This window comes from Streptomyces sp. NPDC094032 (genome assembly GCF_040303965.1).
Classification (GTDB): Bacteria; Actinomycetota; Actinomycetes; order Streptomycetales; family Streptomycetaceae; genus Streptomyces.
Genome location: NZ_JBEOUE010000017.1, coordinates 57,672 through 139,563, shown reverse-complemented (window position 1 = coordinate 139,563; position 81,892 = coordinate 57,672). Strand labels below are relative to the sequence as shown.

Sequence of the window (81,892 nt, the reverse complement as noted above, 5' to 3'; positions counted from 1 at the left end):
CGCGTGGCGGTTGGGGTCACGGCCTGAGCCGCCTGGCACGGCCGCGTGGCGGTTGGGGTCACGGCCTGAGCCGCCTGGCACGGCCGCGTGGCGGTTGGGGTCACGGCCTGAGCCGCCTGGCACGGCCGCGTGGCGGTAGGGGTCACGGCCCGAGCCGCCCCGCAGGGCCGCGTGGCGGTAGGGGTCACGGCCCGAGCCGCCCCGCAGGGCCGCGTGGCGGTAGGGGGCACGCCCGAGCCGCCCCGCACGGCCGCGCGCCAGTCCGGGTCCCATGGCCCGAGCCGCCCCGCACTTCCGCGCGGCGGCAGGGCCCACGGCCCGAGCTGCCCCGCCCCCGCACGGCCGCGCGCCCGCCGTACGACAAGCGCCCGCACCCGCCCCGTAAGACGTCACCCAGCCCCGCAGCCCGCACCATGCCGCCAGAGCCCCGGAGACTTCCCCATGGACGCACCCACCAGCGCCGCCGCCGAGCAGCGACAGCCCGACTTCGGCCGGATGTTCGAGATGGTCACCAGCTTCTGGGTGGCCCGGGCCGTACACGCCGGTACGGTGCTCGGTCTGCCCGACCACGTCGCCGAGCGGCCCAGGACCTCCGCCGAGCTCGCCGCCCTGACCGGCGCCGACCCGCGCTCCCTGCACCGGCTGCTGCGCGCCCTCGCCGGCGTCGGCGTCCTGAGCGTGGACGAGCAGGGGCGGTACACGACCACGGCCCTCGGTGACACCCTGCGCACCGACATCCCCGGCTCGCTCGCCTCCTTCGTCCAGCTGGAGCTCGGCGCCGCGCACCACGGCACGTGGGGCCTGCTGCCCGACGCGGTACGGACCGGGGAGCCGGTCTTCGAGGCCGCGTCCGGCCACCCGATCTGGGAGTACTTCGAGCGCACGCCCGCGATGGCCGACCACCTGGGCAAGGCCATGACCGGCCTGACCGCGATGGTCGCCGACGCCGTCCTGGAGGTCTTCGACTTCTCCTCGTACGGGAAGATCGTCGACGTCGGCGGCGGCGAGGGCGGCTTCCTGAGCGCGATCCTCGGCGCCCACCCCGAGGCCTCGGGCACCGTGTTCGACCTGCCGCACGTGGTCGCCAACGGCCGGACCCGGATCGCCGACGCGGGCCTCGCGGACCGCTGCGAACTGATCGGCGGCAGCTTCTTCGAGAAGGTCCCCGAGGGCGGCGACCTCTACACGATGAAGTGGGTCCTGCACGACTGGAACGACGAGTCCAGCATCGAGATCCTCAAGTCCGTCCGGCGCGTGATGCCGGAGGACGGACGCCTCCTGGTGGTGGACACGGTCGTACCGGAAGGCGGCGACTTCTCGCCGAGCAAGATCATCGACCTCAACATGATGGTGCTCAGCGGCGGCCAGGAGCGCACGGCGGAGGAGTTCCGCGCCCTCCTCGACGCGGCGGGCTTCACGCTCACGCGGATCCTGCCGACGGCGTCGCCGAGCAGCGTGATCGAGGCGATCCCGACCCGCTGACAGCACCCGCCAGGCACACCCCTGTCCCTCCCTCCCTCCTTCCCCATTCCCTTCCCCCGCTCAAGGAGCAACCGTGTTCATCGCATACGTCGTCCTGGCGATCCTGGTCTCGCTGGTCCTGCTCGGATCGGCGCGCGGCAAGCTGGTGCGTGACGAGAAGATCGTCGCCGGCATGCAGAAGGTCAACGTGCCGGACAGCTGGCTGCCGCGCCTCGCGACGCTGGAGATCCTGGGCGCGATCGGCCTGATCGCGGGCATCTGGTTCCGCCCGCTGGGTATCGCCGCGGGGGTGGGCGTGGTCCTCTACTTCCTGGGCGCGATCGTCACGCACATCCGCGCCAAGGACGGCAAGGGCGCCCCGGTCCCCGCAGTCCTGGCGCTGCTCGCCGCCGCACCGGTGGTCCTCGGCCTAGCGGCCAACTGAACTGCCGCAAAACCGCAAAACCGCAGCACCGCAGTCCCGTAACCCCGCACCGCCGCAAGGAGGAGCCCCATGACCGCCGCAACCACACCGACACCCCCGACCCCGGTCGACTTCTACTTCGACCCGCTGTGCCCGTGGACCTGGCTCACCTCGCGCTGGCTGGTGGAGGCCGAGCGCCAGGGCCTCGTCGAGATCCGCTGGAATGTCATGAGCCTGGCGATTCTCAACCAGGACCGGATCGACCAGATCCCGGAGCAGTTCCGGGAGCTGCTGGGCCCGAAGGGCTGGCGGCCGGTGCGCGCGCTCGTGGCGGTCAAGGACAAGTTCGGCAACGAGGCGGCGGGCCGGCTCTACACGGAGCTGGGCGAGCGCTTCCACCCCGGCGGCCGGGCTCCCGAACTGGACGTGATCCGGGAGGCGTTGGAGGCGGCGGGCCTGCCGGCCGGGGCGGCCGCCGAGCTCATCGCGTACGCGGAGAACGACACGTACGACGGTGAGGTGCTCGCCTCCCACGAGGCGAGCCAGGCGGCGGTGGGCGAGGAGTTCGGCAGCCCGGTCCTCGCGGTGCCGGGCCCGGAGGGGGAGCCGCTGGGCTTCTTCGGCCCGATCCTGTCGCGGACCCCGAAGGGAGAGGCGGCGGCGCGCCTGTGGGAGGCGACGCGACTGGCGGCGTCGGTCCCGGGCTTCGCGGAATTCAAGCGCGCAAGGCAGTCGGGCCCGACGTTCGACTGACCCCACCCCTAACCGACCCCTATTCGACCCCCGCGCCACCCTCAGGGCGGTCAGCTCCCCGCATAACGGACGGAGTTGGCCGCCCTTCGGACAACTGATGGTCAAATTCTTGTTGCGCACCTGTCATTAACGCCCCCTCGCTGGCACGCTCGCTGCTCGTACCACCCCCCACGACACACTCCCCCCACGCTTCACAAGCGAAGGAGCCCGCGTGACCCGCCAGCAGTCCTCGCACCGCCGTACCACTGTCCGCGCCGCCGCCCTGATCGCCTCGGCCGCCATGGTCGTCGTCGGAGTCCAGTCCGGCTCCGCCAGCGCCGACGCGCAGCGCGAGGCCGGGGCCACCGCCCTGGTCCTCACCAAGACGCAGCGCGCCGCCGCCATCCAGGAGGCCCAGGCCGACGCCGCCGGCACCGCCGACTCCATCGGGCTGTCCGCCCAGGAGAAGCTGGTCGCCCGGGACGTCGTCAAGGACGCGGACGGCACCGTCCACACCCGTTACGAGCGCACGTACGACGGCATCCCGGTCCTCGGCGGCGACCTCGTCGTGCACCAGAAGAAGAACGGCGCCCGCTCGACCACCAAGGCGACCCAGGCCCGGATATCCGTGGCCGACACGACCCCGGCGCTCTCGGCGGCGGTCGTCGGCAAGTCGGCCGTGGCGTCCTCGGGCGCGCGGTCCGCGGCGGCCTCCTCGGCCCGCAAGGTGATCTGGGCGGCGACCGGCAAGCCGGCCCTGGCGTGGGAGACCGTGGTCACGGGCACGCAGGCGGACGGCACGCCGAGCCGCCGCCACGTGATCACCGACGCGACCAGCGGCAAGGAGCTGTACGCGTTCGAGTCGATCGAGACGGGCATCGGCAACACCGAGTACAGCGGCCAGGTCACGCTGGGCACCTCGGGCTCGTACACGCTGACCGACGCGAGCCGCGGCGGCCACAAGACGTACGACCTGGCGGGCGGCACGTCGGGCACGGGCACGCTGTTCACCAACTCGACGGACACGTGGGGCAACGGCCTCGCGAGCAACCGGGAGACGGCGGCGGCGGACGCGCACTACGGCGCGGCGGTGACGTGGGACTTCTACAAGAACGAGCTGGGCCGCAACGGCATCCGCGGCGACGGCGTCGCGGCGTACTCGCGCGTCCACTACGGCAACGCGTACGTGAACGCGTTCTGGGACGACTCGTGCTTCTGCATGACGTACGGCGACGGCACGAACAACACGGCGCCGCTGACCTCCCTGGACGTGGCGGGCCACGAGATGTCCCACGGCCTGACCGCTTCGACGGCGAACCTGCGCTACAGCGGTGAGTCCGGCGGCCTGAACGAGGCGACGTCCGACATCCTCGGCACGTCGGTCGAGTTCTACGCGTCGAACTCCTCGGACGTCGGCGACTACCTCATCGGCGAGAAGATCGACATCCGAGGCGACGGCACCCCGCTGCGCTACATGGACAAGCCGAGCAAGGACGGCAAGTCGGCCGACTACTGGTCGAAGTCGGTCGGCCGCCTGGACGTGCACTACTCGTCGGGCCCGGCGAACCACTTCTTCTACCTGCTGTCGGAGGGCAGCGGTACGAAGACGATCAACGGCGTCACGTACAACTCGCCCACCGCGAACAACTCCACCCTCACGGGCATCGGGCGTCAGAAGGCCTACAAGATCTGGTACAAGGCCCTCTCCACGTACATGACCTCCAGCACCAGCTACTCCGGCGCCCGCACGGCCACCCTGTCGGCGGCCACGGACCTCTACGGCGCCGGCAGCGCGGAGTACAACGCGGTCGCGGCGGCGTGGACGGCGATCAGCGTCAAGTAGTCAGCACAGAACCACGACAGAACCACGAGGGCCGCGCGGCGAAACGGGGGCCGCGCGGCCCTTCGGGCTGTCGTCCCGCTCACTCCCCGTGGAAGACCTCGCCGGTGTCCGGGTCCATGCGGGGATGCATCTTCATGGGCCCGTACTGGTCGACGTCCGAGGGCCGGGGCTTCTCGGGCCCGTCGGGGCCGAAGCGGACGATGCGCTCGACGCGGCAGACGCGGAACAGGCGGTCGTCGACCTTGAGTTCGTCGGCCCGGTCGGCGGCGCGGTACTTCTCGGCGATCCGCGCGTACCGCTCCCGCTTGCTGTCGCTGTACTTGTAGAGGAGCGGCCAGATCCGGATCAGCGCGCTGTAGAGGAACTGGCGGGCGGCGTGCGGGGTGGCGTTGAGCGCACCCTGGGGGCGCCAGGTGTCACCGGTCTGTTCGACGACCCCGAAGGTCACGGGCATGAGGGCGATCTCGGGATGCCGGACGACGGCCCGCCGGGAGTCCTCGCGTACGTCGGCGGGGTAGCGCTGCCCGGAGTACTCGAAGCTGCGCAGCCCGAGCCGCAGCGCCTCGGACATCAGCCCCCGCTCGCTCAACGGATCGAGCACGAAGCCGACGTCGGGCGAGTCGAACGCCCCTCGGTCGTCCCAGGTCCGCTCGATCGGCTCCACATCCGTCGGCCGGGGCGGTTCGAGCCCGTCGGGCCCGCTGCGGGCGAGCTCGTCCCCGCGGACGATCCGGTACCGCTCGTCGAGCACCTCGACCTCGTCGACGGCCTCGCGTTCGAGCACGGCCACGGCGTCGAGCAACGCGCGCCGCACGACGGGGTCGTCGGTGTCGTCCTTGGCCCGGAACCACAGCTTGGAATGCAGACTGTCCCGCGAACTCTGCGGCATCCCGTCCTGCAAGGGCGTCACCATCCGCCAGACCCCGTCCTCCTTCCCCTGCGCGGCCACCCCGAACAGGGCACCGCGCACGGAGAGGGACGGAAACAGCAACGACGCCTGCACGGCATCGGCTTCACTCACCCAGGCGACGGGATCCCCACTGACGACGAGATCCCGCTTCATCCGCTCAAGACGTCGCTTCCAGTCATCACTCATGCGCGCATTGTTGCGCCGAGACACCCCCCTCTGACCAGAGTCCCAAAAGAACGACCCGCGCAGTTGGGTTGCCCAGGGGGCGCCCACCCCACCCAGTCCACACCCCCACACCACAACACGCCGCCCTTCCCCCGCCGACTCCCGCATACTCCGGACATGGACATGGACATACCTGTTGGGCGCGCGACGATCGACCGGCAGTGGGCCGAGCTGGGCAACAACGTGTGCGGCATGCTCCACGGCTACCGAGACGCATCCGCCATAGCCGCCCACTTCACCGGCGCCGGCTGGACCTCCCGCTCCTCGTCCTGGCACGGCTACGAGCTGGAAACGACCTGGTGCCACCTGGAGATCGACCCGATCGAAGGCCCCGCCGTCCTACTCAACGGCACCATCGCCCCCACCCACCTCGACGACCTGGGCCGCCTTCTCGCCTCCTTCGGCCTCCGTTACGAGCTCGAACTGAGCGACGAGAACAACGACCTGGTCCGAGAGATCAGTCCCGTCCGGGTAGACACCGGAGTGCCCCGGTAATAGGTCCCGGCTCGTCGTGGGGACGCGGCGGGTTGTGCGGACGCGGCCGGGCGGTGAGCCGGAAGAAGACGGCCCGGGGCATGGCCGGGCGTGGCATCCACGGCATCACGCGCCGCAACGCCGTACCCGCTCCTGACCCGGCCGGACGTGACTTCACCGCTCCCGGGCCGGGCATGAAACTGGTTGGGGGCATCACGTTCCCGCCGGCGCTCCAGGGCTGGTGGTGCCTTGCGGCCGCGCCTGGCCTGGGGGCACGAGAGATCCGGCACCGGTCACCGCACCATCACCCGCGAGGGCGCGCTACTGGAATGATCCGTGCGGCGGTGGAAGGGCTCCGCTCGAACCCGAGGCGGAGATCTCCATAGGTGTGTCGCCGCCTCACCAAACCACCCAATGAGCCTTTTCCCACCTCACGCTGACGCGTGATGCAGGACGAGTACGGCCTGGACGATCGCGGTGATGCGGTTGGTGCTGCAGCGGAGCTTCCGTATGAGCCGCCAGCCCTTCAGGGTGGCCATGGCCCGTTCGCCGAGGCAGCGGATCTTGGTGTGTGCTGCTGTGCCGCCGCTGCCACCGCTTGAGGCGGCGTCCGCGGAAGGGTACCCGGACCGGGCGGCCGGCGCCCTGGTATGCCTTGTCCGCCCAGCACTTGAGGTCGGCGGCGGCGAGAGCCTCGACGATCCCGTGGGTGCGGGCGGCGGTCAGGTCGTGCGTGAAGCCGGGCAGCGCGGGCGAGGCCCCCAGCAGGTGGCCGAACGGATCAGTGAGGACCTGGATGTTCATGCCGTGGCGCTTGTGCTTCCCCGAGTAGTACGGGGTGTCGGCGGCGATCCGGTCGATCGGCAGCAGGGTGCCGTCGAGGATCACGAACGCCTTGGTTCGTGCGGCACGCATCGCCTCGGCCAGGGTGGGCGCAAGCGCGGCCAGCACTTCGACAGCCTCGCGTATGTAGCGGTACGCGGTGGCGACGCAGATACCGAACCCGGCCGTTGCGGCGGCCATCATCGCCCCGCCGCAGAGCGGTTGACCAGCGTGTCTACGGAGGGGGCGGGCTCCGGCTGGCCGGCGGTACGCGGGCCGGGGAGTTCGCCGGCCTGGAGGGCGGCGAAGTCAGCCGGGGCCTGTTCGACGGCTTCCGGGTACGCCTCGCGCTTGGCGTGCTCGGCGAGCGCCCGGTAGACGCTGGCCACCGAGGGCTCTGTTCCTTGAGCTTGCCGGTGGGGAGGAGTGGTTGGAGAGCGGCGACAACCGGCGGGCGGTCCGGGTTGGGCTGGCCGAGACCAGCCGCGTGATCAACTCGGCAGCGGTCATCATGATCGCCGTCTTCCTCGCCTTCATCCTCTCCGGCGACCGGGTGATCGCGATGTTCGGCATCGCACTCGCCGCCGCGGTCGCGCTCGACGCCTTCGTCCTGCGCACCCTGCTGGTCCCCGCCCTCATGCACATGCTCGGCGGCGCGAACTGGTGGCTGGACCGCCGGCTGCCCCGGATCAGCATCGAACCCCCGGAATGCCGCGCACCGGCGAACACGCGTGACGGCGAACGGGACCCGGCGATCCCCGGCCAGCGCGCGCCGCGGGAGGCACCGTCCCGGCGGTCCTAGCACGAGGCTTCTGATGGCTCTGGTCGAGTGAGATCCCTACTCTAATCAGACGAAGCGTCGGTAGGTCGCGGCCCAGGCGGAGCCGGATACGGGCGGTCATGGGCCCGGCCGCAGCACACCTGATCGTGGATTGCAAAGGGTGCCCTGGTGTGCGAATCGAATTTTGCCCACCAGGGCACCCGGCGTTCATACTTTTTCACCGGGTTCACATCACGAACCAGATCCCCAACGCCCCGAACGCGGCTAGTGCCAAGAAGAGCTGGAGGGTGATGGCGGCGGAGGGGGCGTTTCCCTCCTGTCCCTCGGTGGCTTGGCGTTTCCAGGTGGCTCGCATCTCTTTCCGGTGCCCTACGCAGGCCAACACGAAGGCGGGAAGCATGAAGGCGAGCGCCGGTGGAAGGATGTTGGACGGAACGCCCTCCATTGCGACGGTGAAAACCCACAAGGCCAAGAGGCCGGCGAATGGAGCAATGTAGATCTTTATGCGTTCAGTCTTGTTCGGGGCCAAGGATATGTAGAACGCATAAAACATGACTATAGCCACTGCCGATAGCGCATACCATGCCGATTCAGGAACCGACGGAGGCTCCGGAAGGGCTAGCATTTGAAAGGCCATGATCATTATTTAGCCAAACAGTGAGGTGATCGGGGAGATTAGGTTGTTGACGCCTTCGACTACCTTCCCGGTGACGCCCCCCACTGCGGAGTTCGCGAGAGATCCTACGCCACCGAGAGCTCCAGCCATCCCAAGACCCGCGATCGACGTTACGAACTCGGAGCTGGTCCAGCCATGCCTTTCGGCAGTGAGGCGTGCACCGAGCCCGGCCGCTGCCCACGAGATCGCGCCAAGGATAGGAGTCGCAACCGGACCGAAAGGAGTGAATGCGGCGATCACTGCGAGTGTACCGGCTACGGCGCTCACCTGGTTGGAACGCTTGATCCACGTATCCAGGTCCCTGTCCCAGGCCGACAATTCAGGCTCATCGAGCTTGTCGCTGGCCTCGGTGTCAGCTGGGTTCTTCCCTTGCTCGGCATTCTGCTTGGCTTCTTGGGCGGCCTTCTGGGCCGCTACTTCTTGTTCCTTCTTCTGCTTCTCTGTAGAGATGTCATGGGCTTCGCGTGCCGCCTTGTTGGCCGCTTCGGAGTCATTGCCTGCATCGAGGGCGCTCTGGCGGGCCCGATTGGCGGCGTCCTGGGCGCTGGAAGCCGCGTCGGCGGCTTGCTGTGCGGAGGCAGTGGCTTGGTTAGCTGAGTAGTTGGCCTGGCGGCTTGCCTTCCGGGCTGTGGTGGCAGCGCTGTTCGCCTGTTGTGCGGACTCGCGAGCGCGTTCGGCGGAGGCATGGGCCTGGTTGGCCTGATCGAGCGCGCTCTTGGCGTGGTTCTCCGCCTGGATCGCGGACTTCTTGGCTTCGGTGGCCCACTTGTTCGCTTCGGTGGCGGCACCGCGGGCTTCGGCGGCGACCTTGCTTGCTTCCGCGGCGTTCTTGTGGGCGTTGCTGGCAGTCTGGGCTGCCTGGGAGATCAGGGACTGGATGGCCTGAAGGTGGGCGGCGGTGTCCTGGTCGAGGAGGTTCGCCTTGTATCCGACCCGGGTGGCGAAGGCATGGGTAATCCAGGCAGGACCGTCCAGGGCCGCCTGGGCGCTGGCACGGTAGAAGGCGCCGGGGTTCTTGCCCAGGTTGGACAGGATGGCCACGCGGTCGTCTTCGGCCTGCGCGTCGGGGTAGTCGGTCAGGAAGAACGCTTGAAGGGCCTGTGGTGTGCCGGCCTTCAGAGCGCTGTCGCCCGCCGCCTTCACGGCCGTGCCGGCGCCGTTCATCAGTTTGAGGACCTCAACGCGGAAGTCCTCGGTCTGGACGTCCAGAGCGCCGGAGGTCAGAAATTCCTCGATCCGGCCGGGGTCCTTCGCCTCTAGGGTGTGCTGGGCTTCTTCGGCCAGGGCGGCACCACCGGTCTTGGCGAGGGCCAGTACCTTCTCGCGGTCGTCGAGCTGGGCTGCCTTGACTCGCTCGTGGTCGAGCCAGACGGCGACTTCGGTGCTGCCGCCGGAGAGCGCTTCTGCGGCTGCCTGGCCGGACCAGATCCCTTTTCCGGACAGCAGGTTCAGCGCGGCCTGACGGCCCAGCAAGGTGCGCTTCGACCGGTCGTTCTCCGTCGCTGCCTCGGCGAGCAGGTTCTTGGTCTCGTCATCGAGCTGAGCCTGTTGTGTCTGTGCCTGGTACGCCTTGGCGCGTGCATGGTCGTCCTGCTGCTTGAGGGTCTTAGCTTCCTCGCGAGCGAGTGCTGCGTTCGCCTTGAGCTGTTCCTCCTCGCCTTCGCGGGCCAGCTTGACCACGTTCTGGGCCTGGGTGACGGCGCTCAGGGCGATGTCTGCGGCTTCGATGGCGGCGTTGGCGTGTGCGGTGGCCTGATTGGCGAAGTTCTGGGACTGTCCTGCGTGTTCCGCTGCGAACTCAGCGAACTGGGCGGCCTTCTCGGCATGATTGGCGGCCTTACGGGCGGCGTCTCGGGATTCGCGGGCGGCCTTGGCCGACTGTGCTGCCAGGATGTTGGCGCGGCCTGCAGCCTGGGTGGCGGTGTCCGAGGCGCTCTGGGCTCGGGCAGCCGCCTTGCGGGCCTTCGCGGCCTGGGCGGATGAAACCCCGGATTGCTCGGCAGCGCTGGCCGCGGCGTCAGCCGCTGTGGCGGCGTCGCGGCCAGCGGCTGCGGCGGCGTCGGACGATCGTCCGGCTTCCTCGCTGGCGTCGGCGGCGCGGGCAGCGGAGTCGGCCGCCTTCTGCGCGTCGGACGCTGCGTTGCGAGCCGCCTGGGCAGCCTTGCGGGCGGTCGAAGCCTCGCCGGCGTTTCCTGCGGCTGCGGTGGCAGCCTGGTTCGCGGTGGCTGCGGCGTCGCCGGCAGCCGCTGCTGCGGAAGCGGCGTTCGCTGCGGCCTGCGCGGCAGTTCGGGCGGCTGAGATGGCCTTAGCGGAGGCTGAGATCGCCGTCCGCGCCGCAGCCGCCGCACCGTCGGCGGCCTGGGCCGCACGGGTCGCCGCCTTGGTTGCCTTGTCTGCGTCTCCCTTCGCTGCCTCGGTCTCTTTGGCTGCCTTGAGCGCCGCTTCCTTGGACAGCCGAGCGGCTTCCTTGGCCTTGGCGGATGCGTCCTTGGCAGAGTCGGTCGCAGCCTCGGCTTCTTTACCGGCCGTTTCGGCCATCTTCGCGAGCTGCGTGACGGTGAGAGTCTCCTGGTCACGGGAGCGAGCGATGTGCTGGCCTGTCTCCAGGAACCACGAGACGTCGGACGCCTCGCCACCCAGTGCACGCTGAGCAGCCTGCTTGAGCTGTGGCCCAGCCCCGTTGATCATCCGAAGGACGGCAACACGCTCATCCTCCTCGCGCGCGTCGAACTGCCCTTTGTCGAGGAACTCCCGCAGGGCTTCGGGAGAGCCATCGTCAAGGGCGTCCTGGGCCGCCTCGCGCACCCCTCGCTCGCCTTGGTGCATGACCGTCAGTACTGCAACCCGACGATCCTCCGCCAGGGGGTCCTTGTACCCCTGAGTGACGAAAGCGTGCAGCTCTTCATCACTGCCTGACAGTGCCTTCTGCGCCTCCTCGAAAACGCCCTTGCCGGCCGCCGGAAGCATCGTGAGCACAGCTATGCGTTCATCTTCGGCCTGAGCGGTCTTCAGTCCGTCCTGCAGGAAGGCCCGCAGGTCTTCATCCGAACCCAGCAGAGCCTGCGTGGCAGCCTCCTTCGTGGACTCGCCTCCGCCCTGCCACGCCTTGACCGCCTGGGCACGCGCCCCGGAGGGCAATGGTGTCGGCCCGGCCATAGGGGGCAGCGCTGTGGCCACCCCAGTCCCGAGCACTATGGACGCCATCGCACCGGCTACGACGGAAAGGACCCTCCCGGCAAAGAGTCCACGAGGGCCGGTATGGCCACCTCTCCCCGTTCGAGGCTTTCTCGGACGGACATGGAAACTCATCAAACGCTCCTCACCGGCTCACACGCCGTCACGACAGCGGAGCCGAAGTTCAGTTGCCGCTTATCTTCGCCAACCGGCGTGCGGCGTGAACTGGACTCGGGAGGGCCGTCGCAGAAACGCAACTGAACTCCAAGAATTGCCAGTTGGGCTCTAGGGGGAGGTGTTTGAAGGTCATATCGAGGGTGGTGAGACATAGGTCACGATTGGGTGTGGCGGGAGGCGTGCGTGCAGGTCAGGGTCATTTTTGGGACTTTCGCCCCCGTCGACTTGGAGACTTTCGGCCTCGAAGGGGCAGCTGATCTCTCAATATGCTGTCCACTCTGTAAAGGATTCATCAGAACGGCATGGGAAGCGGGCTGTTGCGCCAAGGCGGTCCGCGATTCGCCATGCCCCGAAAGTGCACGGGTGTGGAACTTGAAGAAGCCTCTCAACGGGCGAGCAGTCGCGACCATCGCTGCGTTCGCAGGGATGGTCGTCAGCACCGGATTCACGGTCCCCGCCAACCCTCAAGCGGAGCAGGAAACTGCCGGTCTCGCGGCATCGGCCACGGCTATGCCTCCCGCAGTCGAAGACTTCAGCTACCCCGACGCCGACAAGATCCTTCAAGAGAAGGGTATTCGGCTGATTCGCGGCGATGGCCACATCATGTCAAGCGACTGCGGAACCTCGACCAACGAAATCCAGGTATGGCAGCGCAAGGGCAAGAAGCCGTTCTGCTTCGCGGTCCTTGGCCAGGGAGGATTTCTCGCGCTCGACATGCCGCGCGTCTATGCCGTCGTGGGAAACGATTTCAACACGGAGGTCGACATGACCGTGGGCGATGCCACCACGTCCTATGACATCGAAAAGAACCTCTGGACTCCCGTAGGAGAGACTGCCGATCCCGACGGCCGGGATCATGCTCTGATCGAGATCCGCTCGACCAAGTAGGAATCCGTCCGGGGCTGCTCCCGCCTCGGATGAGCGAACGGCTGCGTTCTGTGCTTCCCGAGTTGGTCTGCAGATACTCGCTGATCGGGCCTTGCTCGTCACTGGACTCGCCGTTCAGCCAGGCAGTGCCGACGTTCGGAGAGGGATGACGTGTGTGCACCCTTGCCGGTCGTCCTCGTCGTCTCCCCCCGCGAGCCTGCCAGCGCCTAGGCCCACCGTCTCGTTCCCTGACCCCAGCCTTCCCTCGGGCACCCATTCACGTCCCCCATGCCTCAACGGCAGGAGCCACACACCCCATGTATCGCCCTCGTGCACGTGCAGCCCTCGGCGGCGCCATCGCCGTCGTCGTCTCCGGTGCCCTCATCACCTCCCCCGCCCAGGCTCTCGACGGACCCGCCGCGCTCGGGACCTCGTACGGCTTCACCGCGAAGCTCGCCATCGGCGACACCCACCGGTCCTGCACCGCCACCCTCATCAATGCTCAGTGGCTGCTGACCGCTGCCAGTTGCTTCGCCGCGGACCCGTCGTCGGGATCCACCGTCGCGGCCGGTGCGCCGAAGTGGGAGACGACCGCGACGATCAGTCGCGCCGAGCTCGATGCCGTCGGCGGCCAGGTCCGCAAAGTGGTCGAACTCATCCCGCGAACCGACCGCGACCTCGTCCTCGCGAAGCTCGACACACCTGTACGGGGGATCCACCCGCTGCGTGCCGCCGGCACGGCGCCGACGGAGGGCGAGAGCTTCACGGGTGCCGGGTACGGTCGGACCAAGGACACCTGGGTCCCGAACGAGCTGCACACGGGGTCGTTCACCGCGGGCGAAGTCACCACCACAGGCCTGGCCGTCGACGGCAGCCCGCTCTGCAAGGGCGACACCGGCGCCCCCGTCGTACGAGAACACGCCGGCCTGTTCGAGCTTGCGGGTGTGGTGACGGCGTCGTGGCAGGGCGGCTGCCTCGGCACCTCCGACGCCGAGACCCGAACCGGTGCCGTAGCCACCCGCGTCGACGACCTGGCCCCATGGATCAAGCAGTCCACCGCCTCGACACTGACACCGTGGCGCGTGCAGATGGTCACCACAGCGGACAAGAACCTGTACCACGCGGCCCGTGACAGCAACTGGGACTGGTCCGCCTTCGGCGACGTCCAGAAGGCCGCTGGAGGCATCGGCGACATCCAGCTCGCGGCCGACGCCGCCATATCCGGCACCAACCACGTCCTCGCCCTCGGCGGTGACGGAGCCGTATACCAGTCCACCCGCAATCCCAACGGCACCTGGGTCAAGTTCAAGGATCTGACCGGTGAACTCGGAGCGCTCAAGGACATCAGGAAGATCTCCGCCACCTCGACCGGCAGGGGGCTCGCCCTCGTCGCCGTCACCGACGGGCGGGCCTACCACGCCTCGCGCGACTCGGCCGGCAAGTGGAGCAAATGGGGCGACATCACCTCCTCTGTCGGTGCCCTGCCCGACAAGCCCATCCAGATCACCACGACCCACGTCGGCGACACCACCCACGTCGGGGTGGTCACCGGCGACGGACAGGCTCTGCACAGCGTCCGCAACTCCAACGGCACCTGGGGGAAGTGGGGCGCCATCACCAAGCTCGCCGGAGCCCCCGCCAAGGTCGACGGCATGGCCTTCGCCGGCACCGGGAACGACATCCAGGCCGTCCTGACCGAACCCGGCGGAGGCATCAGGCACGTCGCCCGCCTCGGGAAGAACGGCAGCTGGACCAAGTTCGGCGACCTGGGCCCCGTCCTCGGCGGCGGTGAGATCCGCAGTGTCGGCGCCGCGTCCGCCGACAACGAGTTCCACACCACGATCATCGTCGGCGGCACCATCAAGCACACCGTCCGGCACACCAACGGCACCTGGGAACCCGCCGACACCCCGCCTGGCGCCCCCGCCGACCCCACCCATCTCGCCATCACCGGCAGCTGGAACTGAATTTTCGCCGGTGTTGGTGGCCGCTGTGGCGGCCACCAACACCGGCACACGGCATCAGCACTGAACCGTACCTACGCGTCCCAGCCCGCACACCCAGCGCTGCCCTGCGACCGTCGCCTCCCGGAGCGCTGCCCGGCAAGCAAGACAGGTCTGGCTGCCCTAACTGGCCGTCAGACCAAGCCCAGGCGCTGGAGGCTGTTTCTTTCCAGGAGTACCCAGTGTCTTTCAAGAGGTCGCGTCTCATGCGGCCCGCTGCGTAGTCGCTCTGGCCGCCGCAACGGTCAACCTCCCATCAGCCACCGCTCTCAGCGGCTCCCCCGACGCCATGGGCGCGAACTTCACGGCGAAGATCAACATCGGGGAGAATGCCCGTGGCCTGCGCAACCACGTGCCGCCTGGCGGTTCAGTATGTACGGATCGATGTACTACGCCGGCATGGGACGCGCCCCACAGTCGGGCAGAAGTGGACGGGTACCGGTGAGGTCCACGACGACCGGAGGCTGAAGAACCGGGCGCCCGAGGACTTTCGAGTGGTTCCGCTACCTCCCGAGCTCGTATCGATGCTTCTGGACGGGATCGAGACTTTCGGAGTCGCCGACGACGGCCGGCGCTCGGTATGCCAAGTGCGTACACGGTCGAGCCGACATCGCCAACGGGATGGTCGAAGACTTCTACGCCCAGTACACGGGACGATCATCACATCAAATGCCCGGAGGCTACCCTTCGGGGTATTTGCTATGCCCCCGTACCGTTTGATTGGTTCCTAATGTCTGATCCCGCGCATGTCCCACAGAGGGCGTCTTAGGGGTGCGCGCGGCGGCATACGGCTGCACAAAGCAACAGGCCCTCCAACCTGGCTAGATGCCTGGTCAGAGGGCCTATTAGGCACCTGAAGTACGGTGCCCCCGGCAGGATTCGAACCTGCGCACACGGCTCCGGAGGCCGTTGCTCTATCCCCTGAGCTACGGGGGCGTCCGCCGCGTTCGGCGGCGACGGGTAGAACCCTACCAGCTCCTTGGGCGTGCCTGTGAACAGGTATTTCCGTCGCGTCACCAGGGGGTGTTCCCCCGCAGGGGTCGGAAGTGGGCAAAAGCCGGACGCCGTGCTTCCCGTAGACCTACTCTCGACGTGTGTCAGGCGTGTCGGGGCGGGTGCTCGTTGTCGATGACAACAGGGTGATCCGCCAGCTGATCAGGGTCAATCTCGAACTCGAGGGGTTCGAGGTGGTGACCGCGGCCGATGGTGCCGAGTGTCTGGATGTCGTACATCAGGTCTGTCCTGATGTCGTCACCCTCGATGTCGTCATGCCCCGGCTGGACGGGTTGAAGACCGCCGCGCGGCTGCGGTCCGATCCGCGGACCAGTCATCTTCCCGTGGCGATCATCAGTGCCGGCACCGAATACGAGAGGGACGGCGGCGCCGCCTCCGGCGTGGACGCCTTCCTCGCGAAGCCCTTCGAGCCGTCCGAGCTCGTACGGGTCGTCCGACAGCTCATGCACCGTGAGCGGCGCGGGCAGCACGGCGAAGGGGCCGGGCAGGAGCAGGAGGGTGGCGAGGAGCCGCCCGCAGCGCGGAGGGCGCGCGGTTCAGTGAGATAGGCGCGCGGTTCGGTGAGATAGGGGAGGGGGGCGGCGTCCGGCCGTCGTTTTGTTGTTCCTTCTTTGCGTTCATCCGTTCTCCTTTCGGTGGGTGCCCACCACCCCCACCGCCCACATGCCGAAACCGGTTCGCGTTCCCACCCCCCTCCTCCCCTAGGCTGGTCCCGTGACCCCCGCGGACCTCTCCCTCACCGTGCTGCACGCCGTGCGCCGTGCGGTCGACGAAGGTGCGCTCCGGGTCGACGTGCCCCGCGACGTCAAGGTGGAGCGGCCCCGGCCGGGTGGTGTCGGCGACTACGCCAGCAGCGTCGCCCTCAGCCTCGCGCGGCCCTCCGGGCGAGCGCCCCTCGACGTGGCCGGGATCCTCAAGGAGCGGCTGCGCGGCAGCCCCGGGATCCGTGCCGTCGACATCACCGGGCCCGGGTTCCTCAACTTCACCCTCGACGTCGGGCAGGGCGCCCGGCTCGTCCGGGAGGTGGGAGAGGCCGGGCTGGAGTATGGGTACTCCGATGCGCTGGCCGGCAGCGTCGTGCGGTTCGGTGACGTCGGTGAGGATCGTGCTCGGCTCGTTGGCGAGAGCGTTGTTCGGTTGCTTCGTTCGCAGGGGGCCGACGCGGCGATCGGCAGCCTGGGGCAGGAGCGGATTCATGTTCTTCCTGCTCCCTATGCCCCCGATGTCTTCGGGCCCGACGCCGCCCGCTGGGCGCTCCTCCGGGCCGCTCCCCACGATCACGCTCTCCCCGGCGGTCCCCTCCTCGTCCAGCACGAGCGCAACGGGCTCTTCCGCGTGCGGTACGCCCACTCCCGCGCCCAGGGCCTGATGCGTAACGGTGCACAGCTCGGCATCCAGGCCGGGTACGAAGTCGAGGACGGGGCCCAACAGCTCCTCACCGCCCTCGCCGATCACCCCGCCGTCCTCCTCGCCGCCGCCCGTCACCGCTCGCCCGACCGGCTCGCCCGGCATCTCGAAGTCGTCGCTGACGCGCTCCTCTCGTTCCAGCACACCGTCCTGCCCCTCGGTGACGAGAAACCCTCGGCCGCCCATCGTTCCCGGCTCGCGCTCGCCGAAGCCGCCGGGACGGTGCTCGCCGGTGGCCTCTCCCTGCTCGGCATCAGCGCACCCGACCAGATCTGAAAGAGCCAGTCGTCATGAGCCGTTCCGCACACCCCGCCGGGCCCCGCCACGCCGATGTCCTTCCCGAGGGGCACTACTCCGCCCCGCCCGCCGATCTCAACCAGCTCGACCCCAAGGTCTGGGCGCGGACCGTCGCGCGGGACGAGCGGGGGGTCGTGACCGTGGGCGGGATCGGGGTCGACGTACTGCAGCGGGAGTTCGGTACGCCCGCGTACTTCCTCGACGAGGACGACTTCCGGGCGCGCTGCCGGGCCTGGGCCGACGCCTTCGGCAAGGACGCCGATGTCTTCTACGCCGGGAAGGCGTTCCTCTCGCGGGCCGTCGTGCGGTGGCTCACGGAGGAGGGGCTGAATCTCGATGTTTGTTCCGGGGGGGAGCTCAGTACTGCGCTGTCCGCTGGGATGCCGGCCGAGCGGATCGCCTTCCATGGGAACAACAAGAGTGACGACGAGATCCGGCGGGCCGTCGAGGTCGGGGTCGGGCGGATCGTGCTCGACTCCTTCCAGGAGATCGTCCGGGTCGCGCATGTCGCCCAGTCGCTCGGCAAGCGGCAGCGGGTGCAGATCCGGGTGACCGTGGGCGTCGAGGCGCACACGCACGAGTTCATCGCCACCGCGCACGAGGACCAGAAGTTCGGGATCGCGCTGGCCGGGGGCCAGGCCGCGGAGGCCGTGCGGCGGGCGCTGTCGCTGGATGGGCTTGAGCTCATCGGGATTCACTCGCACATCGGGTCGCAGATCTTCGACATGGCCGGGTTCGAGGTCTCCGCGCGGCGCGTGGTGCAGCTGCTCGCCGACGTGCGGGACGAGCACGGGGTCGAGCTGCCCGAGATCGATCTTGGCGGCGGGTTGGGGATCGCGTACACCTCCGACGACGACCCGCGTGAGCCGCATGACATTGCCAAGGCGCTGAGCGAGATCGTGACGCGCGAGTGTGAGGCCGCGGGGCTCGCCACGCCGCGCATTTCCGTCGAGCCGGGGCGCGCCATCGTCGGGCCCACCGCCTTCACCCTGTACGAGGTGGGCACGGTCAAGCCGCTGGAGGGGCTGCGGACGTACGTCTCCGTCGACGGCGGCATGTCGGACAACATCCGCACCGCCCTGTACGACGCCGAGTACAGCGTCGCGCTCGTGTCCCGGACGAGTGACGCCGAGCCGCTGCTCGTGCGTGTCGTCGGCAAGCACTGCGAGAGCGGCGACATCGTCGTGCGCGACGCCTTCCTGCCCGCCGACGTGGCGCCCGGCGACCTGCTCGCCGTGCCGGCCACCGGCGCGTACTGCCGCTCCATGGCGAGCAACTACAACCACGCGCTCCGCCCGCCCGTCGTCGCGGTGCGGGACGGCGAGGCGCGGGTCATCGTGCGGCGCGAGACGGAGGAAGATCTCCTGCGGCTCGACGTCGGATGATGAAATAGTCGGGTGATGGAATCGATGTCTCACCATCTGGACAACGGGCTGAATCGCCCATCGGGTGAGTGAGACTGGTTCCCACCGTAGGAATCGTAGAGATACGAAGACCAAGAAGTACCGAGAAACGAGGTCGGATGATGCGTACGCGTCCGCTGAAGGTGGCGCTGCTGGGCTGTGGAGTGGTCGGCTCAGAGGTGGCGCGCATCATGACGACGCACGCCGACGACCTCGCCGCGCGCATCGGCGCTCCGGTCGAGCTCGCCGGCGTGGCCGTCCGCCGGCCCGACAAGGTGCGCGGCGGCGTGCCCGCCGAGCTGATCACCACCGACGCCACCGCCCTGGTCAAACGCGGGGACATCGACGTCGTCGTCGAGGTCATCGGCGGGATCGAGCCGGCCCGCACCCTCATCACCACCGCCTTCGAGCACGGCGCCTCCGTCGTCTCCGCCAACAAGGCGCTCCTCGCCCAGGACGGCGCGGCCCTCTACGCCGCCGCCGAGGACCACGGCGAGGACCTGTACTACGAGGCGGCCGTCGCCGGCGCCATCCCGCTGATCCGGCCGCTGCGCGAGTCGCTCGCCGGCGACAAGATCAACCGCGTGATGGGCATCGTCAACGGGACGACCAACTTCATCCTCGACAAGATGGACACCTCGGGGGCCGGCTACTCCGAGGCCCTCGACGAGGCCACCGCGCTCGGGTACGCCGAGGCCGACCCGACCGCCGACGTCGAGGGCTTCGACGCCGCCGCCAAGGCTGCCATCCTCGCCGGGATCGCCTTCCACACCCGGGTGCGCCTCGACGACGTCTACCGCGAGGGCATGACCGAGGTCACCGCGGCCGACTTCGCCTCCGCCAAGCAGATGGGCTGCACCATCAAGCTGCTCGCGATCTGCGAGCGGGCCGCCGACGGCGAGTCCGTCACCGCGCGCGTGCACCCGGCGATGATCCCGCTCAGCCACCCGCTCGCCTCCGTCCGCGAGGCGTACAACGCCGTCTTCGTGGAGGCGGACGCCGCCGGGCAGCTCATGTTCTACGGTCCCGGGGCCGGCGGCTCGCCGACCGCGTCGGCCGTCCTCGGCGACCTCGTCGCCGTGTGCCGCAACAAGCTCAACGGGACCAACGGCCCCGGCGAGTCCGCGTACACCCAGCTGCCCGTGAGCCCCATGGGCGACGTGGTGACGCGGTACCACATCAGTCTCGACGTGGCCGACAAGCCGGGCGTCCTCGCCCAGGTCGCGACGGTCTTCGCCGAGCACGGCGTGTCGATCGACACCGTCCGCCAGACGGGCAAGGACGGCGAGGCCTCCCTCGTCGTCGTCACCCACCGCGCGCCCGACGCCGCCCTCTCCGGGACCGTCGAGGCGCTGCGCAAGCTGGACACCGTCCGTGGTGTCGCCAGCATCATGCGTGTTGAAGGGGAGTAAGGACCCATGACCACCAAGGGCACCCACCAGTGGCGCGGCATCATCGAGGAGTACCGGGACCGCCTTCCGGTCACGGACACGACGCCGGTCGTCACGCTCCGTGAGGGCGGCACGCCGCTCGTCCCCGCTCAGGTGCTCTCCGAGCGCACGGGATGCGAGGTGCACCTCAAGGTCGAGGGCGCCAACCCGACCGGCTCCTTCAAGGACCGGGGCATGACCATGGCCATCAGCAAGGCCAAGGAGGAGGGCGCGCAGGCCGTCATCTGCGCGTCCACCGGCAACACCTCCGCCTCCGCCGCCGCGTACGCGGTGCGCGCGGGCATGGTGTCGGCCGTGCTCGTCCCGCAGGGCAAGATCGCGCTCGGCAAGATGGGCCAGGCGCTCGTGCACGGCGCCAAGATCCTCCAGGTCGACGGCAACTTCGACGACTGCCTCACGCTGGCCCGCAGCCTCTCCGAGAACTACCCGGTGGCGCTGGTCAATTCGGTGAACCCGGTCCGTATCGAGGGCCAGAAGACCGCCGCGTTCGAGATCGTGGACATGCTGGGCGACGCCCCCGACATCCATGTGCTGCCCGTCGGCAACGCCGGCAACATCACGGCGTACTGGAAGGGGTACCGGGAGTACGCCGCCGACGGCATCGCCGGTCGTACCCCGCGCATGTGGGGCTTCCAGGCCTCCGGCTCCGCGCCGCTCGTGCGCGGCGAGGTCGTCAAGGACCCGTCGACCATCGCCACCGCGATCCGCATCGGCAACCCGGCCTCCTGGGACTACGCGATCGCCGCGCGCGACGAGTCGGGCGGCTTCATCGACGAGGTGACGGACCGTGAGATCCTCCAGGCCTACCGCCTGTTGGCCGCTCAGGAGGGCGTCTTCGTCGAGCCCGCGTCGGCCGCCTCGGTGGCCGGTCTGCTGAAGGCCGCCGCGCAGGGCAAGGTCGACCCGGGCCAGCGGATCGTCTGCACCGTCACCGGCAACGGCCTCAAGGACCCCGACTGGGCCGTCGCGGGCGCTCCGCAGCCCGTCACCGTCCCGGTCGACGCCGCGGCCGCCGCCGAGCGGCTCGGACTGGCCTGATCCGGCCTGACCTGCCCGGCCCTCTGATGCCGTACGGTTCCTGATCCGGGGTCAGACCCGATCAGGAACCGACAGAGGCGCACAGGCTGGCGCGCGACACGCATCGTGCGCCTCCTGTGCGCCCTATGTCGCCACAGAACCTTCCTTCGATAGGCTGTACCGAACCCGCCCCGTTGCATATGCGCGGTGCTGTTGCCGTTGTCGCCTGTGAGGCGCGCGCGGCCCCCGGGTTCTCGGTTTCCCCGAACAATCCCCGCAAGTCACCGAACAATCCCGCAAGTCAAGGAGAGTCAACGAGCGATGGCCGGTCCCGCGTTCCGCGCCGCCGCCGTACGGGTGCGCGTCCCCGCCACCAGCGCCAATCTCGGCCCGGGCTTCGACGCCTTCGGCCTGTCGCTGGGGCTCTACGACGACGTGGTCGTCCGGGTCGCCGACTCCGGGCTGCACGTCGACATCGCCGGTGAAGGTGCCGACACCCTTCCCCGCGACGAGAGTCACCTGCTCGTACGCTCCATGCGCACCGCCTTCGACCTGCTCGGCGGGCAGCCGCGCGGTCTTGAGGTCGTCTGCGCCAACCGCATCCCGCACGGCCGCGGCCTCGGCTCCTCCTCCGCCGCCATCTGCGCCGGCATCGTCGCCGCCCGCGCCGTGACCATAGGCGGCGACACCCGCCTCGACGATGCCGCGCTGCTCGAACTGGCCACCGAGATCGAGGGCCACCCCGACAACGTCGCCGCCTGCCTGCTCGGCGGCTTCACGCTCGCCTGGACCGAGGGCGGCGCCGCGCGGGCGATCAGGATGGAACCCTCGGATTCCATCGTTCCGGTGGTTTTCGTCCCCGGAAAGCCCGTGCTCACCGAGACCGCGCGCGGCCTGCTCCCGCGCACCGTCCCGCACGTGGACGCCGCCGCCAACGCCGGCCGCGCCGCCCTCCTCGTCGAGGCCCTGACCCGTCGCCCCGAGCTGCTGCTCGCGGCCACCGAGGACCGGCTGCACCAGGAGTACCGGGCCCCCGCGATGCCCGAGAGCATCGCCCTTGTGAACCGGCTGCGGGCGGACGGCGTGCCCGCGGTCATCTCCGGCGCGGGCCCCACGGTCCTCGCGCTGGCGGACCACGGATCGGCCGACAAGGTCGCCCGGCTCGCGGGGGAGGGCTGGGCCGCGAACCGGCTCGACCTCGACGCGCCCGGCGCGAGCGTCCTGCCGCTCGCGCCCTGACGGGCAGCCCGCGCGGCCCCCGAGCCGGGCCGCGCGGACACGAGATCGCCGGTGACGGAGAGGGGGAATGTTTGTTGGAGCCGGTAGTGTTAACCTCAAGTCTGCACCCGACGTCTTTGTGGCGCGGTGCTGAGTGTCCCCATCAGGGACCACCAATTCTTCCGGGAGCCTCCTCCACTGCCTGAGCAGCCTGCCTGAGCAGATTCGAGCACGCTCCGGAACCGGCACGACACCCCTCGCTTTTCTTCTTCGAGGGCCGAGCAGGGGGCGCTCGGGCCGGATTCACAGCATGTTTTCTCTCTTCCGCCGCACCCGGCGGGACCACCGCCCCGACACGGTCCACCAAGCAGGACCGCTGCCGGACAGCACAACCGGTCGCCGAGCCAGATGGCCGACGTCCGCTCCAGGGAAGGACCCTTCGTGAGCGACACCACCGATCTGATGGGCGTGACTGCCGACAACAGTGTCGACACCTCCGCGCCCGCCGCAGGTGCTGCCTCCGGCACCACCGCACGGCGCCGCCGCTCCGGCACCGGCCTTGAGGGCATGGTCCTGGCCGAGCTGCAGCAGGTCGCGTCCGGCCTCGGCATCAGGGGCACCGCGCGGATGCGCAAGAGCCAGCTGATCGAGGTCATCAAGGAGGCGCAGGCCGGTGGCGGCTCCGCCGCCCCCGCCAAGTCGGCCGACGCCGCCGAGACCAAGCCCAAGCGCCGCACCGCCGCCAAGGCCCGTACGAGCGACGCCGAGGCCGCGCCGAAGGCCGAGAAGGCCGAGTCCGCGCCCCAGCAGCAGATCGAGATCCCGGGCCAGCCGGCCTCCGACGACGCCCCGGTCGGCGAGCGTCGCCGCCGTCGTGCCACCGCCCCCGCCGGTTCGCCGGAGGGCGAGGCCAAGGCCGAGTCCGCGCAGGTCGTCAAGACCGAGGCCCGGACCGAGACGCAGGGCGACACCAAGGCCGAGGCCGCCGTCGACGGCGCCGAGGGCCGTGGCCGTCGCGACCGCGGCGAGCGGGGCGAGCGCGGCGACCGCCGCGAGCGTCAGCGCGACCGCCGTGACCGTGGCAAGGGCGAGGAGCAGGGCGGTGGCCAGGGCGGCCAGCGTCAGCGCCAGGGCCAGGGCCAGGGTCAGGGTCAGCAGAGCCAGGGTCAGGGTCAGAGTCAGGGTCAGCAGGGCGGCCAGCCGGCCGGTCCGCTGGACGACGACGACTTCGAGGGCGGCCGTCGTGGCCGTCGCGGGCGCTACCGCGACCGTCGCGGGCGTCGTGGGCGTGACGAGTTCGCCGCCGGCGAGCCGCAGGTCTCCGACGACGACGTCCTGATCCCCGTCGCGGGCATCCTCGACATCCTCGACAACTACGCGTTCATCCGGACCTCCGGCTACCTGCCCGGCCCGAACGACGTGTACGTCTCCCTCGCCCAGGTCCGCAAGAGCGGCCTGCGCAAGGGCGACCACGTCACCGGTGCCGTGCGCCAGCCGAAGGAGGGCGAGCGCCGCGAGAAGTTCAACGCGCTGGTGCGCCTCGACTCGGTCAACGGCATGGCGCCGGAGTCCGGCCGCGGCCGCCCCGAGTTCAACAAGCTCACCCCGCTGTACCCGCAGGACCGGCTCCGTCTGGAGACCGACCCGGGCGTGCTGACCACGCGGATCATCGACCTCGTGTCGCCGATCGGCAAGGGCCAGCGCGGTCTGATCGTGGCCCCGCCGAAGACCGGCAAGACCATGATCATGCAGGCCATCGCCAACGCGATCACCCACAACAACCCCGAGTGCCACCTGATGGTCGTCCTGGTCGACGAGCGTCCGGAAGAGGTCACCGACATGCAGCGGTCGGTGAAGGGCGAGGTCATCTCCTCGACCTTCGACCGCCCGGCCGAGGACCACACCACCGTCGCCGAGCTGGCCATCGAGCGCGCCAAGCGTCTCGTCGAGCTGGGTCACGACGTGGTCGTCCTGCTGGACTCCATCACCCGCCTGGGCCGCGCGTACAACCTCGCGGCGCCCGCCTCCGGCCGCATCCTGTCCGGTGGTGTCGACTCGACCGCGCTCTACCCGCCGAAGCGCTTCTTCGGTGCCGCGCGCAACATCGAGGACGGCGGCTCGCTGACCATCCTGGCCACCGCGCTGGTCGACACCGGCTCGCGCATGGACGAGGTGATCTTCGAGGAGTTCAAGGGCACCGGCAACATGGAGCTCAAGCTGGACCGGAAGCTGGCCGACAAGCGCATCTTCCCGGCCGTCGACGTCGACGCCTCCGGCACCCGCAAGGAGGAGATCCTCCTCGGCGCCGACGAGCTCTCCGTCACCTGGAAGCTGCGCCGGGTGCTGCACGCGCTCGACCAGCAGCAGGCGATCGAGCTGCTGCTCGACAAGCTCAAGCAGACGAAGTCGAACGGCGAGTTCCTGCTCCAGATCCAGAAGACCACCCCTGGAGGCGGGAACAACGACTGACGCGAGACGTCGGTCACACGGCGAGGGGCCGGCTCCGGCCCCGTGATCTCGCCGTGACCTGCACGAACGATGGCGCCCACCGTGTCCGCACGGTGGGCGCCGTCGCGTTACGGTCCGTCGCTCACCGAAACCTCACAGGCCCGTGTGCAACCCTTTTGGGTGTTTCGCCGTCACAGAAGGTGAGGCCGGGGTCGAGGGATATCGAGGGATGACGATGACCGAGCACAACCAGGGCACGCGAATACGGGCCACCGGCCGCCGCCGGAAACCGCCCGCCAAGGGCCGCCGCGCGCTGACCGTGGTGGCGTGGGGCGCCGCCGCGCTCGTCGTCGTCGGCGGTGCCGGACTGGGCTACGCGTACGTCAAGCTGGACGGCAACCTCAAGGGCGTCGACATCAACGCCCAGCTCGGCAAGGACCGCCCCCAGAACGTCGACAACGGCTCGATGGACATCCTGGTCCTCGGCTCCGACTCCCGCTCCGGCGCCAACAGCGCGTACGGCAAGGACGAGGGCGGCGCCCGCTCCGACACCGCGATGGTCGTCCACGTCTACCCGGGCCACAAGAAGGCCGCAGTGGTCTCCATCCCCCGCGACACCCTCATCGACCGCCCGCGGTGCACCGACGACAAGGGCACCGCGGTGCCGGGCGAGCACCGGGCCATGTTCAACACGGCGTACGAGGTCGGCGGCCCGTCCTGCGCCGTGAAGACCGTCGAGTCGATGTCCGGGATCCGCATGGACCACTACATCGAGGTCGACTTCACCGGCTTCACGAAGCTCATCGACAAGCTGGGCGGCGTCGAGATCACCACGACGCGGGCCATCAAGGACTCCAAGAGCCACCTCGACCTCGCGCCCGGCACCCACACCCTCGACGGCGAGCAGTCCCTCGGCCTGGTCCGCACCCGCAAGAGCGTCGGCGACGGCAGCGACCTCGGCCGCATCCAGCTCCAGCAGGCCTTCATGAAGGCCTTCATCGACCAGGTGAAGAGCGTCGGCGTCTTCACCAACCCCAAGACGCTGTTCGACCTCGCCGACACCGCCACCAAGGCCATCACGCCCGACTCCGAGCTCGACTCGGTCAACGAGCTCATGGGCTTCGCCAAGGGCCTGTCGGGCCTCGGCGCCGACGATGTGCACATGATCACGCTGCCGGTGGAGTACGACCCGCTCGACCCGAACCGCGTCGTCCCCCTGGAAGCCCAGTCCCAGCAGGTCTGGAAGGCCCTCAAGGCCGACAAGCCGATCCCCGCCTCGGCCACCAAGGACGCGGCCACCGGCAAGGCCGACGGCCTCGTGAAGTAGCCGGGAAGCGTCCCGGAAGCGCCCCGGAAGCCGCCCAGGAATAGTTTCGGCCACACCCCGGTTTTGGGAGATGCGGCCGGTCCTGGCAGACTGGTACGTCGGCCCCGGTTCACGCACGTGCAGCCCGCACGGCGACCCGGCGCCCTCCCGAAACTAGGAGACACCTTGAAGCGCGAGATCCACCCCGAGTACGTCGAGACCCAGGTCAGCTGCACCTGCGGTGCGTCGTTCACCACTCGTAGCACCCTGACCGAGGGCACCATCCGTGCCGAGGTCTGCTCCGAGTGCCACCCGTTCTACACGGGCAAGCAGAAGATCCTCGACACCGGCGGCCGTGTCGCCCGCTTCGAGGCCCGCTTCGGCAAGGCTGCGGCCACGAAGTAGCACGTCACTGCGCCGGTCCTTGGTCGCTCCCGCTCGGGGGCACCGGACCGGCGCTTTGCCGTCCCCGCAGTGGTTCCCGCAGCAGCCCTTTCCGAAATCCACCCCAGGAGCTCCCGATGTTCGAAGCGGTCGAGGACCTGGTCGGCGAGCACGCCGACCTCGAGAAGAAGCTCGCCGACCCTTCGGTCCACGCCGATCAGGCGAACGCGCGCAAGCTGAACAAGCGGTACGCGGAGCTGACCCCGATCATCGGCACGTACCAGGCCTGGAAGCGGTCGGCGGACGACATCGAGACGGCCAAGGAGCTGGCCGCCGACGACCCCGACTTCGCCGCCGAGGTCAAGGAGCTGGAGAAGCAGCGTGAGGGGCTGACGGAGAAGCTCCGGCTGCTGCTCGTCCCGCGCGACCCCAGCGACGACAAGGACGTCATCCTGGAGATCAAGGCCGGCGCGGGCGGCGACGAGTCCGCCCTGTTCGCCGGCGACCTGCTGCGGATGTACCTGCGCTACGCCGAGCGCGTCGGCTGGAAGACCGAGATCATCGACGCCACCGAGTCCGAGCTGGGCGGCTACAAGGACGTCCAGGTCGCCGTGAAGACCAAGGGCGGCAACGGGGCCACCGAGCCCGGCCAGGGCGTCTGGGCGCGGCTGAAGTACGAGGGTGGGGTGCACCGCGTGCAGCGCGTGCCCGCCACCGAGTCGCAGGGCCGCATCCACACCTCCGCGGCCGGTGTGCTGGTCACCCCGGAGGCCGAGGAGGTCGAGGTCGAGATCGTCGCCAACGACCTGCGCATCGACGTCTACCGCTCGTCGGGCCCCGGCGGCCAGTCCGTCAACACCACCGACTCGGCGGTCCGCATCACCCACCTGCCGACCGGCATCGTCGCCTCCTGCCAGAACGAGAAGAGCCAGCTCCAGAACAAGGAGCAGGCCATGCGCATCCTGCGCTCCCGGCTGCTCGCCGCGGCGCAGGAGAAGGCCGAGGCCGAGGCCGCGGACGCGCGCCGCAGCCAGGTGCGCACGGTCGACCGCTCCGAGAAGATCCGTACGTACAACTTCCCGGAGAACCGCATCTCGGACCACCGGGTCGGCTTCAAGGCGTACAACTTGGACCAGGTGCTCGACGGAGAGCTGGACCCGGTGATCCAGGCCTGTGTCGACGCCGACTCGGCCGCCAAGCTGGCCAACGCGTAAGCCTCGCCGGCGTACAAGTCTCGTCAGCCCCACCCCGCACCACGGAGGACCAGCGTGAACCTGCTGCTTGCCGAGGTGGCCCAGGCCACCCAGCGGCTGGCCGACGCCGGCGTTCCCTCACCGCGTTTCGACGCGGAGGAGCTCGCCGCGTTCGTGCACGGCGTCAAGCGGGGGGAGCTGCACAACGTCAAGGACGCGGACTTCGACGCCCGCTACTGGGAGGCCATCGCGCGCCGCGAGGCGCGTGAGCCCCTCCAGCACATCACCGGGCGGGCGTTCTTCCGCTACCTGGAGCTCCAGGTGGGCCCCGGCGTGTTCGTGCCCCGCCCGGAGACCGAGTCGGTCGTCGGCTGGGCCATAGACGCCGTACGGGCCATGGACGTCGTCGAGCCGCTCATCGTCGACCTGTGCACGGGCTCCGGCGCCATCGCCCTCGCCATGGCGCAGGAGGTGCCGCGCTCGCGCGTGCACGCGGTGGAGCTCTCCGACGACGCGCTCGTGTGGACCCGCAAGAACGCCCAGGGCTCGCGCGTCACCGTGCACCAGGGCGACGCGCTGACCGCGCTGCCGGAGCTCAACGGCCAGGTCGACCTGGTCATCTCCAACCCGCCGTACATCCCGCTCACCGAGTGGGAGTACGTGGCCCCCGAGGCGCGCGACCACGACCCGGACATGGCGCTGTTCTCCGGCGAGGACGGCCTGGACACCATCCGGGGCATCGAGCGCACCGCGCACCGGCTGCTGCGGCCCGGCGGGCTCGTCGTCATCGAGCACGCGGACACCCAGGGCGGCCAGGTGCCGTGGATCTTCAACGAGGAGGCCGGCTGGGCGGACGCCGCCGACCACCCCGACCTGAACAACCGGCCGCGCTTCGCGACCGCCCGCAAGGCCACCCCATGACCGATCAGTCCAGGCACGACGCGTACGAGAAGGCAGGCGAGTGATGGCTCGGCGATACGACTGCAACGAGGCGACGGACCGTACGACGGGTCTGCGTGAGGCCGCGTCCGCCGTTCGCCGCGGCGAGCTCGTCGTCCTGCCCACCGACACCGTGTACGGGATCGGCGCGGACGCCTTCAGCTCGGAGGCCGTCGCGGACCTGCTCGCGGCCAAGGGCCGTGGCCGCAACATGCCGACGCCCGTCCTGATCGGCTCCCCGAACACGCTGCACGGCCTCGTCACGGACTTCTCCGAGCAGGCCTGGGAGCTCGTCGACGCCTTCTGGCCCGGCGCGCTCACCCTGGTCGCCAAGCACCAGCCCTCGCTCCAGTGGGACCTGGGCGACACCCGGGGCACCGTCGCGATCCGGATGCCGCTGCACCCGGTCGCCATCGAGCTGCTCACCGAGGTCGGCCCGATGGCCGTCTCCTCGGCCAACCTGACCGGGCACCCGTCGCCGGAGGACTGCGACGCGGCCCAGGGCATGCTCGGCGACTCCGTCTCCGTGTACCTGGACGGCGGGCCGACGCCCGGCATCGTCCCCTCGTCCATCGTCGACGTCACGGGCAAAGTGCCGGTGCTGCTGCGCGCCGGCGCGCTCACCGCGGAGGAGCTCCGGAAGGTGGTACCCGACCTCGAGGTGGCGAATTGACCGCCCCTGAGGGGCGTGGCATAGCGGGGCACCCGAACGACGGCACCACCTTCCGCATCCTCCACGTCAGCACCGGCAACGTCTGCCGCTCGCCGATCACCGAGCGGCTGACCCGCCATGCCCTGAGCGACCGCCTCGGCGACCCGCTGGGCGGCGGCCTCATCGTGGAGAGCGCGGGTACCTGGGGCCACGAGGGCGCCCCCATGGAGGCCAACGCGGAGCTGGTCCTCGCGGACTTCGGCGCCGACTACAGCGGCTTCGTGGGGCGCGAGCTCCTCGACGAGCACGTCATCCGCGCCGACCTGGTCCTCACCGCGACCCGCGACCACCGCGCGCAGGTCATCTCGATGGGCCACTCGGCGGGCCTGCGCACCTTCACCCTGAAGGAGTTCACCCGCCTCGTCCGGGCCATAGACCCGGCGACCCTCCCCGACCCCCGCGACGGCCACGACACCATCGACCGCGCCCGCGCCCTGGTCCGCGCCGCCGCCGCTCTACGCGGGTGGCTCCTGGCCCCGTCGGCCGAGGCGGACGAGGTGAACGACCCGTACGGGGCGCCCATCACGTTCTTCCGCTCGATCGGCGACGAGATCAATCAGGCGCTGGATCCTGTCGTGACGGCGCTGACGGGCGTGTCGGCGCGTCGGTAGCCCCCCGGGGAGCCCCGGCAGGCCCCTGGGGGCCCAGGTGGCCCCGGTGGGGGAGCGGGGCGGGCTCGGCGTGCCTACAGTGGATTTCCAGCCCGCTCACGTCCGGAGTCCCCCATGCCGGTCACCGCGCCCCCAGAAGCAGAGAACCAGACCCCGCTCGACGTACTGCGCCGTCAGGACCCCGAGGTCGCCGACGTGCTGCTCGGGGAGGCGCGTCGGCAGGGGGACAGCCTGCAGCTGATCGCCGCCGAGAACTTCACCTCGCCGGCCGTCCTCGCCGCCCTCGGCTCGCAGCTCGCCAACAAGTACGCCGAGGGGTACCCCGGCGCCCGCCACCACGGCGGCTGCGAGTACGCCGACGCCGCCGAGCGGATCGCCGTCGACCGGGCCCGCTCCCTGTTCGGCGCCGAGCACGCCAACGTGCAGGCCCACTCGGGCTCCTCCGCCGTGCTCGCCGCCTACGCGGCGCTGCTGCGCCCCGGGGACACCGTGCTCGCCATGGGACTCGCGTACGGCGGGCACCTCACGCACGGCTCGCCCGCGAACTTCTCCGGCCGCTGGTTCGACTTCGTCCCGTACGGCGTGGACGCGGAGACCGGCCTCGTCGACTACGAGCAGGTCGCCGCGCTCGCCCGGCACCACCGGCCCAAGGCGATCGTCTGCGGCTCGATCTCGTACCCCCGGCACCTGGACTACGCGATCTTCCGGGCCATCGCCGACGAGGTCGGCGCCTATCTGATCGCCGACGCCGCCCACCCCCTGGGCCTGGTCGCCGGCGGCGCGGCGCCGAGCCCCGTCCCGTACGCGGACATCGTCTGCGGCACCACGCACAAGGTGCTGCGCGGCCCGCGCGGCGGGCTGGTCCTGTGCGGGGCGGAGCTGGCCGAGCGGGTCGACCGGGCGGTGTTCCCGTTCACCCAGGGCGGCGCCCAGATGCACACGATCGCCGCCAAGGCCGTCGCCTTCGGCGAGGCGGCCACGCCCGCCTTCACCACGTACGCCCATCAGGTGGTCGAGCACGCCCGCGTGCTGGCCGCCGCCCTCGCGGCCGAGGGCTTCGCGGTCACCACCGGCGGCACCGACACCCACCTCATCACCGCCGACCCGGCCCCGCTCGGCGTCGACGGGCGCACCGCCCGCGCCCGGCTGGCCGCCGCCGGTGTGGTCCTCGACACGTGCGCCCTGCCGTACGGGGACGGCAGGGGCATCCGGCTCGGCACGGCCGCCGTGACCACGCAGGGGATGGGGGCGCCGGAGATGGCCCGGATCGCCGCGCTGTTCACCGCCGCGCTGCGCGACGACCCCCGGGAATCGGCCAGGGTGCGCGCCGAAGTACGCGAGCTGGCCGGGCGATTTCCCCCGTATGGCCGGTAAAAGGCGGGTCGCCGCAACCGTTCGGGGACCCCGTGTGTCCTCAAGCATGGGGACGGCCCGGCTAGGGTGTGGGGCTGAGATGGCCAGCGATTCCTGTGGGGCAGCCCGTGCGTGATTACCTGCTGACGCTCTGTGTCACGGCCGCGGTGACCTATCTGCTGACCGGTCCGGTGCGGAAGTTCGCCATCGCGACCGGGGCGATGCCGGAGATCCGCGCCCGCGACGTACACCGAGAACCGACACCGCGGCTCGGTGGCATCGCCATGTTCTTCGGGCTGTGCGCGGGACTGCTGGTCGCCGACCATCTGCAGAACCTGAACAGCGTCTTCGAGCTGTCCAACGAGCCCCGCGCGCTGCTCTCCGGCGCCGCCCTGATCTGGCTGATCGGTGTCCTCGACGACAAGTTCGAGCTGGACGCGCTGATCAAGCTGGGCGCGCAGATGATCTCGGCCGGCGTGATGGTGATGCAGGGTCTGACCATCCTGTGGCTGCCCATCCCCGGCATCGGCACGGTCGCGCTCACCCAGTGGCAGGGCACCCTCCTGACGGTCGCCCTGGTCGTCCTCACCATCAACGCGGTGAACTTCGTCGACGGCCTCGACGGCCTCGCCGCCGGCATGGTCTGCATCGCCGCCGCGGCCTTCTTCCTCTACGCGTACCGGATCTGGTACGGCTACACGATCGAGGCGGCCGCCCCCGCGACCCTCTTCGCCGCGATCCTCATGGGCATGTGCCTGGGCTTCCTGCCGCACAACATGCACCCGGCGCGGATCTTCATGGGCGACTCGGGCTCGATGCTGATCGGCCTGATCCTGGCGGCCTCGGCCATCTCCATCACGGGCCAGGTCGACCCGGACGCGCTGAAGATCTTCGAGGGCTCGACCAAGGCGGCCACCCACGCGGCCCTGCCGGTCTTCATCCCGCTGCTGCTGCCGCTGACCATCATCGCGATCCCGATGGCCGACCTGGTGCTGGCGATCGTGCGCCGCACCTGGAAGGGCCAGTCGCCGTTCGCCGCGGACCGCGGGCATCTGCACCACCGGCTCCTGGAGATCGGGCACTCGCACAGCCGGGCCGTGCTGATCATGTACTTCTGGTCGGCGCTGATCGCCTTCGGCACGCTGGCCTACTCGGTGCACTCGACGTCGATGTGGATCGTCCTGGCCGTGGTCTTCCTGAGCGCGGTCGGCCTGGTGCTGCTCCTGCTGCCGCGGTTCACCCCGCGCGCCCCGCGCTGGGCGGAGGCGGTCGTGCCGCCGCGCTACCGGCGCCGCAAGGCCCTGGTGCTCCCCGAGGAGGCCGAGGTGCCGGCGGAGGAGCGGGAGCCGGTGCCCGCCGGGGTCAACGGATCGACCGCGATCGGCAACCGCGCGCGCTTCTCCGACCGGAGTAAGGCTGGGGCGCGCGGTTGACGCACCCGTTTGCGAATGCCGCATCCGGTGCCAATACCAGACAACCCGCCCCGCTGTCGCGCACACACGGGCGCGTTAACTCTCAGGTGTGACAGTTGGCACACTCCACGAGTAAAGACCTATTCAAATAGTTTGTGATACGGTTCACGAGACCCGGCGACAGTGCCGAAAGACCGTAGTGCGACGGTCTGTTGGCCCCGAGACCCACCTCGGACCGGGATTACGCTCGTCCTTGACGACACCATCGCCCCCTCCAGCAAGCGGAGACACCGCCATGCCGTCCAACGACGCACGCCTACTGCTGCATACCGCCGTACCCACCGCTGCCGCCGGCGCCATCGCGACCGTCGTCAGTGGTGTCGTCGCGGGCGGCAAGGGCGCACTCGGCGCCGTCGTCGGCACCCTGGTGGTGATCCTCTTCATGGGCCTCGGGCTGGTGGTTCTGCAGCGGACGGCGAAGAAGCTCCCACAGTTGTTCCAGGCCATGGGGCTCATGCTCTACACGGCCCAACTGCTGGTTCTCTTCATCTTCTTGGCCTTGCTGAAGGACACCACGGCGTTCGACTTCAAGGCCTTCGCGTTCACGCTTCTCGCCACGACCGTGGTGTGGGTCGCCGCACAGGCCCGGGCCTACATGAAGGCCAAGATCATGTACATCGACCCCGACAAAACGGGGCCGAAGTCGTGAAGGGTAGGGCCGGGATAAAGACGAGTTCGGCTTCCTGCTATCGTCCGGTGCCAACTGCGGCACTGCGGGCGCGGGCATCCGAAACGGCGCCTGACCCAGCGCGAGGCTCGATGCCGAACCGCCGCCCCCTTATCCGTAAGACCAGTCCAGTGCCGACCCGCGGCTGCGTGCCGCGCCGACACAACGAGGTTGCCGTACCTATGCGCCACGCTGAAGGAGCCCGCGGTGAGTGCTGACCAGACGCTTGCCTTCGACCCGGATTGCCACATCTTCACCGGATGCGGCTTCCCGGCGCCGGGGCTGCACACGTTCATGTACGAGCCGATCGCGACGTGGGGGAGCTTCGAGTTCACGAAGCCCATGCTCCTCGCGATCCTGGGCTCGATCGTGGTCGTCGGCTTCTTCTGGGCCGCTTTTTCCAAGCCCAAGCTGATCCCCGGCAAGATGCAGATGGTCGGCGAGGCCGGTTACGACTTCGTGCGCCGCGGCATCGTCTACGAGATCATCGGCAAGAAGGACGGCGAGAAGTACGTCCCGCTGATGGTGTCGCTGTTCTTCTTCGTGTGGATGCTCAACCTCTGGTCGATCATCCCGCTCGCCCAGTTCCCGGTCACCTCGCTGATCGCCTTCCCGGCGGCCCTCGCGCTGATCGTGTACGTCCTCTGGGTCTCGCTGACCTTCAAGAAGCACGGCTTCGTCGGCGGCTGGAAGAACATCGTCGGCTACGACAAGTCGCTCGGCCCGATCCTTCCCCTGGTCGTCGTTCTCGAGTTCTTCTCGAACCTGCTGATCCGGCCCTTCACGCACGCGGTCCGACTGTTCGCGAACATGTTCGCCGGTCACCTGCTGATCGTGATGTTCTCGCTGGCGACCTACTACCTCATGCACGGGCTCGGCTTCGTCTACGCCGGCGCCTCGTTCGTGATGGTCCTCGTGATGACCGCCTTCGAGCTCTTCATCCAGGCCGTCCAGGCGTACGTCTTCGTCCTCCTGGCCTGCAGCTACGTCCAGGGCGCGCTCTCCGAGCACCACTGAGCCGACCCGGCCAGCAGCACCACACCCCCCTACCAACAGTCGTCCGGTGGCCAACCCCCACCGGGTCCTTGAAAGAGAAGGAAGAACCGGCATGTCCGCTCTCGAGACTCTCGCCGCCGTCAACGGAAACGTCGCCTCCATCGGCTACGGCCTCGCGGCCATCGGCCCCGGCGTCGGCGTCGGCATCATCTTCGGTAACGGCACCCAGGCCCTCGCCCGTCAGCCCGAGGCGGCCGGCCTGATCCGCACCAACCAGATCATGGGTTTCGCCTTCTGTGAGGCGCTTGCCCTCATCGGCATCGTCATGGGCTTCGTCTACAAGTAAGCCGGACCGACAGCCCGACCCTTTTTACGGAAGGCACTGATGTGAACGCTCTGCTTCTTGCGGAAGCGGCGGAGCCCCAGCCTCCGCTCATCCCGCATCTCGATGAGCTCGTCATCGGCCTGATCGCCTTCGTCATCGTCTTCGGCTTCCTCGCCAAGAAGCTCCTCCCGAACATCAACAAGGTTCTGGAAGAGCGCCGCGAGGCCATCGAGGGTGGCATCGAGAAGGCCGAGTCGGCCCAGATCGAGGCTCAGAGTGTGCTGGAGCAGTACAAGGCCCAGCTCGCCGAGGCCCGCCACGAAGCCGCGCGTCTCCGCCAGGAGGCGACGGAGCAGGGCACCGCGATCATCCAGGAGATGAAGGCGGAAGGCCAGCGCCAGCGCGAGGAGATCGTCGCGGCCGGTCACACCCAGATCGAGGCCGACCGCAAGGCCGCGTCCGCCGCGCTGCGTCAGGACGTCGGCAAGCTGGCCACCGATCTGGCCGCGAAGCTGGTCGGCGAGTCCCTTGAGGACGTCGCCCGCCAGAGCCGCACCATCGACCGCTTCCTCGACGAGCTCGAGGAGAAGGCCGAGGCCGTCCGATGAACGGAGCGAGCCGCGAAGCACTGGGCGCCGCACGCGAGGCCCTCGACGCGCTGACCGACAACACCTCGGTCGACGCGGCGAAGCTGGCGGGTGAGCTGGCCGCGGTCACCGCGCTGCTCGACCGCGAGGTGTCGCTGCGCCGAGTCCTGACCGACCCCGCTCAGGCGGGCGAGGCCAAGGCCGAGCTGGCGCAGCGACTCCTGGCCGGTCAGGTGGGCGGCGAGACCGTCGACCTGGTCTCGGGCATGGTCCGCTCGCGTTGGTCGAGCTCCCGTGACCTGGTGGACGCGGCCGAGGAGCTGGCGAACATCGCCGACCTCACCGCGGCCCAGCGGGCGGGCGTCCTCGACAACGTCGAGGACGAGCTGTTCCGGTTCGGCCGGATCGTCTCGTCCAGCCCCGAGCTCCGCTCGGCGCTGACGGACAAGACCGCCACGGCCACGGCCAAGGGCGAGCTGCTGCGCAGCCTGCTCGGCGGCAAGGCCGACGCCGTCACGGAGCGACTCGTCGTCCGTCTGGTGACCCAGCCCCGGGGACGTAGCCTGGAAGCGGGACTCGAGTCCCTCTCCAAGCTGGCCGCGGCGCGCCGGGACCGGATGGTCGCCGTCGTCACGTCGGCGGTGCCGCTCAGCGACCAGCAGAAGCAGCGCCTCGGTGCCGTCCTGGCCAAGCTGTACGGCCGCCAGATGCACCTGAACCTGGACGTGGACCCCGCGGTCCTCGGCGGGATCACGGTGCGGGTCGGTGACGAGGTCATCGACGGGACCATCGCGGAGCGCCTCAGCGAGGCGACCCGGCGACTGGCCGGCTGACACCAGCAGCCACACCAAGCAAGACAGCAACACATGCGGCCCGGTTGGGCCGTGCAGAGATTGCAGAAGTTCCTGGGGGTCGGCCCCCAGACCCCTAAGAAACTTCGGGCCCAACAAGGAGAGCAGGGAACCCAGATGGCGGAGCTCACGATCCGGCCGGAGGAGATCCGGGACGCGCTGGAGACCTTCGTCCAGTCGTACCAGCCGGACGCGGCCTCGCGCGAGGAGGTCGGCACGGTCAGCCTGGCCGGCGACGGCATCGCGAAGGTCGAGGGTCTTCCCTCGGCCATGGCGAACGAGCTGCTGAAGTTCGAGGACGGGACCCTCGGTCTCGCGCTGAACCTCGAAGAGCGCGAAATCGGCGCGATCGTCCTCGGCGAGTTCAGCGGCATCGAGGAGGGTCAGTCGGTGCAGCGCACCGGCGAGGTCCTCTCCGTCGGTGTCGGTGAGGGTTACCTGGGTCGCGTCGTCGACCCGCTCGGCAACCCGATCGACGGTCTCGGCGAGATCGCGACCGAGGGCCGCCGCGCCCTCGAGCTGCAGGCCCCGGGCGTGATGGCCCGTAAGTCGGTCCACGAGCCGATGGAGACCGGCTACAAGGCCGTCGACGCCATGACGCCGGTCGGCCGTGGTCAGCGTCAGCTGATCATCGGTGACCGTCAGACCGGCAAGACCGCGCTGTGCATCGACACGATCATCAACCAGCGTGACAACTGGCGCTCGGGCGACGTGAACAAGCAGGTGCGCTGCATCTACGTCGCCGTCGGCCAGAAGGGCTCCACCATCGCGTCCGTCCGCGGCGCGCTGGAGGAGGCCGGTGCCCTGGAGTACACGACCATCGTCGCCGCCCCGGCGTCCGACCCGGCCGGCTTCAAGTACCTGGCGCCGTACACCGGTTCCGCCATCGGTCAGCACTGGATGTACCAGGGCAAGCACGTCCTGATCGTCTTCGACGACCTGTCGAAGCAGGCCGACGCCTACCGCGCCGTGTCGCTGCTGCTGCGCCGCCCGCCGGGCCGTGAGGCCTACCCGGGTGACGTCTTCTACCTGCACTCGCGTCTGCTTGAGCGCTGCGCGAAGCTGTCGGACGAGCTCGGCGCGGGCTCGATGACCGGTCTTCCGATCGTCGAGACCAAGGCCAACGACGTGTCGGCGTTCATCCCGACCAACGTCATCTCGATCACCGACGGCCAGTGCTTCCTGGAGTCCGACCTGTTCAACGCCGGCCAGCGTCCGGCCCTGAACGTCGGTATCTCGGTCTCCCGAGTCGGTGGCTCCGCCCAGCACCCGGCCATGAAGCAGATCGCCGGCCGCCTCCGCGTGGACCTGGCCCAGTTCCGTGAGCTGGAGGCCTTCGCGGCCTTCGGTTCCGACCTGGACGCCGCGTCGAAGGCGCAGCTCGAGCGTGGTCAGCGGATGGTCGAGCTGCTCAAGCAGGCTCAGTACCAGCCGATGCCCACCGAGAACCAGGTCGTCTCCGTCTGGGCCGGCACCACCGGCAAGATGGACGACGTCCCGGTCGCCGACATCCGTCGCTTCGAGGCCGAGCTCCTGGCGTACCTGCGCCAGAGCCACTCCGGCCTGATGACCTCCATCCGTGAGGGCAAGAAGATGTCGAACGACACCCTGACGGCCGTCGCCGACGCCATCGCGGAGTTCAAGCAGCAGTTCGAGACCTCTGACGGCAAGCTGCTCGGCGAGGACGCTGCCGCCGTCAACGTCTCGAAGTGACGACGGAAGGGACCTGACTCATGGGAGCGCAGCTCCGGGTCTACAAGCGTCGCATCAAATCCGTCACCGCGACGAAGAAGATCACCAAGGCGATGGAGATGATCGCCGCCTCGCGCGTCGTCAAGGCGCAGCGCAAGGTGCAGGCGTCGACCCCGTACGCCACCGAGCTGACCCGCGCGGTCACCGCGGTGGCCACGGGTGCGAACGACAAGCACCCGCTGACCACCGAGGCGGAGAACCCCAGCCGTGCCGCGGTCCTGCTTCTTTCGAGCGACCGCGGTCTGGCCGGCGCGTTCAACTCCAACGCCATCAAGGCGGCGGAACTGCTGATCAAGAAGCTGGAGAGCGAGGGCCGCGCGGTCGACGTCTACGTCGTCGGTCGCCGCGGTGTCGCGCACTTCAACTTCCGCGAGCGCAAGCTGTCCGACACGTGGACCGGTTTCACCGACGAGCCCTCGTACGCGGACGCCAAGCAGATCGCGGCGCCGCTGATCGAGGCGATCGAGAAGGACACGGCCGAGGGTGGTGTGGACGAGCTCCACATCGTCTACACCGAGTTCGTCTCGATGATGACGCAGACGGCGGTCGAGGCCCGGCTGCTGCCCCTCAGCCTCGACGAGGTGGCGAAGGACGCCGGCGAGTCGGACACGCTCCGCCCGCTGTACGACTTCGAGCCGTCGGCGGAGGACGTCCTGGACGCCCTCCTGCCGCGCTACGTCGAAAGCCGGATCTACAACGCGCTGCTCCAGTCGGCTGCTTCCAAGCACGCCGCCACGCGCCGCGCGATGAAGTCGGCCACCGACAACGCGGGAGACTTGATCAACAACCTCTCCCGACTTGCCAACGCGGCCCGACAGGCCGAAATCACCCAGGAAATCAGCGAGATCGTCGGTGGCACCGCAGCCCTGGCCGACGCGACCGCGGGGAGTGACAAGTAATGACGACCACTGTTGAGACGGCCGCCGCCACGGGCCGCGTCGCCCGGGTCATCGGCCCGGTCGTCGACGTGGAGTTCCCCGTCGACGCGATGCCGGAGATCTACAACGCCCTGCACGTCGAGGTCTCCGACCCGGCCGAGGACGGCGCCAAGAAGACGCTGACCCTGGAGGTCGCGCAGCACCTCGGTGACGGCATCGTCCGTACCATCTCGATGCAGCCCACCGACGGTCTGGTCCGCCAGGCCCCGGTGGTCGACACCGGCGACGGCATCACGGTGCCCGTCGGCGACGTCACCAAGGGTCGCGTGTTCAACACGCTGGGCCAGATCCTGAACGAGCCCGAGGCGGAGTCGGAGGTCAGCGAGCGCTGGTCCATCCACCGCAAGGCCCCGGCGTTCGCGGACCTCGAGTCGAAGACCGAGATGTTCGAGACCGGCCTGAAGGTCGTCGACCTTCTCACCCCGTACGTCAAGGGTGGAAAGATCGGTCTGTTCGGTGGTGCCGGTGTCGGCAAGACCGTTCTGATCCAGGAAATGATCATGCGTGTGGCCAAGCTGCACGAGGGCGTTTCCGTCTTCGCCGGCGTCGGCGAGCGCACCCGTGAGGGCAACGACCTCATCGCGGAAATGGAAGAGTCCGGCGTTCTGGACAAGACCGCGCTGGTCTTCGGCCAGATGGACGAGCCCCCGGGCACCCGTCTCCGTGTCGCCCTCGCCGGTCTGACCATGGCGGAGTACTTCCGCGATGTGCAGAAGCAGGACGTGCTGTTCTTCATCGACAACATCTTCCGCTTCACGCAGGCCGGTTCCGAGGTGTCGACCCTGCTCGGCCGTATGCCCTCCGCGGTGGGTTACCAGCCGAACCTGGCCGACGAGATGGGTCTCCTCCAGGAGCGCATCACCTCGACCCGTGGTCACTCGATCACCTCGATGCAGGCGATCTACGTCCCCGCGGACGACCTGACCGACCCGGCCCCGGCCACCACCTTCGCCCACCTCGACGCGACGACGGTTCTCTCCCGTCCGATCTCCGAGAAGGGCATCTACCCGGCCGTGGACCCGCTGGACTCCACGTCCCGCATCCTGGACCCGCGCTACATCGCGCAGGACCACTACGACGCCGCCACGCGCGTCAAGGGCATCCTGCAGAAGTACAAGGACCTCCAGGACATCATCGCGATCCTCGGTATCGACGAGCTGAGCGAGGAAGACAAGCTCGTCGTGCACCGCGCGCGTCGTGTCGAGCGCTTCCTGTCCCAGAACACCCACGCGGCGAAGCAGTTCACCGGCGTGGACGGTTCGGACGTTCCGCTCGACGAGTCGATCGCCGCGTTCAACGCGATCTGCGACGGTGAGTTCGACCACTTCCCGGAGCAGGCGTTCTTCATGTGCGGTGGTCTTGAGGACCTCAAGAACAACGCCAAGGAGCTCGGCGTCTCCTGAGCCTCGTGCTCGCCTGAGGGGGGCGGGAGATGTTCCCGCCCCCCTCTTCACGCCCTTTAGAATTGATCCCAACACCCGGCAGCACCGCCGGGTGGTGACCCGAGGAGCCACCCTTGGCTGCTGAGCTGCACGTCGAGCTGGTCGCCGCGGACCGGAGTGTCTGGTCTGGCGAGGCCACCCTGGTCATCGCGCGTACGACCTCCGGCGACATCGGCGTCATGCCCGGTCACCAGCCGCTCCTTGGTGTGCTGGAGTCGGGCCCGGTGACCATCCGTACGAGCGAGGGCGGCACTGTCGTCGCCGCCGTCCACGGCGGTTTCCTGTCGTTCGCCGATGACAAGCTGTCTCTGCTCGCGGAGATCGCCGAGCTGGCGGACGAGATCGACGCCCAGCGCGCCGAGCGCGCGCTGGAGCGCGCGAAGACGGATTCGGACGCCGCCGCCGAGCGGCGCGCCGAGGTCCGGCTGCGCGCGGTATCGGTCCGCTAGCGGACCGCGCGAGAGCCCAAGACCTCAGCCGCGGCACGGTCCGGAATTTTCCGGACCGTGCCGCGGCTGAGGCGATGCAGATGCAGGTTGTATTCGGTACGGCCGGGTCCACCGGTTACGGGACGCAGCGAGGAGGTCGGTGAAGATGTTCCTCGCTCTGCTCGTGTGCGGCCTGGTCGTCGCACTGGTGGTGATCGGACTCTTCGTCTTCGGCTTGCGCCGGAGGCTGATCCAGCGGGCCGGCGGCACCTTCGACTGCTCTCTGCGGTGGAACGTCGCCGAGGAGCCGGACCCCTCCGGCAAGGGCTGGGTGTACGGCGTCGCCCGCTACAGCGGTGACGAGATCGCCTGGTTCCGTGTCTTCTCGTACGCCCCCCGCCCGCGCCGGGTCCTGGAGCGCTCGGCCATCGAGGTCGTGGAGCGCCGGATGCCCGAGGGCGAGGAGGAGCTGGCGCTGCTCTCCGACTCGGTGATCCAGGGCTGTCTGCACCGCGGCACCCGCCTGGAGCTGGCGATGAGCGAGGACGCGCTCACCGGTTTCCTGGCCTGGCTTGAGGCGGCACCGCCCGGTCAGAGGGTCAATGTCGCCTGATCCTGTCTGTTCCGTCCGGCCCGGCGAGTGCCATGTGTGGACCGCCCGGGCCGTTTGCGTGTCCGCGTCCGCGCATCTGTGCGCCCTGCTCGACGCCCGTGAGCGGCGGGTGTACGAGTCGCTGACCGGGGAGCCCGTACGCGCGCAGTACCTGACCGCGCACGCGCTGCTGCGCTCGGTGCTCGGCGCCGCCCTGGACCGGGATCCGGCGGGTCTCGTCTTCGCGGCCGGGCCGCACGGCAAGCCGTACCTCACGGACGCCGCGGTCGAGTTCTCGATCTCCCACTCGGGCGAGCTGGTGGCGGTCGCGCTCTCCGCGTACGCCCCCGTTGGCGTGGACGTCGAGCGGGTCACCGAGCTGGCCGAGCTGCCGCTGCCGGTGCTCTCGGAGCGGGAGCGGGCCGCGTTCGACCTGGTCCCGGGGCCGGAGCGGGCGGTCGCCTTCACCACGTACTGGGTGCGCAAGGAGGCCGTGCTGAAGGCGACGGGGGAGGGGCTGCGGGTCGACCCCGCGCGGCTCACGGTCTCGGCGCCCGACCGGCCGGCCGAGCTGCTGGCCTGGCGGGGCCGGAACGCCGGACAGCCGCACCCGGAGGTGCGGCTGTACGACCTGGACGCGGGAGAGGGGTACCGGGGCGCCGTCGCCCTGCTGGGCGGGGAGCACCGGATCGTCCGGCACGACGGGGGCGATGTGCTGCACCGCCCCCGCCGGACCGTGGGCTAGTTCAGCCCGCTGTTGATGGCGCCGACGAGCTCACCGTTGCTCGTGTCGCCGCTGAACTCCCAGAAGAAGGCGCCGCCGAGGCCCTGGTTCTTGGCCCAGCTCATCTTCGAGGTGACGGTGGCCGGGGTGTCGTAGCTCCACCAGTTGGTGCCGCAGTAGGCGTACGCGGTGCCGGCGACGGTCCCGGTGGACGGGCAGGAGTTCTTGAGGACCTTGTAGTCCTCGATGCCCTGCTCGTAGGTGCCCTGGGCCGGGCCGGTGGCGGTGCCGCCGGGCGCCGCCTGGGTGACGCCGGTCCAGCCGCGGCCGTAGAAGCCGATGCCGAGCAGCAGCTTGTTGCCGGGGACGCCCTGTGCCTTGAACTTGGCGATGGCCTCGGCCGAGTTGAAGCCCTGCTGCGGGATGCCGGCGTACGAGGTCAGCGGCGAGTGCGGGGCCGTCGGGCCCTTGGCCGCCCAGGCGCCGAAGAAGTCGTACGTCATGACGTTGAACCAGTTCATGTACGGCGCCGCGCCCGCGTAGTCGGTGGCGTCGATCTTGCCGCCGGTGGAGGCGTCGGCCGTGACGGCCGCGGTGACCAGGGCGTTGGCGCCGAACTTGGCGCGCATGGCCTGCATCATGTTCTTGAAGGCGGCCGGGCCGCTGGTGTCGCAGGACAGACCGCAGGCGTTCGGGTACTCCCAGTCGAGGTCGATGCCGTCGAAGACGTCGGCCCAGCGCGGGTCCTCGACCAGGTCGTAGCAGGACTGCGCGAAGGCGGTCGGGTTCTGGACGGCCTGGCCGAAGCCGCCGGACCAGGTCCAGCCGCCGAAGGACCAGATGACCTTGATGTTCGGGTAGGCCTTCTTCAGCTTGCGCAGCTGGTTGAAGTTGCCGCGCAGGGGCTGGTCCCAGGTGTCGGCGACGCCGTCGACGGACTGGTCGGCGGTGTAGGCCTTGTCGTAGTCGGCGTAGGAGTCGCCGATGGTGCACTTGCCGCCGGTGACGTTGCCGAAGGCGTAGTTGATGTGCGTGATCTTGGACGCGGAGCCCGAGGTCGCGATGTTCTTCACGTGGTAGTTGCGCCCGTAGACGCCCCAGTTGGTGAAGTAGCCCATCTTCACGACGTTCGGGGGCGGGGTGCCGCCTCCGCCGCCGGTGGTGCGGACCGGGGTGGCGGAGCTGGCCGGGCCGGTCTGGTCGATGGTGTCGCGGGCGACGACGGTGTAGCTGTAGTCGGTGCCCGCGGTGAGCCCGCTGTCCGTGTAGGTGAGGGCGGTCGTGGTGGTGACCTTGGTGCCGTCGCGCAGCACGTCGTAGTTCTTGACGCCCTTGTCGTCGGTGGCCGCGGCCCAGGTGAGCTTCACCGAGGTGTCGGTGATCGCGGAGGCGGCCGGGGCGCCGGGGGCGGAGGGCGGGTTGTCGCCGGGCTGGGTGGAGCCGTCGCAGGAAGCGCCGTTGATCTTACAGCCGGTGGGCGCGCCGGAGCCGCTGCCGTTGAAGCCGAAGGAGACGGTGGCGCCGGGGGCGAGGGTGCCGTTCCAGCTGATGTTCTTGCCGGTCCAGTGGGTCCCGGAGTTGGTGACGGTGGCGTCCCAGGCGGAGGTGACCGCGGTGCCGGTGGGGTAGTCCCACTCGACGGTCCAGGAGGAGAGCGTGGTGGTGCCGGTGTTCTTCACCGTCCACTTGCCCTCGAAGCCGGTGCCCCAGTCGGAGACCTTGGTGTACGTGGCGGTGGCCGAGGTCGCGGCCTCGGCGGGTGCGGCGAGGCCGATCATGGCGGCCAGTGGCAGGACGAGGGCGGTCAGACCGGCGGCAGCCCGGTGTCTGAACCCTGCACTGCGCGTCGGTGCTTGAGTGCTCAACGGTGCTCCTCAAGTTGCGGACGACAAGGGTGGGGGTGGTCCGAAAAGGTGCGCGCGCCGCCGAGCGTAGAAAGGTCTGGACCAGCCGTCAAGAGGTCCAGACCAACGTTGGAACGGTCTCTCTCAGATTTTTCTCAGATTCCGCCCGGATATCCGCCGGGTATGTGCCGGGGCTCCGGACGCCTCGTCAGCGGATCCCCAACTCCTGTGCCAGCACGGCCGCTTGGACCCGGCTGCGCAGCTCCAGCTTCCCCAGCACCTTGCTGACGTGCGTCTTCACCGTGGCCTCCGCCATGTCGAGACGTACCGCGATCTCCGCGTTCGACAGACCCGCGCCCAGCGCCCCGAGCACCTCCCGCTCACGGGGCGTCAGCCGCGCCACGATCCCCTGGTCGGCCGTCGGCGCGGGCGGGCGCGGGGCCGCGAACTCGGCGATCAGCCGGCGGGTCACCGCGGGCGCGATCAGACCCTCGCCGCCCGCCACCGTCCGCACCGCCGCGATCAGGTCCTTCGCCTCCGTGTTCTTCAGGAGGAAGCCCGAGGCCCCCGCCCGCAGCGCCCCGAAGACGTACTCGTCCAGGTCGAAGGTGGTCAGCACCAGCACGTCGGCCAGGCCCTCCGCCACCACCAGCCGGGTCGCCGTCACCCCGTCCATCCGGGGCATCTGCACATCCATCAGGACCAGGTCCGGGCGCAGTTCGCGGGCCAGCTCCACCGCCCGCTCGCCGTCCGCGGCCTCGCCCACCACCTCGATGTCCGGCGCGTTGCCCAGGATCAGCACGAGTCCCGCGCGCACCGCGCTCTGGTCCTCGGCGACCACGATCCGGATCGTCATGCCTCCGGTGTCCTCTCCTCGGCGGGCAGCTCGGCCCGCACCCGCCAGATCCTCGTCCCGTCCGCCTCCGGCACGGGCCCCGCCTCGAACGTCCCGCCCAGCAGCGCCACCCGCTCCCGCATCCCGACCAGACCGGCCCCCGACCCCGGTGCCCGGGGCCCCGGACGGTCCCCGAACGGGCTGGTCACCCGTACCGTGAGGGCCCGTTCGTCGCGGACCAGGGTCACCGTGACCGTACCGGCCGCCGCGTGCTTGAGGGCGTTGGTCAGCGACTCCTGGACGATCCGGTACGCGGCCAGCTCGACCGGCGCCGGCAGCTGCTCCCCGGTCTCCTCGCGGGTGTCGTCGAGGCGGAACGCCAGACCGCTGGTCGCGCCGTTGGTCCGGGCCTGGGCCACCAGCGCGTCCAGGCCGGAGAGCCGGGGCACGGCGGCCGGTCCGGTGTCCTCCGAGCTGTCCCGGAGCAGCCCGATCAGCCGCCGCATCTCGGCGAGCCCGGCCACGCTGTTCTCCCGGATCACGCCCAGCGCCCGCCGGGTGGTGGCCTCGTCGTCCAGGGAGAGCGCGGCCGTGGAGTGGATCGCGATGGCCGACAGATGGTTGGCGACCATGTCGTGCAGCTCCCGGGCCATCCGGGCACGCTCGGCGCCGACCGCCTGGGTCCGGTCCATCTCGGCCAGCAGCGCGGTCTGTTCCGCCCGCAGCCGCGCCGAGTCGGCGGCCTCCCGGTGGTTGCGCACGATGGCGCCGGTCACGGCCGGGAGGAAGGAGATCATGCCGGTGATCACGCCGATGAGCAGCGCGAACGCGTTCTGCCACCAGACGAGGAAGGCGATCGTCACCCCGACGGTGATCAGACCGGTGCTGTACGGGATGCGCCGGGCCGAGGCCGTGGTCCCGTACACCACGGCCGCGTAGACGACGTCCGTGAACATCAGCACGGTGGCGAGATTGCCGTTGGTGAACTGGTCGCCCACGATCGCGAGGGTGCCGACGGCCAGTGCCGTACGGGGCAGGGTGCGCCGCACCGCCTCCATCGAGGCCATCACGACGAGCGGGATCAGCGTCGCCCAGCGCTGCGGGAAGAGCTCCTCCGACTTGGTGTACAGCCCGAACGACCACAGCAGCAGGCCGCAGGCGAGGCCGGCGGCGGCGATGAACAGGTCGTCACGGTGAGGTCGGGGGAGGCGCACCCCTCCATCCAACACGCCGCCGGGCTCCCCGACGTCCTCGTACGGGCCGAGCCGGGCCTCCGTCGAAGGATGTAGACGCGGTTCCTCACCGGCGACGACGCTTCCGGGCCGGGCGGCCGCGAGGCTGGTGGTGAACAGGAAGGGGAATCCCGTGATCGTCGCTCTGATCGTGATCTGCGAGGTCGGTTTCTGGGTCCTGCTGGCCGCCGGACTCGCCGCCCGCTACCTGCTGAGGAGACCGCGCCTCGGGATGGCGCTGCTGCTCTGCGAGCCGCTCCTGGAGGTCGTCCTGCTCGTGGTGACCGCGGTCGACCTCAGGAACGGCGCCGACCCGAGCTGGAAGCACGGGCTCGCCGCGGTCTACATCGGCTACACCGTCGGCCACGGCCACCGCACGGTGAAGTGGCTCGACGGACACGCCGCCCACCGCCTCGGCGGCGGCCCGCCGCCCGTGCGGCCGCCCCGGTACGGGATGGCCAGGGCCCGCCACGAGGGCCGGGTGTGGCTCGGCACCGTGGTGGCGGCGTCCGTCGCGACCGGGCTGCTGCTCCTGGCCGCCTGGTACGTAGGCGACTCCGGCGACACCGCGTCCCTCACGGGCTGGATCGGCTTCGCCTGGCGGGCGGCCGGCATCCACGGTCTGATCGCCCTGACGTACGCGGTCTTCCCGAAGAAGGCCCCGAAGGGGTCGGACCAGGACCCGTCAGCGGTCCCCGCCCGGCACCCAGAGCACGTCCCCGACCTCCTTGTTCGCCGTCCTGGCAAGGATGAAGAGCAGGTCTGACAGCCGGTTGAGGTACGTGGCGGTCAGCGGGTTCATCGTCTCGCCGTGCACCTCGATCGCCGCCCACGTGGAGCGCTCCGCCCGCCGGACCACCGTGCACGCCTGGTGCAGCAGGGCCGCGCCGGGCGTGCCGCCGGGCAGGATGAAGGAGCGCAGCTTGTCGAGCCGCTCCAGGAACAGGTCGCAGTCCGCCTCCAGCTTGTCGACGTACGACTGCTCGACGCGCAGCGGCGGGTACTTCGGGTCGGGGACGACCGGGGTGGAGAGGTCCGCGCCCACGTCGAACAGGTCGTTCTGGACCCGGACCAGGACCTTCACGACGTCCTCGTCGAGCTGCCCGAGCGCGACGGCCGTGCCGATGACGGCGTTGGCCTCGTTGGCGTCGGCGTAGGCGGAGATCCGCAGATCCGTCTTGGCGGTCCGGCTCATGTCGCCGAGGGCGGTGGTGCCCTTGTCGCCGGTGCGGGTGTAGATGCGCGTCAGGTTGACCATGGGGCCAGCCTAGTTACGCGTGGGCCTTCTTGAAGGTGCGTGTGCCCACCGTCACGGCGAGTGCCGTGAGTGCGAGGGCGACCAGCACCCCGTACAGCATCGTCGTGGTCGCGTACCGGCCGAGGTACGCGTCCCGGACGGCGTCCACCAGGTAGCGGAACGGCATGAAGTGGGAGAGCGCGTCGAGCCAGCCGGGGGCGAGGGCCATCGGGAGCATCAGCCCGGACAGCAGCATCGAGGGCATCGCCAGGGTGTTGATCGCCGGGCCGAACTCCTGCGGGCTCGGCAGCCGCAGCGCCAGCACGTACGAGAGGGAGGCGAGCGAGAAGGTCAGCAGCGCCACGAAGCCGAAGCCGATCAGGAGTCCCGCGAGCGGCGCCCGCAGCCCCATGAGCAGGGCGGCGAGGACCAGCAGGACGGCCTGGAAGAGGAAGAGCGCGGTGTCCCGCAGGGTCCGGCCGAGGAGCAGGGCGAGCCGGCTGACCGGGGTGACCCGCATGCGTTCCAGGACGCCCCAGTTCTTCTCCATGATGACCGCGAAGCCCGCGAACGAGGCGCCGAACAGGCCGAGTTGGAGCAGCAGCCCGGGGACAAGGACCTGCCAGGAGTCGCCCGCGCGGCCGAGCGGGAGTCCGGTCAGGAGCGGGCCGAAGAGGAACAGGTAGAGCAGCGGCATCAGCGCGCCGAAGAAGATCTGGAACGGCGAGCGCAGGGTCTGCCGGGCGTAGCGGCCGAAGAGGACCGCGGTGTCGTGGCGAAGCATCGGGTGGGCTCCTAGACGGCGACGGGCGTGGTGTCGGCGGGCGCGAGGCCGCGGCCGGTGATGGCGAGGAAGGCGTCCTGGAGGGTGTCCGCGCCGTGCTCGGCTTTGAGCGCGGCGGGGGAGCCCTCGGCGACGACGACGCCCTGGTCCACGACGACCAGACGGTCGGCGAGGGCGTCGGCCTCGTCGAGGTAGTGGGTGGTCAGGACGACGGTGGTGCCGTGCTCGTCGCGCAGCCGCCGCACCAGCGCCCACAGGTCGGCGCGGCTGCCCGGGTCGAGGCCGGTGGTCGGCTCGTCGAGGAAGAGCAGCCGCGGCCGGTGGGTGAGGCCGAGGGCGAGGTCCAGGCGCCGCCGCTGGCCGCCGGAGAGGGCGGGGGTGGGGCGGTCCAGGAGCCCGGTCAGGCCGAGCTCCTCGGCGAGCTCGGCGGCGCGGGCCTCGGCGCGGGGCCGGGGGAGCCCGTACAGGCGCCCCTGGAGGACCAGCTCGGAGCGCACGGTCTCCTGCGGGTCGACCCCGCCGGACTGGGGGACGTAGCCGATCGCGCGCCGTACGCCGACGGGGTCGCGGAGCAGGTCGTGGCCCGCGACGGTGGCGGCGCCGCCGGTGGGCGGGAGCAGCGTGGTGAGCATCCGCAGGGTGGTGGTCTTGCCGGCTCCGTTGGGGCCGAGGAAGCCGAGGATCTCGCCCGGCCGCACGGTGAGGTCGATCCCGCGCACGGCCTGGACCTCGCCCTTGGGCGTGCGGAAGGTCCGGGAAAGCCCGGAGGTGCTGATGATTGGCATAGTGACCACAAAAACAGAGTCTCTGAAATTTTGCAACGCCTCCAAAATTTCAGGACCCCTAGAATGGGCGCATGGCTGAGGGGCTCAGGGAACGCAAGAAGCGGCAGACGAAACAGCGGATCTCGGACATCGCGACCGGGCTCTTCCTGGAGCGCGGCTTCACGGCCGTCACGGTCGCGGAGATCGCGGAGGCGGCGGACGTCTCCGTCAACACCGTCTACAACTACTTCCCGGCGAAGGAGGACCTCTTCCTCGACCGGATGGAGGGCATCACCCACCGCCTGGCCCGCATGATCCGCGGCCGCGACAAGGGGGAGTCCGCGGCCCGCGCCGTGCTGCGCGAGATCCGGGGCCATGTCACCGCGGTCTCGCCCGCGTACGGACTCATGGACGGGTACGCCGCGTTCATGCGGGTCATCGACGACGCGCCCACGCTCAAGGCGCGCCTCTTCTACCTCCAGCAGGAGGTCGTCGAGACCACCGTCGCCGCGCTACGGGAGGACACCGGCGCCCCGCCGGACGACCCGATGCCGCTGCTCGTCGGCAGCCAGATCGCCTGGATCCAGGGCACCGTCATCGGCTTCATCAGCGCCGAGATGACCGCGGGCCGCCACCCCGGCGAGGTCTCCCGCGAGGCCCTCGACCTCCTGGACGAGATCGAGGACCTGCTGGGCGGGAAGGTGCTTGATTACGCGGTGCGGGTGGGGTGACCAGCCCCGGCCGGCGCCGCCGTCCTGACCCCCGCCGCCAGCGCACGGGCCGCGTCGACCGCCTGCTCCTCGGTGGTGAAGCGGCCGAAGCCCACCCGGATGCTGCCCCGGATCCGCTCCGGCGGCAGCCCGATCGCGGTCAGCACATGTGACGGCTCCTGCGCCGAGCTGTTGCACGCCGAACCCGAGGAGACGGCGACCGCGGTGACCTCCAGGAGCAGTTGCTGCGCGTCCGCCCCCTCGAACGACAGGTTCACCGCCTGCGGCAGGAACCCCACGCCCGTACCGCTGTTGAGGGTGTACGGCACGAGCTCGGCCAGCTCCGCGAGGAACCGCCCGCGCAGCGCCGCCAGGCGGGCCGCCTCCCGTTCGCGGCCCGCCGCGAGCAGCTCGACCGCCGTGCCGAGGCCGATGACGGCGGCCGTGTTCAGCGTGCCCGCCCGCAGCCCGCGCTCCTGCCCGCCGCCGTGCAGCAGCGGCACCAGCGGCGCCCGGTCCGACAGCTCGTTGGCCACGTACAGGACGCCGATGCCCTTCGGGCCGTAGATCTTGTGCCCGGAGAACGTCAGCAGGTCGACGCCCAGCTCCCGCACGTCCACCGGGAGGGTGCCGACGCCCTGGGTGGCGTCGCAGTGCAGCGGCACCCCGGCCGCCCGGGTCAGCTCCGCGATCCGGGCCACCGGCTGGATCGTGGAGATCTCGTTGTTGGCGAGCATCACCGACACCAGCGCGGTCTCCGGCCGCAGCGCCGCCGCCACCCGCGCCGGGTCCACCCGGCCCTCCGCGTCGACCGGCAGCACGGTCACCTCGTGCCCCGCCGCGCGCAGCGAACGGCAGGTGTCCAGCACGGACTTGTGCTCCACCGCCGTCGTCACCACATGGCGGGCCCGGCCGCCCGGGCCGCGCCCGACGATGCCCTTGACGGCGAGGTTGTTGCCCTCGGTGGCGCCCGAGGTGAAGTAGATCTCGCTGCGCGCCGCCCCGATGAACCGCGCCACGGTGCCCCGCGCCCGCTCGACCTCGCGGAAGGCGCGGATGCCGGCCGCGTGCGGGCTCGACGGGTTGGCGAAGCACTCGGTCGCCGCGGTGTGCATCGCGTCGGCGACCGCCGGGTCCATCGGGGTGGTCGCCTGGTGGTCGAGATAGATCGTCGCCATGTCGGACTCCCCTCAGAAGTCGTACGCGGTGTAGGTCAGGGCGATCGGGTCGGCGCACTCCGCGTCGGCGAAGACCAGCGTGATCTCCTCGTCGGACGTGCCCTGGGTCCGCAGATAGATCTCGGCGCCCTTGGTCACCTTGTCGCGGTCGGCCAGGGAGTTGATGTCGACGACATGGCGGCGGGGGCAGTCGGGGAAGGCCCGCAGCCGGGCGAAGTAGCGCGCGAAGTACTCGGCGACGATCAGCGGGCAGCGCGGCACGACGTGGTCGTCCTTGACCACTCCGGCGAGCACCTTCGCGTAGCTCCGGGAGCGGAACAGGATCTCGTCGCCCTCGCGGGAGAACGGCGGCTGGAGCTCCGGCCCGCGCACGGCGTGCTTCATGGCGCGGGCGGCCCGGTTGCGCAGGGTCCGCTCGCGGGTGACGGAGTACGCGATCCCGGCCGCGGCGGCCGCGGCGTCGAGCGGGGCGAGGTCGAGCACCTCGGGGGCGGGCATGCCCGGGGCCGGGACCGTACAGACGTCGGTGGAACAGGACATGCCGAGGTCGTTGACGATGACGTCGTAGAGCACCTTGTTGCCCCGGTGCAGCCGGCGGGCCACCGCGCCCGTCTCCAGGGCGAGGTCGAAGGAGTTCCGGGAGAAGGCGCCGATGCCGGCCGCCGTCTCGAAGTAGCCGCCCGCGACGAGCAGGGCCGAGCGGGTGGTGCGGGAGACGCTCTCAAGCAGGGGCGCGACGCGGGCGGCGCGCTCGGTGGTCAGGGTGGTGGTGGGGCTCATGTCTGGTGCACTCCGTTCTGCTTCGGTGAAGTCCGATCGGACGGTGCTGAGGATGTGCCGGGGTCGAGTGAGAGGTCGGATGGGACGCCGGGGTCGGTCCCGCCCTTCTTCGCCGCGCCCGCCGCCCCCACTCCCGTGCCGACCGCGGCGGCCACCACGCAGAGCACGGCGGCCCATTGGAGCGGCGAGAGGTGTTCGTCCAGGAGGGTGAGGCCGACCAGGGCGGCGATGACCGGTTCGACGGTGGAGAGGACCGCGAAGACCCGCGGCGGCAGCCGTCGCAGGGCGGCGAACTCCAGGGAGAACGGGATCACCGTGGTCAGCACCGCCACCCCGAGCGCCATGGCCAGGACGGCCGGCTCGGTGAGGACGTCGAGCGGGGGCAGTCCGAGGACCGGGGCGGTCGGCAGGGCCAGGACGGCGGCCACGCTCAGGCCGAGGGCGAGCCCGGCGCCGCCCGGGACGGCCCGCCCGACGCGGGCGCCGAGCAGGATGTAGCCGGTCAGGGCCGCGCCGGTGAGCAGCGCGGCGGCGAGCCCGACGGGGTCGTCCATGCCCCGCGTGCCGCCGAGCACGAGCAGCCCGGCCGCCGCGAGCAGCACCCAGAGCCGGTCGAGCGCCCGCCGCGAGGTCAGCGCGGCGAGCAGCAGCGGCCCGCTGAACTCCAGGGTGACGACCACGCCCAGCGGGAGCCGGGAGGTGGCCTCGTAGAACGAGAACTGCATGACGGTGAAGACCGCCCCGTACGGCAGCAGCAGCCGCCAGTGGGTGCGCAGCAGCCGCAGCGCGGGCCGGGAGAACAGGCAGAGCAGGGCGGCGGAGAACAGCAGCCGCAGCAGGGTGGCCCCGGTCGGTCCGATCTGTCCGAAGAGCGTCTTGGCGAAGGCGGAGCCGAATTGCAGGCTGACCATGCCGGTCAGCAGCAGAAGCGGCGCGGGGGCGGCTCTCGGGTCGTAGCGACGCATAGCAGACGACTATATACCCCCCAGGGGTATGGTGCGAGGCGCTGCCGCCCGCTGCCGGGGTGTCGCGAGTGTGACGTCCGTCAAACCGGGCGTGACGCGCATTACTTCACGGTCACTTGGCGCCCCGGGCCCGCTAATCTCCGCCGAAGAGCCAGAAGTGAACAGTTGTTGAGGGCATAGAGGGGTGGAAGACGTGGCCAGGAAGCTCGCCGTCATCGGGGCAGGACTCATGGGGTCCGGCATCGCGCAGGTCTCGGCCCAGGCCGGCTGGGACGTCGTCCTGCGTGACGTCACCGACGCCGCGCTGACCCGGGGCACCGACGCCATCAAGGCCTCGTACGACCGCTTCGTCGCCAAGGGCAAGCTGGACGCCGCCGACGCCGAGGCCGCCCTCGGCCGGATCACCGCCACCACCGACCTGGAGGCCGTCGCCGACGCCGACATCGTCGTCGAGGCGGTGTTCGAGAAGCTGGAGGTCAAGCACGAGATCTTCCGCGCCCTCGACAAGGTCGCCAAGGACGGCGCCGTGCTCGCCTCCAACACCTCCGCCATCCCGATCACCAAGATCGCCGCGGTGACGGAGCGCCCGGAGGCCGTCGTCGGCACCCACTTCTTCTCGCCGGTCCCGATGATGCAGCTCTGCGAGCTCGTCCGCGGCTACAAGACGAGCGACGCCACCCTCGCCACCGCGCGGGAGTTCGCCGAGTCCGTCGGCAAGACCTGCATCGTCGTCAACCGCGACGTCGCCGGCTTCGTCACCACCCGCCTCATCTCGGCACTCGTCGTCGAGGCCGCCAAGCTGTACGAGTCGGGCGTGGCCACCGCCGAGGACATCGACATCGCCTGCAAGCTGGGCTTCGGGCACGCGATGGGCCCGCTCACCACCACCGACCTCACCGGCGTCGACATCCTCGTCAACGCCACGAGCAACATCTACACCGAGACCCAGGACGAGAAGTTCGCCCCGCCGGAGCTGATGCGCCGGATGGTGGACGCGGGTGACATCGGGCGCAAGAGCGGGCAGGGCTTCTACACGTACTGATTCCGCACGGGGGTCGGTGCGGAGTCCGCACAGGGGTCCGACCGCCCCTCGCGCCATCGCCCCTCGGGGTGAATTTCGATATCGGTTCGCTTACAAGGCGCAACGCATCTGCCGACCCGGCAGTCAGTCGTTGCGAAGACGGGCACACGACGGAGCACTCTCGGGGAGCGCATATGCACATCAGGGGCGACCACGTCGAGCTGGTCGTCGGGGGCCGCCTCGACGTCCGCAGCGCGGCGGACGCCCGTACGGTCCTGCACTCGGCCGTCGACGACGGAGTCGGCGACCTCGTGCTCGACCTGACCGGTCTCGACTCCTGGGACGCCACCGGGCTCGGAGTCATCATGGGCGCCCACCGCAGGGCCGGCCGCTGCGGCCGCCGCCTCGTGCTGCGCGGGGTGCCGCCCCAGATGCAGCGCCTCCTCGTGGCCACCCGGCTGCACCGCATCCTCGCCATCGAGGGCGGCCTCGCCGCGGAGTCGCTGCCGCGGGTGTGAAGCTGCTGTGGAAACCAGGCGTCACGCTCAATCCTCACAAGACCGTGACGTCTTGGTCTCCACGGCACCCCGCCTGTTCCCGGAGGTCGGACAACCGTCTAGGGTCGGCTCTCGCCTGCACATCGCCCGCCGCTTGGGAGCTCGACCATGGACCCGATCAACCGGGGACCCGAGGAGTACGGTCACGACACCGAGGGCGAGGACGCCCGTTCCGGCCCCAGCGCCGCGCTCGTGCCCGTGTCCACCGCCGCCGCCCGGGTCCGTACCGCACGCGTCGTCGCCGGCGGTCTGCTGCTCACCGTCAACCCCGTCGACGGCAGCGAGATCGAGGTCTGCGCGCCCGGCGAACAGCCCCCGGCCCCCCGCCGCCGCACCGCCGAGGAACGCGCCGAGGCCGCCCGCGCCGCCGCGCCCCCGGTGCCGCCCGGCCCCGCGGCCCCCGCCCTGCCCCTGCTCGAACGCCAGGAGCAGCGCGACCTCCTGGTCCAGCACCTCACCCGGGGCCGCTCCGCCCGGCTCACCGGACCCGCGGGCTCCGGCCGCAGCACCCTCCTCGCCGCCGTCGCCGCCGACTGCGCCGACATCGCCCCCGACGGCGTCGTGCACCTCTCCGGCCACCACCGCACCCCCACCGAGCTGCTGTACGAGCTCTTCCACACCGTCCAGTACGCGCCCGGGTTCCGGCCCGACCGCGAGGAACTCCTCATCGAGGTGCGCCGCATCGGCGCGATCGTCCTCGTCGACGACCTGGAGTTCGGCGGCACCGCCCTCGACGACCTGCTCGCCGCCACCCCCGACTGCGCCTTCGTCTTCGGCGTCACCCCCGACGCCCCCGCCGCCTCGCCCGAGGCCGCCCTCGAAGAGGTCGTGCTCACCGGACTCGGCCGCCCCGCCGCCGTCGAGCTCCTGGAGAGCGCCGTCGGCCGGACCCTCACCGAGGAGGAGTCCAACTGGGCCGGCGACCTCTGGTTCGAGTCCGAGGGCCTGCCGCTGCGCTTCGTCCAGGCCGCCGCCCTGCTCCGGCAGCGCGACCGGCTCCGGATCGGCCCCGCCGAGTTCGACGCCTTCGGCGCCCTGGAGGAGGCCTTCGGACCCTCCGGCCTCCCCGCGCCCGCCCAGCCCGTCGCCGACTCCGACGACCCGGATGTGGAGGTCCGCGCGATACCGCTCCCCAGCCTCGGCGAGGCGGCCGCCCCGGCCTCCCTGCTCGCCTCCCGGCTCAGCCGCGCCGCCCAGGACACCCTGCGCTTCGCCGTCGCCCTCGGCGGCGAGGTGCCGCACCAGGCGCACCTGCCCGCCCTCGTCGGCGACACCCACGCCGACGCGGCCGTCGGCGAGCTCATGGGCTGCGGGCTGCTCTCCCCGGTCGGCTCCCGCTACCGCCTCGCCGCCGGAGTCCTCACCCAGCTCCTCGCCCAGGGGTACGAGGAGGACGCCACCGGCCGCGCCCACACCGTCGCCCAGCACTACGCCTGGTGGGCCGGACACCCGTCCGTCACCCCCGAGCGCGCCACCGCCGAGGCCGACGCGCTGCTCGCCGCCCTCGGCGCGCTCGTCCCCGGCAGCACGGCCGAGCACCCCGAGACCGCCGTCCTGCTCGCCCGCGCCGCCGCGCCCGCCTTCGCCACGGGCCTCCACTGGGGCGCCTGGGAGCGGGCCCTGCGCAGCGGCCAGGAAGCCGCGCGGCGGGCCGGCGAGGTCGCCGAAGAGGCTTACTTCCACCACGAGTTGGGCATCCTCGCGCTCTGCGCCGGCAGCCTCCAGCGGGCCCGCGCCGAACTGGAGGCCTCCATCGGGCTGCGCGGTGCCCTCGCCGACAAGCGCGGCACCGTCGCGGGGCGCCGCGCCCTCGCGCTCGTCGCCGACCTCACGGGCGAGACCACCCCGGTCGAGCCCGCGCCGCCCGCCCCGCCCGCCCTGCCGACCCGCCGCGAGGGCCCGGCCTCGCCGCCCCGGGGCGTCCCGGTCGCCGCCCCGCTCACGGCCAAGCCCGCCTTCCCCGCCCTCGCCGCGCCGACCGGCCTCTCCGGCCTCCCCGGCCCCGGCCCCGTGCCCGCCCCGCCGACGGTGCCGACCGCAGGCTTCCCGGCCGCCCTCGCCGCCTTCCCGGACGAGGCCCCGACCGTCCTGACCACCCCGGAGCACCTCGCGGACCGCCGCCGGGACGAGGGCCGCCCCGGGCTGCGCAAGGGCATCCTCGCCGGTGCCCGCCGCAATCTGGCCGCCGTCGGCGCGGGCGCCCTGCTCGTCGCCGTCCTCGGCACCGTCGTCACCATCGGCGCCACCTCCGGCAACGACGAGCACCCCGCCGACGACCGGGTCACCTCCGACAGCACCGCCGACCAGGGCGACGGCACCGGGGACGGCACCCCCGGCGACGAGGAGCCCACCGAGGACTCCACCAGCCGCCCCTCGGACCCGGGCGCCCCGGCGCCCACCGGCACGGCCACCCCCGGCGGCACCGGCTCCCCGAGCACCCCGGCGACCCCCAGCGGCTCCCCGTCCGCGACCGGCAGCGCCACCCCGAGCGACCCGGCGGCCACCACGACGGCGCCGCCGCGGCCGACCCTGTCGCCGACCAGGACCACGCCGCCCACGAAGTCCCCGACCCCCTCGCCGACGACCAAGCCGCCGACCACCGAGCCGACGACGACACCGCCGACCACCGACCCATCGACGACGCCGCCCACGCAGAACCCCAGCGACACCGCCTCCGCCTCCCGCTCCGAGACCGCGACCACCGGCGGGAACCCGGCCTGACCCGCGTACGAGAAGGGCCCGGGTGCCTGTCGCACCCGGGCCCTTCTCGTACCTCTGTCCGTACGGTCAGAACAGCCGCAGCTTGTCGTCCTCGATGCCGCGCAGCGCGTCGTAGTCGAGCACCACGCAGTCGATGCCGCGGTCGTTGGCGAGCACCCGCGCCTGCGGCTTGATCTCCTGGGCCGCGAAGATGCCCTTGACCGGCGCCAGGTGCGGGTCGCGGTTGAGCAGCTCCAGGTAGCGGGTCAGCTGCTCGACGCCGTCGATCTCGCCGCGCCGCTTGATCTCCACCGCGACCGTCGCCCCGTCGGAGTCCCGGCACAGGATGTCCACCGGGCCGATCGCCGTCGGGTACTCGCGCCGGACCAGCGTCCAGCCCTCGCCCAGCGTCTCGATGCGGTCGGCGAGCAGCTCCTGGAGGTGCGCCTCGACGCCGTCCTTGATCAGGCCGGGGTCGACACCGAGCTCGTGCGAGGAGTCGTGGAGGATCTCCTCCATCGTGATGATCAGTTTCTCGCCCGCTTTGTTGATCACGGTCCAGATGCCCGCCTCACCGTCGACGCCCTCCTTGAGGGTGCACGGCGGCGACATCCAGTTGAGCGGTTTGTACGCGCGGTCGTCCGCGTGGATGGAGACGCTGCCGTCTGCCTTGACCAGGATCAGACGGGGCGCGGAGGGCAGGTGGGCGGTGAGCCGGCCCGCGTAGTCCACGGAACAGCGGGCAATGACGAGACGCATGGTCCGCAACGCTACAAGACGGACGCCTTCCGACGCGATTCGGGCCGTAACGCCCGCCGGGCGCGCGCCCAACGACCGTCACTTATTGGCCGGTTGTGTGCCCAATCTCCTGGTGCGGGCAGACCGGCGCGCTTACCGTGGAAGACAGGAGGTCGTCGCCCGTGCACGCTGCGTGCGTGTCGCCGGCCTCTGTCCCTGCCCGCAAGGCCCCGCCCGTCGGGGTCGCGAGAGGAGAACCCATGTCGCTCGACGTCTCACCGGCGCTGTTGGAACAGGCCGAGCGAGGCGAGGTCGACGAAGCCGACTTCGTCGACTGCGTCCGGACCTCCCTGCCCTACGCATGGGAGATGATCAGCTCTCTGGTGGCACAGCTGAAGGTCGACGGCGGCGAGTTCGCCGACAACCAGACGCCCCCGCCGGACGAGCAGGCACGTGGTCAGCTGCTGCGCGCGCTGGCGAGCGATGCCATCCGAGGTGCGCTCCAGCGGCACTTCGGGGTGCGTCTCGCCTTCCAGAACTGCCACCGCGTGGCGGTCTTCCCGCTGGACCCGTCCGTGGACGAGCGGCTCGCCCGCTTCACCTCCATACGGGGCCAGCTGCTCAACCAGTCGCCCGAGCTGCGCGACTGCTGACAAGGCCTGGTGCTGCCGCTCCGCGTCCCGGGAGAGCGAAGAGACGCCGGAGCGGCAGCACGGTCCTGCCCCGCCCTCACGCGGGCCTGGCGAGCAGCGGAAGCACCTCGGCGCCCAGGCGCCGCACGTTCTCCTCGGTGGCGGCGAGCTCGCCCGAGCCCTCGGCGAGCAGCGCGAAGCGGGTGATGCCGGTGCGCTCCGACGTCGCCGCGAGCCGGTCCGCCGCCTGCCGTGGCGTGCCCACCGGGTGCAGCCCGCACAGCAGCTCCGTGTACGCCACCGGATCGCGCATCGCGCGGTGTCTGCCGTCCACCGTCACATGGGCGTCAAGCCCCTGCTTCAGCCAGCCCGGCATCGCCTTCACCAGGGCCTCCGCCGCGTCCGCCGCACGGTCCGCGAGCTGGACCACACCGGCCGAGACATGCCCGGCGCCGATCCGCCCGATCTCGTCGCGGGAGCGGCCCGCCTCCCCGGCGTACCGCTCCCAGCAGGCCACCATCTCGGCCTTCTCCTCGTCCCCGCAGTGCATGCCGAGGAGCATCGGCAGCCCCCGCTCGGCCGCCAGCCGCACGCTCTTCGGGGAGGTGCAGGCGAGCACCACCTCGGGCGAGGCCGCTCCGCCGATCAGCTCGCCGGGGCCGGGCACGACCGCCACCTCACGGAAGGCGAACCGTCCCCCCTCGGCGCCGACCCGGGGCTCGCGCAGCCAGCGGAGCAGCAGGTCGAGCGATTCGGGGAAGCCCGCCTCGTACGCCGGGAGGCCGGCGCCGAACACCTCCAGGTCCACCCACGGCCCGCCCCGGCCCACCCCGAGGGTGAATCTCCCCCCGGAGGCCACGTGCAGCAGCGCCGCCTGCTCGCCCAGCGCGACCGGGTGCGCGTTCGGCAGCACGCTGACCGCCGTGCCGACCCGCAGCCGGCGGGTGCGCCCGAGGAGCAGCGCGGCCAGGGTGACCGCCGACGGGCAGACCCCGTACGGCACGAAGTGGTGCTCGGCGAGCCAGACGGAGTCGAGCCCCGCCTCCTCGGCCGCCTCGGCGGTCCGCACCGCCCGGTGCAGCGCCTCCTGCTGACCTTGGCCCGGGAACTGGGCGGCCAGCACGAACGTACCCACGCGCATCGCCTTCTGCCTCCTTGCGGCCGACGCGTTCTCCCCCTCGCGAACTCCCCCTCGTACCGGCAACAACGTCTGACACGTGCCAAAGGCAACGGGCGTTCATGAAGTTCTTGCGATTTTCGGCTGATCCGCCATGGGCGGGTGCGGACCGACCCCGTCGCGGCCCGTAGGCTGGACGGAACTTTCCGTGCCCGTATGTGTCTACGCCCCCGTGAGGTGTCGAAGTGTCCCCGCGCCACAACCGCGCCCGAGGCGGTGCGAATCCCGATCCGCAGGACGAGCAGGGCGACCGGTACGGCGGCTCGCAGCGCAGCGAGACCTGGCAGGGCGAGGAGTGGTACGTCCGCCATGTCGCGGGCGCGAGCGCGCCCGGCAAGCGCTACCGCTGCCCCGGCTGCGACCAGGAGATCCCCGGCGGCGCCCCGCACGTGGTGGCCTGGCCGGAGTACGGGGGAGTGGAGGACCGCAGGCACTGGCACAAGGCCTGCTGGAACGCGAAGGACCGCCGCACCAGCCGGGTGCAGCGGTCCCGCAACGCGCCGAAGTACTGAGGCCGGGGGCCCGGGGGCCGGAGCCCGGGGCCCGGGGGGCCTAGACGTCCTTGCTGTTCAGCAGGGCGTACGCGCCGCCGAGCACCACCGCCGTGACGCCGCCCATGATCAGCACCGGCTCCCAGCCGGCCGGACCGTTCTCCCCGAAGGGCGCGGTCGTGCTGTACAGCGCGATCATCTGCGAGGGGATCGCGTAGGTGAACAGGAACTCCTGCACCGACTTCAGCGCCTCGGAGAACATGAAGAGCGCCGCCACCAGCGGGAGCAGCAGCAGACCGATCATCACCGTGATCGCGCCGGCCGAGTGCCGGATGAGCGTGCCCACCGCCAGCGAGAGCAGGCCGAGCAGGGCGAGGTAGCCGCCCGCCCCGACCGTCGCCCGCAGCCACTCGGCCGCGGTCGGCGTCGCCGCCGTGTCCACGATGGCGACCTGCGCGACCGCCACCAGGGCGGCGACCACGGTGGTGACCGTGAAGACCAGCAGGAAGAAGACGAGCGCCTTCGCCGTCAGCACCCGGGCCCGGCTCGGGCAGGCCGTGAGGGTCGTGCGGATCATGCCGGTGCCGTACTCGGAGGCGATCGTCAGGACGCCCAGCGTGATCACGCAGATCGAGGCCGGCAGCATCCCGAAGAAGCCGAAGCCGAGCGCGGACTCCTCGCCCATGGGGGCGTTGGAGGCCGAGGCGATGGCCGCGACACCCAGACCGATGCCCAGCATCAGCAGCACCATGACCCCCAGCGTCCACATCGTGGAGCGCACCGAGCGGATCTTGGTCCACTCGGAGGCGAGCGCGTCGCCCAGGTGCGCCTTGCGGACCGGGATCGGGGAGACGTACGCGTACGGGGTGCTCATCGGGCGTCCTCGGGGTTCTGCGGGGTGGCGTACGGGTTCTGTCCGGGCGGCGGCGGGGCGTACCAGCCCTGCTGCGGCACCTCGGGGACGGCGTACGCCTCCGGCTGCGGCTGCCCGTACGGCGGCTGCGGCTGCGGCGCCTGGAGGTGGGCGAGCCGGTCGTCGGTCGAGCGGTAGTCGACGGCGCCCTGCGTCATCCGCATGTACGCCTCCTCCAGCGAGGCCTGGTGCGGGGAGAGCTCCCAGAGGCGCACGTCCGCCCCGTGCGCCAGGTCGCTGATCCGGGGCAGCGCGAGCCCGGTCACCCGCAGCGCGCCGTCCGGCTCGGACATCACCTGGCCGCCGGCCTCGGTGAGCACCGTGGTCAGCTTCTCCCGCTGCTGCGGCTCGGTGCCCGGGGTGCGGACCCGGGCGAAGTCGGCGGAGTTCGCCGAGATGAAGTCCGTCACGCTCATGTCGGCGAGCAGCTGCCCCCGGCCGATCACGATCAGATGGTCGGCGGTCAGCGCCATCTCGCTCATCAGATGGCTGGAGACGAAGACCGTCCGCCCCTCGGCGGCCAGCTTCTTCATCAGGTTGCGCACCCAGAGGATGCCCTCGGGGTCCAGACCGTTGACCGGCTCGTCGAAGAGCAGCACCTGCGGGTCGCCGAGCAGCGCCGCCGCGATCCCGAGCCGCTGCCCCATGCCGAGCGAGAAGCCCTTGGAGCGCCGCTTGGCGACGTCCTGGAGCCCCACGACCCCCAGCACCTCGTCGACCCGCTGCGCGGGGATCCCGGCGAGCTGCGCGAGCGACAGCAGATGGTTGCGCGCACTGCGCCCGCCGTGCACGGCCTTGGCGTCCAGCAGCGCGCCGACCTGCCGGGGCGCGTTCGGCAGCTGCCGGAACGGGTGCCCGCCGATCGTCACATGCCCGGCGGACGGCGTGTCCAGCCCCAGGATCATGCGCATGGTCGTCGACTTGCCCGAGCCGTTGGGGCCCAGGAACCCGGTGACATGCCCCGGCCTCACCTGGAAGGAAAGGTTGTACACGGCCGTCTTCGCGCCATAGCGCTTCGTCAGGCCGACTGCCTCGATCATTCTCCAGCCCCATCGACAGGTCAGGTCGTCCTCGGGGCGTGACGGCCGACGGCCGGAGCCCCCCGTATGAGCTACGAGCTTATCCAGCCGTTGACGGTTCCGACGAAGCGGAAACCGTTATCTCTCCGTGCCCGCGACGGGCGGGAGCGACCCGGCGAGCGGGGGCAGGGCGTCGTACGGCCGGAGCTCGACGGAGTCGTCGACATAGGGGAGGAACTCGGTCTGCGGGAGCACCCAGCCCTCCTCGCCGAAGATCGTCGTGCCCCGGGAGCGCACCGCCGACTCCGCGCCGGCCCGCTCGACCCAGCTGTCCGGGTCGGGGCCGAGCAGCTCCCGCAGCCGCGGGGAGCGGGAGAGCAGCCCGGCCAGCAGGTCGCGCTGGTCACCGCCGCCGGGCAGCGGCGCCTCCCCGAGGGAGAGCATCCCGTGCGCGCTGAAGTAGATGTAGGCGCCGCTCAGGCGCTCCCCGGACGGCATCGTCATCTCGAAGGCGTCCCCCGGCAGGATGGCCCGCTGGTAGTCGGGGAACTCGGTGTCGTCGACCGCCTTGAGCTGGGCCGCGTCCAGCCAGGTCACCACCAGCGTGCTGGTCGCCGCGGGGTCGATGTACGGGGTGCCCGCCACGTAGCCGGCCGGGCTGATGTGCCCCGAGCAGCCGACGCCGATCCCGCGGACCCGCACGGGGACCATCGGGACCGAGACCGGCAGCTTCAGCCGGCGCAGCTTGTGGCGGACCTGGCCCGGCGAGGCGTTGGACCCCACGGAGATCACCGGATGGCGCCGCCCGGCCGTCTCCTGCCCGTTCCGGGCCAGCGTCTCGTCGAGCCCGCCGTTGTCCTCGACCGGCCAGTCGCCGAGCCGGGCCGGGCGTACGGCGAGCGGCAGCAGCTCGTCACCGAGGAGGAGGGAGGGTTCCGTGGCGGGGCGCCCGGGATAGACCAGGGGCCGCTCGGCGGCGACGTCGTCGAGACCGAGGGCTGCCAGGCTGCGATCCATCAGTGGGTCCTTCGACGTCGTGCCGGGGCGGTGAAGGGGGCCGGACCCGCCGGCGCCGCCTGGGCCGAGGGTACGGGACCCGTCTGCAGGCGTATACCGCACACGCCCGCGCGGACGGCAGAATGTTCCTGTTGACACGTCAATTCGCTTGGGGGGAAGTGGAGTTGAAGTGGGTACCGGGATGGGTGGGACGGCGGCGCGGTCCACACCCGCGATATCGGACATCGGTTCGCTGGTGGATCGCCGGGCGGTCCGTGCATGTGCTCATGGGCATGACGCTGGGCTTCCTGCTGGTCCTGGCCTGCCTCATCGCGACCGTGTGGACCCTCGCCGAGGACTCGCCGCAGAGCGTCGCCGAGCGCTTCGGCGACGTCGAGGGAGTGGTCGGCACGGTCCTGGAGGCCCTGCGCGCCTGCGTCGGCACGGACAATCTCAGCCCGCAGGACGGCAACCTCGTCCACCAGGGGCTCGCCACCATGGCCTCGGTGACGGGGGCGCTCGCGCCCGCCGTGGTGCTCGGCATCGTGCTCATCAAGCTGTTCGCCCTGCGCCCCTTCGTCTGGCGCAGACGGGCCAGCATCTCGTACGCGTCGACGGCGGACTTCCCCGACTACGCGGCCCGGCACGCCGGCAGCGACAAGGCGATCATCGCCGTCCGCTTCTACAACCACCTAGACAACCTGACCGTCGTCGACCTGCGGGCCCGGGCCCATCTGCGCTATCTCGAACGCTCGCCGCACGACGGCAGCCTGGTGATCTACAAGAAATGGCTCAAAGTCCTCGACGAGAAGGGCGAGCCCGCCGACGAGCGCTCCTGGCTGGCCGTCGAGCGGGGCGCCCCGTTCACGGTGTGGATCCCCGTGGAGGCGGCCGTGCCGACGCTCCCCTTCCGGGAGATCCAGGGCAAGGACCTCACGGCATCCGTGGGGGTGAAGCTGCTGGTCCGGCTCACCGCCCGGACCGTGGGCCTCGGCACCGAGGTCGCCGACGAGCGCTGGTTCGACCTCGACGCCGACGACTTCGAGCGGGGCCGCTTCGTACCGCTCCAGGCCGACTCGGCGGTCGACGTGTGGCGGTGGGAGGGCTGGGCGCGCTTCGACGAACTGCTCGACGAGCCGGAGGCCGTACCGCCCCCGGCGCCGCCCCGGGTGCCCGCCCCGCTCACGCGTCCCGGTTCTTCAGGACCAGATAGCCGCCCAGGAGGGACGCCGCCACCCAGATCAGCATGATGCCGAGGCCGCCCCAGGGGCCGTACGGGGCCTTGTCCGAGCCCATCGCGTCCGGCACCACCTGCATGATCTTGGCGCCGGCCTGGTCGGGGAAGTAGCGGGCGACCTCCTTGGCCTTCGGGACGGCCGAGAGGATCTGGGAGATCAGGAAGAAGAACGGGACCAGGATGCCGAGGGACAGCATCGAGGAGCGGAGCATCGTCGCCACGCCCATCGAGAAGATCGCGATCAGGCCCATGTAGAGGCCGCCGCCGACCACGGCGCGCAGCACGTTGTCGGCGCCCAGGGTGGTGCGGTGGTCGCCGAGCAGGGCCTGGCCGAGGAAGAAGGAGAGGAAGCTGGTCGCCAGGCCCACGAGGAGGGCGAGGACGCCGGCCACTGCGATCTTCGAGAAGAGGAAGCTGGCACGCTGCGGGACGGCGGCCAGGGAGGTGCGGATCATGCCCGAGGAGTACTCGGTGCCGACCACAAGGACGCCGAAGACCACCATCGCCAGCTGACCCAGCACCATCCCGGAGAAGCTGAGGAACGTGGGGTCGAAGGTCGCGCGCTCGACGTCGGACAGCTTCGCGTACTGGGAGCTCATCAGCGCGCACAGCGCCGCGCTCATCGCCACCGTCACGAGCAGGGCGCTCGCCAGCGTCCAGACCGTCGACGAAACCGTCCGGATCTTGGTCCACTCCGACTGGAGGACCGCGGATGCCGCTGCCATCGATCAGGCTCCCTCGAAGCTCTCGCCCCAGCGGGGCCCGTCCGCCGGGGCGTAGGGCACGCCCCCGCCGCCGTGTACGTCCGTCCCGTGCGCGTGGTACTCCACCGCACCCGCCGTCATCTGCATGAACGCCTCTTCGAGCGAGGCCCGCTGGGAGCTCAGCTCGTGCAGCACGATCTGGTGGGAGGCCGCCAGCTCGCCCAGCTTCTCCGTCGTCGTGCCGTCGACCTCCAGCGTCCCGCCACCCGCCTCGACGGCGACAAATCCGTTGGCGTGCAGCAGGTCCCGCAGACGTTCCTGCTGCGGAGAGCGGAGCCGTACGTAACTCCGGGAATTCTGGTGGATGAAATCCGCCATCGACGTGTCGGCCAGCAGCTTTCCCTGCCCGATGACGATGAGATGATCCGCCGTCAGCGCCATTTCACTCATCAGATGACTGGAAACGAAGATCGTCCGGCCCTCCGTGGCGAGCGCCTTCATCAGATTGCGGATCCAGTGAATTCCCTCGGGGTCCAGACCATTGACGGGTTCGTCGAACATCAGGATCTCGGGGTCGCCGAGCAGCGCCGAGGCGATACCGAGCCGCTGGCCCATGCCCAGCGAGAAGCCCTTCGACTTCTTCCGCGCGACCGCCGTCAGACCCACCAGATCGAGCACCTCGTCGACCCGCTGCCGCGGAATGCGGTTCGACTGCGCCAGGCACAGCAGGTTGTTGTACGCCGTGCGGCCGCCGTGCATCGCCTTGGCGTCGAGCAGCGCCCCGATGTACTTCAGCGGCTCCTGGAGTTCCCGGTAGTGCTTGCCGTCGATCCGGACCGTCCCGCTCGTCGGGTTGTCCAGATCCAGCATCATCCGCATCGTGGTCGACTTGCCCGCCCCGTTCGGCCCCAGGAAGCCCGTGACCACCCCGGGCCGCACGGTGAAGCTGAGACGGTCGACCGCGACCTTCGACCCGTACCGCTTGGTGAGGCCCTCAAGCTCGATCATGCGTACCAACCTAAAGGCACGCGAAACCCCCCGCCACCGGAATGACAGGGGGTTTTCGGGAACTCCGGGCGGCCCCGGGGCCGCCGGCGACTAGCGCGACTGCTGGGCCGGAACGCCCGCGGTCCGCTCGTCGTCGATCGGGGAACCGGCCGCGGCCACCGCGGCACCGGTCAGCGTGGCCAGCATCTCGCGGACGTTGGTCAGCTGCGCGTTGATCGAGTCGCGGCGGTTCGTCAGCGCCGCCAGCTCGCGCTCCGACTCGCTGCGGATCCGGTCGGCCTTCGCGTTCGCGTCGGCCACGATGTCCTCGGCCTGGCGCTGCGCGGTCTCCACCGTCTGACGGGCCCGGCGCTCCGCGTCCGTGCGCAGCTTCTCGGCCTCCAGGCGCAGCTGCTCCGCCCGGTGCTCGATCTCGGCGAGACGCTTCTCGGCCTTCGCCTGACGCGCGGCCAGGTCCCGCTCCGACTGCTCGCGGCGCTTGGCCAGGTTGGTCTCGAAGTCCGCGGCGGCCTGGGCGGCCTTGGCGCGGGTCTCCTCGAAGAGGGCGTCCGCCTCCTCGCGCTTCGACTGCGCGTCCTTCTGCGCCTCGGAGCGCAGCGAGTTGGCCTCGCCCTGCGCCTTCTCGACGATCCGGACGCCCTCGTCCTCGGCCTTCGACTTGCGCTCGGCCGCGAAGGACTCCGCGTCGTTGCGCACCTGCTGGGCGGCCGACTCGGCCAGCTCGCGGTGCTGCTCGGCGGCGCGACGGGCCTCCTCACGCAGGTCCTTCGCCTCCTCCTCGGCCAGCCGGAGGATCTTCTCGACCCGGGCACCGAGACCGGCGTACGACGGCTCGGCGTCGCTGACCTGGGCCTGGGCGTTCTGCGTTTCGAGGTGGAGTTCCTCGATGCGCTTTTCCAGAGAGGTGATCCGGGACAGCGCGCTGTCACGGTCGGCGACCAGCTTGGTAATGCGGTCGTCCACCTGACCGCGGTCGTAACCACGCCGCACTAGCTCGAAGCCGAAGGGGGAGGAAGTGTCGCTCATGGGGTTCCTGTCGAATGAGACCGGTGAGGTGTTAGAGGGAATCCTAGGGGTCCGAGCGGCGTGTCATCGAGCGTATGCCCGTTTGATCTGGAGAATGTCCAGCCTTTTGAGTGGCTAGCTCTCCGAGGACTTGCCACTCGAACGAGTGGACCCCGCGGACGCGCCCGCCTTGACCGACGGGGCACCGGCGGACTTCGCCCCACCGCCCGGCGCCTCGAAAGACTCCAACGCTTCGAGGACGTCCTGGACACGGGAGATCTCGGCATTGATGCTCTCGCGCCGGCGCACCAGCACCTCCAGCTCGCGCTTGCCCTCCTCGACGGTCCGCTCGGCCTCCGCCTCCGCCTCCGCCTTGATCTTCTCCGCCTCCGCGACGAGCGAGGCCTTCTTCTGCTCGGCCTCCTTCAGCAGCCCCTCGGCCCGCTTCACCGCGGCGATCCGGACCTTGCTCGCCTCCGAACTCGCCTCGGAGAGCGTCTCCTTGGCCTTCTCCTCGGCCTCGGCGCGCTGCTCGGTCGCCGCCTTCACCAGCTTGTCCACGCGCTCGCCGGCCGTCTTCATCTGCTCGGACGACTCGCGCCGCGCCCGCTCGTGCAGCTCCTCGACCTCGGCCTCGACCCGGCCCCGCAGCTCCTCCGCGCGGTCCCTTATGGCCGTGGCGTCGCTGCGCGCCCCGATCAGCAGCTCGTCGGCGTCCGTACGGGCCTTCTCCACCAGCGAGTTGCCCTCGATGGTCGACTCGGCGACGATCCGCTCGGCCTCCTTGCGGGCCGCGCCGACCATCGTGTCCGCCTGCGTCTCCGCCTCGGTGGTGGCGCGCAGCGCCTCCTCCTGGGCCTTCGCCATCAACTGGTCGGCCTGCTCGGCCGCGTCCGCGCGCTTCTTCGCGCCGGCCTCGCGGGCCTCGTCGAGCGTCCGGTCGGCCTCGGCGCGCGCCTCGGAGCGCATCTCCTCGGCCGCCGCCTCGGCTTCCGCGCCGGCCCGCTCCCCTTCGACGCGGATCCGCTCGGCCTCCGCCGTGGCCTCGCCGACCAGGGTGTCGGCCTGCTCGGCGGCGTCCGCGCGGCGCTTGTCCGCCGCCTGCCGGGCCTCGTCCAGGACCTGCTCGCCGTCGGCGCGGGCCGCGGCGCGCAGCGCCTCCGCCTCCGCCTCGCCGTCGGCCTTGACCTGCTCGGCCTCGGTACGCAGCCGGGCCGCGTCCTGCTCGGTGCTCTCCAGGAGCTCCGCGGCCTCGGTCGTGATCCGCTCGGCCTCCGACGAGGCCTCCGCGATCAGGGCGTCGGCCTGCTCGGCCGCGTCCGTCCGCCGCTTGTCGGCCGCCTGCCGCGCGTCGTCCAGGATCCGGTCGGCGTCCTCAAGCGCGGCCGTACGCAGCGCCTGCGCGTGCGCCTCCCCGTCCACCTTGACCTGCTCGGCCTCGGTACGCAGCCGCGCCGCGTCCTGCTCGGTGCTCTCCAGGAGCTCCGCCGCCTCGGTCGTGATCCGCTCGGCCTCGGCCGTGGCTTCGCCGATGAGGGTGTCGGCCTGTTCGGCGGCGTCGGTGCGGCGCTTGTCGGCGGTCTGGCGGGCCTCGTCGAGGACCTCCGTGGCCTCCGTGACGATCCGCTCGGCCTCCGCCGTCGCCTCGGCCACCAGGGTGTCGGCCTGTTCGGCGGCGTCCGCGCGGCGCTTGTCGGCGGTCTCGCGGGCCTCGTCCAGGACCTGTTCGGCCTCCGTGACGATGCGCTCGGCTTCGGTGGTGGCTTCGCCGATGAGGGTGTCGGCCTGTTCGGCGGCGTCCGCGCGGCGCTTGTCGGCGGTCTCGCGGGCCTCGTCGAGGACCTGTTCGGCCTCCGTGACGATCCGCTCCGCCTCCGCGCGGGCCTCGCCGACCACCGTCTCCGACTGGGCGGCCGCCTCCGAACGGATCCGGTTGGCGTCGTCGCGGGCGTCCGCGCGGGTGCGGGCCGCGTCCTGCTCGGCCGAGGCCAGCGAGTCCGTCGCCTCGGTCCGTACCCGCTGCGCGTACTCCGCGGTGTCCGCCCGCAGCTTCTCCGCCTCCGCCAGCGCGTCCGTCACCGTCCGTTCGGCCAGCGCCTTCGCCGCCTCGGACTCCTCCTGCGCGCGCCCACGCGTGCGGTTCGCGTCCTCGGTGGCCCGCTCCCGCTCCTCGTACGCGTCGGCGCGGACCCGGTCCGCCTCCTCCTGCGCCTCGGTACGGGTGCGCTCCGCCGCGTGCTCGGCGGCGCTGCGCAGCCCCGCGACCTCCTCCTCGGCCGTCTCGCGCAGCCCGGCGACCGAGTCCCGCACGTCCTGCGCGGTCTGCTCGGCGGCGGAGACCATCTCCGTGGCGCGGGCGTCGGCCTCCTCGACCAGCCGGTGCGCCTCGGTCTGCGCCTCCTCCACCCGCTTGCGGGCGGAGGCCAGCAGGTCCTCGCTCTGCTCCCGGGCGTGCTCGCGCTCCCGGCCGGCCTCGGAACGCGCCGAGTCCAGGGTCTCCTCGGCCTCCCGGCGGCGCCGGTTGGCCTCCTCCTGCGCGGCGGCCAGCGCCTCCGCGGCCTCGGCGGCGACCCGCTCGGCGGCGGACGCGGCCTCGGCCCGTACCCGGTCGGCGGTCTCCTGCGCCTCGGACCTGAGCCGCTCGGCCTCCCGCTCCGCGTCCTCGCGCAGCGCCGTGGCGGCGGACTCCGCCTCGGAACGCGCGGTGGACGCGTCCTCGGAAGCCTCCCCCCGCAGCCGCTCGGCCTCCTGCTCGGCCTGCGCCTGGAGCGTACGGACCCGCTCGGCGGCCTCCGATCGCTGCCGCTCGGTCTCCTCGGCGGCCTCGCGCCGGATCTTCTCGCCCTCGGCCCGCGCGTCGGTGAGCTCCTCACCTGCGGCCGACAGCTTCGTCTCCGCCTCGGTGTGCAGCCGGGCCAGCTCGTCGGCGGCCTCCGCCTGCCGCGCCGCCGCGGCCCGCTCGGCCTCGTCGCGCACGGCGACGGCGATCTCCTCGGCCGCCTCCTTGACCGACTCCGCCTGCTCCTCCGCCTCGGCGCGCATCCGCTCGGCCTCGGCCCGGGTGCGCTCCAGCGTCTCCTCGGCCTGGGTACGCAGGGTCTGCGCCCGCTCCATGGCCTCGCCGCGGACCCGCTCGCTCTCGGCGCCCGCGCTGGTCCGCTGCTCCTCCGCGTCCGTACGCGCCCGGGTCAGCAGCTCCTCGGCGGTCTTGGCCGCCTCCTCGATCTGGCCCACGGCCTCACGCCGGGCCTCGCCGCGGATCCGCTCGCCCTCGGCGATGGCCTCGGCCCGCAACTGCTCGGCCTCGCCGCGCAGCCGGCGCGCCTCCTCCTGGAGCTCGACCGTCTTGGCGCGGTACTCCTGGGTGTCGTCCTTCGCCGAACCCAGCAGCTCGTCGGCCTGCTCCTCGGCGGTGGACCGCAGCCGGTCCGCCTCGGTCTCCGCCTCGCGGCGGATCCGCTCGGCCTCCTCGGCCGCCTTGCGGGTGGTCTCCTGGGCGTCGTCGGACGCCTTGCTCAGGACCTCCTCGGCGGTCCGCGCGGCCTTGGCCAGCGCGGCGGCGGAGTCCTCGGCCGCGACCGTACGGGCCTTCTCCGAGGCCTCCGAGACCAGCTTCTCGGCCTCGGCGGTCGCCTCGCGCAGCTTCTCCTCGGCCTGCTCCTTGAGGGCCTCGGCCTCCTTGGTGGCCTCGCCGACCAGGCGCGCGATCTCCGCCTTCGCGGTCCGGGTGCGCTGCTCGTTGACGGACTCGGCCGTGGCGAGCTGCTTCGCCGCGGAGTCCTTGGCCTCGCTCAGCGCCCGCTCGGCCTCCGTACGGGCCTCACGCAGCTTCTCGTCGGCCTCCTGGACGCGCTGCTCCGCGGCCCGGGACAGCTCGACGGCCTCGCGGCGGGCCTGGTCCGTCTCGGCGGTGGTCGCCGAGCGCAACTGCTCGGCGTGGCTCGCGGCCTCCTGCGCCTGGCTGGAGGCGGCGCCGAGCATCCGTTCGGCGTCCTTGCGGGCACGCAGCAGAATCGCTTCCGCCTCGGCACGGGCCGTCTCCGCCTCGGTGCCGACCCGGCGCCGGGTCTCCTCGGCCACCCGGACCGCCTCGGTGCGCGCGGCGGCCAGCGACTGCTCGGCCTCGGCGCGGGACTCCTCCATCAGCCGGCGGGCCTGCGACTCCGTACGGGCCCGCAGCTGCTCGGCCCACGCCACGTTCTCGTTGACGTGCGCCTCGACGGTCTGGCGGCGCTCGTTCAGCTCCTGGTCGAGCTGCTGGCGGCGCGTGACGGCCTCGGTGTGCAGCTCCGACTGGAGCCGGGCCTGCTGCTCCGCGTGCTCCTGGAGGATGCGCTGGGTCTGGGCGCGCGCCTCGCGCAGCTCGCGCTCGGCGTCCTGGCGCAGCTGCTCCGCCTGCGCCTGCGCGTTGCGCAGCATCTGCTCGGCCTGGTAGCCGATGTCCGCGCTGTCGTAGGCGGGCCGGGACGCGATGGTGCGGCGCGCCTCGTGCAGCTTGGCGCGCAACACCTCGACCTGGTAGCCGAGGTCCTCGGCGTGCTGGACGGCCTTCTCCCGCTCGGTCTTCAGCCGGTCCATCTCGGCTTCGAACCGCGAGAGATGGTCGTCTTCAGCTCGCTGGCTCTCCTGGCGTTCGTAGCCCCGCACTGCGCGGTCCCATCCTTCCCCGAGCTCTTCGAGCAGGGGAGACCCCAACCCTGGTCGCAACTCCAGTGGTCACGCCCCCACGGCCGAGGACGGACCCCCGGGGAATCGTGGCAGATCGGACGACCCCGACATCCCGACTTCGGCGCCGCGCGCACACGGCTCCGACCGGCCCCGGCCCGGAGTCGCCCACTCTACCGGGCCGGGAATCCGGAGGTCAGTGCTCCGCTGAGGAGTGGTCAGCCGAGGGCTCCGCCGAGGTGACGAGTTCCGTCAGGACGCCGTGGCAGTCCTTCGGGTGGAGGAAGGTGATGCGCGAGCCCATGGAGCCGATCCGGGGCTCGTCGTACAGGACCCGCACGCCCTTGGAGCGGATGTCCGCCGCGTCGCCGTCCACGTCCGCCGTGCCGAAGGCGATGTGGTGCACGCCCTCCCCGTTCTTGGCGAGCCACTTGCCCACCGCCGAGTCCTCCCGGGTCGGCTCCAGGAGCTGGAGATAGGAGGCCCCGCCGTCCGAGGTCTCGTTGATCTTGAGCATGGCCTCGCGGACGCCCTGCTCCTCGTTGACCTCTTCGTGGAAGACCTCGAAACCGTAGGTGGCCTTGTAGAACGCGACGGTCTCGTCGAGGTTCCGGCAGGCGATTCCGATGTGGTCGATTCGCGTCAGCATCCCCCCAGTGCAGCGCCGACCGGATGGTTACGCAACGTGCGCGCGATCACACCGGCAGGCCGGTGACCGGGCGCCGCGCCTCTCAGTACATTGGCGGTAAACCCTCGTTCACTCCTCATCCCAAGGGGCTGTGCCTCATGTCTGGAACGACCGGTACCACCTCAGTGATCGTCGCGGGCGCCCGCACGCCCATGGGTCGCCTGCTCGGCTCGCTCAAGTCCTTCTCGGGCGCCGACCTCGGCGGTTTCGCGATCAAGGCCGCCCTGGACCGCGCGGGCATCGGCGGCGACCAGGTGCAGTACGTGATCATGGGCCAGGTGCTCCAGGCGGGCGCCGGGCAGATCCCCGCCCGCCAGGCCGCCGTCAAGGCCGGCATCCCGATGAACGTGCCGGCCCTCACCATCAACAAGGTGTGTCTCTCCGGTCTCGACGCCATCGCGCTCGCCGACCAGCTGATCCGCGCGGGCGAGTTCGACATCGTCGTCGCCGGCGGCCAGGAGTCGATGACCAACGCCCCGCACCTGCTGCCCAAGTCCCGCGAGGGCTACAAGTACGGCGCCATCGAGATGCTCGACGCCATGGCGTACGACGGTCTGACCGACGCCTTCGAGAACATCGCGATGGGCGAGTCCACCGAGAAGCACAACACCCGCCTGGGCATCGCGCGCGACGTCCAGGACGAGATCGCCGCGCTGTCGCACCAGCGCGCCGCCGCCGCCCAGAAGAACGGCGTCTTCGAGGCCGAGATCACCCCGGTCGAGATCCCGCAGCGCAAGGGCGAGCCGGTCGTCTTCTCGCAGGACGAGGGCATCCGCGCCGAGACCACCGCCGAGTCCCTCGGCAAGCTGCGCCCGGCCTTCGCCAAGGACGGCACCATCACCGCCGGCACCTCCTCGCAGATCTCCGACGGCGCCGCCGCCGTGGTCGTCATGAGCAAGGCCAAGGCCGAGGAGCTGGGCCTGGAGTGGATCGCCGAGATCGGCGCCCACGGCAATGTGGCGGGCCCGGACAACTCGCTCCAGTCGCAGCCGTCCAACGCCATCCTCCACGCCCTCAAGAAGGAGGGCCTGGAGGTCGCCGACCTGGACCTCATCGAGATCAACGAGGCCTTCGCCGCGGTCGCCCACCAGTCAATGAAGGACCTCGGCGTCACCTCCGAAAAGGTGAACGTCAACGGCGGCGCCATCGCGCTCGGCCACCCCATCGGCATGTCCGGCGCCCGGGTGGTGCTGCACCTGGCCCTGGAGCTCAAGCGGCGCGGCGGCGGTGTCGGCGCGGCCGCGCTGTGCGGCGGCGGCGGCCAGGGCGACGCCCTGATCGTGAAGGTCCCCGGCAAGTAAGTCACCCACGCAAGGAGCACCGCTGATGGTGGACGTCCCCGCTCTGGTCGCCCAGGCACGGGAGGGCCGGCCGCGCGCCGTGGCCCGGCTGATCTCGCTCGTGGAGGGGGCGTCCCCGCAGCTGCGCGAGGTCATGGCGGCGCTCGCGCCGCTCACGGGCAACGCGTACGTGGTGGGCCTGACCGGCTCGCCCGGCGTCGGCAAGTCGACCTCGACCTCGGCCCTGGTCTCCGCGTACCGCAGGGCGGGCAAGCGGGTCGGCGTCCTGGCCGTCGACCCGTCCTCGCCGTTCAGCGGCGGCGCGCTCCTGGGCGACCGGGTGCGGATGTCGGAGCACGCCTCCGACCCGGGCGTCTACATCCGCTCCATGGCCACCCGCGGGCACCTGGGCGGCCTCGCCTGGTCCGCCCCGCAGGCGATCCGGGTGCTCGACGCGGCCGGCTGCGACGTGATCCTCGTGGAGACCGTCGGCGTCGGCCAGTCGGAGGTGGAGATCGCCTCCCAGGCCGACACCTCCGTGGTGCTGCTCGCGCCGGGCATGGGCGACGGGATCCAGGCGGCCAAGGCGGGCATCCTGGAGATCGGCGATATCTATGTGGTCAACAAGGCCGACCGGGACGGCGCCGACGCCACCGCGCGCGAGCTGAACCACATGCTGGGCCTCGGCGAGGCCCGCGGGCCCGGCGACTGGCGCCCCCCGATCGTCAAGACCGTCGCCGCGCGGGGGCAGGGCATCGACGAGGTCGTGGAGGCGCTGGAGAAGCACCGCGCCTGGATGGAGGAGCACGGCGTCCTGGCCGACCGCCGCCGGACCCGCGCGGCGCGCGAGGTCGAGACCATCACCATCACGGCCCTGCGCGAGCGCATCGGCGACCTGCACGGCGACCGGCGCCTCGACGCCGTCGCGGAGCGGATCACGGCCGGCGAGCTCGACCCGTACGCGGCCTCCGACGAGCTGATCGCGAGCCTGACGGGCCGCTGAGCGGGCCTGGGACGCATACGGGAAGGGCCCGGCACCTGGTGGACAGGTGCCGGGCCCTTCCCGTACGCGTACGGGGTCCTACGGCTTGCCTCTCCGCCCCCGCAGCTGCTCCGCGACGGGCTTGAGCGACTCGTGGAGGTCGGTCAGCGCGGCGGAGCTCAGCAGGTCGATGAAGTGCTTGCGCACGGACTCCACGTGGTGCGGCGCCACCTTGCGCATGGTCTCCATGCCGTGGTCGGTGAGCACCGCGTACAGCCCGCGCCGGTCCGACTCGCAGTTCTCGCGCCGCACGAGACCGGCGTTCTCCATCCGGGTGATCTGGTGCGAGAGCCGGCTCTTGGACTGGAGCGTCGCCGTGGCCAGGTCGCTCATCCGCAGCCGCCGGTCCGCCGACTCGGACAGATTCACCAGGATCTCGTAGTCGTTCATGGTCAGGCCGAAGGGCTGGAGGTCCTTCTCCATCTGGTACGTCAGCATCCTGTTGACGTCGAGATAGGTGCGCCAGGCGCACTGCTCGCCGTCGGTGAGCCAGGGGGTGGCCGTCTCGGTCTCCATATATGGATTCTACCTAAGAAGTTGAAAACTTGACGAAATGGGAAGGTGTGACGCCGAGCACCCGGACCCGGCCCCCGAGCCCCGGCCGACGGGCGCAGACGTTCGAGGACGTCACACTCCGCAGACTACCGCTCACAGGCCGAAGCGACGCTGGAGGTCTCCGAGCTGTCCGGGAAGGCGCGGTACCTGGCCGAGGGGGCCCTGGCCGGAACCGGGTGCGTGGCCGCCCGGGACGCCCGGCTGGGCGCCCGGCTCGCCGATGGCGCGTTCCGGCATGAGGAGCTCCGTCGACTGGAGCAGCACCGTGCCCGCGCCGACGAACTCGAACTGGTGCTCCTCGCCCGAGGTGCCGCCCAGGCCCGTCAGGGCCCGTACGCCGCCCATCACGCCGGTCATGTAGCCGTGGTCGTAATGGTGGCACGGGGAGGGGCAGTCGGCCCAGCCGACCAGGGCCTGCGGGTCGACGCGGAGCGGGGGCTCCATGAAGACCACGGGGCCGTTGGAGGCGGCGACGAACTTGCCGGTGCCGATGAGGGTGACGAAGCCGGGCACGATCGACTGCTTGAGCGCCAGCGTCGGCTGGTAGGCGAGCAGATTGCCCGAACGGATCGTCAGGTTGCCCTCGTCGAGGTCGTACGAGTTCACGTCGAAGGCGCGGTCGGCGAGCAGCATCTTGCCGCTGCCCTCGGCCACCACCCAGTCGCTCGCGTGCAGCGGCGAGTGGAAGGAGGTGCGGACCAGCCGGTCGAGCCGCCCGTGGCCGATGCCGTTGAACTCGATGCGCCCGTAGTAGGCGATCATCTTGCCCTTCTGCAGGAACCACTGGGAGCCCTTGAGCTCCACGCAGAAGGTGTACGCGTTGACGTTGTCGTCGGAGGGCAGGGAGTGCGGGTCGAGGACGGTGGGTCCGCCGGACGAAAGGGTGCTCACAGCTTCTCCTCCGAGGCCTGTACGTACACCGCGCCGCTTCCGCTCAGCTCCAGCTGGAAGGCCTCGCCCGAGCCGCGGCCGACCATGTCGCGCCAGCCAAGGGCGGTGGACAGCTTGTTGCGGATGTCGCCGTGGTGGGCGACGTAGGCCTGGGGGTCGACGTGGACCGGGCGGCCGGGGGTGATGGGGAGTTCGATGACGCCGCCGTGGGCCATGACCGCGACCGAGCCGTGGCCGCGCAGGGTGGTGGTGAACAGGCCCTGGCCGGTGACCTGGCCGCGGACCATGCCCATGACGCCGCCCTGGGAGCCCAGGAACATCGTGCCCTGCTCCAGCGTGCCGTCGAAGGCGAGGAGCCGGTCGGCCTCCACGTACAGGGTGTCGCCGGTGAGGCCGATGAGCTGGATGTGGTGGCCGCCGTGGCCGAACATCACCGTGCCGCTGCCCTCCACCGTCATCAGCGGGGTCGCCTCGCCGGCCACCCGGCGGCCGATCATCGACATCAGGCCACCCTGGCCGCCCGTCATGTTCGGCGTGAAAGTGACGTCGCCGCGGTACGCGAGCATCGCGCCGCGCTGGCTGAAGAGCCGCTGGCCCGGGATCACCGTGGCCTCGACCATCTTGGAGTTGATCTCGCGGAACGGCATCAGACGTCGCCCCCGATCGTGTTCCGCTCGCTGGGCTGCACGTACACGAGACCGTCGCCCTCGAAGCGGATCTGGAAGGCCTCGCCGCCGCCCTCGCCCATCAGGGTGCGGAAGGTCACGCCCGACTGGAGGTGCTGCTGGAGGTTGCCCTGGTGGGCGATGTACGCGCCGGGGTCGACGTTCAGCGGGTACTGCGGGGTGACGCGGAGCACGACCGCCGGGCCGTCGGACATGATCGCGGCCTGGCCGGTGCCCTCGACGGTCGTCGTGAACAGACCGTTGCCGGTCGCCCCGCCGCGCAGGCCGGTGAAGGTGGTGCCGGTGCGCAGTCCGGCGTCGGCGCACAGGAGGTTGCTGGACTCGACGTACAGCTTGTCGCCGTGCAGCTGGACGAGGTTGATCTCGGAGGCCCGGTCGGCGAACCAGCAGGTGCCCTGTCCCCTGACCTCCATCACCTCCATCTGCTCGCCGGTGAGCCGACGGGTCACCATGCCGCGCAGGCCCTCACCGCCGCCGGACATCTTCTTGAACGCCATCTGGCCGTCGTAGGCGACCATCGAGCCGTTCTTCGCCTTCACGGCGTCGCCGGTCATGGACACGGCGAGCACTTTGCTGCCTTGGAGTCGGAACGTTGCCACGGCAGTGAAGGTACTGGGCCCCCGCCTAAAGGGACAGCAAAGTACCCGTGCACAATGGACCGACGCTTGTGCGCCGATTCACAAGATCGCCCGCGATTCTTCCCGAAGGTGACCCCGTGGACATCAAGACCGCCACCGCCCTGCACCGGCTGCGCCTCATCTCCGTACCGGAGGGGCTGTCCTTTCCCGCCCTGCTGATCTTCGGCTCGCTGCTCAGCCGGGTCTCGGACATCGACTTCCTGATGATGCCGCTCGGCATCCTCCACGGCGTGCTGTTCGTGATCTACGCCGTCCTGCTCCTCGACGTGTGGAACAAGGCCAAGTGGCCGTTCAAGCGGGTCGCCCTCTTCTTCGTCCTCGCGCTGCTGCCGTTCGGCGGCCTGTACGGCGACAAGATCCTCAAGCGCTACGAGGCGGACGCCGTCCTCGCCTCCCGCGCCCGCCGCGAGAGCGTGGTGGAGGCGTCGTGATCGTCGCCTTCTCCGTGACGCCCCTCGGTGTGGGCGAGGAGGTCGGCGAGTACGTCGCCGACGCCGTCCGGGTCGTCCGCGAGTCCGGGCTGCCCAACCGCACCGACGCGATGTTCACCTCCATCGAGGGTGAGTGGGACGAGGTGATGGACGTCGTGAAGCGCGCCGTCGCCGCCGTGGAGGCGCGGGCGCCGCGTGTCTCGGTCGTCCTGAAGGCGGACATCCGGCCCGGTGTCACGGACGGCCTGACCGCCAAGGTCGAGACGGTCGAGCGGCATCTCGGGGCCTGACCCCGCCCCGTAGGCACGCCAGAGCCCCCGGTCCTGAGAAGGGTCGGGGGCTTTGTCGTGTCCGCATCCTGAACGGTCTTGAGCGAGTGCTCAAAACTCGTTACTGTCCTTCTTGAGCGGTCGCTCAAAGCGGCGCTCGACCAGGGGGAGGGGCCATGGGGCTCTACGTCGAGGCGCGGGTGCGCACCGATCTGGAGACGCTCTGGGAGCGGACCCAGGATCCGGGGCGGCATCAGCGGTGGGACCTGCGGTTCACCGAGATCGCGTACCTGCCGGGCGCCGAGGGGGAGCCGCGACGGTTCCGGTACGCCACGCGCGTGCTGCCCTTCCTGGTCGTCGCCGGCACCGGTGTCTCCGCGGGGGAGCGCCACCGGGCCGGCGGCGACCGGGTCTCCGCCCTGCGCTTCTCCTCGCCGCATCCGCTGTCCCTGCTCACCGAGGGAAGTGGATACTGGCGCTATCTGCCGGAGGCGGACGGCAGCGTGCGTTTCCTCACCGGCTACGACTACCGGCCGCGCTGGGGCCGTTTCGGGCGGGTCGCCGACCGGCTGCTCTTCCGGCCGCTGATGGGCTGGGCCACCGCCTGGTCCTTCGACCGGCTGCGGCTGTGGTGCGAGCGGGGGGTGAGCCCGGAGCGGGCGCGGGCCCACTGGCTGGCCGAGACCGCCGCCCGGATCCTGCTCGTGGCCGTCCCGGCCGTCGCGGGCGCCCTGCCCCTCGCCGTCCTCGGGCTCGCCGCCGCCCTGCTCGTACCGCCGTCCCCGCGTACGCCCGCCGCCCGCCGCTGTCTGCGGACCGCGCCGTCCCGGAGCCGTGCGCCGCGGCTCCTCGCCACCCTGGAGGCGTCGTGAGCTCAATCTTCCGTACGGCCATGGGGGAGGCGGCCTTCGGGCGGCTGCAACCCGAGCTGCGCCGGCGTTTCTCCGTCGGGCTCGACAGCGGTGAACTGTGCGTCGGGCGGGGCGTCATGGAGCGGATCTGGCACGGGCGGGGGGTGACCCGGCCGCTGCTGCGCCCGTTCCTCGCGCTCGGCGGGACGCGCAACATCCTGGTGCCGCGCACTGGGCGGGACGTCCCCTTCACCATCGAGAACGTGCCGTACCTCGACTCGTACGGGCGCGAGACCGTCACCTTCGTGCGGACCTTCGACCTGCCCGGCGGGCCGCGCCGCTTCGACGCCACGATGGTGCTCGGCCCCGGACCCGGCTGCGTGCTCGACTACCTCGGCACCCATCAGCACCTCGCCAGCGAACTGCGCCTGTCCGCCGAGCCCGACGGCTCGCTGCTCATCCGCTCCGGTGAACACCGCTTCCGCGAGGGCCCGGTGGACCTGCGGGTGCCGCACCTCATCGGCGGCGACGCCGAGGTGCGCGAGTCCTTCGACGAGAGCACCGGCCGCTTCCGCATCCGGGTCCGGGTCGTCAACCGCTACGTCGGCCCGCTGTTCGGGTACGAGGGGTCGTTCGCGGCCGAGTACGCGCCGGTGCGCGAGCGCGGGGTGCGGGCCGGGCTGCGGCCGGTGCGCGAGGAGGTGCGGGCGTGAGCGCGGAGGACACCCGGGAGCGGCTGCTCGACGGGGCGCTGCGCACGCTCGTCGAGCAGGGGATCGCCAAGACCTCGGCGCGCTCGGTCGCGGCCGCCGCCGGCGTCAACCAGGCGCTGATCTTCTACCACTTCGGCTCGGTCGACGAGCTCCTCGCCGCGGCCTGCCGCCGGGGTGCCGAGCAGCGGGTCGCCCGGCACCGCGAGCGGCTGCGCGCGGTGTGCAGCCTCTCCGAACTCCTCGCGTTCGGGCGGGAGATGCACGCCGAGGAGCGGGCGGCCGGGCACGTCGCCGTGCTCGGGCAGCTGCTCGCCGGGGCGCAGACCCACGCGCGGCTCGCGCCCGCGACGGCGGCCGGGCTCGACCTGTGGATCGAGGAGATCGAGGGGGTGCTGCGGCGGGTGCTGGCCGGCGGCCCGGTCGACGGCCTGGTCGACCCGGCCGGGCTCGCCCGCGCCGTGGCCGCCTCCTTCGTGGGCATGGAGCTGTACGAGGGGGTCGATCCGGACGGTGCCGGAGCCGCCCTCGACGCGCTGGACCAACTGGGTGGCCTGATGGCCGCGCTCGACGAGCTCGGCCCCGTCGCACAGAAGGCCGTTCGCTACGCGTTGCGCCGACGGAGTGACATTCCGTAGAAACCCTCGCTCGGCCGATTCCAGTCGACACGCCGATGGATGTCCCTTCTTGTGGGGATATCGACCCGTTCGACGACAGCTGGAGGCGCCGTGCGTCCGGGAGGCTACGACTACGACACCTACAGCCGACTCGCCGGTCCCCTCACGGAACCGGAACCGGAACCGGCCGCCTACACGGTCCAGTACCGCAGCCTGCTGTCGAAGGAGCCGCACCGCATACGCGCCGTCCTCCTCATGGGGCTCGCGCCCCTGCTCTCGGCGCTGCTCCTGGCCTATCTGGTCTGGCCGAGCCACTGGACCGTCCGCGAGGGCGACGACCGCTGGCGCGTCCCGTACGACACCGTGATGCTCGTGTCGATCGGGCTCATCTGCTTCTTCATGCTGGTCAACGTCGTGTCGATCGCCCACGCCACCCTCGTCGCCCGCGACCCGATACCCGTGCACCCCGAGAAGGGCACCCGGGTCGCCTTCCTCACCACGTACGTCCCCGGCAAGGAACCGCTCTCCATGGTCCGCGCCACCCTCGAAGGCGCGGTCCGCCTGACGCACGCAGGGCCGCTCGACATATGGCTGCTGGACGAGGGCGACGACCCCGGGGCCAAGGCCCTCTGCGAGGAGCTCGGCGTCCGCCACTTCACCCGCGCCGGAGTCCCGGAGTGGAACCGTAGGAAGGGCGTCCACCGGGCCCGCACCAAGCACGGCAACTACAACGCCTGGCTCGCCCGGCACGGCGACGCCTACGAGTTCTTCGCCTCCGTCGACACCGACCACGTGCCCCTGCCGAACTTCCTGGAGCGGATGCTCGGCTACTTCCGCGACCCCGACGTCGCCTTCGTCGTCGGCCCGCAGGTGTACGGCAACTACACCTCCGCCGTCACCAAGGCCGCCGAGTCCCAGCAGTTCCTCTTCCACGCGCTCGTCCAGCGGGCCGGCAACCGCTACCGCGCGCCCATGTTCGTCGGCACCAACAACATCGTGCGGATCGCCGCCCTCCGCCAGATCGGCGGCCTGTACGACTCGATCACCGAGGACATGGCCACCGGCTTCGAGCTGCACCGCCACCGGAACCCCCGGACCGGACACTTCTGGCGCTCCGTCTACACCCCCGACGTCCTCGCGGTCGGCGACGGGCCCGCCTCCTGGACCGACTTCTTCACCCAGCAGGTGCGCTGGTCGCGCGGCACCTACGAGACGCTGCTCAAGCAGTACTGGAAGGCACCCTTCCGCACCCCGCCCGGCCGCCTCCTCCACTACACGCTGATGCTCGTCTACTACCCGATGACCGCCGTCAACTGGCTTCTGGGCATCCTCAGTTGCGTCCTCTTCCTCTGGCTCGGTGCCTCCGGCACCCAGGTCTCCTCCGCGGTCTGGCTGATGATCTACAGCGACGCCGTCGCCCTCCAGATCGGCCTCTACCTGTGGAACCGGCGGCACAACGTCTCACCCCACGAACCCGAGGGCTCCGGCGGCCTCGCCGGCATGGCGATGTCCGCGCTCTCCGCGCCCGTCTACCTGAAGTCCCTCGGCTCCGCCGTGCTGCGCACCCGGGGCCGCTTCGTCGTCACCCCCAAGGGCGGCGAGGCCAGCCAAGACCGGATCTTCACCTTCCGTATCCACCTCTTCTGGGCGGCCGTCCTCCTCGCCTCCCTGGTGGCCTCCGCGCGCTACGGCCACACCCACGCGGCCATGCGCACCTGGGCGGTCCTCGCCCTCGTCATCAGCCTCGCGCCGCTCGCGGTCTGGAGCGGCACCGCCCTGCGCCGGCGGCGCAGCCTGCGGGTCCGCAGCCGGGCCAGGGCCCGGGTCGTCGCCCGCGGCAGGGCCGCCGCCGAGGGCGTCGGCCTCGTCACCGCCCCGGTGCCGCCCGCGCCCACCACCGCCGCGCCCACGACGACCGGAGGGAACTGAGCCATGGCCTACCGGCC

General features: G+C 70.9%; 77 protein-coding genes, 1 tRNA gene and 2 pseudogenes (1 of these 80 running past the window's edge). 51 read left to right on the top strand and 29 right to left on the bottom strand.

Annotated features, from left to right (window positions below; all coding sequences use genetic code 11):
- Positions 1-441 precede the first annotated feature (441 nt).
- The 4 genes from ABTZ54_RS23605 (at position 442) to ABTZ54_RS23590 (ending at position 4,460) form a co-directional block, all read left to right on the top strand.
- Positions 442-1,482 (top strand): methyltransferase, encoded by a 1,041-nt coding sequence (locus ABTZ54_RS23605; protein ID WP_351666480.1) that lies wholly within the window; start codon positions 442-444, stop codon positions 1,480-1,482.
- Between the two features lie 73 nt (positions 1,483-1,555).
- Positions 1,556-1,906: a DoxX family protein gene (locus ABTZ54_RS23600; RefSeq protein WP_351666478.1), complete on the top strand. Its 351-nt coding sequence runs from the start codon at positions 1,556-1,558 to the stop codon at positions 1,904-1,906.
- 69 nt (positions 1,907-1,975) lie between these two features.
- Positions 1,976-2,638 carry a mycothiol-dependent nitroreductase Rv2466c family protein gene (locus tag ABTZ54_RS23595; RefSeq protein ID WP_351666476.1) on the top strand — a complete coding sequence of 221 codons (663 nt, stop codon included), beginning with the start codon at positions 1,976-1,978 and terminating at the stop codon, positions 2,636-2,638.
- Positions 2,639-2,918: 280 nt separating this feature from the next.
- Positions 2,919-4,460, top strand: coding sequence for a M4 family metallopeptidase (locus tag ABTZ54_RS23590; RefSeq protein WP_351666536.1), 1,542 nt, complete (start codon positions 2,919-2,921; stop codon positions 4,458-4,460).
- A 79-nt stretch (positions 4,461-4,539) separates the two neighbouring features.
- On the opposite strand, the gene ABTZ54_RS23585 is transcribed toward ABTZ54_RS23590, so the two are convergent.
- Positions 4,540-5,556, bottom strand: coding sequence for a DUF5954 family protein (locus tag ABTZ54_RS23585; protein WP_351666474.1), 1,017 nt, complete (start codon positions 5,554-5,556; stop codon positions 4,540-4,542).
- Between the two features lie 156 nt (positions 5,557-5,712).
- Between ABTZ54_RS23585 and ABTZ54_RS23580 the strand changes: the two genes are divergently transcribed.
- The gene (locus ABTZ54_RS23580; protein WP_351666472.1) at positions 5,713-6,090 is read left to right on the top strand and encodes a hypothetical protein; all 378 of its coding nucleotides are present in this window, start codon (positions 5,713-5,715) and stop codon (positions 6,088-6,090) included.
- 410 nt (positions 6,091-6,500) lie between these two features.
- On the opposite strand, the pseudogene ABTZ54_RS23575 reads toward ABTZ54_RS23580, so the two are convergent.
- A pseudogene (locus ABTZ54_RS23575) lies at positions 6,501-7,101 on the bottom strand (transposase family protein); the annotation flags it as partial.
- Entirely contained in the window at positions 7,092-7,280 is a 189-nt protein-coding gene (locus ABTZ54_RS23570) for a hypothetical protein (protein WP_351666470.1), read from the bottom strand. The pseudogene ABTZ54_RS23575 and the gene ABTZ54_RS23570, both read right to left, overlap by 10 nt.
- Before the next feature lie 32 nt (positions 7,281-7,312).
- Here ABTZ54_RS23570 and ABTZ54_RS23565 point away from each other — a divergent pair.
- A pseudogene (locus ABTZ54_RS23565) lies at positions 7,313-7,693 on the top strand (MMPL family transporter); the annotation flags it as partial.
- Positions 7,694-7,898: 205 nt separating this feature from the next.
- Here ABTZ54_RS23565 and ABTZ54_RS23560 read toward each other — a convergent pair.
- A complete protein-coding gene (locus ABTZ54_RS23560) occupies positions 7,899-8,309 on the bottom strand; it encodes a hypothetical protein (RefSeq protein ID WP_351666468.1) in 411 nt (136 codons plus the stop codon).
- A 9-nt stretch (positions 8,310-8,318) separates the two neighbouring features.
- Entirely contained in the window at positions 8,319-11,525 is a 3,207-nt protein-coding gene (locus ABTZ54_RS23555) for an ALF repeat-containing protein (RefSeq protein WP_351666466.1), read from the bottom strand.
- A 546-nt stretch (positions 11,526-12,071) separates the two neighbouring features.
- Here ABTZ54_RS23555 and ABTZ54_RS23550 point away from each other — a divergent pair.
- Together ABTZ54_RS23550 and ABTZ54_RS23545 are read left to right on the top strand one after the other, a co-directional pair.
- Positions 12,072-12,587: a hypothetical protein gene (locus ABTZ54_RS23550; RefSeq protein ID WP_351666464.1), complete on the top strand. Its 516-nt coding sequence runs from the start codon at positions 12,072-12,074 to the stop codon at positions 12,585-12,587.
- A gap of 296 nt (positions 12,588-12,883) precedes the next feature.
- Positions 12,884-14,533 (top strand): trypsin-like serine protease, encoded by a 1,650-nt coding sequence (locus ABTZ54_RS23545; protein WP_351666462.1) that lies wholly within the window; start codon positions 12,884-12,886, stop codon positions 14,531-14,533.
- Positions 14,534-15,433: 900 nt separating this feature from the next.
- Here ABTZ54_RS23545 and ABTZ54_RS23540 read toward each other — a convergent pair.
- A tRNA-Arg gene (locus ABTZ54_RS23540) sits at positions 15,434-15,505 on the bottom strand.
- Positions 15,506-15,663: 158 nt separating this feature from the next.
- On the opposite strand from ABTZ54_RS23540, the gene ABTZ54_RS23535 reads away from it, so the two are divergent.
- From ABTZ54_RS23535 to ABTZ54_RS23410, 26 genes are all read left to right on the top strand, one after another.
- A complete protein-coding gene (locus ABTZ54_RS23535; protein ID WP_351666460.1) occupies positions 15,664-16,131 on the top strand; it encodes a response regulator in 468 nt (155 codons plus the stop codon).
- Between the two features lie 166 nt (positions 16,132-16,297).
- Complete coding sequence (nrtL, locus tag ABTZ54_RS23530) at positions 16,298-17,266, top strand: ArgS-related anticodon-binding protein NrtL (RefSeq protein WP_351666458.1); 969 nt, start codon at positions 16,298-16,300, stop codon at positions 17,264-17,266.
- 14 nt (positions 17,267-17,280) lie between these two features.
- Positions 17,281-18,672: a diaminopimelate decarboxylase gene (gene lysA / locus ABTZ54_RS23525; protein ID WP_351666456.1), complete on the top strand. Its 1,392-nt coding sequence runs from the start codon at positions 17,281-17,283 to the stop codon at positions 18,670-18,672.
- Between the two features lie 137 nt (positions 18,673-18,809).
- The gene (locus ABTZ54_RS23520) at positions 18,810-20,102 is read left to right on the top strand and encodes a homoserine dehydrogenase (protein WP_351666454.1); all 1,293 of its coding nucleotides are present in this window, start codon (positions 18,810-18,812) and stop codon (positions 20,100-20,102) included.
- Positions 20,103-20,108: 6 nt separating this feature from the next.
- Positions 20,109-21,179: a threonine synthase gene (gene thrC, locus ABTZ54_RS23515; RefSeq protein WP_351666451.1), complete on the top strand. Its 1,071-nt coding sequence runs from the start codon at positions 20,109-20,111 to the stop codon at positions 21,177-21,179.
- A 300-nt stretch (positions 21,180-21,479) separates the two neighbouring features.
- Entirely contained in the window at positions 21,480-22,397 is a 918-nt protein-coding gene (gene thrB / locus ABTZ54_RS23510) for a homoserine kinase (protein ID WP_351666449.1), read from the top strand.
- Between the two features lie 420 nt (positions 22,398-22,817).
- Complete coding sequence (rho, locus tag ABTZ54_RS23505) at positions 22,818-24,845, top strand: transcription termination factor Rho (protein WP_351666447.1); 2,028 nt, start codon at positions 22,818-22,820, stop codon at positions 24,843-24,845.
- Between the two features lie 214 nt (positions 24,846-25,059).
- Positions 25,060-26,151, top strand: coding sequence for an LCP family protein (locus tag ABTZ54_RS23500; protein ID WP_351666534.1), 1,092 nt, complete (start codon positions 25,060-25,062; stop codon positions 26,149-26,151).
- A 165-nt stretch (positions 26,152-26,316) separates the two neighbouring features.
- The gene (rpmE, locus tag ABTZ54_RS23495) at positions 26,317-26,535 is read left to right on the top strand and encodes a 50S ribosomal protein L31 (RefSeq protein WP_351666445.1); all 219 of its coding nucleotides are present in this window, start codon (positions 26,317-26,319) and stop codon (positions 26,533-26,535) included.
- A gap of 116 nt (positions 26,536-26,651) precedes the next feature.
- On the top strand, positions 26,652-27,728 hold the full coding sequence (prfA, locus tag ABTZ54_RS23490) for a peptide chain release factor 1 (RefSeq protein ID WP_351666443.1): 1,077 nt from the start codon (positions 26,652-26,654) through the stop codon (positions 27,726-27,728).
- A gap of 54 nt (positions 27,729-27,782) precedes the next feature.
- Complete coding sequence (gene prmC, locus ABTZ54_RS23485; protein WP_329424204.1) at positions 27,783-28,628, top strand: peptide chain release factor N(5)-glutamine methyltransferase; 846 nt, start codon at positions 27,783-27,785, stop codon at positions 28,626-28,628.
- Positions 28,629-28,671: 43 nt separating this feature from the next.
- Positions 28,672-29,319 carry an L-threonylcarbamoyladenylate synthase gene (locus tag ABTZ54_RS23480; protein ID WP_351666440.1) on the top strand — a complete coding sequence of 216 codons (648 nt, stop codon included), beginning with the start codon at positions 28,672-28,674 and terminating at the stop codon, positions 29,317-29,319.
- Positions 29,316-29,969 carry an arsenate reductase/protein-tyrosine-phosphatase family protein gene (locus ABTZ54_RS23475; RefSeq protein ID WP_351666438.1) on the top strand — a complete coding sequence of 218 codons (654 nt, stop codon included), beginning with the start codon at positions 29,316-29,318 and terminating at the stop codon, positions 29,967-29,969. Before ABTZ54_RS23480 ends, ABTZ54_RS23475 begins: the two co-directional genes overlap by 4 nt.
- A gap of 114 nt (positions 29,970-30,083) precedes the next feature.
- Complete coding sequence (glyA, locus tag ABTZ54_RS23470; protein WP_351666436.1) at positions 30,084-31,343, top strand: serine hydroxymethyltransferase; 1,260 nt, start codon at positions 30,084-30,086, stop codon at positions 31,341-31,343.
- Between the two features lie 107 nt (positions 31,344-31,450).
- Positions 31,451-32,755, top strand: a complete 1,305-nt coding sequence (locus ABTZ54_RS23465; protein WP_351666434.1) for an MraY family glycosyltransferase — start codon at positions 31,451-31,453, stop codon at positions 32,753-32,755.
- Between the two features lie 274 nt (positions 32,756-33,029).
- Positions 33,030-33,443, top strand: a complete 414-nt coding sequence (locus tag ABTZ54_RS23460; protein ID WP_351666356.1) for a Cg1360 family ATP-synthase-associated protein — start codon at positions 33,030-33,032, stop codon at positions 33,441-33,443.
- Positions 33,444-33,668: 225 nt separating this feature from the next.
- On the top strand, positions 33,669-34,478 hold the full coding sequence (gene atpB, locus ABTZ54_RS23455; protein WP_046909147.1) for a F0F1 ATP synthase subunit A: 810 nt from the start codon (positions 33,669-33,671) through the stop codon (positions 34,476-34,478).
- Positions 34,479-34,569: 91 nt separating this feature from the next.
- The gene (gene atpE / locus ABTZ54_RS23450) at positions 34,570-34,803 is read left to right on the top strand and encodes an ATP synthase F0 subunit C (protein ID WP_010474382.1); all 234 of its coding nucleotides are present in this window, start codon (positions 34,570-34,572) and stop codon (positions 34,801-34,803) included.
- 41 nt (positions 34,804-34,844) lie between these two features.
- The gene (locus ABTZ54_RS23445; RefSeq protein ID WP_351666353.1) at positions 34,845-35,390 is read left to right on the top strand and encodes a F0F1 ATP synthase subunit B; all 546 of its coding nucleotides are present in this window, start codon (positions 34,845-34,847) and stop codon (positions 35,388-35,390) included.
- Positions 35,387-36,202 (top strand): F0F1 ATP synthase subunit delta, encoded by an 816-nt coding sequence (locus ABTZ54_RS23440; RefSeq protein WP_351666351.1) that lies wholly within the window; start codon positions 35,387-35,389, stop codon positions 36,200-36,202. Before ABTZ54_RS23445 ends, ABTZ54_RS23440 begins: the two co-directional genes overlap by 4 nt.
- Before the next feature lie 135 nt (positions 36,203-36,337).
- Positions 36,338-37,933 (top strand): F0F1 ATP synthase subunit alpha, encoded by a 1,596-nt coding sequence (gene atpA, locus ABTZ54_RS23435; protein ID WP_351666349.1) that lies wholly within the window; start codon positions 36,338-36,340, stop codon positions 37,931-37,933.
- A gap of 20 nt (positions 37,934-37,953) precedes the next feature.
- Positions 37,954-38,871 carry a F0F1 ATP synthase subunit gamma gene (locus ABTZ54_RS23430; protein ID WP_351666347.1) on the top strand — a complete coding sequence of 306 codons (918 nt, stop codon included), beginning with the start codon at positions 37,954-37,956 and terminating at the stop codon, positions 38,869-38,871.
- Entirely contained in the window at positions 38,871-40,313 is a 1,443-nt protein-coding gene (gene atpD, locus ABTZ54_RS23425; protein ID WP_351666345.1) for a F0F1 ATP synthase subunit beta, read from the top strand. The genes ABTZ54_RS23430 and atpD overlap by 1 nt, the downstream gene beginning before the upstream one ends.
- 113 nt (positions 40,314-40,426) lie before the next feature.
- On the top strand, positions 40,427-40,801 hold the full coding sequence (locus ABTZ54_RS23420; protein ID WP_329424228.1) for a F0F1 ATP synthase subunit epsilon: 375 nt from the start codon (positions 40,427-40,429) through the stop codon (positions 40,799-40,801).
- A gap of 145 nt (positions 40,802-40,946) precedes the next feature.
- On the top strand, positions 40,947-41,393 hold the full coding sequence (locus ABTZ54_RS23415; RefSeq protein ID WP_351666343.1) for a DUF2550 domain-containing protein: 447 nt from the start codon (positions 40,947-40,949) through the stop codon (positions 41,391-41,393).
- A 58-nt stretch (positions 41,394-41,451) separates the two neighbouring features.
- Positions 41,452-42,117 carry a 4'-phosphopantetheinyl transferase family protein gene (locus ABTZ54_RS23410; RefSeq protein WP_351666341.1) on the top strand — a complete coding sequence of 222 codons (666 nt, stop codon included), beginning with the start codon at positions 41,452-41,454 and terminating at the stop codon, positions 42,115-42,117.
- On the opposite strand, the gene ABTZ54_RS23405 is transcribed toward ABTZ54_RS23410, so the two are convergent.
- The 3 genes from ABTZ54_RS23405 to ABTZ54_RS23395 form a co-directional block, all read right to left on the bottom strand.
- Positions 42,114-43,961 carry a glycosyl hydrolase family 18 protein gene (locus ABTZ54_RS23405; RefSeq protein WP_502997299.1) on the bottom strand — a complete coding sequence of 616 codons (1,848 nt, stop codon included), beginning with the start codon at positions 43,959-43,961 and terminating at the stop codon, positions 42,114-42,116. The two genes, ABTZ54_RS23410 and ABTZ54_RS23405, sit on opposite strands and share 4 nt — an antisense overlap.
- 187 nt (positions 43,962-44,148) lie before the next feature.
- On the bottom strand, positions 44,149-44,796 hold the full coding sequence (locus ABTZ54_RS23400) for a response regulator (RefSeq protein WP_351666339.1): 648 nt from the start codon (positions 44,794-44,796) through the stop codon (positions 44,149-44,151).
- Positions 44,793-45,989: a sensor histidine kinase gene (locus tag ABTZ54_RS23395; RefSeq protein ID WP_351666337.1), complete on the bottom strand. Its 1,197-nt coding sequence runs from the start codon at positions 45,987-45,989 to the stop codon at positions 44,793-44,795. The genes ABTZ54_RS23400 and ABTZ54_RS23395 overlap by 4 nt, the downstream gene beginning before the upstream one ends.
- A gap of 151 nt (positions 45,990-46,140) precedes the next feature.
- Here ABTZ54_RS23395 and ABTZ54_RS23390 point away from each other — a divergent pair, with 151 nt between their 5' ends.
- Positions 46,141-46,773, top strand: a complete 633-nt coding sequence (locus ABTZ54_RS23390; RefSeq protein WP_351666335.1) for a hypothetical protein — start codon at positions 46,141-46,143, stop codon at positions 46,771-46,773.
- On the opposite strand, the gene ABTZ54_RS23385 is transcribed toward ABTZ54_RS23390, so the two are convergent.
- Genes ABTZ54_RS23385 through ABTZ54_RS23375 form a run of 3 tightly spaced genes read right to left on the bottom strand, consistent with a single transcriptional unit; the run spans position 46,693 to position 48,813 of the window.
- A complete protein-coding gene (locus ABTZ54_RS23385) occupies positions 46,693-47,265 on the bottom strand; it encodes a cob(I)yrinic acid a,c-diamide adenosyltransferase (protein WP_351666333.1) in 573 nt (190 codons plus the stop codon). The genes ABTZ54_RS23390 and ABTZ54_RS23385 overlap by 81 nt on opposite strands.
- Before the next feature lie 13 nt (positions 47,266-47,278).
- Positions 47,279-48,028 (bottom strand): ABC transporter permease, encoded by a 750-nt coding sequence (locus ABTZ54_RS23380; RefSeq protein WP_351666331.1) that lies wholly within the window; start codon positions 48,026-48,028, stop codon positions 47,279-47,281.
- Positions 48,029-48,039: 11 nt separating this feature from the next.
- Positions 48,040-48,813: an ABC transporter ATP-binding protein gene (locus ABTZ54_RS23375; protein ID WP_351666329.1), complete on the bottom strand. Its 774-nt coding sequence runs from the start codon at positions 48,811-48,813 to the stop codon at positions 48,040-48,042.
- A gap of 71 nt (positions 48,814-48,884) precedes the next feature.
- Between ABTZ54_RS23375 and ABTZ54_RS23370 the strand changes: the two genes are divergently transcribed.
- Positions 48,885-49,523: a TetR/AcrR family transcriptional regulator gene (locus tag ABTZ54_RS23370; RefSeq protein WP_351666327.1), complete on the top strand. Its 639-nt coding sequence runs from the start codon at positions 48,885-48,887 to the stop codon at positions 49,521-49,523.
- Here ABTZ54_RS23370 and ABTZ54_RS23365 read toward each other — a convergent pair.
- The 3 genes from ABTZ54_RS23365 to ABTZ54_RS23355 are packed head-to-tail and all read right to left on the bottom strand — an operon-like array spanning position 49,502 to position 52,425.
- Positions 49,502-50,680, bottom strand: coding sequence for a cysteine desulfurase family protein (locus tag ABTZ54_RS23365; RefSeq protein ID WP_351666325.1), 1,179 nt, complete (start codon positions 50,678-50,680; stop codon positions 49,502-49,504). The two genes, ABTZ54_RS23370 and ABTZ54_RS23365, sit on opposite strands and share 22 nt — an antisense overlap.
- 12 nt (positions 50,681-50,692) lie before the next feature.
- Positions 50,693-51,460, bottom strand: a complete 768-nt coding sequence (locus tag ABTZ54_RS23360; protein WP_351666323.1) for a hypothetical protein — start codon at positions 51,458-51,460, stop codon at positions 50,693-50,695.
- Positions 51,457-52,425 carry an EamA family transporter gene (locus ABTZ54_RS23355; RefSeq protein WP_351666321.1) on the bottom strand — a complete coding sequence of 323 codons (969 nt, stop codon included), beginning with the start codon at positions 52,423-52,425 and terminating at the stop codon, positions 51,457-51,459. Before ABTZ54_RS23355 ends, ABTZ54_RS23360 begins: the two co-directional genes overlap by 4 nt.
- A 193-nt stretch (positions 52,426-52,618) precedes the next feature.
- Here ABTZ54_RS23355 and ABTZ54_RS23350 point away from each other — a divergent pair, with 193 nt between their 5' ends.
- From ABTZ54_RS23350 to ABTZ54_RS23340, 3 genes are all read left to right on the top strand, one after another.
- Positions 52,619-53,467, top strand: a complete 849-nt coding sequence (locus ABTZ54_RS23350) for a 3-hydroxyacyl-CoA dehydrogenase family protein (RefSeq protein ID WP_351666319.1) — start codon at positions 52,619-52,621, stop codon at positions 53,465-53,467.
- Positions 53,468-53,640: 173 nt separating this feature from the next.
- On the top strand, positions 53,641-53,964 hold the full coding sequence (locus ABTZ54_RS23345) for an STAS domain-containing protein (RefSeq protein WP_024761898.1): 324 nt from the start codon (positions 53,641-53,643) through the stop codon (positions 53,962-53,964).
- A 147-nt stretch (positions 53,965-54,111) separates the two neighbouring features.
- The gene (locus ABTZ54_RS23340; RefSeq protein ID WP_351666316.1) at positions 54,112-56,724 is read left to right on the top strand and encodes a P-loop NTPase family protein; all 2,613 of its coding nucleotides are present in this window, start codon (positions 54,112-54,114) and stop codon (positions 56,722-56,724) included.
- A 66-nt stretch (positions 56,725-56,790) separates the two neighbouring features.
- Here the strand turns inward: ABTZ54_RS23340 and nucS are convergent, their stop codons facing one another.
- Positions 56,791-57,462, bottom strand: coding sequence for an endonuclease NucS (gene nucS, locus ABTZ54_RS23335; protein WP_351666314.1), 672 nt, complete (start codon positions 57,460-57,462; stop codon positions 56,791-56,793).
- Positions 57,463-57,701: 239 nt separating this feature from the next.
- Between nucS and ABTZ54_RS23330 the strand changes: the two genes are divergently transcribed.
- Positions 57,702-58,094, top strand: a complete 393-nt coding sequence (locus tag ABTZ54_RS23330; RefSeq protein WP_351666312.1) for an SCO5389 family protein — start codon at positions 57,702-57,704, stop codon at positions 58,092-58,094.
- 76 nt (positions 58,095-58,170) lie between these two features.
- On the opposite strand, the gene ABTZ54_RS23325 is transcribed toward ABTZ54_RS23330, so the two are convergent.
- A complete protein-coding gene (locus tag ABTZ54_RS23325) occupies positions 58,171-59,214 on the bottom strand; it encodes an LLM class flavin-dependent oxidoreductase (RefSeq protein ID WP_351666310.1) in 1,044 nt (347 codons plus the stop codon).
- A gap of 221 nt (positions 59,215-59,435) precedes the next feature.
- Here ABTZ54_RS23325 and ABTZ54_RS23320 point away from each other — a divergent pair, with 221 nt between their 5' ends.
- Positions 59,436-59,762, top strand: a complete 327-nt coding sequence (locus tag ABTZ54_RS23320; RefSeq protein ID WP_351666308.1) for an Rv1322 family protein — start codon at positions 59,436-59,438, stop codon at positions 59,760-59,762.
- Between the two features lie 40 nt (positions 59,763-59,802).
- Here ABTZ54_RS23320 and ABTZ54_RS23315 read toward each other — a convergent pair whose 3' ends face one another.
- The 3 genes from ABTZ54_RS23315 to ABTZ54_RS23305 form a co-directional block, all read right to left on the bottom strand.
- A complete protein-coding gene (locus tag ABTZ54_RS23315) occupies positions 59,803-60,615 on the bottom strand; it encodes an ABC transporter permease (RefSeq protein ID WP_351666306.1) in 813 nt (270 codons plus the stop codon).
- Entirely contained in the window at positions 60,612-61,694 is a 1,083-nt protein-coding gene (locus tag ABTZ54_RS23310; protein ID WP_351666304.1) for an ABC transporter ATP-binding protein, read from the bottom strand. Before ABTZ54_RS23310 ends, ABTZ54_RS23315 begins: the two co-directional genes overlap by 4 nt.
- Before the next feature lie 117 nt (positions 61,695-61,811).
- The gene (locus tag ABTZ54_RS23305; protein WP_351666302.1) at positions 61,812-62,690 is read right to left on the bottom strand and encodes a hypothetical protein; all 879 of its coding nucleotides are present in this window, start codon (positions 62,688-62,690) and stop codon (positions 61,812-61,814) included.
- A 266-nt stretch (positions 62,691-62,956) separates the two neighbouring features.
- On the opposite strand from ABTZ54_RS23305, the gene ABTZ54_RS23300 reads away from it, so the two are divergent.
- Entirely contained in the window at positions 62,957-63,919 is a 963-nt protein-coding gene (locus ABTZ54_RS23300; protein ID WP_351666300.1) for a hypothetical protein, read from the top strand.
- Here the strand turns inward: ABTZ54_RS23300 and ABTZ54_RS23295 are convergent.
- From ABTZ54_RS23295 to mce, 5 genes are all read right to left on the bottom strand, one after another.
- Positions 63,852-64,631: an ABC transporter permease gene (locus ABTZ54_RS23295; RefSeq protein ID WP_351666298.1), complete on the bottom strand. Its 780-nt coding sequence runs from the start codon at positions 64,629-64,631 to the stop codon at positions 63,852-63,854. The genes ABTZ54_RS23300 and ABTZ54_RS23295 overlap by 68 nt on opposite strands.
- 3 nt (positions 64,632-64,634) lie before the next feature.
- Positions 64,635-65,618 (bottom strand): ABC transporter ATP-binding protein, encoded by a 984-nt coding sequence (locus ABTZ54_RS23290; RefSeq protein ID WP_351666296.1) that lies wholly within the window; start codon positions 65,616-65,618, stop codon positions 64,635-64,637.
- A 90-nt stretch (positions 65,619-65,708) separates the two neighbouring features.
- Positions 65,709-66,644, bottom strand: a complete 936-nt coding sequence (locus ABTZ54_RS23285; protein WP_351666294.1) for a coiled-coil domain-containing protein — start codon at positions 66,642-66,644, stop codon at positions 65,709-65,711.
- A gap of 114 nt (positions 66,645-66,758) precedes the next feature.
- A complete protein-coding gene (gene scy / locus ABTZ54_RS23280) occupies positions 66,759-71,270 on the bottom strand; it encodes a polarized growth protein Scy (protein WP_351666292.1) in 4,512 nt (1,503 codons plus the stop codon).
- Between the two features lie 214 nt (positions 71,271-71,484).
- Positions 71,485-71,937, bottom strand: a complete 453-nt coding sequence (mce, locus tag ABTZ54_RS23275) for a methylmalonyl-CoA epimerase (protein WP_351666290.1) — start codon at positions 71,935-71,937, stop codon at positions 71,485-71,487.
- Between the two features lie 137 nt (positions 71,938-72,074).
- Here mce and ABTZ54_RS23270 point away from each other — a divergent pair, with 137 nt between their 5' ends.
- Complete coding sequence (locus ABTZ54_RS23270) at positions 72,075-73,277, top strand: acetyl-CoA C-acetyltransferase (RefSeq protein ID WP_351666288.1); 1,203 nt, start codon at positions 72,075-72,077, stop codon at positions 73,275-73,277.
- A gap of 25 nt (positions 73,278-73,302) precedes the next feature.
- Complete coding sequence (gene meaB, locus ABTZ54_RS23265) at positions 73,303-74,259, top strand: methylmalonyl Co-A mutase-associated GTPase MeaB (protein ID WP_351666286.1); 957 nt, start codon at positions 73,303-73,305, stop codon at positions 74,257-74,259.
- A 78-nt stretch (positions 74,260-74,337) separates the two neighbouring features.
- On the opposite strand, the gene ABTZ54_RS23260 is transcribed toward meaB, so the two are convergent.
- The 4 genes from ABTZ54_RS23260 to ABTZ54_RS23245 all read right to left on the bottom strand — a co-directional run bounded on the left by ABTZ54_RS23260 (position 74,338) and on the right by ABTZ54_RS23245 (position 77,029).
- Positions 74,338-74,814 (bottom strand): MarR family winged helix-turn-helix transcriptional regulator, encoded by a 477-nt coding sequence (locus ABTZ54_RS23260; RefSeq protein ID WP_351666284.1) that lies wholly within the window; start codon positions 74,812-74,814, stop codon positions 74,338-74,340.
- A 132-nt stretch (positions 74,815-74,946) separates the two neighbouring features.
- Positions 74,947-75,744 carry an AIM24 family protein gene (locus tag ABTZ54_RS23255; protein WP_351666282.1) on the bottom strand — a complete coding sequence of 266 codons (798 nt, stop codon included), beginning with the start codon at positions 75,742-75,744 and terminating at the stop codon, positions 74,947-74,949.
- Positions 75,741-76,391 (bottom strand): AIM24 family protein, encoded by a 651-nt coding sequence (locus ABTZ54_RS23250; protein ID WP_351666280.1) that lies wholly within the window; start codon positions 76,389-76,391, stop codon positions 75,741-75,743. Before ABTZ54_RS23250 ends, ABTZ54_RS23255 begins: the two co-directional genes overlap by 4 nt.
- Entirely contained in the window at positions 76,391-77,029 is a 639-nt protein-coding gene (locus ABTZ54_RS23245; RefSeq protein ID WP_351666278.1) for an AIM24 family protein, read from the bottom strand. The genes ABTZ54_RS23250 and ABTZ54_RS23245 overlap by 1 nt, the downstream gene beginning before the upstream one ends.
- 116 nt (positions 77,030-77,145) lie before the next feature.
- Between ABTZ54_RS23245 and ABTZ54_RS23240 the strand changes: the two genes are divergently transcribed.
- The 7 genes from ABTZ54_RS23240 to glxA form a co-directional block, all read left to right on the top strand.
- The gene (locus ABTZ54_RS23240; RefSeq protein ID WP_351666276.1) at positions 77,146-77,499 is read left to right on the top strand and encodes a DUF3817 domain-containing protein; all 354 of its coding nucleotides are present in this window, start codon (positions 77,146-77,148) and stop codon (positions 77,497-77,499) included.
- The gene (locus ABTZ54_RS23235) at positions 77,496-77,789 is read left to right on the top strand and encodes an MTH1187 family thiamine-binding protein (protein WP_043219759.1); all 294 of its coding nucleotides are present in this window, start codon (positions 77,496-77,498) and stop codon (positions 77,787-77,789) included. The genes ABTZ54_RS23240 and ABTZ54_RS23235 overlap by 4 nt, the downstream gene beginning before the upstream one ends.
- Positions 77,790-77,944: 155 nt before the next feature.
- Positions 77,945-78,640: a hypothetical protein gene (locus ABTZ54_RS23230; RefSeq protein ID WP_351666274.1), complete on the top strand. Its 696-nt coding sequence runs from the start codon at positions 77,945-77,947 to the stop codon at positions 78,638-78,640.
- Positions 78,637-79,332: a DUF4166 domain-containing protein gene (locus ABTZ54_RS23225; RefSeq protein ID WP_351666272.1), complete on the top strand. Its 696-nt coding sequence runs from the start codon at positions 78,637-78,639 to the stop codon at positions 79,330-79,332. Before ABTZ54_RS23230 ends, ABTZ54_RS23225 begins: the two co-directional genes overlap by 4 nt.
- The gene (locus ABTZ54_RS23220; RefSeq protein ID WP_351666270.1) at positions 79,329-79,967 is read left to right on the top strand and encodes a TetR/AcrR family transcriptional regulator; all 639 of its coding nucleotides are present in this window, start codon (positions 79,329-79,331) and stop codon (positions 79,965-79,967) included. Before ABTZ54_RS23225 ends, ABTZ54_RS23220 begins: the two co-directional genes overlap by 4 nt.
- Positions 79,968-80,057: 90 nt before the next feature.
- A complete protein-coding gene (locus ABTZ54_RS23215; RefSeq protein ID WP_351666268.1) occupies positions 80,058-81,875 on the top strand; it encodes a glycosyltransferase family 2 protein in 1,818 nt (605 codons plus the stop codon).
- A 3-nt stretch (positions 81,876-81,878) separates the two neighbouring features.
- A protein-coding gene (gene glxA, locus ABTZ54_RS23210; protein ID WP_351666266.1) for a radical copper oxidase GlxA crosses the window boundary here: on the top strand, positions 81,879-81,892 show its beginning. It continues 1,954 nt past the right edge of the window; only the first 14 of its 1,968 coding nucleotides appear in the window; it begins with the start codon at positions 81,879-81,881; its stop codon lies off the right edge, out of view.

Bases quoted from the DNA above. Each gene is read 5' to 3' on its own strand.
- nucS (WP_351666314.1), bottom strand. From the start codon at position 57,462: ATGCGTCTCGTCATTGCCCGCTGTTCCGTGGACTACGCGGGCCGGCTC.
- atpD (WP_351666345.1), top strand. From the start codon at position 38,871: ATGACGACCACTGTTGAGACGGCCGCCGCCACGGGCCGCGTCGCCCGG.
- ABTZ54_RS23230 (WP_351666274.1), top strand. From the start codon at position 77,945: ATGGGGCTCTACGTCGAGGCGCGGGTGCGCACCGATCTGGAGACGCTC.
- ABTZ54_RS23440 (WP_351666351.1), top strand. From the start codon at position 35,387: ATGAACGGAGCGAGCCGCGAAGCACTGGGCGCCGCACGCGAGGCCCTC.
- ABTZ54_RS23375 (WP_351666329.1), bottom strand. From the start codon at position 48,813: ATGCCAATCATCAGCACCTCCGGGCTTTCCCGGACCTTCCGCACGCCC.
- ABTZ54_RS23305 (WP_351666302.1), bottom strand. From the start codon at position 62,690: ATGGATCGCAGCCTGGCAGCCCTCGGTCTCGACGACGTCGCCGCCGAG.
- ABTZ54_RS23355 (WP_351666321.1), bottom strand. From the start codon at position 52,425: ATGCGTCGCTACGACCCGAGAGCCGCCCCCGCGCCGCTTCTGCTGCTG.
- ABTZ54_RS23345 (WP_024761898.1), top strand. From the start codon at position 53,641: ATGCACATCAGGGGCGACCACGTCGAGCTGGTCGTCGGGGGCCGCCTC.
- thrB (WP_351666449.1), top strand. From the start codon at position 21,480: ATGGCCGGTCCCGCGTTCCGCGCCGCCGCCGTACGGGTGCGCGTCCCC.
- meaB (WP_351666286.1), top strand. From the start codon at position 73,303: ATGGTGGACGTCCCCGCTCTGGTCGCCCAGGCACGGGAGGGCCGGCCG.
- ABTZ54_RS23360 (WP_351666323.1), bottom strand. From the start codon at position 51,460: ATGAGCCCCACCACCACCCTGACCACCGAGCGCGCCGCCCGCGTCGCG.
- thrC (WP_351666451.1), top strand. From the start codon at position 20,109: ATGACCACCAAGGGCACCCACCAGTGGCGCGGCATCATCGAGGAGTAC.
- ABTZ54_RS23310 (WP_351666304.1), bottom strand. From the start codon at position 61,694: ATGATCGAGGCAGTCGGCCTGACGAAGCGCTATGGCGCGAAGACGGCC.
- ABTZ54_RS23325 (WP_351666310.1), bottom strand. From the start codon at position 59,214: ATGCGCGTGGGTACGTTCGTGCTGGCCGCCCAGTTCCCGGGCCAAGGT.
- ABTZ54_RS23595 (WP_351666476.1), top strand. From the start codon at position 1,976: ATGACCGCCGCAACCACACCGACACCCCCGACCCCGGTCGACTTCTAC.
- atpA (WP_351666349.1), top strand. From the start codon at position 36,338: ATGGCGGAGCTCACGATCCGGCCGGAGGAGATCCGGGACGCGCTGGAG.
- ABTZ54_RS23370 (WP_351666327.1), top strand. From the start codon at position 48,885: ATGGCTGAGGGGCTCAGGGAACGCAAGAAGCGGCAGACGAAACAGCGG.
- ABTZ54_RS23590 (WP_351666536.1), top strand. From the start codon at position 2,919: ATGGTCGTCGTCGGAGTCCAGTCCGGCTCCGCCAGCGCCGACGCGCAG.
- mce (WP_351666290.1), bottom strand. From the start codon at position 71,937: ATGCTGACGCGAATCGACCACATCGGAATCGCCTGCCGGAACCTCGAC.
- glyA (WP_351666436.1), top strand. From the start codon at position 30,084: ATGCCGGTCACCGCGCCCCCAGAAGCAGAGAACCAGACCCCGCTCGAC.
- ABTZ54_RS23340 (WP_351666316.1), top strand. From the start codon at position 54,112: ATGGACCCGATCAACCGGGGACCCGAGGAGTACGGTCACGACACCGAG.
- ABTZ54_RS23315 (WP_351666306.1), bottom strand. From the start codon at position 60,615: ATGAGCACCCCGTACGCGTACGTCTCCCCGATCCCGGTCCGCAAGGCG.
- ABTZ54_RS23250 (WP_351666280.1), bottom strand. From the start codon at position 76,391: ATGCCGTTCCGCGAGATCAACTCCAAGATGGTCGAGGCCACGGTGATC.
- prfA (WP_351666443.1), top strand. From the start codon at position 26,652: ATGTTCGAAGCGGTCGAGGACCTGGTCGGCGAGCACGCCGACCTCGAG.
- ABTZ54_RS23290 (WP_351666296.1), bottom strand. From the start codon at position 65,618: ATGATCGAGCTTGAGGGCCTCACCAAGCGGTACGGGTCGAAGGTCGCG.
- ABTZ54_RS23400 (WP_351666339.1), bottom strand. From the start codon at position 44,796: ATGACGATCCGGATCGTGGTCGCCGAGGACCAGAGCGCGGTGCGCGCG.
- ABTZ54_RS23285 (WP_351666294.1), bottom strand. From the start codon at position 66,644: ATGAGCGACACTTCCTCCCCCTTCGGCTTCGAGCTAGTGCGGCGTGGT.
- ABTZ54_RS23385 (WP_351666333.1), bottom strand. From the start codon at position 47,265: ATGGTCAACCTGACGCGCATCTACACCCGCACCGGCGACAAGGGCACC.
- ABTZ54_RS23605 (WP_351666480.1), top strand. From the start codon at position 442: ATGGACGCACCCACCAGCGCCGCCGCCGAGCAGCGACAGCCCGACTTC.
- ABTZ54_RS23545 (WP_351666462.1), top strand. From the start codon at position 12,884: ATGTATCGCCCTCGTGCACGTGCAGCCCTCGGCGGCGCCATCGCCGTC.
- ABTZ54_RS23330 (WP_351666312.1), top strand. From the start codon at position 57,702: ATGTCGCTCGACGTCTCACCGGCGCTGTTGGAACAGGCCGAGCGAGGC.
- ABTZ54_RS23480 (WP_351666440.1), top strand. From the start codon at position 28,672: ATGGCTCGGCGATACGACTGCAACGAGGCGACGGACCGTACGACGGGT.
- ABTZ54_RS23295 (WP_351666298.1), bottom strand. From the start codon at position 64,631: ATGGCAGCGGCATCCGCGGTCCTCCAGTCGGAGTGGACCAAGATCCGG.
- ABTZ54_RS23415 (WP_351666343.1), top strand. From the start codon at position 40,947: ATGTTCCTCGCTCTGCTCGTGTGCGGCCTGGTCGTCGCACTGGTGGTG.
- lysA (WP_351666456.1), top strand. From the start codon at position 17,281: ATGAGCCGTTCCGCACACCCCGCCGGGCCCCGCCACGCCGATGTCCTT.
- ABTZ54_RS23500 (WP_351666534.1), top strand. From the start codon at position 25,060: ATGACCGAGCACAACCAGGGCACGCGAATACGGGCCACCGGCCGCCGC.
- ABTZ54_RS23585 (WP_351666474.1), bottom strand. From the start codon at position 5,556: ATGAGTGATGACTGGAAGCGACGTCTTGAGCGGATGAAGCGGGATCTC.
- ABTZ54_RS23520 (WP_351666454.1), top strand. From the start codon at position 18,810: ATGATGCGTACGCGTCCGCTGAAGGTGGCGCTGCTGGGCTGTGGAGTG.
- ABTZ54_RS23300 (WP_351666300.1), top strand. From the start codon at position 62,957: ATGGGCATGACGCTGGGCTTCCTGCTGGTCCTGGCCTGCCTCATCGCG.
- atpE (WP_010474382.1), top strand. From the start codon at position 34,570: ATGTCCGCTCTCGAGACTCTCGCCGCCGTCAACGGAAACGTCGCCTCC.
- ABTZ54_RS23270 (WP_351666288.1), top strand. From the start codon at position 72,075: ATGTCTGGAACGACCGGTACCACCTCAGTGATCGTCGCGGGCGCCCGC.
- ABTZ54_RS23365 (WP_351666325.1), bottom strand. From the start codon at position 50,680: ATGGCGACGATCTATCTCGACCACCAGGCGACCACCCCGATGGACCCG.
- ABTZ54_RS23460 (WP_351666356.1), top strand. From the start codon at position 33,030: ATGCCGTCCAACGACGCACGCCTACTGCTGCATACCGCCGTACCCACC.
- ABTZ54_RS23380 (WP_351666331.1), bottom strand. From the start codon at position 48,028: ATGCTTCGCCACGACACCGCGGTCCTCTTCGGCCGCTACGCCCGGCAG.
- ABTZ54_RS23260 (WP_351666284.1), bottom strand. From the start codon at position 74,814: ATGGAGACCGAGACGGCCACCCCCTGGCTCACCGACGGCGAGCAGTGC.
- ABTZ54_RS23430 (WP_351666347.1), top strand. From the start codon at position 37,954: ATGGGAGCGCAGCTCCGGGTCTACAAGCGTCGCATCAAATCCGTCACC.
- ABTZ54_RS23580 (WP_351666472.1), top strand. From the start codon at position 5,713: ATGGACATGGACATACCTGTTGGGCGCGCGACGATCGACCGGCAGTGG.
- ABTZ54_RS23560 (WP_351666468.1), bottom strand. From the start codon at position 8,309: ATGGCCTTTCAAATGCTAGCCCTTCCGGAGCCTCCGTCGGTTCCTGAA.